General features: G+C 65.2%; 91 protein-coding genes, 1 tRNA gene and 1 other RNA gene. 54 read left to right on the top strand and 39 right to left on the bottom strand.

The window, feature by feature from the left end; all coding sequences use genetic code 11:
• Positions 1 to 125, top strand: a 125-nt coding sequence (locus tag B8115_RS23450) for an aldehyde dehydrogenase family protein (protein ID WP_010629204.1), incomplete at its 5' end; no start/stop codon positions are given.
• Positions 126 to 232: 107 nt separating this feature from the next.
• On the opposite strand, the gene B8115_RS17840 is transcribed toward B8115_RS23450, so the two are convergent.
• Complete coding sequence (locus B8115_RS17840) at positions 233 to 1051, bottom strand: helix-turn-helix transcriptional regulator (RefSeq protein WP_010629203.1); 819 nt, start codon at positions 1049 to 1051, stop codon at positions 233 to 235.
• A gap of 167 nt (positions 1052 to 1218) precedes the next feature.
• Between B8115_RS17840 and rmuC the strand changes: the two genes are divergently transcribed.
• Positions 1219 to 2595, top strand: a complete 1377-nt coding sequence (rmuC, locus tag B8115_RS17835) for a DNA recombination protein RmuC (protein WP_010629202.1) — start codon at positions 1219 to 1221, stop codon at positions 2593 to 2595.
• A 22-nt stretch (positions 2596 to 2617) separates the two neighbouring features.
• On the opposite strand, the gene B8115_RS17830 is transcribed toward rmuC, so the two are convergent.
• A complete protein-coding gene (locus B8115_RS17830) occupies positions 2618 to 4312 on the bottom strand; it encodes a methyl-accepting chemotaxis protein (RefSeq protein WP_010629201.1) in 1695 nt (564 codons plus the stop codon).
• Between the two features lie 241 nt (positions 4313 to 4553).
• On the opposite strand from B8115_RS17830, the gene B8115_RS23445 reads away from it, so the two are divergent.
• Positions 4554 to 4724, top strand: coding sequence for a DUF6435 family protein (locus tag B8115_RS23445; protein WP_010629200.1), 171 nt, complete (start codon positions 4554 to 4556; stop codon positions 4722 to 4724).
• Position 4725: 1 nt separating this feature from the next.
• On the opposite strand, the gene B8115_RS17825 is transcribed toward B8115_RS23445, so the two are convergent.
• The 4 genes from B8115_RS17825 to gatC all read right to left on the bottom strand — a co-directional run bounded on the left by B8115_RS17825 (position 4726) and on the right by gatC (position 8610).
• The gene (locus tag B8115_RS17825) at positions 4726 to 5277 is read right to left on the bottom strand and encodes a cupin domain-containing protein (RefSeq protein WP_010629199.1); all 552 of its coding nucleotides are present in this window, start codon (positions 5275 to 5277) and stop codon (positions 4726 to 4728) included.
• A gap of 49 nt (positions 5278 to 5326) precedes the next feature.
• Positions 5327 to 6781, bottom strand: coding sequence for an Asp-tRNA(Asn)/Glu-tRNA(Gln) amidotransferase subunit GatB (gatB, locus tag B8115_RS17820; protein ID WP_010629198.1), 1455 nt, complete (start codon positions 6779 to 6781; stop codon positions 5327 to 5329).
• Complete coding sequence (gene gatA, locus B8115_RS17815) at positions 6781 to 8241, bottom strand: Asp-tRNA(Asn)/Glu-tRNA(Gln) amidotransferase subunit GatA (protein ID WP_010629197.1); 1461 nt, start codon at positions 8239 to 8241, stop codon at positions 6781 to 6783. Before gatA ends, gatB begins: the two co-directional genes overlap by 1 nt.
• 81 nt (positions 8242 to 8322) lie before the next feature.
• Positions 8323 to 8610, bottom strand: a complete 288-nt coding sequence (gene gatC / locus B8115_RS17810) for an Asp-tRNA(Asn)/Glu-tRNA(Gln) amidotransferase subunit GatC (RefSeq protein WP_010629196.1) — start codon at positions 8608 to 8610, stop codon at positions 8323 to 8325.
• Between the two features lie 177 nt (positions 8611 to 8787).
• Between gatC and B8115_RS17805 the strand changes: the two genes are divergently transcribed.
• The 7 genes from B8115_RS17805 (at position 8788) to tldD (ending at position 18712) form a co-directional block, all read left to right on the top strand.
• Positions 8788 to 9825, top strand: coding sequence for a rod shape-determining protein (locus B8115_RS17805; protein ID WP_010629195.1), 1038 nt, complete (start codon positions 8788 to 8790; stop codon positions 9823 to 9825).
• A 110-nt stretch (positions 9826 to 9935) separates the two neighbouring features.
• The gene (mreC, locus tag B8115_RS17800; RefSeq protein ID WP_035591499.1) at positions 9936 to 10814 is read left to right on the top strand and encodes a rod shape-determining protein MreC; all 879 of its coding nucleotides are present in this window, start codon (positions 9936 to 9938) and stop codon (positions 10812 to 10814) included.
• Positions 10814 to 11305, top strand: a complete 492-nt coding sequence (gene mreD / locus B8115_RS17795; protein ID WP_010629193.1) for a rod shape-determining protein MreD — start codon at positions 10814 to 10816, stop codon at positions 11303 to 11305. Before mreC ends, mreD begins: the two co-directional genes overlap by 1 nt.
• Complete coding sequence (locus tag B8115_RS17790; RefSeq protein ID WP_051004665.1) at positions 11298 to 11909, top strand: nucleoside triphosphate pyrophosphatase; 612 nt, start codon at positions 11298 to 11300, stop codon at positions 11907 to 11909. The genes mreD and B8115_RS17790 overlap by 8 nt, the downstream gene beginning before the upstream one ends.
• A 50-nt stretch (positions 11910 to 11959) precedes the next feature.
• Entirely contained in the window at positions 11960 to 13423 is a 1464-nt protein-coding gene (gene rng, locus B8115_RS17785) for a ribonuclease G (protein WP_010629191.1), read from the top strand.
• 7 nt (positions 13424 to 13430) lie between these two features.
• Entirely contained in the window at positions 13431 to 17261 is a 3831-nt protein-coding gene (locus tag B8115_RS17780; RefSeq protein ID WP_010629190.1) for a YhdP family protein, read from the top strand.
• Entirely contained in the window at positions 17258 to 18712 is a 1455-nt protein-coding gene (gene tldD / locus B8115_RS17775) for a metalloprotease TldD (RefSeq protein ID WP_010629189.1), read from the top strand. Before B8115_RS17780 ends, tldD begins: the two co-directional genes overlap by 4 nt.
• A 43-nt stretch (positions 18713 to 18755) precedes the next feature.
• Here the strand turns inward: tldD and yjgA are convergent, their stop codons facing one another.
• On the bottom strand, positions 18756 to 19274 hold the full coding sequence (yjgA, locus tag B8115_RS17770; protein ID WP_010629188.1) for a ribosome biogenesis factor YjgA: 519 nt from the start codon (positions 19272 to 19274) through the stop codon (positions 18756 to 18758).
• A gap of 148 nt (positions 19275 to 19422) precedes the next feature.
• Here yjgA and pmbA point away from each other — a divergent pair, with 148 nt between their 5' ends.
• Entirely contained in the window at positions 19423 to 20763 is a 1341-nt protein-coding gene (gene pmbA / locus B8115_RS17765; protein ID WP_026038207.1) for a metalloprotease PmbA, read from the top strand.
• Between the two features lie 18 nt (positions 20764 to 20781).
• Here pmbA and B8115_RS17760 read toward each other — a convergent pair whose 3' ends face one another.
• The 11 genes from B8115_RS17760 to B8115_RS17710 form a co-directional block, all read right to left on the bottom strand.
• Positions 20782 to 21051 (bottom strand): HPr family phosphocarrier protein, encoded by a 270-nt coding sequence (locus B8115_RS17760; RefSeq protein WP_010629186.1) that lies wholly within the window; start codon positions 21049 to 21051, stop codon positions 20782 to 20784.
• Between the two features lie 2 nt (positions 21052 to 21053).
• Complete coding sequence (gene rapZ / locus B8115_RS17755) at positions 21054 to 21974, bottom strand: RNase adapter RapZ (protein ID WP_010629185.1); 921 nt, start codon at positions 21972 to 21974, stop codon at positions 21054 to 21056.
• A gap of 46 nt (positions 21975 to 22020) precedes the next feature.
• Positions 22021 to 22491: a PTS IIA-like nitrogen regulatory protein PtsN gene (gene ptsN / locus B8115_RS17750; protein ID WP_010629184.1), complete on the bottom strand. Its 471-nt coding sequence runs from the start codon at positions 22489 to 22491 to the stop codon at positions 22021 to 22023.
• A 6-nt stretch (positions 22492 to 22497) separates the two neighbouring features.
• The gene (gene hpf, locus B8115_RS17745) at positions 22498 to 22806 is read right to left on the bottom strand and encodes a ribosome hibernation-promoting factor, HPF/YfiA family (RefSeq protein ID WP_010629183.1); all 309 of its coding nucleotides are present in this window, start codon (positions 22804 to 22806) and stop codon (positions 22498 to 22500) included.
• 108 nt (positions 22807 to 22914) lie between these two features.
• Entirely contained in the window at positions 22915 to 24336 is a 1422-nt protein-coding gene (locus B8115_RS17740) for an RNA polymerase factor sigma-54 (protein ID WP_010629182.1), read from the bottom strand.
• Positions 24337 to 24511: 175 nt separating this feature from the next.
• Complete coding sequence (gene lptB, locus B8115_RS17735; protein WP_010629181.1) at positions 24512 to 25237, bottom strand: LPS export ABC transporter ATP-binding protein; 726 nt, start codon at positions 25235 to 25237, stop codon at positions 24512 to 24514.
• Between the two features lie 7 nt (positions 25238 to 25244).
• A complete protein-coding gene (lptA, locus tag B8115_RS17730) occupies positions 25245 to 25772 on the bottom strand; it encodes a lipopolysaccharide transport periplasmic protein LptA (protein ID WP_010629180.1) in 528 nt (175 codons plus the stop codon).
• Positions 25769 to 26389, bottom strand: a complete 621-nt coding sequence (gene lptC, locus B8115_RS17725; RefSeq protein ID WP_010629179.1) for an LPS export ABC transporter periplasmic protein LptC — start codon at positions 26387 to 26389, stop codon at positions 25769 to 25771. Before lptC ends, lptA begins: the two co-directional genes overlap by 4 nt.
• Before the next feature lie 13 nt (positions 26390 to 26402).
• Positions 26403 to 26960 carry an HAD family hydrolase gene (locus B8115_RS17720; RefSeq protein WP_010629178.1) on the bottom strand — a complete coding sequence of 186 codons (558 nt, stop codon included), beginning with the start codon at positions 26958 to 26960 and terminating at the stop codon, positions 26403 to 26405.
• A gap of 23 nt (positions 26961 to 26983) precedes the next feature.
• A complete protein-coding gene (locus B8115_RS17715) occupies positions 26984 to 27940 on the bottom strand; it encodes a KpsF/GutQ family sugar-phosphate isomerase (protein WP_010629177.1) in 957 nt (318 codons plus the stop codon).
• Positions 27941 to 28031: 91 nt separating this feature from the next.
• Complete coding sequence (locus B8115_RS17710) at positions 28032 to 28979, bottom strand: calcium/sodium antiporter (RefSeq protein WP_010629176.1); 948 nt, start codon at positions 28977 to 28979, stop codon at positions 28032 to 28034.
• A gap of 141 nt (positions 28980 to 29120) precedes the next feature.
• On the opposite strand from B8115_RS17710, the gene B8115_RS17705 reads away from it, so the two are divergent.
• The 9 genes from B8115_RS17705 (at position 29121) to hisD (ending at position 36134) form a co-directional block, all read left to right on the top strand.
• Positions 29121 to 29933: an ABC transporter ATP-binding protein gene (locus B8115_RS17705; protein ID WP_010629175.1), complete on the top strand. Its 813-nt coding sequence runs from the start codon at positions 29121 to 29123 to the stop codon at positions 29931 to 29933.
• Positions 29930 to 30712, top strand: coding sequence for a lipid asymmetry maintenance ABC transporter permease subunit MlaE (gene mlaE / locus B8115_RS17700; RefSeq protein WP_010629174.1), 783 nt, complete (start codon positions 29930 to 29932; stop codon positions 30710 to 30712). The genes B8115_RS17705 and mlaE overlap by 4 nt, the downstream gene beginning before the upstream one ends.
• 37 nt (positions 30713 to 30749) lie before the next feature.
• The gene (gene mlaD, locus B8115_RS17695) at positions 30750 to 31214 is read left to right on the top strand and encodes an outer membrane lipid asymmetry maintenance protein MlaD (RefSeq protein ID WP_010629173.1); all 465 of its coding nucleotides are present in this window, start codon (positions 30750 to 30752) and stop codon (positions 31212 to 31214) included.
• A 174-nt stretch (positions 31215 to 31388) separates the two neighbouring features.
• The gene (locus B8115_RS17690; RefSeq protein WP_010629172.1) at positions 31389 to 32051 is read left to right on the top strand and encodes an ABC transporter substrate-binding protein; all 663 of its coding nucleotides are present in this window, start codon (positions 31389 to 31391) and stop codon (positions 32049 to 32051) included.
• On the top strand, positions 32048 to 32374 hold the full coding sequence (locus B8115_RS17685) for a lipid asymmetry maintenance protein MlaB (RefSeq protein WP_010629171.1): 327 nt from the start codon (positions 32048 to 32050) through the stop codon (positions 32372 to 32374). Before B8115_RS17690 ends, B8115_RS17685 begins: the two co-directional genes overlap by 4 nt.
• Before the next feature lie 142 nt (positions 32375 to 32516).
• Positions 32517 to 32786, top strand: coding sequence for a BolA family protein (locus B8115_RS17680; protein WP_010629170.1), 270 nt, complete (start codon positions 32517 to 32519; stop codon positions 32784 to 32786).
• A gap of 12 nt (positions 32787 to 32798) precedes the next feature.
• Entirely contained in the window at positions 32799 to 34061 is a 1263-nt protein-coding gene (gene murA, locus B8115_RS17675; RefSeq protein ID WP_010629169.1) for a UDP-N-acetylglucosamine 1-carboxyvinyltransferase, read from the top strand.
• Positions 34062 to 34102: 41 nt separating this feature from the next.
• The gene (gene hisG, locus B8115_RS17670; RefSeq protein ID WP_010629168.1) at positions 34103 to 34765 is read left to right on the top strand and encodes an ATP phosphoribosyltransferase; all 663 of its coding nucleotides are present in this window, start codon (positions 34103 to 34105) and stop codon (positions 34763 to 34765) included.
• A gap of 43 nt (positions 34766 to 34808) precedes the next feature.
• Entirely contained in the window at positions 34809 to 36134 is a 1326-nt protein-coding gene (gene hisD / locus B8115_RS17665; RefSeq protein WP_010629167.1) for a histidinol dehydrogenase, read from the top strand.
• Between the two features lie 59 nt (positions 36135 to 36193).
• On the opposite strand, the gene B8115_RS17660 is transcribed toward hisD, so the two are convergent.
• A complete protein-coding gene (locus tag B8115_RS17660; protein WP_010629166.1) occupies positions 36194 to 37402 on the bottom strand; it encodes a Do family serine endopeptidase in 1209 nt (402 codons plus the stop codon).
• Between the two features lie 98 nt (positions 37403 to 37500).
• Between B8115_RS17660 and B8115_RS17655 the strand changes: the two genes are divergently transcribed.
• Positions 37501 to 38262 carry a Nif3-like dinuclear metal center hexameric protein gene (locus B8115_RS17655; protein WP_010629165.1) on the top strand — a complete coding sequence of 254 codons (762 nt, stop codon included), beginning with the start codon at positions 37501 to 37503 and terminating at the stop codon, positions 38260 to 38262.
• 29 nt (positions 38263 to 38291) lie between these two features.
• Here B8115_RS17655 and B8115_RS17650 read toward each other — a convergent pair whose 3' ends face one another.
• Positions 38292 to 38744, bottom strand: a complete 453-nt coding sequence (locus tag B8115_RS17650; protein WP_010629164.1) for a YhcB family protein — start codon at positions 38742 to 38744, stop codon at positions 38292 to 38294.
• A 215-nt stretch (positions 38745 to 38959) separates the two neighbouring features.
• On the opposite strand from B8115_RS17650, the gene zapE reads away from it, so the two are divergent.
• The 8 genes from zapE to B8115_RS17610 all read left to right on the top strand — a co-directional run bounded on the left by zapE (position 38960) and on the right by B8115_RS17610 (position 45287).
• Entirely contained in the window at positions 38960 to 40144 is a 1185-nt protein-coding gene (zapE, locus tag B8115_RS17645) for a cell division protein ZapE (protein ID WP_010629163.1), read from the top strand.
• A 173-nt stretch (positions 40145 to 40317) separates the two neighbouring features.
• Positions 40318 to 40746 carry a 50S ribosomal protein L13 gene (gene rplM, locus B8115_RS17640; RefSeq protein ID WP_010629162.1) on the top strand — a complete coding sequence of 143 codons (429 nt, stop codon included), beginning with the start codon at positions 40318 to 40320 and terminating at the stop codon, positions 40744 to 40746.
• A gap of 13 nt (positions 40747 to 40759) precedes the next feature.
• Positions 40760 to 41149 (top strand): 30S ribosomal protein S9, encoded by a 390-nt coding sequence (gene rpsI, locus B8115_RS17635; protein WP_010629161.1) that lies wholly within the window; start codon positions 40760 to 40762, stop codon positions 41147 to 41149.
• A gap of 217 nt (positions 41150 to 41366) precedes the next feature.
• Positions 41367 to 41960 (top strand): ubiquinol-cytochrome c reductase iron-sulfur subunit, encoded by a 594-nt coding sequence (gene petA / locus B8115_RS17630; protein WP_010629160.1) that lies wholly within the window; start codon positions 41367 to 41369, stop codon positions 41958 to 41960.
• The gene (locus tag B8115_RS17625) at positions 41960 to 43219 is read left to right on the top strand and encodes a cytochrome bc complex cytochrome b subunit (RefSeq protein ID WP_010629159.1); all 1260 of its coding nucleotides are present in this window, start codon (positions 41960 to 41962) and stop codon (positions 43217 to 43219) included. Before petA ends, B8115_RS17625 begins: the two co-directional genes overlap by 1 nt.
• Complete coding sequence (locus tag B8115_RS17620; RefSeq protein WP_010629158.1) at positions 43219 to 43986, top strand: cytochrome c1; 768 nt, start codon at positions 43219 to 43221, stop codon at positions 43984 to 43986. The genes B8115_RS17625 and B8115_RS17620 overlap by 1 nt, the downstream gene beginning before the upstream one ends.
• A 153-nt stretch (positions 43987 to 44139) precedes the next feature.
• Positions 44140 to 44766 (top strand): stringent starvation protein SspA, encoded by a 627-nt coding sequence (gene sspA, locus B8115_RS17615; RefSeq protein ID WP_010629157.1) that lies wholly within the window; start codon positions 44140 to 44142, stop codon positions 44764 to 44766.
• A 50-nt stretch (positions 44767 to 44816) separates the two neighbouring features.
• Complete coding sequence (locus tag B8115_RS17610; RefSeq protein WP_010629156.1) at positions 44817 to 45287, top strand: ClpXP protease specificity-enhancing factor; 471 nt, start codon at positions 44817 to 44819, stop codon at positions 45285 to 45287.
• Positions 45288 to 45392: 105 nt separating this feature from the next.
• On the opposite strand, the gene B8115_RS17605 is transcribed toward B8115_RS17610, so the two are convergent.
• From B8115_RS17605 to B8115_RS17590, 4 genes are read right to left on the bottom strand one after another with little or no spacing between them, the layout of a single operon-like run.
• Positions 45393 to 45971 carry a BON domain-containing protein gene (locus B8115_RS17605; protein WP_010629155.1) on the bottom strand — a complete coding sequence of 193 codons (579 nt, stop codon included), beginning with the start codon at positions 45969 to 45971 and terminating at the stop codon, positions 45393 to 45395.
• Between the two features lie 4 nt (positions 45972 to 45975).
• Positions 45976 to 46569, bottom strand: coding sequence for a phosphoheptose isomerase (locus tag B8115_RS17600; protein WP_010629154.1), 594 nt, complete (start codon positions 46567 to 46569; stop codon positions 45976 to 45978).
• Between the two features lie 42 nt (positions 46570 to 46611).
• Positions 46612 to 46980: a YraN family protein gene (locus B8115_RS17595; protein ID WP_010629153.1), complete on the bottom strand. Its 369-nt coding sequence runs from the start codon at positions 46978 to 46980 to the stop codon at positions 46612 to 46614.
• Complete coding sequence (locus B8115_RS17590) at positions 46964 to 48733, bottom strand: penicillin-binding protein activator (RefSeq protein WP_010629152.1); 1770 nt, start codon at positions 48731 to 48733, stop codon at positions 46964 to 46966. Before B8115_RS17590 ends, B8115_RS17595 begins: the two co-directional genes overlap by 17 nt.
• 103 nt (positions 48734 to 48836) lie before the next feature.
• Between B8115_RS17590 and rsmI the strand changes: the two genes are divergently transcribed.
• The 17 genes from rsmI (at position 48837) to lpxC (ending at position 67759) form a co-directional block, all read left to right on the top strand.
• The gene (rsmI, locus tag B8115_RS17585; RefSeq protein ID WP_026038206.1) at positions 48837 to 49694 is read left to right on the top strand and encodes a 16S rRNA (cytidine(1402)-2'-O)-methyltransferase; all 858 of its coding nucleotides are present in this window, start codon (positions 48837 to 48839) and stop codon (positions 49692 to 49694) included.
• A gap of 53 nt (positions 49695 to 49747) precedes the next feature.
• Positions 49748 to 50110: RNase P RNA component class A (rnpB, locus tag B8115_RS17580), an RNA gene on the top strand.
• Positions 50111 to 50175: 65 nt separating this feature from the next.
• A complete protein-coding gene (rsmH, locus tag B8115_RS17575) occupies positions 50176 to 51132 on the top strand; it encodes a 16S rRNA (cytosine(1402)-N(4))-methyltransferase RsmH (protein ID WP_010629150.1) in 957 nt (318 codons plus the stop codon).
• Between the two features lie 11 nt (positions 51133 to 51143).
• Positions 51144 to 51470, top strand: coding sequence for a cell division protein FtsL (gene ftsL / locus B8115_RS17570; protein ID WP_010629149.1), 327 nt, complete (start codon positions 51144 to 51146; stop codon positions 51468 to 51470).
• Positions 51467 to 53176, top strand: coding sequence for a penicillin-binding protein 2 (locus B8115_RS17565; protein WP_010629148.1), 1710 nt, complete (start codon positions 51467 to 51469; stop codon positions 53174 to 53176). The genes ftsL and B8115_RS17565 overlap by 4 nt, the downstream gene beginning before the upstream one ends.
• Positions 53177 to 53207: 31 nt before the next feature.
• Complete coding sequence (locus tag B8115_RS17560; RefSeq protein ID WP_010629147.1) at positions 53208 to 54716, top strand: UDP-N-acetylmuramoyl-L-alanyl-D-glutamate--2,6-diaminopimelate ligase; 1509 nt, start codon at positions 53208 to 53210, stop codon at positions 54714 to 54716.
• Positions 54713 to 56095 carry a UDP-N-acetylmuramoyl-tripeptide--D-alanyl-D-alanine ligase gene (gene murF, locus B8115_RS17555; protein WP_010629146.1) on the top strand — a complete coding sequence of 461 codons (1383 nt, stop codon included), beginning with the start codon at positions 54713 to 54715 and terminating at the stop codon, positions 56093 to 56095. Before B8115_RS17560 ends, murF begins: the two co-directional genes overlap by 4 nt.
• A gap of 9 nt (positions 56096 to 56104) precedes the next feature.
• Entirely contained in the window at positions 56105 to 57187 is a 1083-nt protein-coding gene (gene mraY / locus B8115_RS17550) for a phospho-N-acetylmuramoyl-pentapeptide-transferase (RefSeq protein ID WP_010629145.1), read from the top strand.
• A gap of 37 nt (positions 57188 to 57224) precedes the next feature.
• Complete coding sequence (gene murD, locus B8115_RS17545; RefSeq protein ID WP_010629144.1) at positions 57225 to 58604, top strand: UDP-N-acetylmuramoyl-L-alanine--D-glutamate ligase; 1380 nt, start codon at positions 57225 to 57227, stop codon at positions 58602 to 58604.
• Positions 58594 to 59853, top strand: coding sequence for a putative lipid II flippase FtsW (gene ftsW / locus B8115_RS17540; protein ID WP_010629143.1), 1260 nt, complete (start codon positions 58594 to 58596; stop codon positions 59851 to 59853). The genes murD and ftsW overlap by 11 nt, the downstream gene beginning before the upstream one ends.
• A gap of 29 nt (positions 59854 to 59882) precedes the next feature.
• Complete coding sequence (gene murG, locus B8115_RS17535; RefSeq protein ID WP_035591510.1) at positions 59883 to 60938, top strand: undecaprenyldiphospho-muramoylpentapeptide beta-N-acetylglucosaminyltransferase; 1056 nt, start codon at positions 59883 to 59885, stop codon at positions 60936 to 60938.
• A gap of 58 nt (positions 60939 to 60996) precedes the next feature.
• Positions 60997 to 62409, top strand: a complete 1413-nt coding sequence (gene murC, locus B8115_RS17530; RefSeq protein ID WP_051004664.1) for a UDP-N-acetylmuramate--L-alanine ligase — start codon at positions 60997 to 60999, stop codon at positions 62407 to 62409.
• Complete coding sequence (locus tag B8115_RS17525) at positions 62406 to 63335, top strand: D-alanine--D-alanine ligase (protein ID WP_010629140.1); 930 nt, start codon at positions 62406 to 62408, stop codon at positions 63333 to 63335. The genes murC and B8115_RS17525 overlap by 4 nt, the downstream gene beginning before the upstream one ends.
• Positions 63332 to 64054, top strand: coding sequence for a cell division protein FtsQ/DivIB (locus B8115_RS17520; RefSeq protein WP_010629139.1), 723 nt, complete (start codon positions 63332 to 63334; stop codon positions 64052 to 64054). The genes B8115_RS17525 and B8115_RS17520 overlap by 4 nt, the downstream gene beginning before the upstream one ends.
• Positions 64055 to 64248: 194 nt before the next feature.
• Entirely contained in the window at positions 64249 to 65532 is a 1284-nt protein-coding gene (gene ftsA, locus B8115_RS17515) for a cell division protein FtsA (protein ID WP_010629138.1), read from the top strand.
• Between the two features lie 33 nt (positions 65533 to 65565).
• Positions 65566 to 66735, top strand: coding sequence for a cell division protein FtsZ (ftsZ, locus tag B8115_RS17510; protein ID WP_010629137.1), 1170 nt, complete (start codon positions 65566 to 65568; stop codon positions 66733 to 66735).
• A gap of 112 nt (positions 66736 to 66847) precedes the next feature.
• Complete coding sequence (gene lpxC / locus B8115_RS17505) at positions 66848 to 67759, top strand: UDP-3-O-acyl-N-acetylglucosamine deacetylase (protein WP_010629136.1); 912 nt, start codon at positions 66848 to 66850, stop codon at positions 67757 to 67759.
• A 110-nt stretch (positions 67760 to 67869) separates the two neighbouring features.
• Here lpxC and bioA read toward each other — a convergent pair whose 3' ends face one another.
• The 7 genes from bioA to bioB form a co-directional block, all read right to left on the bottom strand.
• Positions 67870 to 69138, bottom strand: coding sequence for an adenosylmethionine--8-amino-7-oxononanoate transaminase (gene bioA, locus B8115_RS17500; protein WP_010629135.1), 1269 nt, complete (start codon positions 69136 to 69138; stop codon positions 67870 to 67872).
• Positions 69139 to 69345: 207 nt separating this feature from the next.
• Positions 69346 to 69430, bottom strand: a tRNA-Leu gene (locus B8115_RS17495).
• 44 nt (positions 69431 to 69474) lie between these two features.
• A complete protein-coding gene (gene bioD, locus B8115_RS17490) occupies positions 69475 to 70176 on the bottom strand; it encodes a dethiobiotin synthase (protein WP_010629134.1) in 702 nt (233 codons plus the stop codon).
• Positions 70158 to 70988: a methyltransferase domain-containing protein gene (locus B8115_RS17485; RefSeq protein WP_010629133.1), complete on the bottom strand. Its 831-nt coding sequence runs from the start codon at positions 70986 to 70988 to the stop codon at positions 70158 to 70160. Before B8115_RS17485 ends, bioD begins: the two co-directional genes overlap by 19 nt.
• Positions 70985 to 71716: an alpha/beta fold hydrolase gene (locus tag B8115_RS17480; protein WP_010629132.1), complete on the bottom strand. Its 732-nt coding sequence runs from the start codon at positions 71714 to 71716 to the stop codon at positions 70985 to 70987. The genes B8115_RS17485 and B8115_RS17480 overlap by 4 nt, the downstream gene beginning before the upstream one ends.
• On the bottom strand, positions 71713 to 72867 hold the full coding sequence (gene bioF / locus B8115_RS17475) for an 8-amino-7-oxononanoate synthase (RefSeq protein ID WP_010629131.1): 1155 nt from the start codon (positions 72865 to 72867) through the stop codon (positions 71713 to 71715). The genes B8115_RS17480 and bioF overlap by 4 nt, the downstream gene beginning before the upstream one ends.
• A gap of 4 nt (positions 72868 to 72871) precedes the next feature.
• Entirely contained in the window at positions 72872 to 73981 is a 1110-nt protein-coding gene (gene bioB / locus B8115_RS17470; protein WP_010629130.1) for a biotin synthase BioB, read from the bottom strand.
• Between the two features lie 188 nt (positions 73982 to 74169).
• Between bioB and B8115_RS17465 the strand changes: the two genes are divergently transcribed.
• Positions 74170 to 74991 (top strand): ComF family protein, encoded by an 822-nt coding sequence (locus B8115_RS17465; protein ID WP_141638653.1) that lies wholly within the window; start codon positions 74170 to 74172, stop codon positions 74989 to 74991.
• A 69-nt stretch (positions 74992 to 75060) separates the two neighbouring features.
• Entirely contained in the window at positions 75061 to 76047 is a 987-nt protein-coding gene (locus B8115_RS17460) for a serine/threonine protein kinase (RefSeq protein ID WP_010629128.1), read from the top strand.
• Between the two features lie 91 nt (positions 76048 to 76138).
• Here B8115_RS17460 and B8115_RS17455 read toward each other — a convergent pair whose 3' ends face one another.
• Positions 76139 to 76702 carry a hypothetical protein gene (locus B8115_RS17455; protein WP_010629127.1) on the bottom strand — a complete coding sequence of 188 codons (564 nt, stop codon included), beginning with the start codon at positions 76700 to 76702 and terminating at the stop codon, positions 76139 to 76141.
• A gap of 271 nt (positions 76703 to 76973) precedes the next feature.
• Here B8115_RS17455 and folE point away from each other — a divergent pair, with 271 nt between their 5' ends.
• The 6 genes from folE to B8115_RS23440 all read left to right on the top strand — a co-directional run bounded on the left by folE (position 76974) and on the right by B8115_RS23440 (position 81765).
• Positions 76974 to 77531, top strand: a complete 558-nt coding sequence (folE, locus tag B8115_RS17450; protein WP_010629126.1) for a GTP cyclohydrolase I FolE — start codon at positions 76974 to 76976, stop codon at positions 77529 to 77531.
• A 46-nt stretch (positions 77532 to 77577) separates the two neighbouring features.
• Entirely contained in the window at positions 77578 to 77988 is a 411-nt protein-coding gene (folX, locus tag B8115_RS17445) for a dihydroneopterin triphosphate 2'-epimerase (protein WP_010629125.1), read from the top strand.
• 96 nt (positions 77989 to 78084) lie between these two features.
• The gene (locus B8115_RS17440; protein WP_010629124.1) at positions 78085 to 78402 is read left to right on the top strand and encodes a DUF4190 domain-containing protein; all 318 of its coding nucleotides are present in this window, start codon (positions 78085 to 78087) and stop codon (positions 78400 to 78402) included.
• A gap of 70 nt (positions 78403 to 78472) precedes the next feature.
• A complete protein-coding gene (locus tag B8115_RS17435; RefSeq protein WP_010629123.1) occupies positions 78473 to 79930 on the top strand; it encodes an NAD-dependent succinate-semialdehyde dehydrogenase in 1458 nt (485 codons plus the stop codon).
• A gap of 276 nt (positions 79931 to 80206) precedes the next feature.
• On the top strand, positions 80207 to 80995 hold the full coding sequence (locus B8115_RS17430; protein WP_026038201.1) for a DUF2071 domain-containing protein: 789 nt from the start codon (positions 80207 to 80209) through the stop codon (positions 80993 to 80995).
• A gap of 50 nt (positions 80996 to 81045) precedes the next feature.
• Positions 81046 to 81765, top strand: coding sequence for a penicillin-insensitive murein endopeptidase (locus tag B8115_RS23440; RefSeq protein ID WP_141638652.1), 720 nt, complete (start codon positions 81046 to 81048; stop codon positions 81763 to 81765).
• A 108-nt stretch (positions 81766 to 81873) separates the two neighbouring features.
• Here B8115_RS23440 and purH read toward each other — a convergent pair whose 3' ends face one another.
• The 7 genes from purH to B8115_RS17390 all read right to left on the bottom strand — a co-directional run.
• Positions 81874 to 83454, bottom strand: coding sequence for a bifunctional phosphoribosylaminoimidazolecarboxamide formyltransferase/IMP cyclohydrolase (purH, locus tag B8115_RS17420; RefSeq protein ID WP_010629120.1), 1581 nt, complete (start codon positions 83452 to 83454; stop codon positions 81874 to 81876).
• Between the two features lie 73 nt (positions 83455 to 83527).
• Positions 83528 to 83866 carry a DNA-binding transcriptional regulator Fis gene (fis, locus tag B8115_RS17415; protein ID WP_010629119.1) on the bottom strand — a complete coding sequence of 113 codons (339 nt, stop codon included), beginning with the start codon at positions 83864 to 83866 and terminating at the stop codon, positions 83528 to 83530.
• Positions 83863 to 84906: a tRNA dihydrouridine synthase DusB gene (gene dusB / locus B8115_RS17410; protein WP_010629118.1), complete on the bottom strand. Its 1044-nt coding sequence runs from the start codon at positions 84904 to 84906 to the stop codon at positions 83863 to 83865. Before dusB ends, fis begins: the two co-directional genes overlap by 4 nt.
• A 98-nt stretch (positions 84907 to 85004) precedes the next feature.
• Positions 85005 to 85919, bottom strand: coding sequence for a 50S ribosomal protein L11 methyltransferase (gene prmA / locus B8115_RS17405; RefSeq protein ID WP_010629117.1), 915 nt, complete (start codon positions 85917 to 85919; stop codon positions 85005 to 85007).
• A gap of 80 nt (positions 85920 to 85999) precedes the next feature.
• Positions 86000 to 87340: an acetyl-CoA carboxylase biotin carboxylase subunit gene (gene accC, locus B8115_RS17400; protein ID WP_010629116.1), complete on the bottom strand. Its 1341-nt coding sequence runs from the start codon at positions 87338 to 87340 to the stop codon at positions 86000 to 86002.
• Between the two features lie 27 nt (positions 87341 to 87367).
• The gene (accB, locus tag B8115_RS17395; protein WP_010629115.1) at positions 87368 to 87832 is read right to left on the bottom strand and encodes an acetyl-CoA carboxylase biotin carboxyl carrier protein; all 465 of its coding nucleotides are present in this window, start codon (positions 87830 to 87832) and stop codon (positions 87368 to 87370) included.
• 190 nt (positions 87833 to 88022) lie between these two features.
• Positions 88023 to 88785: thioredoxin fold domain-containing protein (locus B8115_RS17390; protein ID WP_010629114.1), on the bottom strand; the 763-nt coding region annotated here is incomplete at its 5' end.

Genomic DNA, 88785 nt, shown 5'->3' with positions numbered 1-88785 from the left:
CGGGTGGCGACCAGACCATGCCCTTCGGTGGGGTCAAGCAGTCGGGCAATGGGCGTGACAAGTCGCTGCACAGCCTGGAGGAGTATTCGGAACTGAAGAGCGTGTGGATGTCGCTTTCGCTCTGAGGGCCCACTACGAGAGGGTCTCGACACCACCTTTTAGAGATTCCTCGACTTGCCGGCTCCCCATGCCTGGGGCGCCGGCTTTTTTTCGCGTCTCGTATTTACGCGTCTCATACCGCCTGCTGGCGGGACACCAGGGCCACGTGATCGAGAAACAGGCGGAACAGCTGCGACTGGCTGGATACCTCCAGGCGCTGGTAGATGTGCTTGCGGTGTACCTTGACCGTGCCGTCGCTGATATCGAGCTCCCGGGCGGCCGATTTCGTCGAATGGCCGGCCAGCAGCAGGCGCACGATCTCCTGTTCTCTTGCCGTCAACACCGCAGCGCCGAAGCTGGCGAGTGCGGCTTCCACCGGCTCCTGCTCCGCCAGGCGCTGCTGGAATTTGCCTCCCTGCCATTTCCAGTACTCGTTCAGCAGCGCTTCCAGCATGGGAGAGAGGTGGCGCAAGGCCTGCAGGGTGCGGCGGGTCAACGGCGGCGACTTCGTGCCGAAGCCCAGCGACACGGCGATCACCACCTCCGCGTCGACTCGGCAGAAGATGCCGACTTCATCCGCCAGGCCGAGAGCGCGGTAGTAGTGGTCATAGTACTCGCTGGCTTCGAAGCGATCCGGGGCGAGTTCGCGCAGGCGATGGGCGCCATGATCCAGGCCATCGCTCACCGCCGTGAAGAAGGGGTCGAGCAGATAGGCCTTGCTCAGGTATCGCTCGATGCCCTGCTCATGGCGATGCGGTGGGTAGTTGTCATGGATCAGCAGCGGTCGTCGACGGCCGCGATAGGCATTGATAAGCACCGTATCGTGACCCACCTGCTCGCGCAGCGCTTGGTCGAGCCTGGCAGGGAAATCGGGGGCCGCTGCCGTACGCAGCAGGCGAGCCAGCTGTTGATGCCAGGCATGGCTTTCGGGGCGGGCAAGGAAGTCGAGCATGGGTAGGTGCGTCAGTAGTGCCGAGCTTTCACGATAGCATGACCCTGCGTTGATACCTGCATGTCGGCAGTTGCAAGAAACCGATATGAGCGCAAGCCGTGACAAGGCGCACGGTTTTGGGGAGACTTCGGGTCTATCGCCTTGATGCTGCAGCAGGAGAATACCCTTTGACCGACCTCGTCACGTTGCTGGCCTCGCTGCCCCTTGGCTACGCCATGGCGCTCACGGTGCTGGTGACGTTCCTGCTCGCCTTCGGTCTGGCCGGCTGGCTCGCCGCCCGGCGCCAGCGTGTCGAGGCGGTGCGGCACGAAACCGCCTTGACCGACTTGCGCGATCGACTGGCCGAGCGTGAGAAGCAGCTCGATGACGCAAAACACAGGCTCGGCGAGGTGCAGGTGAGCGAAGCACGGCTGGCCACTACCCTGGAGCAGAAACAGCAGCACTTCGAAGCCCAGCTGGCTTTGTTGCGCGACAGTCGCGAGCAGCTGCGCCAGGAGTTCGAGAACCTGGCCAACGAGATTCTCGAGCGCAAGGGGCGTGCCTTCTCCGAGCTTTCCCAGCAGCGCATCAGCGGTCTGCTACAGCCGATCCAGGCCGAGATGAAGGGCTTTCGCGAGAAGGTCGAGACAATTCACCGCCACGACACCGAGCAGCGTGCCGGGCTGCGTACCGAGCTGCGCCACCTGCAGACGCTCAACCGCGAGATCACCGATCAGGCCGAGCGCCTGACACAGGCGTTGCAAGGGCAGAAGAAGGTGCAGGGCAACTGGGGCGAGCTGATGCTGGAGAACGTGCTGGAGGGTTCCGGGCTGCGTCCCGGCAAGGATTACCAGCGCGAGGTGAGCTTTACCACGGCGGAGGGTCGGCGCCGGCCCGACGCGGTGGTCTATCTGCCTCAGGGACGCCACCTGGTGATCGATGCCAAGACCTCGCTTGCCGCCTATGTGCGCTACGTAAACGCCGAGGACGAGGTGGAGAGAGGGCAGGCCCTGGCGGCTCATGCCAAGGCAGTGGGTGAGCGCATCGCCGAGTTGGCCGACAAGCAGTACTACGACCTGCCGGGCATCAACTCGCCGGATGTGGTGATCATGTTCATCCCGGTGGAGTCGGCTTACGTAGAAGCGCTCAAGCACGACGAGACCCTTTACCAGCGGGCCATCGAGCACAATGTGCTGGTGGCCACTCCCACCACGCTGCTGACCAGCCTCAACGTGGTGCGTCAATTGTGGCGCTTCGAGGACCAGAGCCGTCACAGCGCCGAGCTGGCCAATCGCGCCGAGCGGTTCTATAACAAGCTGCGGCTGTTTCTCGAAAGCATGCAGGAGGTGCAGGCGAAGCTCGACGGCGCTCGCGACAGTTACGATCGCGCCATGGGGCAACTGGTCAACGGACGGGGCAACTTGATCAAGCAGGCTGCCGAATTCCAGGAGCTGGGAGTGGCGGTGAAGAAGGAGCTGCCCGCCGAGCTGGTCGAGCGGGCCGGCCTCGAGCTCGAGACTGCGCGCCCCCGCCAGGCGCTGCCGGACGGGGGCGGACGAGGCTAGGGGTTCCCAGCCAAGTGGGGGCCTAGAAGTTGGCCCACTCCGGCTGGCGCTCCGCGGTGGCAAGCTGCAGCTGGCGCATGATGGGCCGGGGCGCCGTAAGCATCTCGCCGTGCTGCACACTTTGGCCATCGGCGCGAGCAGTGCTCGGCAGTTGGAAGGCGGCCATGGCGTTCATCAGCTGACGGGCATGCTGGCGCAGATTGTCGGCTGCCGTGGCGCTCTCTCCCACCAGCGTGGCGTTCTGCTGGGTGACCCTGTCCATCTCGGCCACGGCCGTGCCGGCTTCCTGCACGCCGGCACTCTGCTCGACGCTGGCTTGACTGATTTCCCGCATCAACTGGCTGACTCTCGCGATGGCTTCGACGATCTCTTCGGTGGCCTGACGCGCCTCGGCAGCTCGAGCGTTACCGCTCTTCACGCGTTCCACGTTACTGGTGATGAGTTCGTTGATCTCGCTGGCGGCGTCGGCGCTCTTCTGAGCCAGCTTGCGGACCTCGGCGGCGACCACGGCGAAGCCGCGGCCATGCTCGCCGGCGCGTGCCGCCTCCACCGAGGCGTTGAGCGCCAGGATGTTGGTTTGAAACGCGATGTCGTCGATGGTCGAGATGATGCTGGCGATCTCTCCGGCGCTCTTGTCGAGCTCGTTCATGGTAGCCGTCATCTGCTCTACCGCCACGCCACCCTGGCGTGCCGTGTGCGAGGCATTCTCGGCCTCACGGCTGGCCTGACCTGCATTCTCGCTGTTCTGCACCACGGTGCCGTTCAACTCTTCCATCGCCGAGGCGGTCTGGGTCAGGGCGCTGGCCTGCTGCTGGGTGCGCGAGGCGAGGTCGGTGTTGCCCTCGGCGATCTGCTCGCTGTTGCTGGCCACGGCTTCGGCAGCGCCGCGAACCTGGGTCACGATGGCCTGCAGCTGACGCGCCATTTCCACCTGCGATGCCATGATGCTGCTGCGGTCACCGCTGCGCAGTCGGCCGCTGGTGGCCAGTTCGCCGCGGCCGATCGCCTCGGCGAAGGCTTTCACCTCGTGGGGCTCGGCGCCGAGCTCGCGCAGTAGCTGGCGAGCCAGCAGGTAGGCGATGGTGCCCCCTGCCGCCAAGGCCGCCAGGCACAGGGCCAGCATCAGCATCTGGAAGCCGGAGGCGGTGTCGCGGGCCAGTGCAGTATCGGCTGCGCTCTCGGCTTCCTGGTGGTCGATGAAGTCGTTGATGCGGTCGAGCCAGGAAAAGAAGGCCGGGCCGGCCTCGCTCAGCAGGATTTCCCTTGCGCCGACGATGTCACTCTGTGCGCGACGCTCCATTACCTGGGCCGCCAGTCGTTGCGTCGTATCGGCCTGGCGCTCGATGGCCGCCAGCAGCTCGCGTTCGCGGGAGGAGGCGCTGAGCTGAATGGCGGTCGTCATGCCGCTGGCGGCGCGCTGGTAGTCGTCGGCCAGCGTACGGTAGTCGCGCTCGAGGGTTGCCAGCGCGGCGGGTGATTCGACCAGGGTCATGTCGCGCAGCAGGATCGCGCGGTCATGCACGCTGCCGCGCCAGTCGATGGCGTGGCGCTGCTTGGTGCCATTGACGTCGTTGATGGTGGTGAGGCTGTGATCGATACGGTTCACCTGCACGATACCGATGGCGGTGAGCAGTACGATCAAGGCGAGCACGGCGGAGAATCCAACGAACAGGCGACTACGTATCCCCAGGCGGGCGAGGCTGGCCGAGAGTCCCATGGCATGCATTCCTTATTCTGGTTTTGAGCCACTCCCGGTGGAAGCGAGAGTGGAAGACACGCGAATCTTAAAACTTGTACAATGACTGTACAAATGAATTTAATTTTAGCCTGCCGTCGAAAAAAGCACTGCTTGGGCTACCGATCTGCTAGCTGTGGCGTGTAGAAAGCAGGATTTGGGCGCGTGAGGTCGCGTTTCGGCCGCGAAAAGTTGTACAAAACCCTGAGGAAGGAGAAACCCTATGTTCGATATCTTTCGGCGAGATCCCACCAAACGACTGCAAAAGGCCTATGAGCGCAAGCTCGAGGAGGCGATGCTGGCGTCCCGCAACGGTGACATGCGCGCCAACGCGGCGCTGACGGAGCAGGCCGAGGCCCTGCGCTTGGAGATCGAGCGTTTGAAGCGCGGTTGATTCAGAAGGTCCGGGCCGGGGTGCAGCAGCTCACCAGACGACAGGGCTCGCTGCCGGGATTGCGGAAGCGGTGGGGCACGTTGGTGTCGAAGTAATAGGCTTCGCCCGGGCCGAGCAGGCGGGTTTCGGGGCCGATGGTGATCTCTATCGTGCCCTCCAGCACCACGCCGGCTTCCTCGCCCTGGTGGGCGATCATCTCGCGCCCGGTATCGGCGCCGGGCGGGTAGGTCTCGATCATGAACGCCAGCGCCCGACTGGCGCGGTTGGCGCCGACCAGCTTGTAGACGACCTCGCCGCTGCCCACGTCGGCCAGCTCGTCGGCGCCGTAGAAGACCTGGTCGCGGCTCTCCATGTCCATGGTGAAGAAGTCGCCCACGCTGATGGGGATGGCATCGAGGATCTTCTTCAGCGAGCTGACCGAAGGGCTCACCTTGCCCTGTTCGATCAGCGACAGGCTGGAATGGGTGACTCCGCAGCGCTTGGCCAGCTCGCGCTGGGAAATGCCGCGCAGGGTGCGCAGGGCGCGCAGGCGTGCGCCGACGTCGTCCGACATGCCGATCTCCTAATCCCGCGGGCGGCGCCGAGGCGCCGCCCGCCATGCCTCAGCAGAGGGCGTCGAGCTTCTGCCTGAGCAGCTCGTTGACCTGTTGCGGATTGGCGGTCCCGCGCGAGGCCTTCATCACCTGGCCGACGAAGTAACCGATCATCTTGCCGCGCTTGTCCGGCTCGGCGTCGCGATACTGGGCCACCTGGGCCGGGCTGTCGGCGATCACCTGATCGATCATCGCCTCGATGGCGCCGGTGTCGGTGACCTGCTTGAGCCCCTGGGCCTCGATGATGTCGTCGGCACTAGCGCCCTGGCCGTTCCACAGTGCCTGGAATACCTGCTTGGCGGCCTTGCCGTTGATGGTGTCGTCGATCACGCGAGCTACCAGTTCACCTAGCTGACGAGCCGATACGGGGCTATTGGCGATCGAGAGATTCTCACGATTCAAGGCACCTGCAAGCTCACCCTGCACCCAGTTGGCGGCCTGCTTGGCATCCAGGCAGACGTCTTTCACTTCTTCGAAATAGTCCGCCATCTCGCGGGTGGCGGAAAGCACGCTGGCATCGTAGGCCGAGAGGCCCAGCTCGTTCTCGAAGCGGGCGCGCTTCTCGGCCGGCAGCTCCGGCAGGTTGTCGCGCAAATGGTCGATATAGGCCTTGTCGAGCACTACCGGCAGCAGGTCGGGGCAGGGGAAGTAGCGATAGTCGTTGGCTTCCTCCTTGGTGCGCATGCTGCGGGTCTCGTCGCGCTCGGGGTCGAACAGGCGCGTCTCCTGCACCACCTTGCCGCCATCCTCGAGCAGCTCGATCTGCCGCTCCACCTCGAAGGCGATGGCGCGCTCGACGAAGCGGAACGAGTTGACGTTCTTGATCTCGGCCCGGGTGCCGAAGGCTTCCTGGCCCTTGGGCCGAACCGAGACGTTGACGTCGCAGCGCATCGAGCCCTCGGCCATGTTGCCGTCGGAGATGCCGAGGTAGGTGACGATGGAGTGGATCGCCTTGAGATAGGCGGCGGCCTCTTTCGCCGAACGCATGTCAGGCTCGGAGACGATTTCCAGCAGCGGCGTGCCGGCGCGGTTGAGGTCAACGCCGGTCATGCCGTGGAAGTCCTCGTGCAGCGACTTGCCGGCATCCTCCTCCAGGTGTGCGTGGTGCACGCGAATCGGCTTGGTGGTGCCGTCCTCGAGGGTGATCTCGACCTCTCCGGCGCCGACGATGGGCTGGTACATCTGGCTGGTCTGGTAGCCCTTGGGCAGGTCGGGGTAGAAGTAGTTCTTGCGGTCGAACACCGACACTTCGGGGATCTCGGCGTGAATCGCCAGGCCGAACTTGACCGCCATGGCCACGGCTGCCTCGTTGAGCACCGGCAGCACGCCCGGCAGTCCCAGGTCGACGGCGCAGGCCTGGGTGTTGGGTTCGGCGCCGAAGGCAGTGGAGGCGCCGGAAAAAATCTTCGAGCGAGTGGCGAGCTGGACGTGAACCTCCAGCCCGATCACGGTTTCCCATTGCATCAGGTGTTCTCCTCGGCGAGCGCGGGGCGTTGACGGTGCCAGTCGGTGGCCAGCTGAAACTGGTGGGCGACGTTGAGCAGCCGCGACTCGGTGAAATGGCTGCCGAGGATCTGCAGCCCCACCGGGCGCTTGCCGGCGAAGCCGGCCGGCACGCTCATGCCGGGGATCCCGGCGAGGTTGATGGCGATGGTGTAGATGTCCTGCAGGTACATCGACACCGGGTCCTTGTTGGCGCCGAGATCGAAGGCCGGGGTGGGCGAGGCGGGGCCCATCAGGACGTCGACCTCCTCGAAGGCGTCGAGGAAGTCCTGACGGATCAGCCGGCGCACTTGCTGGGCCTTCTTGTAGTAGGCGTCGAAGAAACCCTCGGAGAGGGTGTGGGTGCCGATCAGGATGCGGCGCTTGACCTCGTCGCCGAAGCCCTCGGCGCGGCTGCGCTTGTACAGATCGATCAGATCCACTGGGTTGGCGCAGCGATGGCCGAAGCGTACGCCGTCGTAACGCGACAGGTTCGACGAGGCTTCCGCCGGGGCGATGACGTAGTAGGCCGGAATCGCGTAGTGGGTGTGCGGCAGGCTCACCTCGCGCACGCTGGCGCCGAGCGCTTCGAAGACCTTGATCGCCTCGCGCACGGCAGCTTCCACCTGCGGATCGAGGCCGTCGCCGAAGTACTCGCTGGGCAGGCCGATCTTGAGGCCGGAAAGCGCAGTGCCGAGCTCTTCGGTGTAGTCGGGCACGCCGCGCTGCACGCAGGTGGAGTCGCGCAGGTCGTGGCCGGCCATGGCGTTGAGCAGCAGGGCGCAGTCCTCGGCGCTACGGGCCATGGGGCCGGCCTGGTCGAGGCTCGAGGCGTAGGCGATCATGCCGTAGCGCGACACCCGGCCGTAGGTGGGCTTGAGCCCGGTGATGCCGCAGAAGGCCGCGGGCTGACGAATCGAGCCGCCGGTATCGGTGCCGATCGCGGCCGGCACCAAGCCCGCCGCCACAGCAGCGGCGCTGCCGCCGGACGATCCGCCCGGCACGGCGCTGAAGTCCCAGGGGTTCTTCACCGGGCCGTAGTGGCTGTTCTCGTTGGAGGAGCCCATGGCGAACTCATCCATGTTGGTCTTGCCCAGGCTGACGGTTCCGGCGGCTTTGAGCTTCTCGACCACGGTGGCGTCGTAGGGGGCGATGAAGCTGTCGAGCATCCGCGAGCCGGCGGTGGTCTTCACGTCCTGGGTGCAGAAGATGTCCTTCAGCGCCAGCGGCAGGCCGGTGAGCGTACCGGCCTTGCCCGCGGCACGGGCGGCGTCGGCGGCATCGGCGGCGGCCAGGGCCTGCTCGTGGGTGACGGTGATGAAGCTGTTCAGCTCGCCGTCGAGACGGTCGATACGGCCGAGCAGGTGCTGAGTCAGTTCGCGGCTGGAAAAGTCGCCGGCGTCGAGCGAACGGGTCAGTTCGGCAAGGGTCTTGTCATGCATGCGGCATGGCTCCATGAAAGCGTGCCGTTGAAAGAGAGGCGAATGCTGCGCCGGTTGGCGCTGCCTGAATGGCGGCCGGGATCACTCGACGACGCGAGGAACCAGGTAGAGCCCGTTTTCCACGGCCGGAGCGCACTGCTGGAAGCGGCTGCGCTGGTCGCGCTCGGTGACTTCGTCGGCGCGCAGGCGCTGAGTGACGTCGAGCGGATGGGCCAGCGGGGCGACCCCTTCGGTGTCGAGTGCCTGGAGCATGTCGACCATCTCGAGAATACGGCCTAGGTCGTCCACGTAGCGGGCGGCCTCGTCGTCGGTCAGGCCGAGCCGGGCCAGATGAGCGGCCCGCTGCACGTCTGCGTGTTCAAGCGCCATGAGCTGAGTGTCCTCGCACGGATGGAGTGTTATGAACAGCGGGAAAAGGTACCATATTCGAGCCATGGCGGGCACTCTTCTCGCATCTGGAGCGGCCTATGTCGCTTGCTGCACTGAGGCGGCGATGATACCGTTTGCATCCGCACTGGTCCCGGTCTGCACTAGGTAACGACGTCCATGTTCAAACGCTTGAGGGGGCTGTTCTCCAGCGATCTTTCCATCGATCTGGGTACGGCCAATACACTGATTTACGTTCGCGGTCGCGGCATCGTGCTCGATGAGCCGTCCGTAGTGGCCATTCGCCAATCCGGTAACATGCGCAGCGTGGCCGCGGTTGGCGCCGATGCCAAGCGCATGCTGGGCCGCACGCCGGGCAACATCACTGCGATTCGCCCGATGAAGGACGGCGTGATTGCCGACTTCACCGTTACCGAGCAGATGCTCCAGCACTTCATTCGCAAGGTGCACCAGAGCACTTTCCTGACGCCGAGCCCGAGGGTGCTGGTCTGCGTACCCTGCATGTCGACCCAGGTCGAGCGCCGGGCGATCAAGGAGTCTGCGGAAGGGGCCGGTGCCCGTGAAGTGTTCCTGATCGAGGAGCCCATGGCCGCTGCCATCGGCGCCGGCCTGCCGGTGGACGATGCCCAGGGCTCGATGGTGGTGGACATCGGTGGCGGTACCACCGAGATCGCCATCATTTCGCTGAACGGTGTGGTCTACTCCGAGTCGATCCGAGTCGGTGGCGACCGCTTCGACGAGGCGATTTCCGCCTACGTGCGCCGCCACTACGGCAGCCTGATCGGCGAGGCCACCGCCGAGCGCATCAAGGAAGAGATCGGCTGTGCCTACCCCGGCGGCGAGCTGCGCGAAATCGACGTGCGCGGCCGCAACCTGGCCGAGGGCATCCCGCGCAGCTTCACGCTGAACTCCCACGAGATCCTCGATGCCCTGCAGGAGACGCTCTCCTCGATCGTCGCCGCGGTCAAGAGCGCGCTGGAGCAGTCGCCGCCCGAGCTCGCCTCCGACATCGCCGAGCGCGGTCTGGTGCTGACCGGGGGTGGTGCCCTGCTGCGCGATCTGGACAAGCTGATCTCCGAGGAGACCGGGCTGCCGGTCATCGTCGCCGAGGATCCGCTGACCTGCGTGGCACGCGGGGGCGGCAAGGCGCTCGAGATGATCGACCGACACACCTTCGAGCTGCTCTCGAGCGACTGACGCCGCAAGGCCGTTTTCCAGTGCGAATCGACGTATGAACAGGTGCGGCCGGACGTGCCGCGCCCGGTGCGGGGGGAACGTCTATTAAACCGCTGTTCTCGCACGGTCATGTGCCTGGCTACCGCATGCTGCTGTGTGTGGTAGCCGCGTCTGCCTTGATGTTCGTCGATCATCGTTTCACCCGCATGGAAGAGGTGCGCGCTCAGCTCACCACCGTCGTGGCGCCAATTCATTGGCTCGTCGCGCTGCCCAGCGACGTGCTCACCTGGGGCTCGCTGGCGCTCTCCGAGCAGCGCGCGCTGGTGGAGGAGAACCGCCGCCTGCGTGAGCAGATCCTGCATCTGTCCCATCGGGTCCAGCACATGTCGAGCCTGACGGCCGAGAACGTGCGCCTGCGCGAGCTGCTGGGGGCCGCCGCTCGCCTGGAGGCTCCCTATATCACCGCCGAACTGCTCTCTCTCGACTCCGACCCGTTCACGCATCAGATGGTGATCGACCGCGGGCGTCGCAACGGGGTCTACGTGGGGCAGCCGGTATTGGATGCCTCGGGGCTGGTGGGGCAGGTGACGGCGGTGTCGGCCTATTCCAGCCGGGTGCTGATGGTGGCCGATGCCAGCCATGCGCTGCCGATCCAGATCAACCGTAACGGCCTGCGCTTCGTGCTGCAGGGCAGCGGCCAGTACGATGCCCTGAGAGTGATACACGTGCCGGATACGGCCGACATCCGCGAGGGCGACCTGTTGGTGACCTCCGGGCTGGCGGACCGCTTCCCGCCGGGCTATCCCGTGGCCAGGGTCACCGAGGTGGTCCACGACCCGGGGCAGCCCTTTGCCCGGGTGACGGCCGAGCCGGTCGCTCGTCTGCAGCGCTCCCGCCACTTCCTGCTGGTGTTCCCACCCGATCCGGCGCCGGTACCTGACGACGAAATGTGGGATCTCGAACTGCCCGATGAGCTGGATGACGAAGCCATGCCGGAGGAGTCGAACTGATGGCGAGCGGATCGACCACGGCGCTGCCCTGGATTTGGCTCACCCTGCTGCTGGCGCTGTGCCTTCAGGTGATGCCGCTGGCCGAGGGCTGGCAGATCTGGCGACCGGACTGGCTGGGGCTGATGCTGATCTATTGGTGCATGGCCGCCCCCGCCCGAGTCGGGGTCTTTCACGGCTTCGTGCTCGGCATTCTGCTCGATCTCATCGAAGGCGCCCCGCTGGGCCAGAATGCCCTGACCCTGTCGCTGCTGGCCTTCCTCGCCGCCCTGGTCTATCCACGGTTCCGCACCTACTCCCTGGTCCAGCAGGCGCTGCTGATCCTGGTGCTGCTGGGGCTCGTGCAACTGGTCGAGCAGTGGTTGCGTACCCTGTTCGGTCCCTTCTCGATGCACTTGGCCTTCCTGCTTCCGTCGCTCATCGGGGCGGCATTGTGGCCATGGCTGGCCACCATGTTCCAGGCCTTCGAGCGCCGGTTGGCCAGGCATGACTGAGGACCGGACCGGAGGGCACGAGGCAGCGGCCGTGCTGTGCCTGGCATCGGCCTCGCCGCGCCGCCGCGAACTGCTGGCCAGCATCGGCGTCGGCGTCGAGGTGCGGCCGGTGGATATCGATGAGACGCCGCTGCCTGGCGAGCTCGCCGAAGCCTATGTGGCACGCCTGGCCCGAGAGAAGGCATTGGCGGGCGGGCGGCAGTCGCGACTGCCGACGCTGGGTTCGGATACCGCCGTGGTCTGCGACGGGCGAATACTCGGCAAGCCAGCCGACAGGGCCGAGGCAGCGGCCATGCTGCGTCTGCTATCGGGGCGCGCCCACGAGGTGCTCACCGCCGTGGCCGTGACGGGGCCGGCCGGATTGCTCGAGATCTGCGTGGCGACGCGGGTTTTCATGCGCGAGATTGGCGACAGCGAGATGGCGGCCTACTGGGCGACCGGTGAACCTGCTGACAAGGCGGGCGGCTATGCCATTCAGGGCTTGGCGTCGATCTTCGTCGAGCGCATCGAAGGCAGCCACTCCGCGGTGGTGGGGCTGCCCCTTTATGAAACGGCACAGTTGCTGGTACGACAGGACGTGCCGCTTTGGTGTGGTGCTGTCTAGCCGTATCACTATGTCATAATGCGGCTATTGAACTGGACAAGGATTTCCGCATGAGCGGCGAAGTACTGATCAACCTGACGCCGATGGAAACCCGCGTGGCGGTGGTGGAAAACGGCGTGCTGCAGGAGGCGCTGATCGAGCGTACGCGCCGACGTGGCATCGTCGGCAACATCTACAAGGGACGCGTGGTGCGGGTGCTCCCCGGCATGCAGGCGGCCTTCGTCGACATCGGCCTCGACCGTGCGGCCTTCATCCATGCCCATGAAGTGATGCCGCCCGGCACCCCACCGGAGGAGCAGGCCACCATCGGCCAGTTGCTCCACGAGGGGCAGGCGCTGGTCGTTCAGGTCACCAAGGACCCCATCGGCTCCAAGGGTGCACGCCTTACCACCCATCTGTCGGTTCCTTCGCGCTACCTGGTCTATATGCCCGACTCCCCGCACCACGGCGTGTCGCAGCGCATCGAGGACGAGCGTGAACGGGAGCGCCTGCGCGAGCTGCTCGAACTCTGCCAGCAAGAGCAGGAGATCGAGATCACCGGCGGCTTCATCGTGCGAACGGCGGCGGAGAACGTGGGCAAGGAGGAGCTCTTCTCCGACATGCACTTCCTGCTGAGGCTGTGGCGCAAGGTCAGCGAGCGCAAGGTGACCGCACCGGCACCCAGCGTGATCTACGACGATCTGCCGCTGTTCATTCGCACTCTGCGCGACCTGATGCGCGACGAGATCGAGAAGGTGCGCATCGATTCGCGGGAGAATTACCTCAAGCTGCTGGAGTTTGCCGAGGAGTTCATGCCCGACTCCACGGCACGCATCGAGTACTACCCCGGGGAGCGGCCCATCTTCGACCTCTACAGCGTCGAGGACGAGATCCAGAAGGCGCTGGGCCGCAAGGTACAGCTGAAATCGGGCGGCTACCTGGTGATCGACCCGACCGAGGCGATGACCACCATCGACGTCAATACCGGCGGCTACGTGGGGCATCGCAATCTCGAAGAGACCATCTTCAAGACCAATCTCGAGGCGGCCAACGCCATCGCCCGTCAGCTGCGGCTGCGCAACCTGGGCGGCATCATCATCATCGACTTCATCGACATGGAGGATCCGGAGCATCAGCGCCAGGTGCTGCGGGTACTCGAGAAGGCGCTGGAGCGCGATCACGCCAAGACCAAGTGCACCGGGGTCACCGAACTGGGGCTGGTGCAGTTGACCCGCAAGCGCACCCGGGAGAGCCTCGAGCAGACCCTGTGCGAGTCGTGTCCCACCTGCGGTGGGCGGGGCACCCTGAAGACAGCCGAGACGGTGTGCTACGAAATCTTTCGCGAGATCCTTCGCGAGGAGCGTGCCTACAACGCCGAAACCTACATGGTGCTGGCATCTCAGCCGGTGGTGGATCGGCTGCTCGATGAGGAGTCGGCGGCGGTTGCCGACCTGGAGGCCTTCATAGGCAAGACGATTCGTTTCCAGGTCGAGGCGCACTATTCCCAGGAGCAGTACGACATCGTGCTGATGTGAGCGGCGGATGCATCCCTTACGTCAGGTAGCCCGCTGGAGTCTCACTCTGCTGGCCGTGCTGCTGGCCCTGGTCGCGGTGCTGCTGGTAGTGCTGCGGCTGGCGCTTTCCCAGGTCGACCAACTAGCGCCACGCGTCGAGCGGCTGCTCGAGGCGCGCACGGGAGCGACGGTACAGCTGCGCGAGTTCGACGCTGCCCTGGCCCGACTCGACCCCGTGATGACGGGCGGCGGTCTCACCATGAGCACACAGCCGGGGGAGGCCGGCCTGCCGCTGCTTGAGGTCGATCAGGCGCAGCTACGTCTGAACACGGCCGCCAGCCTGCGTACCGGCGTACCCGTGGTAGAGGATGCACGCCTCAGCGGACTTACCCTTCATCTCTATCAGGACGAGCAGGGCGGCTGGCACTGGCCGGATCCGGCCAGGATCCCCCCTGAGCTCCTCGAAGGCGAGTTCGACCTCGAGCGGCTCGATTTCTGGGTCGGGCTGTTGTTGCGCCAGCGCGCCTGGGTGGAAGACGTGCGGCTGGTGTTGCACGGTCGCGAGCGACGGGTCGACATGTTCGCGCCGCGCTTGCTGCTCACCGGCGACGAGCGACGTGCCCATCTCGAGGGCGAAGTGCATCTCGAGGGGCAGGAAGAGGCCACCCTGCAGGCCGTGCTCGAAGTATTTCCCGGACCCACCGGGTTCCGCGATTTCAGTGCCGCCCTCCAGGCCGACATGAAGCTCGACACGTTGATCGATCTGGTCGAGGTGTTCACCCTCGACGATCCTCTGCGCCTGGAGGACGCCAGCGGCGACGTCACTCTCTGGGGGCGTTGGCATCGTGGCGCGCTGGCCGATGCGAGGCTGGATATCGATGTGCCGCGTTTGGTGCTGCGGCGTGACGACGAACCTATCGTGCTGGAACCGCTCAAGGCCCGCGGCCAGTGGCTGCGCAACGACGAGGGCTGGGAGGCGTGGCTGCAGGGTGACGCTTCAGCCGCCGACTGGGCGGAGCCGCGTGAGCTCGAAGACGAGCAACAGCCGGCGCTGCCGCACTTCTGGCACATACGCCACGATGGTGACGGCTGGTGGCTGACCACCAGTCAGTTCGAGCTGGCGTCGCTTGCCGCCTGGCAGGAGCGCGTGCTGTTGCCCGAGGGGCTGGTGCGCACCATCGACGCCCTGGAGCCTCGCGGGCTGATCTCAGGACTGGGCGTGGGCCGGCATAACGGGCAGTGGCTGGCGCAGGCAGCGCTGCATCAGGTTGAGGTGGAGCCCTGGGACGATGTGCCGGGCGGTGGGCCTCTCGACGCCTGGGTGGAAGCGCGGGACCTCTCGGGGCGAATCGAGTTCGTCGGTGTCGGCGACCCCACGTTCAAGGTGCCAGAGCTCTATCCGGCGCCGATGGAGCTCTCCCATGCCAGTGGCGAGGTGCGCTGGACCTACGAAGGACCACGCACTTTTGTCAGCGGTCGCGATCTCAAGGCCGGCTGGCAGGGAGCGGAAGTGGAGGGAGGCTTCGGCCTGGCAATCGGCGGTGGCGTGCATGGTGGCCTTGGGCTCGACCTGCGCTTCCGCAATGCGGATGCCCTGGAGCGTCCGCTGATGGACTGGCTGCCCGCCGATGTGCTGGGCGAAGAGCTCGATGCCTGGCTCGCTGCCGGGGTGGCCGGCCGTGTACCGTCCGGTGAGCTCAAGCTGCATCTGCCGCTCCGGCGTGGCGGCAGCGGTGTCGAACCGCGCTTGCAGCTGGATCTAGAGATAGAGGAGGGCCGGCTGCCCTTCGACCCTCGCTGGCCTGTTATCGAGGGCCTCGAAGGACGGCTCACCGCGGGTATCGGCACTCTCGATGCCGAGGTCTATCACGCTGAGAGCCTGGGAGTCCTGGGCCACAATGGGCGGGTCGCCATAGAGGACGACGTGCTGCATGTGATCGGCGACCTCACCTCCGATGCCGACGGCGTGCGCCGCTACCTGCGCGCCATTCCCGTTGATGGCATCGAGCAGGTCGACGATTGGCGCGGGGAGGGGAGCGCCAGCGGCAGGATCGAGCTCAGCACCAGGCTGGGCGAAGAGGAGGGCTTTCAACTCGATCTCGAAACCGACGTCGACATGCAGCGGCTGGTCTACCTGCCGCTGGAAGTGCCCCTCAGCGATGTGAAGGGGCCGCTTGCCTGGCGTCAGCGCGACGACGAGGGTGGGCTCGAGGGTCGCCTGGAAGGGCGCCTGTTCGGCGGGCCGATCAATGCCGATATCGATACGCTGGCAGGCTACGTCGCACTAGACGGTGGCGTCGAAGTGGACCGGGTACTGCAGCGTTTCGATGTCACTGCCCTGGCTGATGGGGTGTCGGGGCGCCTGCCTTGGCGGGCAAGGTTTACGCTTGGCGAAACGCGCAATACCTTCCGCTTCGACAGCAACCTGCAGGGTGTCGCCATCGACCTGCCGGCGCCGCTGGGCAAGGCGGCCGGCGAGAGTCGTACGCTGTGGATCGAAGCCGATCTCGATCAACAGCGGGTTGAGGCCGAAATGGGTGGCGATGCCCGTCTGCGCTGGCGCGGCCTGCCGTGGTCGGATCTGGGCCAGGGGCAGTTCTGGCTTGGGCGACTGCCCGATGCACCCAGTTGGCCCGATCAGGAGGGCTGGTCGGGCACGATATACCAATCCCGTCTCGACCTGGTGGAGTGGGGTACGGCGCTGGCACCGCTGCTCGATGGGGGGGCGCCAGGGGGCGGTGAAGGCCCCGGGCCGCTGCGTCGCCTGCGGGTGGAGACCGCCTGTCTCGTCGGTCCGGAGGATTGCCTGGGCGTGATGACGGCCGATGCACGTCCGCATACCGGCGGCGGTTGGCGTGTCGCCCTGCGGGGGGATCTGCTCGAGGGCTCTCTCGATTATCGCCCCGCTCTTGCCGAACCGCTGGATATCGCGCTCGACCGCTTGACGCTGGACGGCCTGCTGCCCGCCGAGACGCAAGAGGCCGGCAATCTTCTCGCGGAGCTGGACGTGCCGCCGGATCCGACGCCTTTGCCTGGCTGGGTCGGCGAGGTGCCCAACGGCCGCCTGCGACTGGCGGAGATTCTCTATCAGGGACGGGTGATCGGCCCGCTCACGGCTCATTGGGAGGGCTCGCCGCAGCGGCTCAGAGTGGCGCCACTGGGGCTCACCTTGGGGCAGATCACGGCGCGGGGAGAAGTGGTCTGGGAGTCCGCCGGTCCGGGCGACAGCCTGACCCGCTCACGACTCGATCTCGATGGGCGCGACCTGGGTACGGCGCTGGAGCGGCTCGGTCAGCCGGTTTCGATTCGCAGCAACGAGACACGCGTACGCAGTCAACTGGCCTGGCCGGGGCCGCCTTGGCAGTTCGCCCTGGCTCGCTCGCGTGGCAGCGTCGAGGCGGAGCTGCGTAATGGACGCTTCGTCAACCTGGAGTCTCCCACGGCGCGAGTGGTGGGCCTACTCAACGTCGACAACCTGGTACGACGGCTGCGCATGGACTTTTCCGACGTGACTGGCCAGGGCACGGCCTTCGATCACGTCATCGGGGCTGCTACCCTGTATGGAGGCGTACTGGAGACGACCGGCCCCATCAGGATCGACGGCCCGGCCACTTCCTTCACGCTGGAGGGTACCGTCGACCTCTCGCGTCGGGAACTGGACCAGCGCCTGGGCGTCACAGTACCCGTCAGCAGCAGTTTGCCGCTTGCGGCGGTGATCGCCGGCGCGCCGGTGGTGGGTGGTGCGCTCTTCATCGCCGACCGACTCTTCGGCAGCGCCATCGACCGAGTCACCCGAATTCACTATCGCGTGCGTGGTCCCTGGACCTCGCCCGACATCACCTTGGAAACCGCAGAATGACGACATCCTCATCCGCTCTGCTCGATACCGCCGCGGAGATCCTGTTGCACCCCGGCGGACTGGACGTCGAGGCGCTCGACGCAGGCCTTGGCCATGTGCTGACGCCGGGCGTCGACTATGCCGACCTCTACTTTCAGCGCAGCTGGCACGAAAGCTGGGTGCTCGAGGATGGTGAAGTCAAGGAAGCGAGCTACAACATCGACGGCGGCGTGGGTGTGCGCGCCATGGCCGGCGAGAAGACCGGCTTCGCCTATTCCAACCAGATTACCGCCGATGCCCTGGCGGAAACTGGCCGCACGGCGTCCGGCATCGTGCGCAGCGGTGCCAGCCTGTCGCTCGCGCCGCGCATCGCGACCGGCGCAGAGCTGCGCTATGCCACGGTCGATCCGCTGGCGGGCCTCTCCGCCGAGGACAAGATCGCGCTGCTCAAGCAGGCCGACCGTGTGGCGCGCGCCGCCGACCCCGCCATTACCCAGGTCAGCGCCTCCCTGACCGGCGTTCACGAAGTCGTGCTGGTACGTGCCAGCGACGGCACCCTGGCGGCGGACGTGCGCCCGCTGGTGCGCTTCAACGTCAGCGTCATCGCCGTCAAGAACGGCCGACGCGAGCGCGGCAGCGCCGGTGGCGGTGGGCGCTACGCCATGTCCCGTCTGCGTGACGATAGCGCCGCCGAACGCTTTGCCAAGGAGGCGGTACGCCAGGCCTTGGTGAATCTGGAGGCGGTGGACGCCCCCGCCGGACAGATGCCGGTGGTGCTCGCACCCGGCTGGCCCGGCATCCTGTTGCACGAAGCGGTAGGCCATGGTCTCGAGGGTGACTTCAACCGCAAGGGCAGCTCGGCATTTGCCGGGCGCTTGGGTCAGCGTGTGGCAGCCCCCGGGGTCACGGTGGTGGACGATGCCACCCTGGCCGACCGCCGCGGTTCCATGAGCGTGGACGACGAAGGCACGCCGGGTCAGTACACCCCGCTGATCGAAGATGGCATCCTCACCGGCTACATGCAGGACAAGCTCAACGCCCGACTGATGGGCATGCAGCCCACCGGCAACGCCCGTCGCGAGTCGTTCGCGCACATGCCGATGCCGCGTATGACAAACACCTACATGCTGGCCGGTCAGGACGACCCGGCGGAGATCATCGCCAGCGTCCGCCGCGGTATCTACGCGGTCAGCTTCGGCGGTGGCCAGGTGGACATCACGTCGGGCAAGTTCGTGTTCTCGGCGAGCGAGGCCTACCTGATCGAGGACGGCAAAATCACCGCGCCGGTCAAGGGGGCGACCCTGATCGGCAACGGGCCGGAGGCGATGGGGCGGGTATCGATGATCGGCCACGATCTGGAACTCGACACCGGCATCGGGGTATGCGGCAAGGAGGGGCAGGGCGTGCCGGTGGGCGTGGGTCAGCCCACCTTGAAGCTTGATGAGCTCACCGTCGGCGGCACCGCTTCATGAAAGAACGTGCCTGCCGCCTGACCAGTCCCGAGCGGCGAGAGGTTTAAAGCCCCGCTGTCTCGCGGATGAGTCGGAACAGCTTGCGCGCATTGGCCGGGGGTTTGCCCCGCTCACGCTCGCTCTTGGCGTTGCGGATCAGCTGGCGCAGGGCCTGACGGTCGACCTCGGGATGCTCCTCGATGAAGGCCTCGACGGCATCGTCGCCCTCCTCGATGAGGCGGTCGCGCCACTTCTCGAGGCGATGGAAGGCCAGGTCGCGATGACGTTGCTCCTGTTCGATCTGGTCGAACACCGCCTGGATCGCCTCGAGGTCTTCGCGCCGCATCAGCTTGCCGACGTACTGCATGTGGCGCCGGCGTCCTTCGTGAGAGCGGATGCGGGAGGTTTCCTCGACGGCGGCAAGCATGTCCTCGGACAGCGGGAAGCGGGCGCGCTCGGTCGGCGTCATGGCGATGATCTGTTCGCCCAGGGCCTGCAGCGCATGCATTTCGCGCTTGAGCTGAGACTTGCTGGGCCGTTCGTCGGAGCTTTCGCCGGAGAGAGTGGGAATGTCCTGGGTCATGCCGCATCCAAGTGATGAGAGGGCCGGCCTCGGGCTGGCCATCGGGTGATGAATAGGGTCGAATGACCGCAGTATATCAGCCCGTCGCGCCGCGGCGGGAACAGACACGAACGGATACCGGCGCTGCCGGTGGATGAGGGAGATGAACATGAGCAAGGCTTTCGATGCCGCCGCCCAGCAGGCGCTGCTGGAGTCGCGTGCCGAGCAGGCGCTGGCGCTGGCGCGACACCTGGGAGCCGATGCCTGTGAGATGGGGGCCAGCGTCGACCAGGGTATCGGCATCAGCGTGCGCGAAGGCGAGGTGGAATCCGTCGAACTTTCCCGCGACCAGGGTATCGCCGTTACCGTCTACCTGCGTGGCCACAAGGGCAGCGCTTCCTCCACCGATGCCGGCGAGGCGTCGATCCGCGAGGTCGTGGAGAAGGCCATGGCCATTGCCCTCTACACCGGTGAGGACCCCGCGGCAGGGCTGGCCGACGCCGAGCTGATGGCTACCGAGCTGCCCGACCTGGATGTGCACCACCCCTGGCCGCTCACCACCGAACAGGCCATCGAGCTGGCGCTGGCCTGCGAAGCAGCGGGTCGCGCCGAGGCGGGCATACGCCAATCGGAGGGCGCCTCGCTCTCCAGTGGCGAAGGAGTAAGGGTCTACGCCAACAGTCATGGTTTTCTCGGCAGCCAGCGCGGTAGCCGTCACTCGCTCTCCTGCATGTTGATCGCCGAGGACGCGAACGGCATGCAGCGCGACTACGACTACACCAGTGCGCGCAATCCGCATGAGCTGCGGGACGCCGGGGCAGTGGGCAGGAAGGCAGCCGAGCGCACCCTGCAGCGACTGGGGGCGCGTCGACCCGCCACCGGGCGCCTGCCGGTGATGTTCGATGCCACCGTCGCCAGCGGTCTCGTCGGTCATTTGATGAGCTCCATCGCCGGCGGTTCGCTCTATCGTCAGGCGTCGTTTTTGTGCGATCGGTTGGGAGACAGGCTGTTTCCCGACTGGTTCACGCTGGGCGAGCGGCCCATGGAGCGCGGTGCCATGGCCAGTTCCCCGTTCGACAACGACGGCGTGCAGACCCGCGACAACGTTTTCATCGAAGAGGGGCGTCTGGCCAGCTACATGCTGTCGGCCTACAGCGCACGGCGCCTGGGCCTGCAGACCACGGGCAATGCCGGAGGCGCCCGCAATCTGCGAATCGCGGCACCGTTGGCGTCGCGTGAGGAGCTGCTCGCCCGCATGGGACGTGGGGTGCTGGTGACCGAGCTGATGGGGCAGGGGGTGAACGGCGTGACCGGTGATTACTCCCGCGGCGCGGCCGGCTTCTGGGTCGAGAACGGCGAGATCCAATACCCGGTCGAGGAGTTCACCATCGCCGGCAATCTCGAGGCGATGTTCAAGGGCTTGCAGGCCGTGGGCAGCGACATCGACACCCGCGGCAGCATTCACACCGGTAGCTGGCTGATCGACGAGATGACCGTTGCCGGAGGCTGAGCCGCCTATAGGCCATTCCTAAAGATCCTCATCGAAGCGGGCCTCGAATAGAGCCTCGATGGCTTCGAGTACCGCTTCCGCATCCGTTCCCTCGGCGCTGATATCGAGTTCAGTGCCGCAGGGAGCGCCAAGCATCAGCAGGGCCATGATGTTGGTGGCGTCGGCCTGCTGGGCTCCCCGGCAGACGAACACGCGTGCATCGAAGGGCTGGCAGCACTGAACCAGCTTGGTGGCAGCACGTGCATGGAGGCCGCGTTTGTTGGTCAGGGTCAGCTTGCGGCTGGGCACGCTCAGGTTTCCTTGCGTTCGGATGGCGCTGCGGTCGTCTCCTGCGTGGCAGTGACCGGTATATGAATGCCGAGTTCGCGGTGGCGCAGACGCACGTCGGGCTGCTGCTGGGCGAGGTGTCGGGCGAGACGTTCGGCCAGATACACCGAGCGATGCTGGCCGCCGGTGCAGCCGATGGCCACCGTGAGGTAGCTACGATGGCTGTCGCGATAGGCCGGCAGCCAGCGTTCTACCCAGGCGACGATGTCCTCGTGCATCTGGTGAACCAGCGGATACTGTTCGAGGAACTCCACGATACTCGCTTCGCGACCGGTCGCCGCACGCAAGCGCGGGTCCCAGTACGGATTGGGCAGACAGCGGGCGTCGAACACGATGTCAGCGTCGAGCGGTACGCCACCCTTGAAACCGAACGACTCCACCGTGAGGGTCAGCTGGTCGGCACGATGGCTGGCCACCTGCTCGGTGATGCGCCCACGCAGATCGTGCACCGAAAGCCGCGACGTATCGATGATCAGGTCGGCGAGGTTGCGAATCTCGCTCAGTGTCGTGTCTTCCGTTTCGATGGCTTCGCTCAGGGTCATGTCCCTGTCTCGGGTCAGCGGGTGCCGGCGCCGGGTGGCGGAGTAGCGCTCGATCAGGATCCGCGCATCGGTGGTGAGGTAGACGATCTGACAGTCGACCTGCTTGGCGCGCAGCTCCTCCAGCAGCCTGGGGAACCGTTCCAGCGCGTGAGGAAGATTGCGCGCATCGATGCTTACGGCGATGCACTGCTGTGCCGTGGGTGAGCCGCGCAGCTCGTCGACCAGCGAGCCGAGCAGCATCGCCGGAAGGTTGTCGATGGCGTAGTAGCCGATGTCTTCGAGCGCCTGCAGTGCGATCGACTTGCCGGAGCCTGAGCGGCCGCTGATGATCACAAGCTGCATTACGTTTCTCCTGATCAGGGGCTGGCCGAGCGGCAAGGGGTAGCGGTCAGGCCGAAGACTGTCGTCGGATGGCGTCGATCAGACGCTCGTGAAGTTCGCGCTGGCTTTCGCACTTGCGCAGCCGTGAACGGGTCTCGGCATCGTTCATCACGCCGGCTACCTGGCTCAGCAGCGACAGATGCGTATCGTCGGCCTCCTCGGGTACCAGCAGCACGAAGACCAAGTCGACCGGTTCGCCGTCGATGGCGTCGAAATCGATGGGCTCGGCCAGCTTGAGGAAGGCGGCGACTGGGCTGTGGCAGTGCGGGCTTCGCGCATGCGGAATGGCGACGCCATTGCCGATGCCGGTGCTGCCCAGTCGCTCACGGCCGATCAATCGGCCGAAGACCTCCTGGCTATCGAGGCTCGGGGTGTTCTGCGCAATGAAGGTGCTGAAAAACTCCAGCACCCTCTTCTTGCTGCCCCCGGGAACGTCGAACAGCGCGCGTTCAGGGGGCAGTATGGTTTCCAGTGTCATGGCAACTCAGCGAATGCCGGCGCCCTGGGCGCGGGCCTGGGCCTTTTCCTTGTGCTTGACCAATTGGCGGTCGAGCTTGTCGGTCAGCGCATCAATGGCGGCGTACATGTCCGGGTCGGAGGCTTCGGCATGCAGGTCGGCACCGGCGGCATGCAGCGTGCAGGCGGCCTGTTGGCGCTCCTTCTCGATGGACAGGGTGACCTGGACGTTGGTGATGTTGTCGTAGTGCCGTTGGACGCGGCTAAGCTTCTCGCTCACGTAGTCACGCAGGGAATTGGTCAGTTCAACATGATGGCCGGTGATGTTGACTTGCATGACAAGCTCCTTCGTCCTTCGAGTGGTGGTTTGATTGTAACCCTTTTTGCCTCCTTGCAAACCCCTCCGAACGACGCTCTTGTCCGCTGTCAACGCTGCGTTTCGACTTCAACGAAAGCGCTTGCGTTCGCTCGAGGAGGGTATCCCCAGCGCTTCACGATACTTGGCCACGGTGCGGCGCGCCACCTGAATGCCGTCGTCGGCCAGCAGCTCCACCAGGCGGCTGTCCGAGAGCGGCTTGCGCGGTGGCTCGTCGGCGATCAGCTTGCGAATGCGGGCGCGAATCGCGGTGCTGGAGTGAGCGTCTCCCTCGCCGTTGCCGCCGACATGGCTGGAGAAGAAATACTTCAGTTCGAATACGCCGCGCGGCGTGTGGATGAACTTCTGCGTCGTCACCCGCGATATGGTCGACTCGTGCATCTCCACGGCCTGGGCGATGTCGGCCAGCACCAGGGGCTTCATCGCCTCCTCGCCCTGCTCCAGGAAGTCGATCTGGCGGGCCATGATCTCGCGCCCCACCCGCAGCAGGGTGTCGTTACGGCTGGCCAGGCTCTTCATCAGCCAGCGAGCTTCCTGAAGGTGGTCCTTGAGAAACTGGTTGTCCTGGCTCTTGTCGGCGCGCCGCACCAGGGCGACGTAGTCGGGCTGGATGCGCAGCCGTGGCAGCGCTTCGGCATTGAGCTCCACGCGCCAGCCGGACTCGTCGTGATAGGCGACCAGGTCGGGGGTGATGTAGTTGCTGCCGACCTCGGCATAGTCGCTGCCGGGGCGGGGGTTCAGGGAGCGTACCAGAGCAATGGCGTCGTCGAGGGCCTCGTCGTCCAGGCTCAGGCGGCGCTTGAGCAGGCGGCGGTCGTCGGCGGCCAAGGCCTCGAGAAACTGGCGCACCAGGCGGCGTGCCTGGGGCAGCAGGGGAGTGTCGTCAGGCAGGGTGGCGAGCTGCAGCATCAGGCATTCGCGTAGATCCCGGGCGAAGACACCGGTGGGTTCGAACTGCTGCAGGCGCAGCAGCACCTGCTCGACCTCGCGGGTGGGCAACCCCTCGAGGCCCTGGCGCCGCAGGCCGTCGCGGATCTCTTCCAGCGGCTGGGTCAGGTAGCCGGTGCCGTCCACGGCATCGATCAGGCTCTCGGCAATCTGGCGCTGACGCTCGTTCACATCGATCATCGCCAACTGCCACATCAGGTGGCCGGCCAGCGTCTGCCCAGAGGCCTGGCGTTCGAAGTCGGGGCCTTCACCGGTGGCGCCGGCGGTGCCGCTGCCATGATCGGGATAGGTATCCGTCCAGTCGCTGTCGGTGGAGAGCTCACCGGGAATTTCGCTGGCCCAGTCGTCGCTCTGGGGGTCGCTGACGGCCTGTTCGCCGAAGCCGTCGTCGAGCTCCAGCATGGGATTGGACTCGAGAGCTTGCTGGATCTCCTGGCGCAAGTCCAGGGTGGAGAGCTGCAGCAGCGCGATGGCCTGCTGTAGCTGTGGTGTCATGGTCAGCTGAGTGCCGACTCGCAGTTGCAATGATGCTTTCATGGCCATGAGAATAATGGGCTCATTTGCCGGAAAGACTCTACCCTAGACTGGCCGAGGATCACTTGCAAGAGCTCAAGGCTGCAATAAGCATGCCATCGGCAATATTCATGCCTGTTAGAAGGTTTTAATTTAAGATCAGGTTCTTGCTTGTCAGAGCGGAATGCGCTATGGACATGGCGCACTAAAGGCGGAAGTCTTCACCGAGATAGACTTCGCGCACGCGTCGGTTGGCCAGGATGGCTTCGGCGTCACCTTCCGCGATGATCTGGCCGTCGCCGACAATGTAGGCCGAATCGCAGATATCCAGCGTCTCGCGAACGTTGTGATCGGTGATCAGCACGCCGATGTCGCGGGCCTTCAGCTGGCGGATGATGCCCTTGATCTCGCCCACCGAGATCGGGTCGACCCCGGCAAAGGGCTCGTCCAGCAGAATGAAGGCCGGCTCGGTGGCCAGCGCCCGGGCGATTTCCACTCGCCGCCGCTCACCCCCGGACAGGCTCATGCCCAGGTTGTCGCGGATGTGGGTGACGTGAAAGTCCTCCAGCAGCTGCTCCAGGCGCTGCTGACGCCCCTGACGATCCAGGTCCTTGCGTGTTTCCAGGATTGCCATGATGTTGTCGGCCACCGAGAGCTTGCGGAAGATCGAAGCTTCCTGAGGCAGATAGCCGATGCCCGCCTTGGCGCGCTCGTGCATGGCGCTCTTGGAGAGGTCGAGATCGTCGATGCAGACGTTGCCGGCATCGGCCTTGACCAGCCCCACGATCATGTAGAACGAGGTGGTCTTGCCGGCACCGTTGGGGCCGAGCAGCCCCACAACGCAGCCCTGTTCGATGGAGAGACTGATGTCGTGCACCACGCGCCGGCGCTTGTAGCTTTTCGCCAGGTGACGGGCGTGCAGGGTCTTCATCGCCATCTCAGCGCTCCGGTTGCAGGGTCATGCGGATACGCTGGCGTCCTTCGACGCCTTCGCTCTCGGCGCGGGCCTGAACCACGCGACGGTCGAGGAAGTACTCGAGATAGCCCCCATCGAAGGTGTCCCCCCCCTGGTGCAGTTCGGCGCGGTCGATCAGTTCGACGCGGCGTTCGGCCGCGTGATAGATGACGGTACGTCCCCAGCCGCGGACCACGGGCTGATCGGGGTCGGGCTGCTGTTCTAGGTAGGCGCGCTCGCCGCGGGCCGTGGCGCGTGACAACTCTCCGGCCGCGTTGCGCCGGAGCTCGACGCGGTCGCCGGTGATACGCATGGTGCCCTGGCGAATGTCCACGTCGCCGGTGTAGACCGCCGTGCCGGCGACATCGTCGAGATCGAGCCGGTCGGCCTCGATATGGATGGGCTGGTCGGCGTCGCGCTGTTGGGCCATGCTCGCGGCAGGGCTCCATGCCAGGCCGATCAATGCCAGGGTGAGCAGCATGCGTGGCGTTGGAAGCTTGCGTCGCTTCATGGCGTGAGTTCCTCCAGGGTGACGGGGTCGGCCTGTCCCGGCTGAGCGCCTTCCGGGGGATGATAGCCGCGCACATTGTCGGTCAATCGTGCCCGGTTGTCATGGATCCAGACGTCGAAGCGTTCGCCGCGCATGTGCTGCGGCGGTTGCTGCAGCAGCGCCGGCGTATCGCTCCAGGCGTGTCCGACATTGGCGTCGTAGTGCAGCACCTCGGTATCGAGTTGCCAGCGCTCCTCGGGGGCGAAGAGCCGTGCGTCGCCGGTCAAGGTCAGCGGGTTGCCGCCCGGGCCGAGCCGCCCCTCCTGGCTGTTCGCCACCCACTGTCGTCCTTCGCGGTCGATCAGGTGCGCCAGCGGCGTGACGGCACGTGTCACGTCGTCGTGGGGGGTGTGTACCAGGCGCGGGCTCTCCAGCCGCTGATGAGCGCGGCCTTCGAAATCGAAGCGTGTCAGGCGGGCCTGCTCCAGGAAGTAGTCGGGCTCGCCGGCTTCGTCGGTGGGTACCGGGCCGGGGGGTGGGGGCCGCCATGGGTCCAGCCAGGTGATCAGGCCGCCCAGAGCCAGCAGCAGCAGAAACAGCCAGGTACGGAACGAGGGGCGCGGCAGACGACGCAGCATCGGCGGGGCGACCTCAGCGCTTGCCGTGCATGTAGGTGTCGATCAGGGCGTCGCGATGTCCCTGCGCCTCGAGCAGCAGGTCGCAGATCTCGCGCACTGCGCCATGGCCGCCGCTGCGCTCGGTCACGTGATCGGCTAGGGCGCGGATGTAGGGCGGGGCGCCGGGCACGGTAATGCCGACACCTGCGCGCTGGATGGGCGCCAGGTCGGGCAGGTCATCGCCGCAGAAGGCGACCTGCTCGAGCTCGATGCCTTTGCGATTGCAGAGTTCGCGGAGAGTGGTGAGCTTGTCTTCGCAGCCCTGAAAGACATGATCGACGCCCAGTGCGGCGGCGCGATGGCTGACCATGGGTGACTCCCTGCCAGTGATGAAGGCGACCTGTAGCCCGGCGCGGCGCAGCAGCTTGATGCCCAGGCCGTCCTGAGTGTGGAACGCCTTGATCTCCACGCCGTCGGCCTGGAAATAAAGCCGACCGTCGGTGAGCACGCCATCCACGTCCAGGGCGAGCAGGCGGATCTTGCGCAAGCGGTCGAGCAGACGCGGGTCGAGGGTCGAGGTGGCGAGCGCCATGGGCTCTCCTTGTCAGAGTGAATTCAGATCACGCCGCTTCGCAGCAGGTCGTGCATGTGCAGGGCACCGATCGGGTGACCATCGTCATCGACCACGGCCAGCGCCGTGATCAGGTTGTCTTCCATCATGCGCACCGCTTCGGCCGCCAGTAGGTCGGCGCTGATGCGCTTGCCGGGACGGGTCATGACGTCGTCCACCGTCAGCCGGCTGAGATCCTGGTGCTGATCGAGGGTGCGGCGCAGATCGCCGTCGGTATAGACACCGATCAGACGATTCTGCTCGTCGACGACGCAGGTGAAGCCGAGTCCCTGGCGGGTGATCTCGAGCAGGGCGTCGCGCAGCGGGCTGCCCAGCGGCACGCGGGGCAGCCGGTCGCCCTGATGCATCAGATCGCCAACCCGCAGCAGCAGGCGCTTGCCCAGGCTGCCGCCGGGGTGGGAGAGGGCGAAGTCCTCGGCGGTGAAACCGCGTGCCTCGAGCAGCGCCACCGCCAGCGCATCGCCCAGTGCCAGGGCGGCGGTGGTGGAGGCGGTCGGTGCCAGGTCGAGCGGGCATGCCTCGCGTTCGACCCCGGCGTCGAGGTGGGCATCGGCGTGGCGTGCGAGTGTCGAGTCGGGGCGTCCCGTCATGCTCACCAGCGGTGTGCCGATGCGCTTGAGCAGTGGTAGCAGGGCGGTGACTTCCGCCGTCTCACCAGAATTCGACAGGGCCAGCACCACGTCGCCCGGGGTGATCATGCCCAGGTCGCCATGGCTGGCTTCGCCGGGGTGTACGAAGAAGGCGGGGGTTCCGGTGCTGGCCAGGGTGGCGGCAATCTTGCCGGCAATGTGACCGGATTTGCCCATGCCGGTTACCACGACGCGGCCCTGGCAGGCGAGCATCAGCTCGCAGGCGCGGTCGAAGTGGCTGTCGAGCCGTCCGGCCAGCGCGGCAATGGCCTGCTCCTCGATCTGCAGGGTGCGACGGGCGCTAGCCCGCATGGGCGAGTCCCCTTCCGCTGGGACGTTCTCGATTGTCGGCGTTGAGGTGTCGTTGGTCATGCGCTGATTGTTGTCCTTTGCGGGGAATCGCTCAAGTGGCACCGCTGGTTGCCGCGGCCAGCCAGGTCAGATAGACCAGATAGATGCCCAGGAAGAGCATGCCGGGCAGCCGCCCGAGCCGGCCGTGGCGGAACCACAGCAGGAGCATGCCCATGCCGAGGGTCAGCAGCAGCATGATCGGAAAGTCTCGGTTGGCGGCGGCGGGGTCGATCGGGCCAGGCGCCAACAGGCCGGGAATCGGCAGCACGGCCAACAGGTTGAACAGGTTGGAGCCGATCACGTTGCCGATGGCCAGGTCGTGATGTCGCTTGATGGCACTGGCAATGCAGGCCGCGAGTTCAGGCAGGCTGGTGCCTATTGCCACCACGGTGAGGCCGATGATCAGTTCGCTGATACCCAGGCCGCGGGCCAGCTCGCTGGCACCCCACACCAGGGTGCGCGAGCCGAGTGCTAGCAGGATGAGAGTGAAAGCCAGCCACAGCAAGGCGCGCCTGAGGGTCATTTCGGGGATGTCGTCGTCCGCCGGAGCATCGGGGGTATCGGCACGCAGCAGCCACCACAGGCTGAAGATCAGCAGCAGGCCCAGGAACAGCGCATCGAAGCGCCCCAGGATACCGTTGGCCAGGGCATAGCCGGCCAGGCCGGTGGCGCCCAGCAGCAGGGGCAATTCACGCCGCACCATGGAAAAGCGTATCGGGATCGGGCGAACCAGGGCAGTGATGCCCAGCACCAGGCCGATATTGGCGATGTTGGAGCCCAGGGCGTTGCCCGTGGCCAGGTCGGGCAGGCCATCCAGGGCGGCAAACACCGCCACCACCATCTCGGGGGCCGAGGTGCCCAACGCCACCACGGTCATGCCGATCAGCATGGCGCTCAGCCCGGTACGGCTTGCCGTGGCGGCAGCGGCATTGACGAAGCGGTCGGCGCTCCATACGAGCACGGCAAGGCCCAGGGCGATCGCGATGGCAGGCAGCAGCATGATGAAGGGTCGCAGCTAGGATACGAGGTGGCACATTAGACGTCTTCGGTGGCTCGGGTGCAAGCGACAGGACGTGCAGGCTGGCGCCGGGCGGCATGATTAGGATACGATGTTCGATAATTCTTTCTTGGATCTTGCAGCATGATCGAATCCCCCCTCGTGGAGGTGAAGGGCCTGCACTTTTCCCGCGGTGAAAAGACCATCTTCAGCGGCGTCGAACTGCAGATTCCTCGCGGCAGGATCACCGCCATCATGGGGCCCAGCGGCACCGGCAAGACCACGCTGCTCAAGCTGATCGGCGGCCAGCTCACGCCCGATGTCGGTCGCGTCCTGATCGACGGACAGGACGTGCATGGGCTGTCGCGCAAGGCGCTGTTCACCCTGCGCCGTCGCATGGGCATGCTGTTTCAGAGCGGTGCGCTGTTCTCCGATCTCAGCGTTTTCGAGAACGTGGCGTTTCCGCTGCGCGTGCACACCGAGCTGCCCGAAGCGATGATCCGCGACCTGGTGCTGATGAAGCTGCAGGCCGTCGGGCTGCGTGGGGCGCGTGAGCTGATGCCCTCCGAGCTGTCGGGCGGCATGGCCCGCCGTGTCGCCCTGGCCCGCGCCATTGCGCTGGACCCCGACCTAGTGCTTTACGACGAGCCCTTCGTCGGGCAGGACCCGATCTCCAAGGGCGTGCTGGTGCAGCTGATCAAGACCCTCAACGACGCGCTGGGGCTGACCTCCGTGGTGGTGTCCCACGACATTCCCGAGGCACTTTCCATCGCCGACTATGTCTATGTCATCGCCGACGGTCAGGTGATGGCGCAGGGTACTCCCGCCAGCCTGGATGTGGACGAGGACCGGCGGGTCAGTCAGTTCGTGCACGGCGAGCCGGACGGCCCCGTGCCCTTCCACTATCCGGCCCCCGAGTACTTCCGCGATATCCTCGATCTGGAGGGGCGCCCGTGATCGCACACATCTTGAATCTGGGGCGTCGCGGCTGCGACGTGCTCGAAGCGCTGGGTCGCTCAGGGCTGTTCCTGGCCCAGTCGGCGGTCGGCGTCCCTTCCCGCGAGGGTTGGTATCTCTGGTTGCGCCAGATGCACTTCGTCGGCGTGCTGTCGATCGCCATCGTGCTGGTTTCCGGTCTGTTCATCGGCATGGTGCTGGCGCTGCAGGGCTATACCATCCTGGTCGACTTCGGCGCCGAGCAGGCACTGGGCCAGATGGTGGCGCTGTCGCTGCTGCGCGAGCTGTCACCGGTGGTGGCGGCCCTGCTATTCGCCGGTCGTGCCGGCTCGGCGCTGACCGCCGAGATCGGCCTGATGAAAGCCACCGAGCAGCTCACCAGCATGGAGATGATCGGCGTCGATCCGCTGCGCCGGGTGGTGGCGCCCCGGCTGTGGGCCGGCTTCGTGGCCCTGCCGCTGCTGACCATCGGTTTCAGCGTGATCGGCATCTACGGCGGCTATCTGGTCGGGGTCGAGTGGCTGGGCGTGTTCGAGGGCTCCTACTGGGGCGGCATGCAGTCCAGCGTCGCCTTCATCGGCGATGTCGGCAACGGCATGATCAAAAGCATGGTGTTCGCCCTGGTGGTGACCTGGATCGCGGTGTTCCAAGGCTACGACCTGGTGCCGACCGCAGAAGGCATATCCCGCGCCACCACGCGCACGGTGGTCTACTCGTCCCTGGCCGTATTGGGCCTCGATTTCGTTCTTACGGCGGTGATGTTCGGAGGATTTTCCTGATGGTTGAGCGGCGTCTATCGCGCGATGGAGAGGCAGGATGAAGCGCAGTAAGACAATGGAGCTGGGGGTTGGCCTGTTCATGCTGGCCGGTATCCTGGGGTTGCTGTTCCTGGGGCTGAGGGTCAGCGGGCTGACCTTCAACATGCCGGGCGACACCTTCCGGCTGGAGGCCAACTTTGCCAACATCGGCAGCCTCAAGCCACGTGCACGAGTCACCATGTCGGGGGTGACGGTAGGGCGGGTCACTGCCATCGAACTCGACCGCGACTGGTACGATGCCCGGGTCATTCTCGAGCTCGACGCCGAGCTGGAAGGGAGGCTGGCGCGGGATACCACGGCAGCCATCCTGACGGCGGGCCTGCTGGGCGAGCAGTACATCGGACTCACCGTCGGCGGTGACCCGGAGATGCTCGTCGATGGCGACACCATCCGCGATACGCAATCGGCTCTGGTACTGGAGGAACTGATTCAGCAGTTTGTGTCCAATATGGTCAGCGATTGAGGAATTACTTCTCAAATGCCTGTGCGAGCGAATCGCTGCGTTGCGCGGTGCTCGGAATCCTCACATATACCCCATATGCTCCGGTTCCTGTGCTCCGTGCGCCTTGCGCTTCATCTCGCTCGGCGATTTGAGCAGCGATTCCTTGAGTTACCTTTTATTTGATGAGGTCCAGCCATGACTCAGATGACATCCCCCTTCACTCTTTTTCACCGCGTAGTGCTGGGCCTGTGCCTGATGCTCACCAGCCTGGCCGCAGCGGCGGCGCCCGAGCGCAGTCCCGAGCAGGTCATCCGCTACAGCGTCGATGAGCTGATGGGACAGATCGAAGGGCGTAGAGATTACTATGCCGACAACATGAACGAGCTGAAGGCGCTGGTGGACGAGAACCTCGATGACATCGCCGATTTTCGCTACATTGGCGCCAGCGTGATGGGTCGCTATTTCCAGAATGCCACCCCTCAGCAGCGTTCGCGCTTCGCCAACGTATTTCGTCAGACCCTGATCGATACCTATACCAAGGGCCTGGTGACCTTCGACTATCGTGAGCTGCGCGTGCTTGACAGCCAGCGTCCGCCGCGCCACGAGGATCAGGCGTCGGTCTCCATGGAAGTGGTGGCGATGGATGGCACCGTCTATCCGGTCAGCTACACGCTGCGCCTGACCGACGGCCAGTGGAAGGTGGTCAACGTCATCGTCAACGGCATCAATCTGGGCCTGACCTTCCGCAATCAGTTCGATCAGGCCATGCGTGATCACGGCCGAGATTACGATGCGGTGATCGCTTCCTGGTCGCCGGAAATCGCCACCGAGGAGCTGGAGCAGGGTGGTGATGCATGAGCCGTCTGCTCGAGCGCGGCGGTATTGAGCTCGAGGCTGGCCCGGAAGGGCTGGCCGTCAGCGGCGACGTCGATTTCGACATTGCCGCACCGCTGGCCGAGGCCGGTAGCGCCTGGATCGCTGGGCAGCCCGCCGGAACCCGCATCGTGCTCGATCTGAGCGGCGTCGAGCGGGTGAGCAGCGCGGCCGTGAGCGTGCTGCTCGAGTGGACGCGCCAATCTCGCCGTGCCGGCGTCAAGATTCGCGAGGTTCGGCTTTCCGCTCCGCTGGCCCGGCTCACCCGGGTGGCGGGGCTCGACGAGCTCCTGCCGCTGGCCCCCTAAAGCTGGGCTCGGCCTGCAGGGTCTGTACCCGGCATCGCCAAGCGCGATGCTTTTCTTTACCATGTAGGGATTCTTGTTCCTGGCCGTGGCCCCGTTTGGGGCCGCGTGCCGCTCCATTCGTCCCACAGGAGTTTCGCTTTTCATGCAACCCAGTGACATCAAGGCGCTGCTCGAGGCGCGCCTCGAGGATTGCGATTTTTACATCCAGGGCGAGGGCTGCAATTTCCAGGTCATCGCCGTGGGCGAGGTCTTCGCTGGCCTGTCCCCGGTCAAGCGCCAGCAGCTGATCTATGGAGCGCTCTCCGAAGAGATCGCCTCCGGTGCCGTACATGCCGTAAGCATCAAGACCTATACGCCGGCGCAGTGGGCTAGTGCGCCTGAGAACGTGGCTTCACCCGGCCAGGGTGCCTGACGGTCGAGATACATGGACAAGCTGATCATTACCGGCAACGGGCCCGTCGACGGCGAGGTCTGGGCCAGCGGTGCCAAGAACGCGGCGCTGCCTATCCTTTGCGCTACCCTGCTGGCCGACGAGCCAGTGACCATCGGTAACCTGCCGCATCTTCAGGACATCACCACCACCCTCGAGCTGCTCGGGCGCATGGGCGTCGAGCCGGTGATGGGCGAGAAGATGACCATTCAGCTTGACGGCTCCCAGGTGCGCGATTGCCATGCTCCCTATGAGCTGGTCAAGAAGATGCGCGCTTCCATCTTGGTGCTCGGGCCTCTGTTGGCGCACTTCGGTCACGCCGACGTCTCGCTGCCGGGCGGCTGTGCCATCGGCTCGCGTCCGGTAGACCTGCACATCCGCGGCCTCGAGGCGATGGGGGCGGAGATCCGTGTCGAAGGCGGTTACGTGCGCGCCCGCGTCGACGGCCGGCTCAAGGGCGCCACCATCTTCTTCGATACCGTGACCGTCACCGGCACCGAGAACCTGCTGATGGCCGCAACGCTGGCCGAGGGCACCACGGTTCTGGAGAACGCGGCCCGGGAGCCCGAGGTGGTGGATCTGGCCGAGTGTCTGATCAAGATGGGCGCCAAGATCAGCGGCCACGGCAGCAACAACATCGTCATCGAAGGCGTCGAGCGCCTGCATGGTGCCTATCATGACGTCATGCCCGACCGTATCGAGACCGGCACCTTCCTGGTCGCCGCCGCCCTGTCGCGGGGGCGGGTACGGGTGCGCAACACCCGCGCCGACATTCTCGAATCGGTGCTGGCCAAGCTGGAGGAGGCCGGGGCGAAGATCGCTCACGGCGACGGCTGGATCGAGCTCGACATGGAAGGTCGCCGCCCGCGGCCGGTCAATATTCGCACCGCGCCGTACCCGGGCTTCCCGACCGACATGCAGGCTCAGTTCGTGGCGCTCAATGCGGTTGCCGACGGCACCTCACGCGTGGTCGAGACCATCTTCGAGAATCGCTTCATGCACGTTCAGGAACTGAACCGCATGGGGGCGAAGATCGCGCTCGAGGGCAATACCGCCATGATCACCGGGGTCGAGCACCTCTCCGGCGCACCGGTGATGGCGACCGACCTGCGGGCGTCAGCCTCGCTGGTGATCGCAGCCATGATGGCCGAGGGCGAGACCCTGGTCGATCGCATCTACCACATCGATCGCGGCTACGAGTGCATCGAAGAGAAGCTGCAGCTGCTGGGCGCCCGGATTCGCCGTATCCCCGGCTGAGCGGGCAGGCGATTCGACCAGCGTTGACCATAGGCGAGAGCATGAGCAAGCAACTGATCCTGGCCCTGTCGAAGGGCCGTATTCTCGACGAGACCCTGCCGCTGCTGGCGGATGCCGGCATCGTGCCGGCCGAGGACCTGAGCAAGAGCCGCAAGCTGCTGTTCGACACCAACCTCGACGACGTCAAGCTGGTGATCATTCGCGCCACCGACGTGCCGACCTACGTTCAGATGGGGGCCGCCGATCTCGGCGTGGCGGGCAAGGACGTGCTGCTCGAGCACGGTGCCGAAGGGCTATATGAGCCGCTCGATCTGGAAATCGCCAAGTGCAAGCTGATGACCGCCGGCATCGACGGCGCCAAGCCGGCGCGCGCGCGCCGGCGGGTGGCGACCAAGTTCGTCAACGTGGCGCGCCGCTACTACGCCGAGCAGGGCATCCAGGCGGAGGTCATCAAGCTCTACGGGGCGATGGAGCTGGCACCGCTGATGAATCTGGCCGACGAGATCGTCGACATCGTCGATACCGGCAATACCCTGCGCGCCAACGGCATGTCGCCACGGGAGCTGATCGCGCCGATCAGCACGCGGCTGGTCGTCAACAAGGCCGCCATGACCATGAAGCACGAACGCCTCAAGCCGTTGCTTGCGCGCCTCTCCCAGGCGGTGGAGCGGCGCCGTCCGGCGGCAGAGCTTCCCGCCGGCTGAGCCGCGAACAAGACCACATCTCTTCTAGGAGGCGAATGCGAACATGAGCGAAACCCTGGCAGGATCCGTCGACCTGGCCCGCCTTTCCACCCGCGACGGCGACTTCGATGCCCGTCTCGACGCGCTGCTGGCCTGGGAGGGCGTGTCCGATGCCGAGGTTCAGGGGCGGGTGGCAGAGATCATCGCTGCGGTGAAGGAGCGTGGCGATGCGGCATTGGTGGAGTACACCCAGCGCTTCGATCGTCTGTCGGTGGGCAGCATGGCCGAGCTTACCCTGGGGGCCGACAGGCTGGAGCAGGCCTATCGCGGTCTGCCCGAGCAGCAGCGTGACGCCCTGGCCCAGGCTGCCGAACGCATTCGCCTCTATCACGAGCGTCAGAAGCCTGAATCATGGTCCTACACCGAGGCTGACGGCAGCGTGCTGGGCCAGCAGGTGATGCCCCTCGACCGGGCTGGCATCTACGTGCCCGGCGGCAAGGCAGCCTATCCCTCCTCTGTGTTGATGAATGCCATCCCGGCTCATGTGGCGGGAGTGCGGGAAATCGTCATGGTGGTGCCGACCCCCGACGGCGTGCTCAATGAGCTGGTGCTGGCGGCGGCCCACCTCGCCGGCGTGGACCACGTCTTCACCATCGGCGGCGCCCAGGCGGTGGCGGCGCTGGCCTATGGCACCGAGAGCGTGCCGCGGGTCGACAAGATCGTGGGGCCGGGCAACATCTACGTGGCTACCGCCAAGCGGGCGGTGTTCGGCCAGGTGGGTATCGACATGATCGCCGGGCCGTCGGAGATCCTGGTCGTCTCCGACGGTGGCACCGATCCCGACTGGTTGGCCATGGACCTGTTCTCCCAGGCCGAGCATGACGAGGACGCCCAGGCGCTGCTGGTGAGCTGGGACGCGTCCCATCTGGATCAGGTCGAGGCGGCCATCGCGCGCTTGCTGCCGACCCTGGAGCGTGAGGCGATCGTGCGCGAGTCGCTGGCGCGGCGTGGTGCGTTGATTCACTGTCGTGACCGCGACGAGGCCGTGCAACTGATCAATCGCATCGCCCCGGAGCACCTGGAGCTCTCCCTGGCCGACCCCGAGGCAATGCTGCCGCAGGTGCGCCACGCCGGTGCCATCTTCATGGGGCGCTACACGGCCGAGGCGCTGGGCGACTACTGCGCCGGCCCCAACCACGTGCTGCCGACCTCCGGTACGGCGCGCTTCTCCTCGCCGCTGGGAGTCTACGATTTCCAGAAGCGCTCTTCGATCATTCACTGCTCGGAGGCGGGGGCGTCGACGCTGGGTCGCGTGGCGTCGGTGCTGGCGCGGGGTGAGTCGCTGACGGCCCATGCACGCTCTGCCGAGTATCGCATCAAGGGTCGCTAGCAAGGAGCCTGGCGCGTCCCAGTCCAAGGGCGCTGGGGCATCGCATCAGCCACGACCCCTCAGCGCTCGGGGCGCCGGCTCGGCGGGAGCGGGCGCTCGCCCACCTCCAGATCCACGGTGAAGGTCTCGCCGCTGCGCACCAGTGTCAGCGGCAGGGTCGCGCCTGGCTGTATGGCGGCGATATCGCTCATGGCGGCACGTGCATCGAGGATGGGGCGTCCATCGACCTCGAGCAGGACGTCGCCGGGCCGCAGGCCGGCCTCCGCCGCGGGCCCCTCGGGAACGACGCCGGAGATGACCACGCCGCGCGGCGCCACCAGGCCGAAGGAGGCGGCCAGGTCCTGTGTCATTTCCTGGGCTTCGACGCCCAGCCAGCCGCGGATGACCCGCCCCTGTGTCACCAGATCGTCCAGGATGGTGCTGGCCAGCCGCATGGGGATGGCGAAGCCGACCCCTTGGGAGCCGCCCGTGCGCGAGAAGATGGCGGTATTGATACCGACCAGCGCGCCTTCGGCATTGACCAGTGCGCCGCCCGAGTTGCCCGGGTTGATGGCGGCATCGGTCTGGATGAAGTCCTCGTAGGCGCTCAGGCCGAGGTGGCTGCGCCCCGTGGCACTGATGATGCCCATGGTCACCGTCTGGCCCACGCCGAAGGGATTGCCGATAGCCATGGCGATGTCGCCCACCGCCACGTCGTTGGTATCGGAGATCTCGATCACCGGCAGGTTGTCCAGCTCGATACGCAACACGGCCAGGTCGCTCTCGGGGTCGGTGCCGATTACCTCCGCCAGGGTTTCCCTGCCGTCGCGCAGAGCCACCTGAATCTCGTCGGCGCCGTCGATGACATGATGGTTGGTCAGCACATAGCCATCCTCGCTGACGATGACGCCCGAACCGAGGCTCGACAGCAGGCGCTGTTGGGTGGGCAGGTCGTCGCCGAAGAACTGACGGAAGAACGGGTCCGACATCAGCGGATGCTCCTCGCGCGCCACCACCCGCGTAGAGTAGATGTTGACCACGGCCGGGGCCGCCTTCTCCACGGCCTCTGAATAGCTCACCGGGCCCTGCTGGCGCGAAAGCGGGGCGGCTTGCTGCAGCTCGGGGGCCGGGCGTGTCTGCGGTTGTACTGCCGCGGGTTGGCTTGGCTGGGCAGGCGTTTGCGGTGCCGAGGGGCCTTGGAGTAGCTGGGGAAAGGTATTCAGCAGCACGATGGCCAGCAGCACACCGATGAGAACGGGTAGGGCGTAGGCTATGAGAGAACGTCGCATGCGGCGTTTCCTGGTCGGCGGTGGTCGATGGTACCCCGCTCAGTCGTTACAATGACGTAATTGTAACATCGACTTCGAAGCGCTGTCCGGGAGGCACGATGATTTTGCGTAACGACCTGGTGCGGGCCTGCGATACCTTGCTCGCTGCGGCCGCCTTCAAGGATTACACCGTCAACGGACTCCAGGTGGCGGGGCGTGAAGAGGTGCGGCGTGTAATGAGTGGCGTCACGGCCTGTCAGGCGCTGCTCGACGAGGCGGTGGCGTGGGGTGCCGATCTGCTGCTGGTGCATCACGGCTATTTCTGGAAGAACGAGCCGGTGCCGATCACCGGTATCAAGCAGCAGCGCATCCGCACGCTGCTGCTCAATGACATCAACCTTCTGGCCTACCACCTGCCACTCGATGCCCATGCGGAGCTCGGCAACAACGCCGAGCTCGGCCGGCTGCTCGGCTTTCAGGTGGACGGCTGCGCCGACGGTGAGCTGGGGCAGGGGTTGGTGTGGCTTGGCGGCTTGCCGCAAGCCGCGACGCCGGCTGCGCTGGCGCGCCAAGTCGGAGAGCGGTTGGGGCGCGAGCCGCTGCTCATCGAGGCGCCCGGTGGGCATGCGATTCGGCGTGTGGCCTGGTGCACCGGCGGGGCGCAGGACATGATCACCCAGGCCTGGGAAGCCGGGGCCGATGCCTTCGTCTCCGGCGAGATCTCCGAGCGCACAACGCATCTCGCGCGTGAACTCGGGATCCACTATCTGGCAGCTGGCCATCACGCCACCGAGCGCTATGGCGTCCAGGCACTGGGAGGCTGGATCGCTCGGGAGTTCGGGGTCGAGCATCGCTTCGTCGATATCGACAACCCCGCCTGACGGGATAACGCTAACCCCGGTGGCGGCGGTCAGTAGCGGGGCGGCTGAGGCAGCTCGCTCTTGTCCTGGTTGGATTTCAGGCCGAAATCTTCCGACAGGGTGCCGCCGGAGCCGTCGGCATAGTCGCGGGGGGCCGGTATCTCGTCGCTCTCTGCGCCGGTCAGGGCCGGCTGGTCGGCAGCCTTGAGCTGCCGGCTCTTCACCGGCTCGCAGTTCAGCGTGCTGGCATCTTCGGTCAGGCGATGCTCGAGGGTGCGCATCTCGCGCTGGATGTTGCTCACCATCATGCTCACCTGGCTGAAGTGCTCGTCCAGGCCCTCCCGCACCACGCCCAGCTCGCGCTCACGTTCGGCCAGCTGGCGTCGTAGCTCCTGCAGCTGGGTCGATGAGGTGGCGAGCATGCGATAGCCAAAGGCGCCGATGCCGAGGCCGGCCAGCAGGCTGACGATAGCCACGATCCAGTTCACATTGCCGTAATCCACGAAATTCTCCTGATGCTGATACACGCCGCTGCCAGAGGTCTGACCGGTTCGGCGCACGAGACTTGTCTGGCTGGCCCATTATAGAAGCGTTGGCTGTTGGCGGGTCAACGATCATCGGTCTGCCGCGAGCGGGCGTTTTTGCTTCGCACGCTGGCGGCGATGCGTATAATGCGTTGCCTGAAACGCCATGAGCAGAGATCACCAAGGAAACTTCCATGTGCGCGACCGTGCCCCAAACGGAGAACCGCTCGGCTGCTGCCGGCACGCCGCTGGCGCGTTACCGGGCCGACCTCGAGCGCGATGACTTCCACTTCGACCCGGCCCAGGAGCAGGCGGTAGAGCATCTGCAGCGGCTCTACGACCAGCTGGTGGCTTCGCCCAGGACCGAGCCGCTCTCGGTGACCACCGGTCGCGGGCTGAAGTCCAAGATGGCCGGCCTGTTCGGCAAGCGCGACAAGGTGTCGCCACAGCCGGCGCTGCCGGCCATCCAGGGGCTCTACTTCTGGGGTGGGGTCGGGCGCGGCAAGACCTATCTCGTCGATACCTTTCATGCCTCCCTGCCGTTTCCCGACAAGATGCGCACCCACTTTCACCGTTTCATGCAGCGGGTGCACAACGAGCTCGAGCACTACAAGGGGGAGAAGAATCCGCTGACCCTGATTGCCGGCAAGTTCGCCGCCGAGGCCAGGGTGATCTGCTTCGACGAGTTCTTCGTCAAAGACATCACCGACGCCATGATTCTGGCCAATCTGCTCGAGGCGCTGTTCGAGCGCGGTGTGGTGCTGGTGGCGACGTCCAACATCGTGCCCGACGAGCTGTACAAGGATGGGTTGCAGCGCGCACGCTTCCTGCCGGCCATCGACCTGATCAAGCGGCACTGCCGGGTGGTCAACGTCGACTCGGGCATCGATTACCGTCTGCGCGCCCTGAAGCGCGCCGAGATTTTCCATGCGCCCCTGGACGAGGCGGCAGAGAGTGAGCTCGCTCGCAGCTTTTGTGAGGTTGCCGGGCATGCCGGCGAAACCGACGTGCCGATCGAAGTCAATCATCGTATTCTGCACGCCCGCCGGCTGCATGAGGATGTGGTCTGGTTCGAGTTCCGTGAGCTGTGCGACGGGCCGCGCAGCCAGAACGACTACATCGAGCTGGCTCGCGAATTTCATACCGTGCTGGTTTCCAACGTGACGCGCATGAGTGCGGCCACCGACGACCAGGCACGACGCTTCATCAACATGGTGGACGAGTTCTACGACCGTGGGGTCAAGCTGCTGATGTCGGCCGAGGTGCCCGCCGAGGCACTGTATGCCAATGGACGCCTGGAATTCGAGTTCCAGCGTACCCTGTCGCGGCTGCAGGAGATGCAGTCCCACGAATACCTGGCCCTGGCGCACAAGCCGTGAGCTCCATGGTGGCGATAGTGCTTTAAACAGGGGGCGCAGTTCATGTAGAATACGCGCTCCTCGACCGTTGTCGCTTCCTGACGAGGCGACAACCAAGAAAAATAGGGATGATCCTGACCGCACTTCGTTGCGCTGGGTCCAATACACTTGTTTGATTTTGTGGTGATTTCTCCATGAAAACGTTCACTGCTAAGCCGCAGTCCGTGCAGCGCGACTGGTATGTCGTCGACGCGGCGGACAAGACGCTCGGCCGTCTGGCTACCGAAATCGCTCGTCGCCTGCGCGGCAAGCACAAGCCCGAGTTCACCCCTCATGTGGATACCGGCGACTATATCGTCGTGATCAACGCCGAGAAGGTGAAGGTCACCGGCAACAAGGCCAAGGCCAAGACTTATTACCGTCACACCGGTTACCCGGGTGGCCTGCGCTCCATGAACTTCGAGAAGATGATTGCGCACGCTCCCGAGCGCGTGATCGAGTCTGCCGTCAAGGGCATGCTGCCGAAGGGTCCGCTGGGGCGCGCCATGTACACCAAGCTCAAGGTCTACGCCGGCGCCGAGCACCCGCACGCCGCCCAGCAGCCGCAAGAACTGAACATCTGAGGGGATCATCACCATGGCACAGCAGTATTACGGTACCGGGCGCCGCAAGACTTCCACAGCCCGTGTTTTCCTCAAGCCGGGCACCGGCAAGATCACCGTCAACGATCGTGAGCTGGATCAGTATTTCGGTCGCGTTACCGGCCGCATGGTGGTGCGTCAGCCCCTCGAGCTGACCGAGACCACCGGTCAGTTCGATGTCTTCGTCACCGTCAAGGGTGGCGGCGGTTCTGCTCAGGCCGGCGCCATTCGTCACGGCATCACTCGCGCACTGATGGAGTACAACGAGGACTTCCGTCCGGCCCTGCGTGCCGCCGGCTACGTCACTCGTGACGCTCGCCAGGTGGAGCGTAAGAAGGTCGGCCTGCGCAAGGCGCGCCGTCGTCCGCAGTTCTCCAAGCGCTGATTTTTACTCAGTCGCTGGCGAAAAAGCCCGGGCCAATGCCCGGGTTTTTTTATTTTTTAATTCAAGAGATTGCAAAAAGAATTCCACCTTGGTCAGGGCCGCTTCGTCTTGTGCGAAGCGGCCCGATTCCTTAATATGTATCGGATTTTTAGTATCCGTGGTAGCGGAATTCAATCCGTGCGGTATCAACGGGTAAGCTGATGGGAGAAACCAGAAGATGGCAGACAACGGCGTGAACAAAGGGCGGCGCCGACTGCTCCTGGGTGCCACCACCGTCGTAGGGGCGGTGGGTGCCGTGGGAGTGGCGGTTCCCTTTGTGGCTTCCTGGCAGCCGAGTGCCAGGGCAAGGGCGGCCGGTGCGCCGGTTCAAGCGGACATTTCCAAGCTCGAGCCTGGGCAGCGCATGACCGTGGAGTGGCGTGGACGTCCGGTATGGATCGTCATGCGCACCCCCGACATGATCGAGCGCACCGAGAACTTCGATCCTGCACGCCTGGCCGACCCCGATTCTCAAGTGCAGCAGCAGCCTGCGTACGTATCAGGGCCGCTGCGCTCCATCAGGCCCGAGATTTCCGTATTGATCGGCATCTGTACCCATCTGGGCTGCTCGCCGCTTTTCCGCCCCAGTCCGGACGATGTCGACATGACAGCCTGGCCGGGCGGTTACTTCTGCCCCTGCCACGGCTCCTACTTCGACCTCGCGGGCCGGGTATTCCGCAACGTGCCGGCGCCGGCCAATCTCGAGGTGCCGCCATACCGCTTTGAAACCGACGATATCATTATCATCGGCGAAGATCAGGAGACTGCGTGATGGGTAATCCGAATCGGGTCAAGGCGGAAAGCGGCTTCATGCGCTGGGTGGACGATCGCTTTCCCGCCACGCAAATGTGGCAAGATCATCTGAGTCAATATTACGCGCCCAGGAATTTCAACTTCTGGTACTTCTTCGGTTCGCTGGCACTGCTGGTGCTGGTCAACCAGATTCTCACCGGTGTCTGGCTCACCATGAGCTACAACCCTTCCGGTGAGGGGGCCTTCGCTTCCGTCGAGTACATCATGCGCGACGTGGAGTATGGCTGGCTGATCCGCTACATGCACTCCACCGGGGCTTCGGCCTTCTTCGTGGTGATCTACCTGCACATGTTCCGCGCCCTGCTGTACGGATCCTACAAGGCGCCGCGCGAGCTGGTGTGGATCTTCGGCATGGCCATCTATCTGCTGCTGATGGCGGAAGCCTTCATGGGTTACCTGCTGCCCTGGGGTCAGATGTCCTACTGGGGGGCTCAGGTCATCATCTCGCTGTTTGCCACCATTCCCTTCGTCGGTCCCGACCTGGCCCAGTGGATTCGTGGCGATTATCTCATCTCCGGTATCACGCTCAACCGCTTCTTCGCCCTGCACGTGGTGGCGTTGCCCATCGTGATTCTGGCATTGGTGGTGCTGCACCTGATCGCCCTGCACGAGGTGGGTTCGAACAACCCCGACGGCATCGACATCAAGGCCAAGAAGGACGAGAGCGGCAAGCCGCTGGACGGTATTCCGTTCCATCCGTACTACACCGTCAAGGACGTGTTCGGCGTGGCCGTGTTCCTGTTCGTCTTCGCGGCGGTGATCTTCTACTTCCCCGAGGGTGGCGGTTACTTCCTCGAGCGGCCGAACTTCGAGCCGGCCAACCCGATGGTGACGCCAGACCATATCGCGCCGGTGTGGTACTTCACGCCCTTCTACGCGATTCTGCGAGCCATCACCTTCGACATTGGGCCTCTGCAGGCCGAGTTCCTCGGTGTGGTCTTCATGGGTGGCGCCATCGCCGTGCTGTTCGTCCTGCCGTGGCTCGATCGCAGCCCGGTGAACTCCATGCGCTACAAGGGCTGGCTGTCGCGCATCGCGCTGGCGCTGTTCGCCATCAGCTTCGTGGTCCTGGGCGTTCTCGGCGCGCTGCCGGCCACGCAGCTGCGTACCATCGTGGCGCAGTTGTGCACGGTGATCTACTTCGCCTTCTTCCTGCTGATGCCGTTCTACACCAGGATGGAGAAGACCAAACCCGTTCCGGAGAGGGTGACTGGCTAATGAAAAAGCAACTGTTCGCACTGCTCTTCGCGCTGGTGCCCTTCGCTGCCATGGCGGCGCCGATGCCCGACGTGCCGTATTCGATGACGCCGGACCTGCGTAACGAGGCGTCACTGCAGCGTGGCATGCAGCTCTACGTCAACTACTGCATGGGCTGTCACTCTCTGGAGCATCAGCGCTTCGCGCGTGCCGCCGAAGACTTCGGCATGCCTCAGGACCTGGTCGAAGAGAATCTGATCTTCTCTGCCGATCTGGCCTACAACGACCAGATGCTCACGGCCATGACCCGCGGTGACGGCGACAGCTGGTTCGGTGCGGCAGCGCCTGATCTGACGCTGCACGGCCGTCTGCGTGGAGCCGACTGGATCTACTCCTACCTGCTGACCTTCTATCGCGACCCTGACCGTCCCAACGGGGTCAACAACGAGGTCTTCGACATGGTGGCCATGCCCAACGTGCTCGAGCCGCTGCAGGGCGTTCAGGAGAAGGTCTGCGCTCAGACCGATCGTCCCATCGAAGGCGCCGAGCTCGATCCGCTGACCGGCAAGTATCAGTCCTGCGACGTGCTCCAGGTGACTCGCCCCGGCAGCATGGAGCCGGACGAGTTCAGAGAGGCGGTCTACGACCTGACCAACTTCCTGGCTTACGTGGGCGAGCCCTCCAAGCTGCAGGCGCAGGTGCTGGGTCCGAAGGTGCTGATCTTCATCTTCATCTTCGGTGTGCTGGCGTACCTGCTCAAGCGTGAGTATTGGCGCGACATTCACTGATTCGATTGAATCGGCAGGTTGTGCCGCAGGGGGCGTATGGCTATCGGGTCATGCGCCCCCTGTGTGTTCTTCTGAGTCCGCATTGCATGGCACGCCCCCGAGCTCGGGGTGTCGTGCTATCATGCGGGTTCGAATTGATGCGAGGATTGTTACATGGGTGTAGTGGCCAAGCGGTCATCGATGATCTTCTATTCGGGAAGCGATGACCACTTCAGTCATCGCGTGCGCATTGTGCTCGCCGAGAAGGGCGTGGCGGTCGATATTCTCGAGGTTAGCGGCGATCAGCGCCCCGAGGAGCTCGCCGACATGAATCCCTACAATAGCGTGCCGACCCTGGTCGATCGCGATCTGGTGCTCTACGAATCCAAGGTCATGATGGAGTACCTTGACGAGCGCTTTCCTCATCCGCCGTTGCTGCCGGTCTATCCCGTCGCGCGGGCACAAAGTCGTCTCTGGATGCATCGCATCGAGCGTGAATGGTGCCCGCTCGTCGAACAGATCGAGAGCGGCGCCAAGAAGGACGTGGAAAAGGCGCGCAAGGAGCTGCGCGAAAGCCTGGTCGGCATTTCGCCGATCTTCGAGGACGTTCCGTTCTTCATGAGCGAGGAGTTCTCGCTGGTGGACTGCTGTATTGCACCGATCCTCTGGCGTCTCCCCGTGCTTGGTATCGAGCTGCCGGAAAAGCAGGTGAAGCCGCTCGTGACCTACATGGAACGCCTGTTCGAGCGTGACTCCTTCGTATCGTCATTGAGCGAGAACGAGCGCGAAATGCGCACCTGAACCAGGCGTCGGCCTGGCCGACGCCGCCACAATGGAGGAGGGCAGAACCCATGTTGTCGAGCCGTCCCTATCTTGCCAGAGGGCTCTATGAGTGGCTTCTGGACAATGAGCAAACGCCCTACATCGTGGTGGATGCCGAGCAGCCGGGCGTCAGCGTACCTCGCCAGTTCGTGCAGAACGGTCAGATCGTGCTGAATGTCGGGCCGACCGCCGTACGTGACCTGCACATCGAGAACGATGCCATCCGCTTTCATGCACGCTTTGGCGGGCAGCCAATGCAAGTGGTGGTGCCGATGCCGGCGCTGGTGGCGATCTACGCCAAGGAGAATGGCGTGGGGATGGTCTTCGGTCACGAGCCCGCCATGCCGATGCCGCAGGGGGAGGAGTCGGCCACCGACGCCAAGCCCGAGCTCAGCAGCATCGACACACCCGAAAGGGAGGGCGAAGGCTCCACCTCTGAGTCCGGTCCTGCAGGCAAGAAGCCTTCTCGCAAGCGTCCGTCGCTGCGCGTGATCAAGTGATTGCGTGACATGCGTCACACGTCGATGTGACGCGAATGAGCAGAAACGCAGAACGGCAGGCCATGGGCCTGCCGTTCTGCGTTTCGATGCGAGCAGCGTGTGGTATCAATCGAGGTAGTCGAAGACCTTGACGATGCGCTGGATGCCGCCGACATCGGCAACGGCGTTGACGATGCGGTCTGATTCGGCTCTTCTGACGATGCCCATGATGTAGACCGTGGCGTTCTCGGTCACGAAGCGCAGTCGGCTGGTGTCGATGCTCTGATCGGCGGCCAGGGTGGTGCGGATACGGGTATTGATCCAGGTATCGGACAGACGCTGGCTTGCCGGCAGGTTGGCAGACACCGACAGCTCGTTGTGCACGTCGCGCACGTTGCGGACCTCGAGGGCCACTTCGCTGGCGCGCTGTTTCAGCTCTTCGCTGGGCACCTGGCCGGTGAGCAGTACGATGCCGTTGTAGCTGTCGACGTTGATGCGCGCATCGCCGAGCCGTGCATCGGTGCGGCGCAGGTTATGAGCGATCTTGGTCTCGATGCTCTCGTCTTCCACCTGGGCGCCCAGGGTGCGCTTGCCGTAGTTCTCGTCGATGGTGCCGGGGTTGGCGACGCCGGTGACGGTGGTGCAACCGGCAAGGGTAATGGCCAGTGCGGTCAGAAGGGTGGCGATCAGTCTTGTCGAGGTCATGGGATTACTCGCTGGTACCGAAGAGTTGTTCATCGATGAGGTCGCACAGGCAGTGTATCACCAAGAGATGAACTTCCTGGATGCGTGCCGTTGAAGTGGCAGGAACGCGGATTTCGCAGTCGTCCTGCCCCAGCAGGGAAGCCATGTCGCCGCCGTCGCGACCGGTGAGGGCGACGACGGCCATGTCGCGGTCGTGGGCGGCCTGTATGGCCTGGATGACGTTACCCGAGTTGCCGCTGGTGGAGATGGCGAGCAGGATGTCGCCGGGCTGCCCCAAGGCTCTCACCTGCTTGGAGAAGACTTCGCTGTAGCTGTAGTCGTTGGCGATGGAGGTCAGCGTCGAAGTATCGGTAGTCAATGCCAGGGCCGGCAGGCTGGGCCGCTCACGCTCGAAGCGGTTGAGCAGCTCGGAGGAGAAGTGCTGGCTGTCGCCGGCGCTGCCGCCATTGCCGCAGGCTAGGATCTTGCCTTCGTTGACCAGGCATTGAACCATCATCTGGCTGGCTACCTCGATGAAGGGAGGTAGCACCTCGCTGGCATAGGTCTTGGTATCGATGCTGGCGTTGAAGTGGCCGAGTATGCGTTGCTGATAGTCCATTCTGTCAAAGTCCTGGTCGCGGGACATGGTACGAGCTGGTGGTCAGAACGCTTCGAAAGCGCCCTGCACCCATTCGAAATCAAGCAAGGGCGGGGTGCCGGTCACTGCCAGCACGTCGAAACGGCAGGGACATGATAGCCGGTTGCGGGCCAGATAAAAACGCGCGGCATGGACCAGCCTGCGCTGCTTGGCCCGGGTGACGGTCTCGAGAGGATGGCCGTGGCGGGTGTCGGCGCGATGACGCACCTCCACGAAGACCAGTGTCTCGCCGTCGCTCATCACCAGATCGAGCTCACCGCCCTTGAACTGCTGGTTGCTGGCGATGAGCTTGAGCCCTCTGCCCGCAAGCCATTCGGCACCCAGGCGCTCGACACGAGCGCCGCGGGCCCGGGCATCAGTTGAGCTGGCCATTGTCGAGAAGGTCGCCGTCGAGTAGTTCGAAGCTCAGGATCGGGCGCGGTACGCCACGCTCGAAGCGTGCCCATGGCAGCCGGCGCTCGATGCGACCGTCACGCCCTGGCAGCAGCAAGCCGGTAGCGCCGAACAGCTCGCTCTCTGGCAGCAACTGGAACTGGGGCAGCCTGCGTGCCAGCTCATAGGCATCGACGCCCATTGCCATCAGGCGGAAGGTGGAGGGGTCGGAGTCTTCGCGCAGATCCTGGAAGCTGGCCAGGTAAGGTAGCGCCTCGACGCCGCCGACCGCTGCATCGGGGATCTGCCAGGGAATGTCGACGAAGAAGACGTCATCGAGGTCGTGGTCGAGCAGCGGCTGCGGGCGCCCCTCGTACAGGTGCGAGGTGGCGTAGATGGGCAGGTTGGCGGCGTCGATATAGTCGAGATTCGGCGGAACCTGGCGGGCGTAGCTGGGCAAGGCCAGCAGGAACAGCATGTCCGGACGGCCGCCGGAAAGTGCCCGACGAGTGCTTTCGGTGGCGGAGCCGCGGGGGTCGTAGGTGACGGCGTTGGTGACGATGCCGTCGAGTCGGCTCCACTCCTGCTGGAAGGCGCGGCCGACCCGGGTGCCCCACTCGTTGTCGGGTACCATCATGGCAGCGCGACGGTGGCCGTCCTCACGGGCGCGACGGGCTACCTGGCGCGCTTCGTCCTCTGCCGACAATCCGTACTGAAACAGGCCTTGCGCCTGGTTCATGTCGCCGTGGCCGTAATTGAGCGCCAGTGTCGGCAGCGGTACGCGGTCGCGATTCTCGAGTTCGGTGACCTCATCCTTGTCGAGAGGGCCGATGACCACCTGGGCACCGATGTCGCGCGCTTCGGCGTAGAGAGCATCGAGGTTGCCGTGACTGGCGTCGATGAACGAGAGGCGCAGGCCGCCGTTGCGCTCCGAGCTGTGCATGTGGTGCATGCGCATGCCGGCGCGGATCGACTCGGCGACGCTGCTCAGCGGGCCCGATTCGGGAAGGAAGACGGCAATGTGGCGAACTTCCCGGCCGCGCAGTTCGCGCAGGGCGAGCAGCTCCGAGGGCACGTCGCGGGCTGCCGGGTGTCGGGCATTGCGCTCGCGCCAGGTTTCCAGATTCGACAGCAGGCGCTCGATGTCGCCATCGCTTTCACGCACCAGGCTGGCAAGACTCAGCCAGCCCAGGGTCAGTTCGTCGGCGCCTTCGCGCAGGCTGGCCAGTTCGCTGGCGTCGAGCCGGGAGAGCGAGTTCCAGATGGGATCGTTGAGTACTTCACGCTCGGTGCGGGCCTGAACGTACATCAGCATGTCGGCGGCGGCGCGATGTTCGTCGACCTGGCCAAGCGCCAGCCCCAGACGCTCGCGCAGGATCAGGCCGGCATCGCGGGGGAAGTCGATCTCGTCGAGCAGTTGCCCGGCCTGGATCACCGCCCAGGGCTCGTTGAGCTCGTTGCCAAGCTCCGACAGCAGCATGGCCCACTGCAGCCGGTATTCGGCGGGCAACTGGCTGTCGTCGATCTCGCTGGAGATCTGCAGTGCCTGGGTGCGCTGCCCCTGGCGTGCTAGGATGTCGGCCGCTTCGAGTCGGCTGCGCGCGGCCTCTTCGGGTGCCTGCTGCTGTGCCTGCCGCAGGAGCTGCTCGGGGTCGTCGACGGGAGCTCGCTCGACGATGCCGGGAGGAGCGCAGCCAGCCACCAGGAGGGCGAGGAGCGCGGTGGCCAGCAGGCCGCGGGGCATCTTTAGCATGAATCCTTCCTTGTCTCGGGCTCGGAGCGGCGTTCGTCTGCCTCGGGAGTCGACCCTTCATCTCGCACGGGCCAAGGCCGAAAAATCCCCCTGAGGAGTCGCCATGTCAGATATACATCTTGGTACATTGTACGTGGTCGCCACGCCGATTGGGAATCTGGAGGACCTGAGCCCCAGGGCGGCGAGGATACTGGGCGAGGTGGCGCTGGTTGCCGCCGAGGATACCCGTCATACGTCGCGGCTGTTGCGTCACCTGGGATTGTCGGTGGCCATGCTCTCGCTGCATGAGCACAACGAGGCGGCCCGGGTCGAGCAGATCGACCAGCGCCTCCTGGGCGGTGAAAGTATCGCTCTGGTGAGCGACGCGGGAACGCCGCTGATCAGCGATCCGGGTTTTGTGCTGGTGCGCGAGTTGCGGACGCGGGGGCGTCGCATCGTGCCGGTTCCCGGCGCCTGTGCGCTGGTGGCGGCGTTGTGTGCGTCCGGCTTGCCAACCGACCGCTTCCTGTTCCAGGGGTTCCTGCCGGCCAAGGGCGGGGCTCGTCGCCAGCGCCTGAAGGACCTGGCGACGCGGGAGGAGACGCTGGTCTTCTACGAGTCGCCGCACCGGATTCGCGACACGCTGACCGACATTGCCGCCGAGCTCGGTGCGCGCCGGCTGGTCCTGGCACGGGAGCTGACTAAGTCCTTCGAAACCTTTCTGGAAGGCGACGCCGAGACACTGCTGGCCCGGATGGAGGCCGACCCGGATCAGGCGCGGGGCGAGTTCGTGGTCATGGTGGCGGGGGCCGAGCCGAGAGAGAGCGCCGATGCGGCAAGCGTGGAGGCGCAGACTCTGCTTGCAGCGTTGCTGGACGAGGGCGTGGGGGTGAAACAGGCTGCGGCCGTAGCGGCAAGGCTGTTGGGCGGGGCGAAGAAAACCTGGTATGGCCAGGCCCAGGCGCTGAAGGAAGCCCGTTGATACGGGGCGGAAAGACATTGAGAGGCCACCGGCACGCTGGTATTCTTGCGCTCGGAGTCGGCCAGACGGTCGCCGCCGCATCGGCCCTGGTTGGTGCGGGGGAGGAAAGTCCGGGCTCCACAGGGCAGGGTGCCAGGTAACGCCTGGGCGGCGCGAGCCGACGGAAAGTGCAGCAGAGAGCAGACCGCCTACGTCTCCTTCGGGAGGCCGGCAAGGGTGAAAGGGTGCGGTAAGAGCGCACCGCGCGCCTGGTAACAGTGCGTGGCATGGTAAACCCCACCCGGAGCAAGACCAAATAGGAACCCTATGACGTGGCCCGCGTCGGGTTCGGGTAGGTTGCTGGAGGGTCGCGGTGACGCGGCTCCTAGATGAATGACTGTCCACGACAGAACCCGGCTTATCGGCCGACTCCCCCGATTCACAGCTAGCGCATCCGGGCTACCGGATGCGTCCCTACGAGTCCGAGACATCAGGAAAGCGCATGCCGCCATCCGCAGCTGAACCGAGCCGTCATGGCTTTCGTCATGCCAGCGTGCTACTGGATGGGGCCGTGGATGCTCTCGTGCACGATCCCGAGGGTGTCTATCTGGATGGCACCTTCGGGCGCGGCGGCCACTCCCGAGCCATCCTCGAGCGCTTGAGTCCAGAGGGCCGCCTGCTGGCCATCGACCGCGACCCCCAGGCCATTGCCGAGGCGCACACGCTGACGGATTCGCGCTTCGCCATCGAGCAGGGCGAGTTCGCCAATCTGGCCGAGATCGCACGCCGCCACGACCTCTTCGGCAAGCTGAATGGCGTGCTGCTGGACGTTGGCGTCTCCTCGCCGCAGTTGGACGACCCCGAACGGGGCTTCAGCTTCCTGCGTGACGGCCCCCTCGACATGCGCATGGACCCGACCCGTGGCGAGAGTGCCGCCGACTGGCTGGCGCGGGCCAGCGAAGCCGATATCGCGCAGGTGTTCAAGAGCTACGGCGAGGAGCGGTTCGCCAAACGTCTGGCCCGAGCCGTCGTGACGCGGCGTCTCGAAAAGCCCTTTCTGCGCACCGGCGATCTGGCCGAGGTGCTCAAGACGGCCCACCCTGCCTGGGAGAAAGGCAAGCATCCTGCCACGCGGGCCTTTCAGGCGCTGCGTATTCACATCAACGCCGAGCTCGAACAGTTGGATGCCGCCCTGGCTGGGGCGCTGGAGGCGCTGGCTCCCGGTGGTCATCTGGTGGTGATCAGTTTCCATTCGCTGGAGGATCGGCGGGTCAAGCGCTTCATCCGCGAACACGTGCGTGGCGACAGCGACCTGCCGCGGGGCGTGCCGGTACGGGAGGACCAGCTGCGCAGGCGGTTGGAGATGCTGGGCAAGGCGCAGCGCCCGTCGGCGGCTGAAGTCGACGCCAATCCGCGCGCGCGCAGCGCTGTGATGCGCGCTGCACGCAAGCTGGCCTGAGGAGCGGCATGATGCAAGGACGCCTGTCACCACGCATGCTGCGAGCCGCCTGGCCAGCGAACAGGCGCCCCAGTTGGCGGCTGCTGCTGGTCATCGGCCTGGTCCTGGCGTGCCTGATCACCGCCATGGCGGTGGTCAATACCAGCCATCAGACACGCGCCCAGTACGCGCGTCTGCAGCAGCTCGAGCGCGAGCGCGACCAGTTGCAGACGGAGTGGGGACAACTGCTGTTGGAGGAGAGTGCCTGGTCGTCGCCGGCGCGCATCGAGCGTCTGGCTGTCGAGCGGCTCGAGATGCGGCTTCCCCATGTCAACGAAGTCGAGGTCATCCGGCCATGAGTACGGATGTGCGCAATGGAGTGACACCGCGTCGGCGCCCGCCCATGGCGCCCATGGGTGGGCTGCGGTACGGCGTCGTGCTGGGAGTGGTGTTCATCGGCCTGTTGCTGCTGGCCGGACGTATCGTGACCCTGCACGTCTTCGACCGACCGTTCCTGCAGGGGCAGGGCGATGCGCGGATTCTGCGCACCGAGTCGCTCACCGCACACCGCGGCATGATTACCGATCGCAACGGCGAGCCGCTGGCCATCTCCACTCCGGTGGTGACGCTGTGGGCCAATCCCCAGGAGGTCCCCGAGGACCGTATCCAGCGGCTGATGCTCTCCCAGGCGCTGGGCATGCCACCCGACGATCTGGATGCCAGGCTGGAACGTTTCGCGGCGCGGGAGTTCATGTACCTGCGTCGCCAGCTCACCCCGGTTGCCGCACAGCGGGTCCTGGATCTGCGCGTTCCCGGCGTCTATGCCCAGCATGAATACAAGCGCTATTATCCCGCCGGCGAAGTGATTGCCCAGTTGCTGGGTGTGACCAACGTGGACGATATGGGCCAGGAGGGGGTTGAGCTTGCCTATCAGCCCTACCTGGCCGGCACCCCCGGGCAGCGCAGGGTGATCAAGGACCGCCGTGGCCGCCTGGTGCGGGATCTGGCTGTTCTGCGCGAGGCCCAGCCGGGAGGTGAGCTGACCCTTGCCATCGATCAACGGCTGCAGTACATGGCCTATCGCGAGCTCAAGGCAGCCGTGGCCGAGCACGATGCCGATGGCGGTGTGGTCGTGATGATGGATGCTCGCACCGGCGAAGTGCTGGCCATGGCCAATCAGCCCTCCTACAACCCCAACAACCGTGCCGGGCTGGACCCGCGGGGATTGCGCAACCAGGCCATTGTCGACGTCTTCGAACCCGGCTCGGTGGTGAAGCCTCTGGCCATGGCGGCCATCATGGAGAGCGGACGCTTCGACAGCGACATCGTGGTCGATACCTCGCCGGGGTGGATGCGCATCGACCGCTTCACCATTCGCGACATACGCAACTACGGCAGATTGGATCTGGCCGGCATTCTCGAAAAGTCGTCGAACATCGGCATGTCGAAGCTGGTGCTGCAACTGGACGATCCGCTGGTGCCCGACCTCTACCGTCGGCTGGGCTTTGGTCAGAGCACCGATACCGGCTTTCCCGGCGAGGCCGTAGGCCATATGCCGGCGCCTGTTCGCTGGTCACGCAGCCAGTGGGCAGCGCTCTCGTACGGTTATGGCCTATCGGTCTCCGCCTTGCAGCTGGCCAGCGCCTATACCGCCCTGGCCAACGGCGGGGTGCGCATGCCGCCTTCGCTGCTCAAGCTGAACGAGGCACCGATGGGAGAGCCGGCCATCGATCCTCAGGTGGCCCACGAGCTGCTGCGCATCATGGAGCAGTCCGTGCAGCCGACCACCGGCGGGCGGCGGGCGGCGGTGCCGGGCTATCGCGTGGCGGGCAAGACCGGTACGGTACGCAAGACCTCGGTGACAGGCTATGAAGAGAACGCCTATCGCAGCCTGTTTGCCGGCGTTGCCCCGGTGTCCGATCCGCGCATCGTCACTGTCGTCATGATCGACCACCCCCGGGCTGGAGATTTCTTCGGCGGTGCCGTGGCGGCGCCGGTCTTCTCGCGTGTCACGGGCAGCGCTCTGCGCCTGCTCGACGTGCCGCCGGATCAACGAACACAATGACAGCTGCCTTTCCTACGACAGAGGTGCGTCGATGCAGGTGAGTGCTTCCCGTCTACAGTTGGCTCTGCGCCGCTGCTGGCCCAATCTGACGATGCCGGAGTCGACCGGCGATGCTGCGTTGCGTCTGGTGCTCGACAGCCGTCTGGTCGAACCGGGCGATGTCTTCGTGGCCGTGCCCGGTGTGAGCGGAGACGGCCGTAGGTATCTGGGCCAGGCGCTGCAGGCGGGCGCCGTGCAGGTGCTCTACCATCTCGAACCGGGCGAATCGCTCCCTGACTCGGCCGAAGGGCAGCCGGTGCTGGGACTGCCGTTTCTGCGCCAGCGCCTGGGCGAGCTGGGGCAGTGGCTGTACGAAGTGCCGGAGACGCTGGAGCTGATCGGTGTTACCGGGACCAATGGCAAGAGCTCCGTGACTCACTATCTGGCCGAACTGAGTGCGGCCCTTGGTCGGGCGGCCGGGCTCATCGGCACGCTGGGCGTCGGGCGTCCCGGGCAGCTCACGGATACCGGGCTGACGACGCCGGGGCCGCTGATGCTGCAGGCGGCTCTCGGTGAGATGGCCGCAGGCGGTATCGGGCGGGTGGCCATGGAGGTGTCTTCCCATGCGCTTGAGCAGGACCGCCTCGAGGGCTGTCGGGTCATGGCCGCGGTGTTCACCAATCTCACTCGTGATCACCTGGATTATCACGGCAGCATGGCCGCCTATGCGGCGGCCAAGGCACGCCTGTTTCGTCGCTCCGAGCTGGAGTTGGCGGTGGTCAATGCCGACGACTCCCTTTCCGGTCTGATGCTGGCGGGTCTCAAGGGCGGGGTGCGCGTGCTGGCCGTCGGCGACGATCCGGCGGCGACGCTGCGCGTCGTCGACTGGAAGCCAAGCACGTCCGGCCAGCTGGCGCTGGTGGCGACGCCGGAGGGGGAGCATAGCCTCGAGCTGCCGCTGATGGGGCGGTTCAATCTCGACAACGTGCTGCTTGCCATTGCCACGCTCTATGGTCTCGGGGAAAGCCTGGAAGCGCTGTTCGCCGCGGCATCCGGGCTGACGCCCGTACCCGGACGCATGCAGCGCTTTGGCAGCGATGGCATGCCGACCGTGATCGTCGACTACGCCCATACTCCCGGAGCGCTGGAGAATGCGCTGGGCGCGCTGCGCCAGCATCTGCCCGGCAACGGTAAGTTGTGGTGTCTGTTCGGCTGCGGCGGTGATCGCGACAGCGGCAAGCGCCCGCTGATGGGAGCGGCGGCGGAGCGTCATGCCGACCGGCTGGTGATCACCGACGACAACCCCCGCAGTGAAGACCCCGCCGAGATACGTCAGCAGATATTTGCCGGCGTGTCGGCCGAGGCCAGCCAGCGTAGCGAGGTCGTGGCGGGGCGTAGCGAAGCCATTGCCCGCACCATCGCACAGGCCGACGCCAGCGATGTGGTACTGATCGCCGGCAAAGGCCACGAAACCTATCAGGAGGTCGCCGGCGTGCGTCATCCCTTCAGTGATGTCGCCGAGACCGAGTCGGCATTGGCCAGGCGCGAGGCAGGACAATGAGCGGATCAGGTCTCAAGACGCTTGCCGAGGTGGCCGCCGCGCTGGGTGTGAATGCGCCCCAGGGTGACGTTGCACTGGGAGATGTTGCACTGGGCGATATCGTCAGCGATACGCGCAGCCTGTCGCCGGGTAGCCTGTTCGTGGCACTGCGCGGCGAGCGCTTCGATGCCCACGACTTCATTGCCCAGGCCCGCGAAGCCGGCGCTGCGGCAGCTCTGGTCGAGCGGCCCGTCGCGGACCCGCTGCCTCAGCTGGTGGTGCCCGATACACGCTTGGCGCTCGGTCTGCTCGGGCGTGCCCGGCGTCGGGCCTGGGGCGGCCCGCTGGTGGCGGTAACGGGAAACAGCGGCAAGACCAGCGTCAAGGAGCTGCTGGCCCAACTGCTTGGTCTGGGCGGCATGACCCTGGCCACACGAGGCAATCTCAACAACGATATCGGCGCACCATTGACTCTGCTGGGGTTGACCGACGCGCATCGTCGGGCGGTGGTAGAGCTGGGCGCCAACCACCTTGGCGAGATCGCCTGGACCACCAGTCTCGCCGAGCCACAGGTGGCCATCATCACCAATGTCACCGGAGCGCATGTCGGCGAGTTCGGCGGCATGGGCCAGATCGCCCAGGCCAAGGGCGAGATATTGGCCGGGCTCGGCGCCGATGGCGTGGCGGTGCTCAACCGCGACGATGTCTATTACCCTTTCTGGGCACAACTTGCCGCACCGCGTGAAGTGCTGGATTTCGGATTCGCCGAAGACAGCCGAGTGCGGGCCGACGAGCTGGCCTGCGACGCTCTGGGGCGCTATGCTTTCACGCTTGTCATGGACGGACGCAGGCTGGGCCGGGTGCAGCTTGCCCTGTTGGGACGGCACAGCGTCGCCAATGCGCTGGCGGCAGCGGCGGGTGCGCTGGCGCTGGGTGTCGACAGCGAGCAGGTGCTGGCAGGGCTAGCGGCTTGCATACCGATGCCGGGGCGCCTGAGCCCGCTGGGCGGTATACGGCAGAGCCGTCTGTTGGACGACAGCTATAACGCCAACCCGGGAGCGGTCAAGGCGGCGCTGGCGCTGCTGACCGAGCTGCCCGGCCCCAGGTGGTGCCTGCTTGGCGCCATGGGAGAACTGGGGAGGGATTCGGACCGGCTGCATGCAGAGGTCGGCCACTACGCACGCAAACTGGGGATCGACGTGCTGATGACCTGCGGCGAGCTGGCACAGGCCGCAAGCCAGGCTTTCGGCGACGGCGGAATTCATTTCAATGACCACGAGGCGCTGACGCGTCATGTCCTGGACCATCTGCCCACCGGTGCCAGCGTTCTGATCAAGGGATCGCGCAGCGCTGGCATGGAACGGGTCGTGGCGGCGCTACGAGCTGACGCATCAAGGTGAACGCAACACATGCTGCTTTTTCTGGCTGATTTTCTGGCGCAGTACCAGAGCGCCTTCAATGTTTTCAATTATCTGACCCTGCGCATGATCCTGGGCACCATGACGGCTCTTCTGCTTTGCCTGTGGCTGGGGCCGTGGATGATTCGGCGATTGGTAGAGCGCCAGATCGGTCAGGCAGTGCGCGACGACGGCCCTCAGTCGCATCTGTCCAAGGCGGGCACGCCGACCATGGGCGGGGCCATGATCCTGATGGCGATCGCCGTCAGTACCCTGCTGTGGGCCGATCTCACCAACCGCTTCGTGTGGATCGTGCTGGTGGTGACGTTGGGCTTCGGTGCAATCGGCTGGGTCGACGACTATCGCAAGGTGGTGGAGAAGAACCCCCGCGGGCTGCCGGCGCGCTGGAAGTATTTCTGGCAGTCGGTGATCGGCCTGGCAACGGCACTGGTGCTCTATCTGACCGCCACCAGTGCGGTGGAAACCAGCCTCATCGTGCCGCTGTTCAAGGACATCGTCATCCCGCTGGGCGTTTTCTACATCGTGCTCACCTATCTGGTGATCGTGGGCAGCTCCAACGCCGTCAACCTCACCGACGGCCTGGATGGCCTGGCCATCATGCCCACCGTCATGGTGGCCATGGGCCTGGCGATCTTCGCCTACGCCAGCGGCAACGCGGTATTCGCCAACTATCTGCAGATCCCGAGCATTGCCGGTGCCGGCGAGCTGGCTGTCTTCTGCGCCACCATTGCCGGCGCCGGGCTGGGCTTTCTGTGGTTCAACACCTATCCGGCCCAGGTGTTCATGGGCGATGTCGGGGCGCTGGCACTGGGTGCGGCTCTCGGCGTGGTGGCGGTCATCGTGCGCCAGGAGATCGTGCTGTTCATCATGGGCGGCATCTTCGTGCTCGAGACCATCTCGGTGATCCTCCAGGTGGGCTCTTACAAGCTGACCGGGCGTCGCATCTTCCGCATGGCGCCGTTGCACCACCATTATGAGCTCAAGGGCTGGCCGGAGCCGCGGGTCATCGTGCGCTTCTGGATCATCACCGTGGTGCTGGTTCTGGTCGGTCTGGCGACGCTCAAGATTCGCTGATTCGAGTGCGCCCATCCTGTCGGGCGAGGAGAGTGGAATGCGCAAGGTGCCGAAGGGAGTGACGCTGGTGGTCGGGCTGGGTATCTCCGGCCGGGCCATCTGCCGGCACCTGGCCAGAACGGGCGTGCCTTTCATGGTCGCCGATACCCGTGAAGTGCCGCCGGGGCTCGACGATTTTCGTCGCGCCCACCCCCAGGTGGAGCTTCACTGCGGAGTGCTCACGGCGCTCGACATGAGTGAAGCGGCGGAGATCGTGGTGAGCCCCGGCGTCGACCTGCGTACGCCGGGCCTGGCCGAGTGGGTGGGGCGTCGGCGCGATTCGGGAGAGCCGCTGGTGGTGGGCGAGATCGCCCTGTTCGTACGCGCCGCAAGTGCCCCCATCGCCGCCATTACCGGCTCCAACGCCAAGTCCACCGTGACCACGCTGCTGGGGGAGATGGCTCAGGCCGCCGGTCGGCGGGTGGCGGTAGGCGGCAACCTGGGCACGCCGGCGCTGGATCTGCTGGCCGAAGCCCCCGAGGCGGAGCTCTACGTGCTGGAACTGTCGAGCTTTCAGCTCGAGACGACCCCCCGGCTGGGCGCCGAGACGGCCGCTTTTCTCAATCTCTCCGAAGATCATCTGGATCGCCACGACGACATGGTGGGGTATCGCGCAGCCAAGCTGGGCATCTTCCGCGGCGCTCGTCATGCCGTGGTCAATGCCGAAGACCCGATGACCTGGCCCCTCGACCCGCTCCCCATGGAGCGCTTTACCACTCAGCCGCCGCAGGCGGACGAGTGGGGTATCGCCCAATTGGACGGTCGCGACTGGCTGATGCATGGTGGCACTGCGCTGATGGCGGCCGACGAGCTGGGAGTGGCGGGGCGTCACAACCAGGCCAATGCCCTGGCGGCGCTGGCCATGGGGTCGCATCTCGGCTTTTCGCTGGAGGCCATGAGTCGCGTGCTGCGCCAGTTCAAGGGCCTGCCTCATCGCAGCGAGCTGGTGGCCGAAGTGGACGGCGTGCGCTGGATCAACGACTCCAAGGGAACCAACGTCGGCGCCACCCTGGCGGCCATCGCCGGGCTGGGGCCCACCCTGCCCGGACGCCTCGTGCTGCTGGCCGGGGGGCAGGGCAAGGGGGCGGATTTTTCGCCGCTGGCCGAGCCGCTGGCCCGCTACGCACGTGAGGCGATTCTGTTTGGTGCCGATGCCGAGCGGATCGCTGCGGCGCTGCAGGGCCGCGTGACAGTGACCCGGGTCGACGATCTATCGGCGGCGATGGTCAGAGCGCGGGACATTGCCGCGCCGGGCGACTGCGTATTGCTCTCGCCAGCCTGTGCCAGCCTCGATCAGTTTTCCGGTTACCCGGCACGCGGAGAGGCGTTTCGCCGAGGCGTCGAGCGGTTCGTGAAGGAGGCGGGACATGTCGACTAAGACGAAGCAGGCGAGCAAGGTGCGGTTCGCGCGGCTGCGGCGCCTGCGCCAGCGGCTATCGACCCGCGATCAACCGTTCGACGGCTGGCTGCTGTTTGCCGCCCTGACCTTGATCCTGACCGGTTGGGTCATGGTCACCTCGGCGTCGACCGAAGTGGCGGCCAGCCTCACCGGAAACCCCTGGTACTTCAGCCAGCGCCATGCGCTGTTCGTGCTCATGGCGCTCGGGGTTGGCGTCGTGACGCTGCGCTCCCCGCTGGCCTGGTGGCGCGCCAACGGGCCACTGCTGTTGCTGATCAGCATTGCCTTGCTGTTCCTGGTGCTGCTGATCGGGCGTGAGGTCAACGGCAGCCGGCGCTGGCTGTCGATACCCCTGCTTCCTTTCAATTTGCAGGTGTCCGAGGTAGCCAAGCTGTGCCTGATCGTCTACCTGGCCGGTTACCTCGAGCGTTTCCTGCCGGAGGTCCGTCGTAGCTGGGGCGCCTTTCTGCGCCCGCTGCTGGTGATGGGGGTGATTGCCGTCCTGCTGATTCTCGAGCCCGATTACGGTGCGGTGGTGGTGATGACCGGCTGCGTGATGGGCATGCTGCTGCTGGCCGGCGCGCCCTGGGGCCGCTTCGTTTTCATCCTGATCGGCGTCGGCGTGCTCGGTTTCTACGTGGCCATTGCGGAGCCATACCGCCTGGCGCGACTGACCAGTTTCTCCGACCCCTGGGCCGATCAGTTCGCCAGCGGTTATCAGCTCACCCAGGCGCTGATCGCCTTCGGTCGCGGCCACTGGCTGGGCATGGGCCTCGGCAACAGCGTGCAGAAGCTGTTCTACCTGCCCGAAGCCCACACCGACTTCGTCTTTGCCGTGATCGCCGAAGAGCTGGGGCTGTTCGGTGCCATTGCCGTGGTCGGGCTGTTCGCCTTGCTGATCTGGCGGGCGCTGGCGGTAGGGCGGCGTGCCGAGTTGGCCGGGATGGCCTTTGCCGCCTATGTCAGCTATGGCATCGCCCTGGTGATCGGCGCCCAGGCTTTCATCAACATCGCCGTGAGCACCGGCATGCTGCCGACCAAGGGCTTGACCCTGCCGCTGCTCAGTTACGGCGGCTCCAGCCTGCTGGTCAGCGCCGCCATGATGGCGCTGCTGCTGCGGGTCGACATCGATACTCGTCAGGCGTTGCGGCGGGCCAGCCCGACCGCACCACGGGAAGCCGTCGGGCGTCGTGAACCCAGGATCCATGGACAGGGAGTCATGAAGTGACGCAAGTCGGGCAGCGAAGGGTACTGATCATGGCGGGCGGCACCGGTGGCCATGTCATTCCGGCGCTATCGCTGGCTCGCGGGCTGCAGGCCCAGGGGCTGGAGGTGCACTGGCTGGGCAGCCCGCGAGGAATCGAGAACCGGCTGGTGCCGGCGGCCGAACTGCCGCTGCATCGCATTGCGGTGGCCGGCCTGCGCGGCAACGGCCTGGGCGGCTGGCTCAAGGCGCCTTTCAATCTGGTTCGCAGCGTATGGCAGGCGGTACGCATCATTCGCCGGCTCGAGCCGGCGCTGGTGGTGGGCCTTGGCGGTTTCGCCAGCGGGCCCGGTGGGCTGGCGGCCTGGCTGCTGCGCCGACCGCTGGTGATCCACGAACAGAACGCCGTGGCCGGGTTGACCAACCGCGCTCTGGCGCGGCTGGCCCGCCGCGTCTATGCCGCCTTTCCCCAGGCCTTCGGCTCGCGGGGAGAGGTGGTCGGCAATCCGGTACGCGAGGAGATTGCCGCTCTGGGCGAGTCGCCCCGCGAGGCGCAGACCATGCGCGGCCGGCGCCTGCGACTGTTGATCGTCGGCGGCTCGCTGGGGGCACTGCCCCTCAACCAACGCCTGCCCGAGGCGCTTGCCACACTGCCTGAAGCGAGCCGTCCCGAAGTACGGCACCAGGCCGGCCGCGACAAGGATACGGCGACCCGTGACGTCTATCTGGCGCAGGGCGTCGAGGCGGAGGTGAGCGCTTTCATCGACGACATGGCGGCGGCCTACGACTGGGCCGATCTGGTCGTCTGTCGGGCCGGGGCGCTGACCGTATCCGAAGTGGCTGCCGCGGCCAAGCCGGCCCTGTTCGTACCGCTGCCCCACGCGGTAGACGATCACCAGACGGCCAATGCCCGCGCCCTGGTGGCGGCGGGTGCGGCGCAGTTGATGCCGCAGCATGAGATGACGACGGCGGCGCTGGCCAAGAGCCTAACGACGCTGCTCGACCCCGACACTCTCGCCACCATGGCCCGGCAAGCGCGCCGCTGCGCGCACCTCGATGCCGTCGAGCGCCTGGTGGCCGGTTGCATGGAGACAGCGCTTGAGCGATAGCACTTTGAGGCCGGTTCCCGGTCAGGCAACGCTGCCCCGCCACGGGCGGGGCCTGGGCATGCGCCGTATTCGGCACATCCATTTCGTGGGAATCGGCGGCGCCGGCATGTGCGGCATCGCCGAAGTGCTCGCCAACCAGGGCTATCAGGTCAGCGGCAGCGACCTGAAGGCCTCGACGGTGGTGGCCCGGCTGCGTGAGCGCGGCATTCGCGTGGCCATCGGCCATGCCGAGGGCAACGTGGCGGGCGCCGACGTGGTCGTCGTCTCCACCGCCGTGGACGCATCGAATCCCGAGATTCGCTGGGCCCAGGAGCACCGCGTGCCGGTGGTGCGCCGGGCCGAGATGCTCGCCGAGCTGATGCGCTTCCGCCACGGTATCGCCGTGGCCGGTACCCACGGCAAGACCACGACCACCAGCCTGACCGCCACGCTGCTCGCCGAAGGCGGCCTCGATCCGACCTTCGTCATCGGTGGCAAGCTGACCAGCGCCGGTACCAACGCGCGCTTGGGCGAAGGCGATTACCTGGTGGCCGAGGCCGACGAATCCGATGCCTCGTTCCTGCACCTGCAGCCGATGGTCTCCATCGTCACCAATATCGACGCCGACCACATGAGCACCTACGGCGGCGACTTCGAGCGGCTCAAGGGCACCTTCATCGAGTTTCTGCACAACCTGCCGTTCTACGGGCTGGCCATCCTGTGCATCGACGACGAGCACGTGCGTAGCCTGCTCGACCGCGTTCATCGCCAGTTCGTCACCTATGGCTTCAGCGAGGACGCCGACTACCGTATTACCGATTTCGTGCAGCAGGGCGGCGAGATCCGCTTCACCGCGCTACGCCCCGATGGGCTGGCGCCCCTCGAGGTGCGCCTGGGCATGCCGGGGCGGCACAATGCATTGAACGCGCTGGCGGCTATCGCCGTGGCCACCGATGCCGGCGTCGACGATGCTGCCATCCTGCGCGGCCTGGCCGGTTTTGCCGGCGTGGGCAGGCGCTTCCAGGTGCACGGTCACTTTCCGCCCCCGTCCGGCACTGGCGAGGTCATGCTGGTGGACGACTACGGCCACCATCCCCGTGAAGTGGAGATGGTGATCAAGGCGGTGCGGGCCGGCTGGCCCCAGCGTCGGCTGGTGATGGTCTATCAGCCTCATCGTTACACCCGTACCCGCGACCTCTATGAGGATTTCGTCAGGGTGCTGGCGGGGGTCGACGTGCTGCTGCTGCTAGATGTCTACAGCGCCGGCGAGGCGCCCATTCCCGGCGCCGATGGCAAGACGCTGGCAGGCTCCATTCGCCAGCGCGGTCCGCTCGATCCGATCTTCGTGCAGCATAAGTCCGAGCTGCCGGACCTGCTGGCCAGGGTGCTGAGAGATGACGACATTCTGATCACTCAGGGAGCGGGTGACGTGGGCGGCATCGCCCTTGGGTTGGCCGAGAGCCGACTGAATCTCGACGAGGTGACGCTATGATGCAGACGCAAGGGCTCGGCCGGGTAGTAGTGCTGTTCGGCGGGAATTCCGCTGAACGCGAGGTATCGCTGAGGAGCGGAACGGCGGTGTTGGCGGCGCTCGAGCGCAGCGGTGTCGACGTCATCGGCTACGACCCCGCCGATGGCGGCCTGGTCGGCCTCGAAGCACTGGCCCCCGACCGCGTGTTCATCGCCCTGCATGGGCGTGGCGGCGAGGACGGAACGCTGCAGGGCGCGCTCGAGCTGCTGGGCATCCCTTACACCGGCAGCGGCGTGCTGGCTTCGGCGCTGGGCATGGACAAGCAGCGCACCAAGCTCGTGTGGCAGGCCCTGGGGCTGCCCACGCCGGAGTCGTTGATGTTGGCGGCCGACAGCAACTGGGACGAGATCGTCGCCACCCTGGGGCTGCCGCTGATCGTCAAGCCGGTGCACGAGGGTTCGACCCTCGGCATCACCATCGTCGACAGCCGGGAGACTCTCGAGGCGGCTTACCTTGAAGCGGCTCGCTACGACGCCCGGGTCATGGCCGAGCGCTTTATCAGCGGTGAAGAATATACGGTATCGCTCCTGGGCGACCGCGTGTTGCCGGCCATTCGCGTCGAGGTGCCGAGCGGCTTCTACGACTACGAAGCCAAGTACAACTCGAATGACACCCGCTACCACCTTCCCTGCGGTCTCGATGCCGAGCAGGAGGCGGTGCTGGGAGTGCTGTGCCGTCAGGCCTTCGAGGCGGTTGGCGGCGAGGGCTGGGGACGCGTCGACGTGATGCGCGACGCCCAAGGGCGATTCTGGCTCATCGAGGTCAACACCTCGCCGGGCATGACCGACCACAGTCTGGTGCCCCAGGCGGCCGCCCATGCCGGAATGGGCTTCGATGAACTGGTGCTGCGTATTCTGCGTACCACGCTGGAGCCGCGTCAGGCATGAGCAGTCGTGGCTCGACGCTGGGGGTATTGCTGCTGCTGATCCTGCTGGGAGCAGGCGGTCGCGCCCTGTGGACCTGGCTCGATCGCCCCATCGAGCGGGTGGCGATCCGCGGCGAATTGCAGCACGTCAGCGCCGATTATCTGCGCTCGCAGCTGGCGCCGCTGCTGCAGGGCCAGACCTGGCTCTCGGCCGACTTGCCGGCATTGCGCCGCGCGGCGCGCAATATTGATTGGCTGGCTGAAGTTCGGCTGTCGCGTGAGTGGCCTTATACGCTGGCGTTCGAGCTGGTCGAGCAGGTGCCGGTGGCGCGCTGGAACGATGATTATCTGCTCAATCCCGATGGCGAACCCTTCGCCTTCGAGCCGATAGAGCCGCCTGAAGGCTTGCCCGATCTTGCCGGTCCGGTGGGCAGCGGTGCCGAGGTGCTGGCCTATCACAATCGCTTGAGTTCGCGCTTTGACCGCATGGGAATCACCATCTCGCAACTGCGGCTGGAGCCGCGCGGCGCCTGGCGGCTGCAGCTCGACGACGGGGTCTGGGTCATGCTGGGACGTAGCGATCGAGACGCACGTCTGGCCAGGTTGGCTGCAGCATGGGAGCGGCAGTTGGGACCTCATGCAGCGCATATTCGTTATATCGATTTGCGTTATCCCAATGGAGTTGCCGTGGCCTGGCATGGCGAAACCGACCTGCAGGACGACGACGACGGGGCCGGCTGAGACCTTTATTCACCTTTCGGGCTCGTCTTGCAGCGTTGCGGTGTTTTCTTTGTCGTCAATAACCCGTATCGTGAAGCATGTTTTTTGCAATGGACTGGTGGTTTAACGCCAGTTGTTTCTATAATGGGCGCAATGACCATTTATCAGAATAATGGGATACCCAGCGAGTCAAGTTTCAGGAGACACTCCGGCACATGGCAGTCACTTCCAATTCATCCAACATGGTAGTCGGGCTGGATATCGGAACATCCAAGGTAGTGGCCATCGTCGGACAGCCTACCGATGACGGCGGCATCGAGATCGCTGGCATCGGGTCGCACCCTTCGCGCGGCATGAAAAAAGGTGTGGTGATCAACATCGAGTCGACGGTTCAGTCGATCCAGCGCGCCGTGGAAGAGGCCGAGTTGATGGCCGGGTGCGACATCCATTCGGTGTATGTGGGGGTGGCGGGCAGTCATATCAGCTCGATGAATTCCGATGGTGTGGTGGCGATTAAAGAGCGCGAAGTGATGCCCGCCGATATCGAGCGCGTCATCGATTCAGCGCGAGCACGGGCCATCTCCGAGGGACAGCGTGTGCTGCACGTGCTGCCGCAGGAGTTCTCCATCGACACCCAGGGTGGCATTCGTGAGCCGCTGGGCATGTCCGGTGTACGCCTCGAAGCGCGCGTTCATCTCGTCACGGCGGCGCTCAATGCGGTGCAGAACATCGATAAATGCGTGCGGCGCTGCGGCCTCGAAGTCGATGCCATCATCCTCGAGCAGCTTGCTTCGAGCATGGCGGTACTGACCGAGGACGAGCGTGAGCTCGGCGTTTGCATGGTCGATATCGGCGGTGGTACCACCGATATTGCCGTTTTCACCGAAGGCGCCATTCGCCACACGGCGGTGATCCCCATTGCCGGCGACCAGGTGACCAACGACATTGCCATGGCACTGCGTACGCCGACCCAATATGCCGAAGAGATCAAGGTCAAGTACGCCTGCGCACTCACCCAACTGGCTGCCAGCGACGAAATGATCAAGGTGCCGAGCGTGGGCGATCGTCCTTCCCGCGATCTGTCGCGCCAGGCCCTGGCCGAAGTCGTGGAGCCTCGCTACGAAGAGCTGTTCACGCTGATTCGCGATGAACTGCGGCGCAGCGGCTACGAAGACCTGGTGGCGGCTGGCGTGGTACTCACCGGTGGCACGTCGCGCATGGAGGGGGTCGTCGAGCTGGCCGAGGAGATATTCCACATGCCGGTTCGCATCGCCTGCCCGCACAATGTGCGCGGTCTCGCTGATGTCGTGCGCAATCCGATTTATTCCACCGGTGTTGGTTTGCTACATTACGCCCTTCAGGAGGCCAGGCACGGGCATGGCCGCGAGGGCAGGGTGGTGGCTGCGCCACCCAGGCGTGATGACGTCTCTCAGCGTGGAGGATGGGAAGGGATTCCGGCGCTGGCAAAACTCAAGGGCTGGTTGAAAGGAAATTTCTGACAGGGCCGCGGCGCGGTCCAGGAGACGGGGCTTATGTTCGAACTGGTAGATAGCGCACCCTCGAGCAGTGCGGTCATCAAGGTCGTGGGCGTTGGCGGTGGCGGCGGTAACGCCGTCAATCACATGGTCGAGAGCAACATCGAAGGCGTCGAGTTCATCTGCGCCAATACTGACGCTCAGGCGCTCAAGCGGGTGGCCGCCAAGACCGTGCTCCAGCTCGGCAACGAGATCACCAAGGGGCTGGGTGCCGGTGCCAATCCGGACGTCGGCCGTCAAGCAGCGATGGAGGATCGCGAGCGTATCGCCGAACTCATCAGCGGCGCCGATATGGTCTTCATCACCGCCGGCATGGGTGGTGGTACCGGTACTGGCGGCGCGCCTGTGGTGGCTCAGGTGGCCAAGGAACTGGGTATCCTCACCGTGGCCGTGGTCACCCGCCCGTTCCCCTTCGAGGGGCCGAAGCGCATGCGCGTGGCCGAAGAGGGCATGAAGGAGCTGTCGGAGCACGTCGACTCGCTGATCACCATTCCCAACGAGAAGCTGCTCTCCGTGCTGGGCAAGAACGCCAGCCTGCTGACCGCTTTCAGCGCTGCCAACGACGTGCTGCTGGGTGCCGTTCAGGGCATTGCCGAGCTGATCACCAGCCCCGGCATCATCAACGTCGACTTCGCAGACGTGCGTACCGTGATGTCGGAAATGGGCATGGCGATGATGGGTACCGGTGGCGCCACCGGCGAGAACCGTGCCCGTGAGGCGGCCGAGAAGGCCATCCGCAGCCCGCTTCTGGAGGACATCGATCTCCACGGTGCACGCGGTATCCTGGTCAACATCACCGCCGGCCCCGATCTGTCGATCGGTGAGTTCAACGATGTCGGTGCCACGGTGCAGGAGTTCGCTTCTCAGGACGCCACCATCGTCGTGGGCACTTCCATCGACATGGACATGACCGACGAGCTGCGGGTCACCGTGGTGGCTGCCGGGCTGGAAGGCCGTCAGGTCAAGGCGGCAGCGGCACAGGCTGCCAAGCGCAACGAAGGCAGCGAGTATCGTCAGCGTGCGCAGCCGGCCATGCGTCAGCAGAGCGCCGTGGCCAAGGCCGAGCCCCAGGAGGCCGCCAAGCCGCAGCCGGAGCGGAGGCGCTCCCCTCAGGAGCTGGACGATTACCTGGACATTCCGGCCTTCCTGCGTCGACAGGCCGATTGAGAAAAGCTATTGCAGGCTTAGGCAGGGCCAGGAGATGTTTTTTTGTTGAAACAATCGTTCGGTGTTATAGTGAACGGTGTTTGATAACCTAACAACGGCCTGGCTACTGCCCATGATCAGACAACGCACCCTGCAGAACACTATCCGCGCCACCGGCGTCGGCCTCCATTCAGGCAAGAAGGTCTACCTGACCTTGCGCCCTGCACCGGTAAACACGGGTATCGTGTTCGTGCGTACGGACCTGGATCCCGAAGTCCAGGTGCCGGCCAGCGCCACTCTGGTTACCGACACCACCCTGTGCACTGCGCTCTCGCGCGACGAGGTCAAGGTCGCTACCGTGGAGCATCTCATGTCGGCGCTTGCCGGCCTGGGCATCGACAACGCCTATGTCGATATCAGCGCTCCTGAAGTGCCGATCATGGACGGCAGTGCCGGTCCCTTCGTGTTCCTGATCCAGTCGGCCGGTATCGCCGAGCAGGAAGCGCCGAAGAAATTCATCCGCATCAAGCGGGAGGTGGTGGTCCAGGAGAACGGCAAGGAAGCGCGCTTCCTGCCGCACCAGGGCTTCAAGGTCTCCTTCGCCATCGAGTTCGATCACCCGGTCTTCGAGGACCAGAAGCAGACCGCGGTGGTGGACTTCTCCACGACCTCCTTCGTCAAGGAAGTCTCCCGGGCCAGGACCTTCGGCTTCATGCGCGATCTCGAATATCTGCGCTCGAACAATCTCGCCCTGGGCGGCAGCCTCGACAACGCCATCGTGGTCGACGACTACCGCATCGTGAACGAGGGTGGGCTGCGCTATGAGGACGAGTTCGTCAAGCACAAGGTGCTCGACGCCATCGGCGACCTCTACCTGCTGGGCTATAGCCTGATCGGCGAGTTCCGTGGCGTGAAGTCGGGCCACGCGCTGAACAACCAGCTGTGTCGCGCCCTGCTGGCCCAGCCCGATGCCTACGAGATCGTCACCTTCGAGAAGGAGCGCGAGCTGGCGCCCATCTCCTATGCGCAGCCGGCCATGGCCTGATTCTCAATCTGCCGCGACCGCTCATGGCAACGGCGCCGCCTTCGGGCGGCGCCGTCGTTTTCGGGGCAGCGTCTCTCAGCTCAGGAACGCCTTTCAGCCCGGAGACGCCGTCACTTCAGAAACCAGCCCTTCATCGTGCCCGTGATCTGACGCATGTCCACCTCGGGCGTGACATAGGCGGGCATGGTGTAGAGCCAGCGTCCGAACGGGCGCAGCCAGACCCCTTGGCGGCGGGCGAATGCCGCAACGCCCTGCAGTCGGCTGCCATCCTTCACCTCGATGACGGCGGTGGCGCCGAGCACGCGCACGTCGTCGACGTCGGGATGCCGGCGCAGTGCTTCATCCTCCAGCAGCTCCTCGCGAAGCACGCGATTGAGGCCGGCGATCTTGTCCAGGTAGCGCTCTTCCTCGAACACGGCGAGGCTCTCCAGGGCGACGCGGCAGGCCAGCGGGTTGCCCATGAAGGTGGGGCCGTGCATGAAGGCGTGCAGCGGCGACTCGCCGATGAAGGCGTCATGCACCCGGTCGGTGGCCAGGGTGGCCGCATGGCCCAGATAGCCGCCGGTCAGGCCCTTGGAGAGCACCATGATGTCCGGCGTCACCCCGGCATGGTCGGCGGCAAACAGCTTGCCGGTGCGGCCGAAGCCGGTGGCCACCTCGTCGAACACCAGCAGCACGTCGAACTCGTCGCACAGCTGCCGTGCGCCGGTCAGGTAGAGCGGCGAGGTCATGTTGAGGCCACCGGCGGCTTGCAGCAGCGGCTCCATCAGCAGCGCGGCGATCTCTCCGTGATGCCGCTCGAGTACGCTGCGCAGGGCGGCCAGGTCCCTCGCCACCTCGTCGGGTCCGGCGTCGTAAGGGGCTTGTGGCGCGGGTGCGAAGTGGTGGCGGGGCAGGTAGCCGGAAAACAGGCTGTGCATGCCCTCCTCGGGGTCACACACCGCCATGCAGCCGCTGGTATCGCCGTGGTAGGCCTGCATCAACGACAGCATGCGGTGCTTTTCGGGTTTGCCACGCAGGTGGTGATACTGCACGGCCATCTTCATCGCCACTTCCATGCCCACCGAGCCGCTGTCGGAGAAGAACACGTGCTCGAGTCCGGGCGGCGTGATCCTCACCAGCTCGCGGGCCAGCCTGTCGGCGGGTTCGTGGGTGAGCCCGCCCAGCATTACGTGGCACAAGATATCTGCCTGCTCCTTGATGGCGGCCACCAGGCGCGGATGCGAGTAGCCATGGATCATGCACCACCAGGAGCAGGTGGCGTCGAGCAGCGTCTCGCCGCCTTCGAGGAAGAAGCGCGGCCCCTCGCCGCCGACGACCTTGGGTGCGGTAGCCTGGGTGAGCAGATGGGCATAGGGATGCCAGACGGGGGAAGCCATCAGCGCCTCCGGGAAGGTTGGGCGGTAAGTTGAGCAATGAGCTGACGCCTGAGCATGGAGCGGGCGCAGCGAATCGGCAGCGTCATGCGCGCCGTAACGGCAGCCACGCAGGTTGCGGTGTACCTTGCAACGGCAAAAGCGGCAAGGACAAAAACGGCAAGGGTAAAAACGAGAAGTGTCACACGGCTTGAAGAGGGCGAGCCGAGATGGTGCGGATGGGGAGACTTGAACTCCCACGCCCGAAGGCACCAGAACCTAAATCTGGCGTGTCTACCAATTCCACCACATCCGCACGGTTGGGCAGGCGTCCACATTGTACGGACCCCGTGATGCAAGTCAATTGCCATGAGGCAGCTCGAGGTGCGCGATGGCGGCTTCGGGGCGCCTGGCCGGGGCCACACGGCTCAGTCGCGGTATCACGCCCAGGCAGGGAGCGTCGAGGGTGCGTTGCAGGGTCGCCAGGTTGTCGGCATAGAGCGATTCGTCGCGGGCGAAATCAGCATCCAGCAGGTTGCCCACCCAGCCGGCCAGACGAGCGCCGTCGGCACGTATCGCTTCCGCCGTCAGGCAGGCATGGTTGAGGCAGCCGAGCTTGAGGCCGACTACCAGGACGACCGGCAGATCGAGGCGCGTCGCCAACCCGGCCAGGTCTTCGCTGTCATTGAGCGGCACCCGCCAGCCGCCGGCGCCCTCCACCAGGGTGAAATCGCGTGGGGTCTGCAGCCGGGCGGCAATCTGTTCGCTCAGCCCGGTCAGATCGAGCTGGACGCCGGCGCGCTGGGCGGCCAGGTGCGGGGCGATGGCGGGCTCGAAGGCGAAGGGGTTGATCGTGTCGTAGCTCACCGCCGGCACACTGCGGGCCAGTAGGGCCAGGGCATCGTCGTTGCGCAGGCCGTCGGGAGTGTTGGCACAGCCCGAGGCGACGGGCTTGAGCCCCAGCGTGGTGAGCCCCCTGGCGCGTGCCAGGGCCAGCAGGCCGGCGGCGACGAGGGTCTTGCCGGCATCGGTATCGGTGCCGGTCACGAAGTAGACGGACATGAAGCCGGCTCCTTGTCGAGAACGAGGGTAAGACGCTGATAGCTCAGCGGCAGACCCGCGGGCTCGCGCAGCGACTCGTAGCGCCGCTCGGCACGGCGTAGATCGTGGCGGGTGCGGCGCGCGGCAGAGCGTGTGGCCTGGGCGCCGACTCCTCTGATCGAGGCCATGACGGCCGTCAGGTCGGGGTAGAAGAAGCGCTCGGCAGTCTCGCTGCAGCGAACCCGGGTAAAACCCGCCAGTCGCGCGCTGGCCAGATGCTCCAGCCGCGAACGGAAGGATAGCAGGGTGTCCGGAGTGGACCAGACATGCGCCACCTCGCGCAGCGTACCGGGCCCCAAGGTATTGATCACGGCCCGTCCGCCGGGGCGCAGCACGCGAAACAGCTCGGCCATCAACGCATCGAGATCGGTACACCACTGGATCGCCAGGTTGGAGAACACCAGATCCACCTGGCGGGCGGCCAGGGGCAGCTCGGCGGCATCGGCACAGAGCCAGGCGATGCCTTCACCCTCGGTCTCGCGGGCCACCTGCAGCATGCCCGGGGCAAGATCGAGCCCGAGCACCTGGCAGTGCGGGCCGAAATGCGCCGCCAGGCGCCGGCTCCAGTGCCCAGGACCGCAGCCCAGGTCTAGCACGACCTCGGCCTGGGCCGGCAGATGCTCCCACAGCGCCGCTCCCATCTGCTGCTGGGCCTGTGCCAACTGCGTATAGCGGCCTGAGGCCCGGGAAAAGGCCTGGGCAACCTGCCGGCGCCAGTCGCTTGGATCGTCCGGCAGTGGCCGGACATCGGCGTGACCAAGACTCCCGCTCATATTGCCGCCTCGTGCTTGTCGTCGGCTGCCACTTCTTTCCTCAGTTGCGTCAGATAGGCGGCGAGCGCCGTCGGACATGACAGCATGGGGCAGTGGCCGGTATCGGCCAGTACCAGATCGGCCGAGTGGCGCGCCTCCTCGCCCAGCAAGCCGTCGTGTGCTCCCGCCACTCGCCGAATCGGGCAGGGGGGCGTGGCGAACTGGAGTGTGAGATCGATGCCGGCCAACTGCTCGAGTCCGGCTTCGAGGGTGTGCAGTGAGGCGCTGGGTCGGGGCCCGATCAGGTCCAGCAACCGCCGATGCGCCGTGCGCGGAGTGGGCTCGCCCTGCAACTGCCAACGCAGAAAATGCTGCCAGGTAGCCTGGGGCTGGCGCTCGAAGGCGCGGCGGAAGGTGTCGAGTTCCGTGGCCGAGACGCCGCCCGCCTGACAGAAGCGCGCCGCGGTGCCGATCAATACCAGCGCCCGAGGCGGCGGCAGATGGGCCAGCAGCGCGCCGGCGAGCAGGCCGCCGAGCGACCAGCCTACCCAGATGGCATCGGCTGGCAGCGCATCGCGCATCAGCGACGCAAGTTCGGGCAGTGAAGCAGGATGGCTCTCTGCGCGACGTTCGCCGTAACCGGGCCAGTCGGGAGCGTGCACCTCCATGCCGGCCGGCCAGTAGGGGGCGAGGGGCTGCCAGATGCGCGCATCGATGCCCCAGCCCGAGAGCAGCACCATGGCCGTCATGCCGCGTCCTCCTCGTACAGGCGGGCCAACGCTTCGAGCAGCCGGTCCAGGCTTTCCCGCGGGTGGCTGGCGCGCAGGGTGATACGCAGCCGGGCTTCTCCGTTGGGTACGGTGGGCGGCCGAATGGCGCCGACCAGCAGGCCTGCCTCGCGCAGGCGCGCCGCCCAGTGCATGACCTGCCGACCCTCGCCCAGAACCAGGGGTTGAATGGGAGTGAAGGAGTCGCCCAGGGGCAAGCCAAGCAGCGCCGCTTCGTGGCGGAAGTAGTGGATGTTGTCGCGCAGTTGCTGACGTCGCTCCGGCTCGGCGGCCAGGACGTCGAGTGCCGCCAGGCTAGCGGCGGCCACGCCGGGCGGCTGGGCGGTGGTGTAGACGTAGGCGCGGGCGAACTGGATGAGGTGCTCGATCAGCGCTTCGCTGCCGGCAACGAAGGCACCGCCGGTGCCCAGCGCCTTGCCCAGCGTGCCGACCAGGACCGGAACGTGCTCGATCCCGTGGGCGTGTCCCACACAGCCGTCGCCGTGAGCGCCGAGAATACCGATGCCATGGGCATCGTCGATCATCAGCCAGGCGCCGTGGCGGGCGCTGACCGTGGCCAGGCCGCCGATGTCTGCCACGTCGCCGTCCATGCTGAACACGCCGTCGCTGGCTACCAGCTTGGCGGCCTCGGCCGGCGCACGGCTGAGCAGGCGTTCGAGATCATCGAGGTCGCGATGATGAAAGCGCCGCGAGCGCGCCCCGGTGAGGGCGGCGCCGTCCAGCAGGGAGGCGTGGTTGAGACGATCCTGGAACAGCAGGGTGTCGCTGTCGCAAAGGGCCTGTAGGGTGCCCAGGTTGGCCATGTAGCCGGTGGAGAACAGCAGTGCCCGGGGCCGCCCGACGAGTGCCGCCAGGCGCCGTTCGAGCGCTTCATGGACCTCCAGATGGCCGCTGACCAGGTGCGAGGCACCGGCGCCGGCGCCGAACCTGCGCACTGCCGTCGCCTGGGCCTCGGCGAGGCGCGGATCGTCCTTTAGGCCGAGGTAATCGTTGCCGGCAAAATCGAGCAGCTCTGGCTGGAGCGTGTTGCGCTCACGCCAGAGTCCCTGGGTGCGGCGCCAGGCCGCGGCCGCTTCGAGTCGCTCGGTCCAGACGGCGGAACCCGACGGCATGACCTCAGACCTGCGTGGCGTCGTAGGCCAGTGCGGCGCTGGCCGCCTGGGTCATCTGGCGGGCCAGGGCGCCTTCCAGCGAGGCCTGCTGGCGAGTGTCGTCCTGGCAGGTTTCGCGCCGCTCGGGATGCAGGCCGAGCTTGGCGAACAAGGCGCGGTCGCGCTCTACCTGGGGGTTGCCGGTGGTCAGCAGCCTGTCGCCGTAGAAGATGGAGTTGGCTCCGGCAAGGAAGGCCAGCGCCTGGGTCGACTCGTCCATCTGCTCACGACCGGCCGACAGGCGCACGTGGCTGGCCGGCATCAGGATGCGGGCCACGGCAATGGCACGTATGAACTCGATGGGATCGAGATCCTCCACCTGCTCCAGCGGTGTGCCCGGCACCTTGACCAGCATGTTGATCGGCACCGACTCGGGATGCGGCTCGAGCCGGGCCAACTGCTGCAGCAGCGCGGCACGGTCGCGAGGCGCCTCGCCCATGCCGAGAATGCCACCGGAGCACACCTTCATGCCCGCATCGCGTACGTTGGACAGGGTTTCCAGGCGGTCGGAGTAGGTGCGGGTGGTGATGATCTCGCCGTAGAACTCCGGCGAGGTATCCAGATTGTGGTTGTAGTAGTCGAGACCGGCCTCGGCCAGGCGGCGGGCCTGATCGCCATCCACCATGCCCAGGGTCATGCAGGTCTCGAGCCCCAGGGCCTTGACCCGGCTGACCATCTCCAGCACCACGGCGAGATCCTTTTCACGCGGGCTGCGCCAGGCCGCGCCCATGCAGAAGCGGCTGGCACCGGCCTCCTGGGCGGCCTTGGCCTGGGCCACCACCTTCTCGATCTCCAGCAACTTCTCCTTGTCCAGCCCGGTGGTGTAGTGGCCCGACTGGGGGCAGTACTTGCAATCTTCCGGACAGGCGCCGGTCTTGATCGAGAGCAGGGTGGAAACCTGCACGGCGTTGGGGTCGAAGTGGGCGCGATGCACCTGCTGGGCGCGGAACAGCAGATCGTTGAAGGGCAGGGCGAAGAGCGCCTCGATCTCGGCCAGCGACCAGTCGTGGCGCGGCTGCGCATTGGCATGGGAATCGGACAGGCCGCTGGGACTGGTGTGCAGGGCATCGGTCATGATGGACTCGCCTTGGTCAACTTTGAAAAGTCATGATGTTGACCATGAAGCGTACGTGAAACTGAGGGGCTGTCAACCCGCTATTGTGACAGGGTTGACTACCGTCTGGTTGCGCACCGCTTGGCCTGTTTCTACGTCGTAAAGTGATAAGCTCGGCGTTTGTCAGCCATGGCACAAGGACCCAGGCCGTGCAGGAAAACATCGAGCCCCAATGCGCACCGGAAGCGTCGCCAGAAGCAGCAGGCTCAGATAAGGCGGCGAGTGAAGAAGCAGTGATCGGTCGCAAGACGACGGTCGGCTGGCTGCGTTCGCGCTGGCACGGCCTCGATCTCGGCCTGCGCCGTGCACTGCCGGGCCGCTGCGGCTTCTGCCTGGCGCCGGCGGAGCGGGACCGCCCCTGGTGCCAGGCCTGCTTCGAGGCTCTGCCGTGGAACCTGCCGGCCTGTCCCAGTTGCGCCGAACCGCAGCCCTCGGGGTCGCTGGCTGAAAAACGTTGCGGCCACTGCCTGAGCCGACCGCCGGCCTTCGTCCGTTCGCATGTGCCGTTGCGTTATCAAGATGAAGTGGCCCAGTTGATGCAGCGCTTCAAGTTTCATGCCTCGCCGCGGGCCGGCACCGTGCTGCTTGAACTCTTCGAGCTGGGGCAGGGGCAGCAGAAGTTGGGCTGGCCCGAGGCGCTGATTCCGGTGCCGCTGCACCCCAAGCGTGCCCGGGAGCGCGGCTTCGACCAGGCCGACTGGCTGGCCAGGCGCCTGGCGGCGCGCCATGGTCTGCGGCTCTACAGGGCGCAGCGGCGCCATCACACCCCCTCGCAGCGCGGCCTGGACCGCACCGAGCGCTTTGGTAATCTGCGCGATGCGTTCGTGATTACCGAAGCACTCCCCGAGCGCGTGGCGCTGCTTGACGACGTCATGACCACCGGCGCTACTCTGGATGCACTGGCCCGGGCCTGCCTGGCCGCTGGCGCCCGCGAGGTGGAGGCCTGGGCGTTGGCGCGCACTCCGTTATAAGCGGCAGGCCGGCTCACAGGCTCGGCTCCGGCTGATAAGATAGGGGGTTCTTTTCAACCGGTGACGATCATGCAGAGCACGCCGCATCCTTTTGCCAGCCTTTCTCCCGCCCGCGTCGTGGCCGCCGTCGAGTCGCTCGGCTTCTGGCTGCCCGGCGAGCCCTTCGCGCTGAACAGCTATGAGAACCGGGTGTATCTGCTGCATGACGACGAGGGGCGGCGCTGGGTGGCCAAGTTCTATCGCCCCGAGCGTTGGCAGGACGCCCAGATCCAGGAAGAGCACGACTTCCTGGATGAGCTGGTAGCAGAGGGAGTGGCCGTGGCGGCGCCCTGGCGCAACGCGGCGGGGCAGAGCCTGCATCATGCCGAGGGCTTTCGGCTGGCGCTGTTCCCGCAGCTGTCGGGGCAGGCGCCGGAGCTGGAGAATCCCACCCATCTGTTTGCGCTGGGCGAGCTGATCGGCGCCGTGCACGCCATTGGCGAGCGCTCTACCTTTCGCCATCGCGTGAGTCTCGATCTGGATGGCATGGTGCGCGAAGCCCAGCAGCGGGTGCTCGGCGCCCCTTGGCTCGACCGTCGCCAGCGCCAGGCTTACGAGCGGATCAGCAACGCGTTATACGCCGAGCTGCAGGCCTACGCCTGGAAGCCGGAGATGACGATACGGGTACAGGGCGACTGCCATATCGGCAACATGCTGGGCCGCGACGACCACTTCGCGCTGGTGGACTTCGACGACTGCCTGATGGCCCCGGCCATTCAGGATCTCTGGATGCTGTTCACCGCCGAGCACGAGGTGGAGTGGCAGATGCAGCTCTCTGAGGTGCTGGAGGGCTACGAGCAGCAGCGCGAGTTCGACCGCAGTGAATTGAAGCTGATCGAGCCGCTGCGAACGTTGCGCCTGATGCGTCACAGTGCCTGGGTGGTCGCACGCTGGGACGATCCGGCCTTTCCCCCGGCCTTCCCCTGGGTGTCCGACGCCGGCTATTGGGATGCGCACATTCGTCAGTTGGAGCAGCAGCGGCTGGCGTTGGAGCGGGCGCCGCGCTGGCTGGCCTGACGATTGGCACGAGAGAGACTGGTTTGAGAGTTAGGTGCTAGCGCTGCGAAGGGAAGCCCGGCGCACTCCGCTGGAGTGCGCCGAGAGAAGGTCACTGATCGTCGGGCTCGGGACGCTCGGCGGGAATCGGGTTGGCGATGCCCGCGCCGTTGGCCTGGCGGCGCTGCTCGTTGATACGGGCAGAAGGATTGTCCTGCTCCTCGATCTCCAGCGTGCTGGCCAGCTTGAGATGAAACACATGATCGGCGTCCAGCTCGCAGCGCTCACCGTCACACGCCACGATCCCGTAGCTGCCATCCAGCTCGTAGCCGGCGGCAGAGAGGCTGCCGCTGTAGATATCGCTGTCGCCGCCATCCGTCTCGATGCAGGTCAACGACTTGGTGGTGATACGAAGACGATCGCCGTCCTGACGGGCATCGCCGACGAGAACGCAATACTCCGGCAGCTCATGGCTGGCTTCGGCAGCTGCGCCGGCGGGACGTAGCAGAATGTCGTCCAGTCGCGTCTCTCCGCCTGACAGTATCAGGCTGTCGACCGCCTGCACCGCGACGGTGGCATCCTTGGGTAGAGAGAGGGTGCCTGCCGAGGCATGCAGAGGCATCAGAAGTAGGGCCACTCCGCTGGCCGTCAGTATCGCATCCGAAATCTTGATCATAGCGTGCTCTCGCGGGGACAAGTCTGCGCGTTTCGGCAGTTTCGATACATGGCATTTTACCATAGCTGGCGCTACGCAGCAGTGGCACGAATGTCGCAGCGGAGCAATTTCAGACGACCTGCCTGCGAGATACTGTGGGTTACGGTAGAATGACGGCAGGATTGGAAAAAGTTGTACAAAGTATAATTTTTGTATATTTTTTGACTAGCAGCGACGATGGCCGGGCCATCGCGAAACGAGCGGTACCATCCAGCAGTCGCAGGGCCTGACCATGAACGAAGAGCTTGCCAACTTCTATCGCCAGATCATTCTCGAATTGGGGGAGGACCCTGAGCGTGAGGGGCTGCGCGATACGCCCAAGCGTGCCGCCAAGGCGATGCAGTTTCTCACCCGCGGTTACTCACAGACGCTCGAGGAGCTGGTCAACGGCGCCGTGTTCGAAAGCGAGACCGACGAGATGGTGCTGATCAAGGACATCGAACTCTATTCGATGTGCGAGCACCACCTGCTGCCGTTCATCGGCAAGTGCCACATCGCCTACCTGCCGAGGGGCAAGGTGCTGGGTCTGTCCAAGTTTGCACGTATCGTCGACATGTATGCCCGTCGCATGCAGATCCAGGAGAATCTGACCCGACAGGTGGCCGAAGCCGTGCAGCAGGTCACCGGTGCACGGGGGGTCGGCGTGGTGGTCGAGGCGCGCCATCTGTGCATGATGATGCGCGGCGTGGAGAAGCAGAATTCCAGCATGTCCTCTTCGGTGATGCTGGGTGCGTTCCGCGACAACCCGACGACACGTCAGGAGTTTCTCATGCTGGTCGCTGGGCGCTGAACGCGCCGCGCCGGCCTAGCGGTCTTCCTTCATAGGAGCCAACGCCATGCCCCTGCACGCTCTGGATGATCAGCATCTCGACCATGACCTGGCGACCATCCGCATCAAGAACCTGCGTTTGCGTACCTACATCGGCATCAAGGACGAGGAGATCCTCAATCGGCAGGACGTGGTGATCAATGCCGTGATCCGCTACCGGGCCGACAAGGCGATGGCGTTCAATCGTATCGAGCAAGCGCTGAACTATCGCACCATCACCAAGGAGCTCATCGCTCTGGTGGAGGAAGGCCGCTTCCAACTGCTGGAGCGCATGACCCGCGAGGTGCTGGATCTGATCATGTCCCACGAGGAGGTGCTCACCGCTCAGGTGGAGATCGACAAGCCCCATGCGCTGCGCTTTGCCGATTCCGTCTCCATTACGCTCTCCGCCAGCCGGGAACCGCGTCGCCGGCACTGATCGATACCTCTCCTCAATCTGCCTCGGGTTGGTGGCAGCGGGTCTTTGCGCTTAGCATGGGGCAGTACCGCTGAGCCGAAAGAGAGAGACGCAACGTTGGAACGTGACATCTCCGCCCCGGAGTCGCCGCGGCGGCGTTATGCCCCCTGGGCCATGACCGCCATCGTGACGGCACTCGTTGCCCTGCTGTTCCAGGGCAGCCTGCCACCGCTGAACATTGCCGCCGCCATCTTCGCATTGATGGGACTGCGCCAGATCCGCCGCCGCCCCGACCGCTACATTGGCCGAGCTTTTTGCTGGCTGGCCATCGCGCTGGTGCTGATACTTGCCATACTGACGGCGATGCTCCAGCCCCCGGTGCTGGACGATGCTCCCGCCACTGCCCCCGAGCCGCGCACTATCGAGGTGGAATGACGAAACAGGGCGCGGCACGAATTCATACACGCCAAGTGAAGCAAGGCCCGTAGAGGCCAGGAGAAACGACATGGAAGCTCTGAAGGAAACGCAGCTCTACTGTCCGTTCGCCTATATCGACGGCAGTTGGGTCGCTGCCGACAGCGGTGAGCAGATCGAAGTGGTCAACCCGGCGACCGGCGAGACCTTCGGTACCGTACCGAGGCTGGGCCGGGCAGAGACCGAGCGCGCCATCGCCGCAGCGGATGCGGCGCTGGTCGGTTGGCGTGCCCTCACCGCCCAGGAGCGGGCCGACATCATCATGAAATGGCACGACCTGATGATGGAGCATCAGGACGACCTGGCAATGATCATGACCCACGAGCAGGGCAAGCCGCTCAAGGAGGCCGCCGGTGAGATCGCCTATGCGGCGAGTTTCCTGCGTTGGTTCGCCGAAGAGGCGCGGCGCATCTACGGCGAGACCATCCCGGCGTCGAAGCCCAATCAGCGTATCGTGGTGACCAAGCAGCCGGTGGGGGTGGTCGGTGCCATCACGCCGTGGAACTTCCCGGCGGCGATGATCACGCGCAAGGCCGGCGCGGCGCTGGCGGCAGGCTGTACCATCGTGATCAAGCCGGCCAGCCAGACCCCGTTCTCGGCCACTGCCCTGGCGCTGCTGGCCGAGCGTGCCGGCATCCCGCGCGGCGTCTTCAACGTGGTGCCGGGCCGGGCCAGCGAGATCGCCTCGGCAATGACCGAGTCGCCGCTGGTGCGCAAGATCACCTTCACCGGCTCCACCGAGGTGGGCCGCGAACTGATGGCGCAAGCCTCTCGCCACATTCAGAAGATCTCGCTGGAGCTGGGTGGCAATGCACCGTTCATCGTCTTCGAGGATGCCGACCTGGATGCCGCCGTCGAGGGAGCCATGGCGGCCAAGTTCCGCAATGCCGGCCAGACCTGCATCTGCACCAACCGCTTCCTGGTGCAGTCGAGCGTGATCAACGCCTTCTGCGAAAAGCTGGCGGTGGCCATGAACAGCGAGCTCAAGGTGGGTGATGGCACCGAGCCGGACATCAACATCGGCCCGCTGATCGATGACAAGGCGGTGGCCAAGGTCAGCGAGCACGTGCACGACGCCGTCGACAAAGGCGCGGAGCTGCTGCTGGGCGGCAATCCCCATCCGCTGGGTGGCAACTTCTTCTCACCGACCTTGATCAGCTTCGCCAACGCCGACATGAAGGTCGCCCATGAGGAGACCTTCGGCCCGCTGGCAGCGGTGTTCCCCTTCGAGGACGAGGAAGACGCCGTGCAGATGGCCAACGACACCCAATACGGCTTGGCCTCCTACTTCTACTCGCGGGATCTGGGCCGGGTATGGCGCGTTGCCGATGCGCTGGAGTACGGCATGGTGGGTATCAACACCGGGCTCATCTCCAACACTGCGGCACCGTTCGGCGGCGTCAAGGCTTCAGGCCTCGGCCGCGAAGGCGGTCACCAGGGAATCGAGGAGTTTCTCGAGACCAAGTACCTCTGCATCGACCTGGGTTGAGCCGAAGCACAAGCCACTCCACGGTAACCATCAAGGCCGGCGCAATGCCGGCCTTTCCATACCCACCTCAGCCTACCCAAGCCGCCTCTTTGCATCTATCAGTCAATTTGCATATTGTTACGGCTTATTAAAAGTCGCCCAGATGGCTAGATGACGAATGACATCGATGGAACGCAGGGGCTACCGCGTGGATGGCGAAGAGTCATCACGGCTTGCAGGGTAGGGGCGGTAGCGTGGCTGGTTTTCGGAGCGGGTATTAGATTTCAAGGAGCGGTCGTGCAACTGTCAAGAAAAATGGAAGATTATTTATTGGAGCGCCCTGCTCCAAAGGGTATTGATGTGCTTTGTGGTTTACAGCATTTTGCAATCATCACCTACGCTGTTCCGGCAGAGCGATTTCAGGGTATTTTTCCGGATCGGTTTAAATTGGACACCATAGAAGTCGATGGTCAGGTGATGGGACTGATATCGGTCGTTCCGTTCGTTGACGTAGATTTCACTTCGGCGGTTTTTCCGTTTCCTAAGTTTACTATGGGGCAAACGAACTATCGTATTTACATTATCGATGCTGAAACGGGTGAGCGTTGTGTATGGTTTCTTGGTACGGTCTTGGATTCTTGGGCCTTGGTCGTTCCCAGGTATTTATGGAATCTTCCGTGGCATGCAGGAAAGGTGAGGTTCGATTGCACTTTGAATGAAGAGACCGGATTGTACGATATCTACCAAATGGAGACCCGGTCTGCCTGGGCTGAGGCCTCAGTCGAATTGGCTCAGTCAGAAGCCGATTCACTCGAGTTCCCTGGTTTCCCAGATGTCGAGTCGGCTTTAGTCTATCTTACACACCCTTTGGCTGGCTTTTATCATCGCAGAGACAAAAAGCTGGGCACGTATCGGGTCTGGCATAAAGAGCTCGAGGTAAAGCCGGCCAGGTTGCAGTCGGCGAAATTCAAGCTTTTGTCTGATCTTGGCATTGTCAATGAGTTGGAGCAGAATTATCCTTACAGTGTCCTGATTGAGCCTCTCAATGAGTTTACCATCTATTTACCTCCGAAAATTGTCGATTGAGGTGTTGTCAAGTCACCTGGTTTAGGTGTGAGGCGAAGCAAAGATTAAAAATGAAAAGAGCCATGATTTCCACAGTAGTAGCCGTCATGCTCTTGTCGGCATGTGCTTATTGGGGCAATGACTTGCTTCGTTGGATTGAGCCTGAAACGCCGAGCGTGAGTATAGGACCGACGAATGACGGCCGATTGCTTCATGGCAAGCGCCTTCCTTCTGCAGGGCCGAATTACCGAACGTATTCGAGGCTGGGCTCGACGCTAGGCAGAACTGCCGTCAACGACCGTGTGCGCGACACGATGCTAGACTCATATATGGCACTTGAGGAAATCACACCCGAGGTCCGGTACGTGTATGGGGAGACGGGATGGCCATGGGGTGGGAGGTTCAGACCGCATCGTACCCACCAGAACGGGCTCTCGGTGGACTTCATGGTGCCGGTAACACGTAACGGTACCTCAACCGCGTTGCCCACGACGCCTTTCAACAAGTTCGGTTATGCCCTGCAATTCGATCAAGAAGGGCAGTCTGGTGATCTCAGGATCGATTTCGAAGCGATGGCGGCACACCTGGATGCGCTGGATGTCGCCGCACAGCAGCACGGTCTTCGTATTGCACTGGTGGTTTTTGCTCCGGACCTGCAGCGGAGGCTGTACGAAACCGAACTCGGCACCACGCTTAGGCATCGTCTGACTTTCAACGTCAATCCGTCCTGGGTCCGGCATGACGATCATTACCACGTGGATTTCGAGCTGACTGGTGGGGTCGCCGAGTAGTTCTCACGTTGATAAGTCAGCCACCGGACGGTAGAAGCCCCCATCGGTTTGAACTGCACCGATGGGGGCTTCTGCGTCTGGCGTGGGACTGCCGGCTTGCGCTGGTAGTCAGTGCTTGAAGTGGCGCATGCCGGTAAACACCATGGCGATTCCCGCTTCGTTGGCGGCGTCGATCACCTCCTGGTCGCGCATGGAGCCGCCGGGCTGGATCACCGCGGTGATGCCGGCCGCTGCGGCGGCGTCGATGCCGTCGCGGAAGGGGAAGAAGGCGTCCGAGGCCATCACCGAGCCGGGCACGGAGAGGCCCTCGTCGGCTGCCTTGATGCCGGCGATCTTGGCCGAGTAGACGCGGCTCATCTGGCCGGCGCCGACGCCGATGGTCTGGCCGTCCTTGGCGTAGACGATGGCGTTGGACTTGACGTACTTGGCCACCTTCCAGGCGAAGGCCAGGTCGCGCATCTCCTGCTCGCTGGGCACCCGCTCGCTGACCACGGTCAGCTCGTCGCGGCCGACCATGCCGAGGTCGCGGTCCTGGACCAGCAGCCCGCCGGTGACGCGCTTGAAGTCGTGGGCGTGCTCGCGCTCGCCGGGCCAGTTGTCGCCGACGTCGAGCAGGCGCACGTTCTGCTTCTCGGCGACGATGGCACGGGCGGCTTCCTCGACCCCGGGGGCGATGATCACCTCGACGAACTGGCGGTCGATGATGGCGCGGGCGGTCTCGGCGTCGAGCGGGCGGTTGAAGGCGATGATGCCGCCAAAGGCGCTGGTGGGGTCGGTGGCGAAGGCCTTGTCGTAGGCTTCACGGGGCGAGGCGCCTACCGCTACGCCGCAGGGATTGGCGTGCTTGACGATCACGCAGGCGATGTCGGTGAAGCTCTTGACGCACTCGAAGGCGGCGTCGGTGTCGGCCACGTTGTTGAACGAGAGCTCCTTGCCCTGCAGCTGACGAGCGGTGGCGACGCTTGCCTCGCGGGCGTCGGCTTCGACGTAGAAGGCCGCGCTCTGGTGCGGGTTCTCGCCGTAGCGCATGGCCTGCTTCTTGACGAACTGCACGTTGTAGGTACGCGGGAAGCCATCCTCGCCGCCGGGCACACGCTGGCCCAGGTAGTCGGCGATGGCGGCATCGTAGCCGGCGGTGTGTTCGAAGGCCTTCACTGCCAGGTCGAAGCGGGTGGCATGGCTTACTGCGCCACTCTGGGAGTCGATCTCGGCCAGCACGCGCTCATAGTCGCCGGCATCCACCACGATGGTGGTGTGGGCGTGGTTCTTGGCGCAGGCGCGGACCATGGTCGGGCCGCCGATGTCGATGTTCTCGATGGCGTCTTCCAGGGTGCAGTCCGGCTTGGCGACGGTCTGGGCGAAGGGGTAGAGGTTGACCACCACCATGTCGATGGGCGCGATGCCGTGTTCGACCATCACCGCGTCGTCCTGACCGCGGCGACCCAGGATGCCGCCATGGATCTTCGGGTGCAGGGTCTTGACGCGGCCGTCCATGATCTCGGGGAAGCCGGTGTGCTCAGACACCTCGGTAACGGCGATGCCGTTCTCCTGCAGCAGGCGGAAGGTGCCGCCGGTCGAAAGCAGCTCGACACCGCGTTCGCTCAGGCCGCGGGCGAAGTCGACGATGCCGGTCTTGTCGGAGACGCTGATCAGGGCGCGGCGTACCGGGGTGGGGGAGGCTTGGGCCATGGTGCGGTGCAACTCTCTGTCGGAAGTGGATGTGTAAGGGGCCGGGCCGTTCAGGGAGCGTCGCCCGGCGGTGTCAGATCAGGTCGTGCTGCTTGAGCTTCTTGCGCAGGGTGCCGCGGTTGAGGCCGAGCATTTCGGCGGCGCGGGTCTGGTTGCCCTGGGTGTATTCCAGCACGCTGGCCAGCAGCGGCGCCTCGACCTCGGCCATGACCATGGCGTAGAGGTCGGTCACGGTACCGCCGTCCAGGTGGTCGAAGTAGCGTCGCATGGCGGCGTCAACGGCTTCGCGCAGGGGCTGTTCGCCCAGCGTACTGGGCGGCGTGGTGAGGCTGCCGAGCTCGGGCAGGCCGGTCAAGGCGCTAGCCTCCAGGCCTGGCAGATTGGCATTGGGGTCGAAAACTTCACGGTTCATGCGGCACTGATTCCATTCGTTGCCCACGAAAGGCCGGTTGCGCCCTCGAGGGAAAACAGATCGTCGATGAAGTCATACTGTTCGTTCGGCTGCTCCAGGGCATTGAAGGCTGCCCGCAGCTCGCGCTGCCGGTCGCTGTCGAAGCGGCGGTCGGCAGCGAGATACCAACCCAGGTGCTTGCGTGCAATGCGCACCCCCATGTAGTGGCCGTAGAAGTCGTGCAGGGCACGGACATGGCCCAGCAGGGCATCGGCGCGCTCGTTCATGTCGGGAGGCGGGCAAGTGCGCCCGTAGCGCAGGTAATGGTCGATCTCGCGAAAAATCCAGGGGTTGCCCTGGGCGCCGCGGCCGATCATCACCGCATCCGCACCAGTATAGTCCAGAACTTCGGCCGCCTTGCGTGGAGAGTCGATATCGCCGTTGGCGAAGACCGGGATGCTCACCGCCTGCTTGATGGCGGCGATGGTGTCGTATTCCGCTTCACCCTGGTAGCGCTGCTGACGATGACGGCCATGTACCGCCAGCGCCTGAATACCGGCGCTTTCGGCCAGCCGTGCCACGCGCACGCCGTTGTTGCTGTCGGCGCACCAGCCGGTGCGGATCTTGAGCGTCACCGGCACCTCGACCGCGGCAACCACGGCGTCGAGGATCTCCGCCACCAGCGCTTCGTCGCGCAGCAGGGCCGAGCCGGCGGCCTTGTTGCAGACCTTCTTCGCCGGACAGCCCATGTTGATGTCAATGATCTCGGCGCCCTGTGCGGCGTTCAGTCGCGCGGCCTCGGCCAGCATGGCGGCGTCGCCGCCAGCGATCTGCACCGCACGCGGCCCCGGCTCGCCCGTATGGTCCATACGCTGGCGCGACTTGCGCGTATTCCACAGTGCCGGGTCGGAGGTGACCATCTCGCCCACCACCAGTCCGGCCCCCAGACGGCGGCAGAGCTGGCGGAAAGGGCGGTCGGTGACGCCGGCCATGGGGGCCAGGATGACCCGGTTGGGCAGGCGGTGGCGACCGATCTGTGGCAGTGGGCGACTATCGGGCATGGGGCGGCTCAGTGAACCAGGGGCTGCATATGATACGCCCCCGAAGGGGCAGGGTGAAGGTCACGATGGTGGCCAAGTGAGGTTGGCGGTCAACGGGCTCAAGCCGGACGTCGACCGCTGAGGCGCACCCAGCCCTCGCGAACCTGCGGCTCATCCATCACCAACCCCTGCTCGCGATAGGCGTCGAGCACCTCATCGGCCTGGCCTGCGAGAATCCCCGACAGCGCCAGACGACCGCCGGGCGCGACGTGCCCGGCGATGGTCGGCGCCAGCTCCACCAGCGGGCCGGCCAGGATGTTGGCCACCACCAGTGGGAAGCGGCGTTTGACGTCGAGCTGCTCGGGATAGCAGAGCGTCAGCTCGTGCTCGGCAACGTCGTTGCGTATGGCATTGTCGCGGCTGGCCTGCAGCGCCTGGGGGTCGATGTCGGTGCCGGTGGCCATTGCCGCTCCGAGCTTGAGCGCGGCGATGGCGAGGATACCGGAGCCGCAGCCCACGTCGAGCAGCTCGATGCCGTCGAGGCCGCCTTCCAGCGCCAGCGCATCGAGCCACTCGAGGCACAGGGCCGTGGTGGGGTGGGTGCCGGTGCCGAAGGCCAGGCCGGGGTCCAGGTGCAGGTTGACGGCATCGAGGTCGGGAGGCTCGTGCCAGCTGGGCACGATCCACAGCCGCTGGCCCATGCGCAGCGGTTTGAAGTCCTCCATCCACTCGCGCTCCCAGTCGCGGTCGGCGAGCAGCTCGTGCTCGATGACCGGACAGGGCTCGTCGGGCACGCTCTCGGCCCAGGCGGCGGCCAGGCGCTCGAGCATGGCCTCGAGGCCTTCGAGATCGTCGTAGAGCCCCGTCAGCACCGTTTCGTTCCACAGCGGCGTGGTGCCGCGCTCGGGCTCGAATACCGGGTCGTCGTGGGCATCCTGCAGCGTGATGGCGGTGGCACCTTCGGCCAGCAGAAGCTCTTCGAGCAGCTCGGCCTGCTCCGGGGCGACATAGGCCTTGAGTTGCAGCCAGGGCATGGCATTCTCCGTGCTTAACGCAGACGGGGTGGCCTTGGCCACCCCGCCGGGAGCGATGTTCGGACCGGGAAGCGAACTTCCTAGGAGCCGAGCTTCTTCTCCAGGTAGTGAATGTTGACGCCGCCCTGCTGGAAATGGCCGTCGCGGACCAGGTCCTTGTGCAGGTCGGTGTTGGTCTTGATGCCTTCCACCAGCAGCTCGTCGAGGCCATTGCGCATGCGCGTCAGTGCGATCTCGCGGCTGTCGCCCCAGGTGATCAGCTTGCCGATCAGCGAGTCGTAGTGGGGCGGCACGGTATAGCCGGTGTAGAGATGCGAATCCATGCGAATGCCCAGGCCGCCCGGCGGGTGGTAGAGCGTGACCTTGCCGGGAGAGGGCATGAAAGTGCGCGAATCCTCGGCGTTGATGCGGCATTCGAAGGCATGGCCGTTAATCTTGACGTCCTCCTGTCGGATCGACAGCGGCAAGCCCGAGGCGATGCGCAGTTGCTCACGCACGATGTCCACGCCGGTCACCATCTCGGTGACGGGGTGCTCCACCTGCACGCGGGTGTTCATCTCGATGAAGAAGAACTGGCCGTCCTCATAGAGGAACTCGAAGGTGCCGGCGCCGCGGTAGTTGATCTCGAGGCAGGCCTGGCGGCACGCTTCGAGCACCTCGGCGCGGGCCTTCGGGTCGATGCCCGGTGCTGGCGCTTCTTCCAGCACCTTCTGGTGGCGGCGCTGCAGCGAGCAGTCGCGGTCATACAGGTGGATGGCATTGCCCTGGCCGTCGGCCAGCACCTGAACCTCGACGTGGCGCGGGCGCTCGAGGAACTTCTCCATATAGACCGTGCCGTCGCCGAAGGCCGCGTGGGCCTCGGTGCGCGTTACGGTGATCGCCGAGAGCAGGTGCCCCTCGGTGTGCACCACGCGCATGCCGCGTCCGCCACCGCCGGCGGCGGCCTTGATGATTACCGGATAGCCGATGCGCCGGGCGATGGCCATGTTGTCGCCTTCGTCGTCACCCAGCGGCCCGTCGGAGCCGGGTACGGTCGGCACGCCAGCCTTCTTCATGGCCTCGATGGCGCTGACCTTGTCGCCCATCAGGCGGATGGTCTCGGCACGCGGGCCGATGAAGACGAAGCCGGAGCGCTCCACCTGCTCGGCAAAGTTGGCGTTCTCGGAGAGAAAGCCGTAGCCGGGGTGGATGGCGCTGGAATCAGTGACTTCCGCGGCGCTGATCAGCGCCGGAATGTTCAGATAGGATTGTGCCGAGGGGGCCGGGCCGATGCATACGGCCTCGTCGGCCAGGCGAACGTGCATCAGCTCGCGGTCGGCCTTGGAGTGTACCGCGACGGTCTTGATGCCCAGCTCCTTGCAGGCACGCAGAATTCGCAGGGCGATCTCGCCGCGGTTGGCGATGAGAACCTTGTCCAGCATAGGGAGTCCGCCAGTGTCGGTGAAAGATCAGGAAATGACGAGCATCGGCTGGTCGAACTCGACCGGCTCGCCGTCCTCGACCAGGATGGCCTCGATGACGCCGTCACGATCGGCCTCGATCTGGTTCATCATCTTCATAGCTTCGACGATGCACACGGTCTCGCCCTTACGCACGCTCTGGCCGATCTCGACGAACGGCTTGGAGCCAGGCGCCGGGCTGCGATAGAAGGTACCGACCATGGGCGAGGTCAGCGCATGACCCTGGTAGGCGGCCGCAGGTGCTTCTTCGGCAGGGCCGGAAGCGGAAGCGGGTGCCGGCTGGCTGGGCATGGCCTGAGCGGGCGCATACTGGGGCATGGGAGGCTGGGGCCAGCTCACCCCGTTGGGGTGGCGGCTGATACGCACCGACTCTTCGCCTTCCTGAATCTCGATTTCGCTGATGTTGGATTCTTCGAGCAGCTCGATCAGCTTCTTGACCTTACGGATATCCATGTTAAGTCTCGACCGGTGGGTAAATGGCGCTGGCAGGGCGCTGTTAACCCCAGCCAACTTTCGATAGATCGCGACAAGATGGTGAACATTGCCGACGCTATCGGCCTCAAAGAGCGTTGTTGGCGGAGTGTGCCTAAAATCCGCGGGGATGTCCAGCCGGTCGAACGGCGTTCGGTTACGTCATGAGGAGTCAGGATGCTTCAGGAACGGAAGCCTGGCCTTCGAGCCAGTCGAGCAGGCCCTGCAGGTGGCTGGCGAGTTCGCCCGCCCGCACCTCGCCTTGAATACGCGCTTCGCGGACCTCTTCTTCCCCGCTGAAGAATAGCAGGCTCGGCGGGCCGAACAGGCCGAAGTGGTCGAGAAGTTCACGGGTTGCACTATCCGTGCGGGTGACGTCGACGTAGATATGGGCGAACTGCGCCAAGGGCTCGGCGACCCGCGGGTCGGGATAGACCTGGCGTTCCATCTGCTTGCAGGAGATGCACCAGTCGGCGGTGAAGTGGACGAAGGCCGGCTGGCCCTGGGTTGAGCGCGCGCGCAGCTCACTGCGCAGCCCTTCGAGATCCGCCACGGTAGTGACCGGGGGCGCTTCGACGGTACCCGAGCCGTTGGGCAGGGCGGCCAGCGGACGCAGCGGGTCGCTGCCACCCATGGCAGCACCGAACACCAGGGCGATGCCCCAGGCCAGCAACAGCAGGCCGCCGGCCTGGCGTACTCGCGGCCAGCCCTGAGCCTGATTGAGCGAGAGGGCGCCAAGTGCCAGGGCGCTGCCAATGGCCAGGGCTGCCCACAGCAGGAGGCTGACGGAAGCAGGAAGCAGCCGCTCGATCAACCACACGGCGACGCCCAGCAGCAGAATGCCGAAGGTTGGAACCGAAGGGTTTGAATTCGACACGATGTTCGTACGCCTGAAGACCACGCTCGACGATGTGCTGGCGCTGCCCGAAGTGCGC

Source organism: Halomonas sp. KM-1, from assembly GCF_000246875.1.
Lineage (GTDB): Bacteria > Pseudomonadota > Gammaproteobacteria > Pseudomonadales > Halomonadaceae > Halomonas > Halomonas aerodenitrificans.
The sequence above is the reverse complement of the archived record's forward strand: the minus strand, read 5'-3'. Positions and strand labels throughout refer to the sequence as shown.

Bases quoted from the DNA above. Each gene is read 5' to 3' on its own strand.
- rapZ (WP_010629185.1), bottom strand. From the start codon at position 21,974: ATGCAGCTTGTGATCATCAGCGGCCGCTCAGGCTCCGGCAAGTCGATC.
- bioD (WP_010629134.1), bottom strand. From the start codon at position 70,176: ATGTCCGTCTACTTCGTGACCGGCACCGATACCGATGCCGGCAAGACC.
- accC (WP_010629116.1), bottom strand. From the start codon at position 87,340: ATGCTGGACAAGGTTCTCATCGCCAACCGCGGCGAGATCGCCCTGCGA.
- bioA (WP_010629135.1), bottom strand. From the start codon at position 69,138: ATGGCTTCCCCCGTCTGGCATCCCTATGCCCATCTGCTCACCCAGGCT.
- B8115_RS17705 (WP_010629175.1), top strand. From the start codon at position 29,121: ATGATCGAATCCCCCCTCGTGGAGGTGAAGGGCCTGCACTTTTCCCGC.
- hpf (WP_010629183.1), bottom strand. From the start codon at position 22,806: ATGCAAGTCAACATCACCGGCCATCATGTTGAACTGACCAATTCCCTG.
- murC (WP_051004664.1), top strand. From the start codon at position 60,997: ATGCGCCGTATTCGGCACATCCATTTCGTGGGAATCGGCGGCGCCGGC.
- accB (WP_010629115.1), bottom strand. From the start codon at position 87,832: ATGGATATCCGTAAGGTCAAGAAGCTGATCGAGCTGCTCGAAGAATCC.
- gatA (WP_010629197.1), bottom strand. From the start codon at position 8,241: ATGCATGACAAGACCCTTGCCGAACTGACCCGTTCGCTCGACGCCGGC.
- bioF (WP_010629131.1), bottom strand. From the start codon at position 72,867: ATGCCGTCGGGTTCCGCCGTCTGGACCGAGCGACTCGAAGCGGCCGCG.
- murG (WP_035591510.1), top strand. From the start codon at position 59,883: ATGGCGGGCGGCACCGGTGGCCATGTCATTCCGGCGCTATCGCTGGCT.
- B8115_RS17485 (WP_010629133.1), bottom strand. From the start codon at position 70,988: ATGAGCGGGAGTCTTGGTCACGCCGATGTCCGGCCACTGCCGGACGAT.
- B8115_RS17520 (WP_010629139.1), top strand. From the start codon at position 63,332: ATGAGCAGTCGTGGCTCGACGCTGGGGGTATTGCTGCTGCTGATCCTG.
- ftsW (WP_010629143.1), top strand. From the start codon at position 58,594: ATGTCGACTAAGACGAAGCAGGCGAGCAAGGTGCGGTTCGCGCGGCTG.
- mreD (WP_010629193.1), top strand. From the start codon at position 10,814: ATGGCGAGCGGATCGACCACGGCGCTGCCCTGGATTTGGCTCACCCTG.
- B8115_RS17715 (WP_010629177.1), bottom strand. From the start codon at position 27,940: ATGCGGGCTAGCGCCCGTCGCACCCTGCAGATCGAGGAGCAGGCCATT.
- zapE (WP_010629163.1), top strand. From the start codon at position 38,960: ATGTGCGCGACCGTGCCCCAAACGGAGAACCGCTCGGCTGCTGCCGGC.
- B8115_RS17825 (WP_010629199.1), bottom strand. From the start codon at position 5,277: ATGTCGGACGACGTCGGCGCACGCCTGCGCGCCCTGCGCACCCTGCGC.
- rng (WP_010629191.1), top strand. From the start codon at position 11,960: ATGAGCGGCGAAGTACTGATCAACCTGACGCCGATGGAAACCCGCGTG.
- ftsL (WP_010629149.1), top strand. From the start codon at position 51,144: ATGCAAGGACGCCTGTCACCACGCATGCTGCGAGCCGCCTGGCCAGCG.
- rsmH (WP_010629150.1), top strand. From the start codon at position 50,176: ATGCCGCCATCCGCAGCTGAACCGAGCCGTCATGGCTTTCGTCATGCC.
- pmbA (WP_026038207.1), top strand. From the start codon at position 19,423: ATGAGCAAGGCTTTCGATGCCGCCGCCCAGCAGGCGCTGCTGGAGTCG.
- folX (WP_010629125.1), top strand. From the start codon at position 77,578: ATGCCCCTGCACGCTCTGGATGATCAGCATCTCGACCATGACCTGGCG.
- lptC (WP_010629179.1), bottom strand. From the start codon at position 26,389: ATGCTGCGTCGTCTGCCGCGCCCCTCGTTCCGTACCTGGCTGTTTCTG.
- B8115_RS17710 (WP_010629176.1), bottom strand. From the start codon at position 28,979: ATGCTGCTGCCTGCCATCGCGATCGCCCTGGGCCTTGCCGTGCTCGTA.
- B8115_RS17740 (WP_010629182.1), bottom strand. From the start codon at position 24,336: ATGGCCATGAAAGCATCATTGCAACTGCGAGTCGGCACTCAGCTGACC.
- B8115_RS17620 (WP_010629158.1), top strand. From the start codon at position 43,219: ATGAAAAAGCAACTGTTCGCACTGCTCTTCGCGCTGGTGCCCTTCGCT.
- prmA (WP_010629117.1), bottom strand. From the start codon at position 85,919: ATGCCCTGGCTGCAACTCAAGGCCTATGTCGCCCCGGAGCAGGCCGAG.
- B8115_RS17595 (WP_010629153.1), bottom strand. From the start codon at position 46,980: ATGGCCAGCTCAACTGATGCCCGGGCCCGCGGCGCTCGTGTCGAGCGC.
- gatB (WP_010629198.1), bottom strand. From the start codon at position 6,781: ATGCAATGGGAAACCGTGATCGGGCTGGAGGTTCACGTCCAGCTCGCC.
- rplM (WP_010629162.1), top strand. From the start codon at position 40,318: ATGAAAACGTTCACTGCTAAGCCGCAGTCCGTGCAGCGCGACTGGTAT.
- ftsA (WP_010629138.1), top strand. From the start codon at position 64,249: ATGGCAGTCACTTCCAATTCATCCAACATGGTAGTCGGGCTGGATATC.
- folE (WP_010629126.1), top strand. From the start codon at position 76,974: ATGAACGAAGAGCTTGCCAACTTCTATCGCCAGATCATTCTCGAATTG.
- B8115_RS17840 (WP_010629203.1), bottom strand. From the start codon at position 1,051: ATGCTCGACTTCCTTGCCCGCCCCGAAAGCCATGCCTGGCATCAACAG.
- B8115_RS17830 (WP_010629201.1), bottom strand. From the start codon at position 4,312: ATGGGACTCTCGGCCAGCCTCGCCCGCCTGGGGATACGTAGTCGCCTG.
- hisD (WP_010629167.1), top strand. From the start codon at position 34,809: ATGAGCGAAACCCTGGCAGGATCCGTCGACCTGGCCCGCCTTTCCACC.
- murF (WP_010629146.1), top strand. From the start codon at position 54,713: ATGAGCGGATCAGGTCTCAAGACGCTTGCCGAGGTGGCCGCCGCGCTG.
- rsmI (WP_026038206.1), top strand. From the start codon at position 48,837: ATGTCAGATATACATCTTGGTACATTGTACGTGGTCGCCACGCCGATT.
- B8115_RS17660 (WP_010629166.1), bottom strand. From the start codon at position 37,402: ATGCGACGTTCTCTCATAGCCTACGCCCTACCCGTTCTCATCGGTGTG.
- fis (WP_010629119.1), bottom strand. From the start codon at position 83,866: ATGAACCGTGAAGTTTTCGACCCCAATGCCAATCTGCCAGGCCTGGAG.
- B8115_RS17455 (WP_010629127.1), bottom strand. From the start codon at position 76,702: ATGATCAAGATTTCGGATGCGATACTGACGGCCAGCGGAGTGGCCCTA.
- B8115_RS17560 (WP_010629147.1), top strand. From the start codon at position 53,208: ATGCAGGTGAGTGCTTCCCGTCTACAGTTGGCTCTGCGCCGCTGCTGG.
- B8115_RS17685 (WP_010629171.1), top strand. From the start codon at position 32,048: ATGAGCCGTCTGCTCGAGCGCGGCGGTATTGAGCTCGAGGCTGGCCCG.
- B8115_RS17720 (WP_010629178.1), bottom strand. From the start codon at position 26,960: ATGGCGCTCGCCACCTCGACCCTCGACCCGCGTCTGCTCGACCGCTTG.
- murA (WP_010629169.1), top strand. From the start codon at position 32,799: ATGGACAAGCTGATCATTACCGGCAACGGGCCCGTCGACGGCGAGGTC.
- B8115_RS17610 (WP_010629156.1), top strand. From the start codon at position 44,817: ATGTTGTCGAGCCGTCCCTATCTTGCCAGAGGGCTCTATGAGTGGCTT.
- ptsN (WP_010629184.1), bottom strand. From the start codon at position 22,491: ATGACACTGGAAACCATACTGCCCCCTGAACGCGCGCTGTTCGACGTT.
- B8115_RS17655 (WP_010629165.1), top strand. From the start codon at position 37,501: ATGATTTTGCGTAACGACCTGGTGCGGGCCTGCGATACCTTGCTCGCT.
- dusB (WP_010629118.1), bottom strand. From the start codon at position 84,906: ATGCCCGATAGTCGCCCACTGCCACAGATCGGTCGCCACCGCCTGCCC.
- lptA (WP_010629180.1), bottom strand. From the start codon at position 25,772: ATGAAGCGACGCAAGCTTCCAACGCCACGCATGCTGCTCACCCTGGCA.
- purH (WP_010629120.1), bottom strand. From the start codon at position 83,454: ATGGCCCAAGCCTCCCCCACCCCGGTACGCCGCGCCCTGATCAGCGTC.
- murD (WP_010629144.1), top strand. From the start codon at position 57,225: ATGCGCAAGGTGCCGAAGGGAGTGACGCTGGTGGTCGGGCTGGGTATC.
- B8115_RS17590 (WP_010629152.1), bottom strand. From the start codon at position 48,733: ATGCTAAAGATGCCCCGCGGCCTGCTGGCCACCGCGCTCCTCGCCCTC.
- gatC (WP_010629196.1), bottom strand. From the start codon at position 8,610: ATGGCGCTTGAACACGCAGACGTGCAGCGGGCCGCTCATCTGGCCCGG.
- rpsI (WP_010629161.1), top strand. From the start codon at position 40,760: ATGGCACAGCAGTATTACGGTACCGGGCGCCGCAAGACTTCCACAGCC.
- B8115_RS17805 (WP_010629195.1), top strand. From the start codon at position 8,788: ATGTTCAAACGCTTGAGGGGGCTGTTCTCCAGCGATCTTTCCATCGAT.
- B8115_RS17790 (WP_051004665.1), top strand. From the start codon at position 11,298: ATGACTGAGGACCGGACCGGAGGGCACGAGGCAGCGGCCGTGCTGTGC.
- B8115_RS17525 (WP_010629140.1), top strand. From the start codon at position 62,406: ATGATGCAGACGCAAGGGCTCGGCCGGGTAGTAGTGCTGTTCGGCGGG.
- tldD (WP_010629189.1), top strand. From the start codon at position 17,258: ATGACGACATCCTCATCCGCTCTGCTCGATACCGCCGCGGAGATCCTG.
- B8115_RS17565 (WP_010629148.1), top strand. From the start codon at position 51,467: ATGAGTACGGATGTGCGCAATGGAGTGACACCGCGTCGGCGCCCGCCC.
- lpxC (WP_010629136.1), top strand. From the start codon at position 66,848: ATGATCAGACAACGCACCCTGCAGAACACTATCCGCGCCACCGGCGTC.
- hisG (WP_010629168.1), top strand. From the start codon at position 34,103: ATGAGCAAGCAACTGATCCTGGCCCTGTCGAAGGGCCGTATTCTCGAC.
- B8115_RS23440 (WP_141638652.1), top strand. From the start codon at position 81,046: ATGAAAAGAGCCATGATTTCCACAGTAGTAGCCGTCATGCTCTTGTCG.
- B8115_RS17605 (WP_010629155.1), bottom strand. From the start codon at position 45,971: ATGACCTCGACAAGACTGATCGCCACCCTTCTGACCGCACTGGCCATT.
- petA (WP_010629160.1), top strand. From the start codon at position 41,367: ATGGCAGACAACGGCGTGAACAAAGGGCGGCGCCGACTGCTCCTGGGT.
- B8115_RS17435 (WP_010629123.1), top strand. From the start codon at position 78,473: ATGGAAGCTCTGAAGGAAACGCAGCTCTACTGTCCGTTCGCCTATATC.
- mraY (WP_010629145.1), top strand. From the start codon at position 56,105: ATGCTGCTTTTTCTGGCTGATTTTCTGGCGCAGTACCAGAGCGCCTTC.
- B8115_RS17480 (WP_010629132.1), bottom strand. From the start codon at position 71,716: ATGACGGCCATGGTGCTGCTCTCGGGCTGGGGCATCGATGCGCGCATC.
- sspA (WP_010629157.1), top strand. From the start codon at position 44,140: ATGGGTGTAGTGGCCAAGCGGTCATCGATGATCTTCTATTCGGGAAGC.
- B8115_RS23445 (WP_010629200.1), top strand. From the start codon at position 4,554: ATGTTCGATATCTTTCGGCGAGATCCCACCAAACGACTGCAAAAGGCC.
- B8115_RS17600 (WP_010629154.1), bottom strand. From the start codon at position 46,569: ATGGACTATCAGCAACGCATACTCGGCCACTTCAACGCCAGCATCGAT.
- bioB (WP_010629130.1), bottom strand. From the start codon at position 73,981: ATGACCGATGCCCTGCACACCAGTCCCAGCGGCCTGTCCGATTCCCAT.
- ftsZ (WP_010629137.1), top strand. From the start codon at position 65,566: ATGTTCGAACTGGTAGATAGCGCACCCTCGAGCAGTGCGGTCATCAAG.
- B8115_RS17680 (WP_010629170.1), top strand. From the start codon at position 32,517: ATGCAACCCAGTGACATCAAGGCGCTGCTCGAGGCGCGCCTCGAGGAT.
- B8115_RS17690 (WP_010629172.1), top strand. From the start codon at position 31,389: ATGACTCAGATGACATCCCCCTTCACTCTTTTTCACCGCGTAGTGCTG.
- B8115_RS17780 (WP_010629190.1), top strand. From the start codon at position 13,431: ATGCATCCCTTACGTCAGGTAGCCCGCTGGAGTCTCACTCTGCTGGCC.
- B8115_RS17460 (WP_010629128.1), top strand. From the start codon at position 75,061: ATGCAGAGCACGCCGCATCCTTTTGCCAGCCTTTCTCCCGCCCGCGTC.
- lptB (WP_010629181.1), bottom strand. From the start codon at position 25,237: ATGAAGACCCTGCACGCCCGTCACCTGGCGAAAAGCTACAAGCGCCGG.
- yjgA (WP_010629188.1), bottom strand. From the start codon at position 19,274: ATGACCCAGGACATTCCCACTCTCTCCGGCGAAAGCTCCGACGAACGG.
- mlaD (WP_010629173.1), top strand. From the start codon at position 30,750: ATGAAGCGCAGTAAGACAATGGAGCTGGGGGTTGGCCTGTTCATGCTG.
- B8115_RS17625 (WP_010629159.1), top strand. From the start codon at position 41,960: ATGGGTAATCCGAATCGGGTCAAGGCGGAAAGCGGCTTCATGCGCTGG.